94 protein-coding genes (1 of these 94 running past the window's edge) are annotated in these 115,343 nt (G+C 46.8%); 38 read left to right on the top strand and 56 right to left on the bottom strand.

All coding sequences use genetic code 11. The features are described 5' to 3' along the window. Both BM021_RS01785 and fdxA read right to left on the bottom strand, forming a co-directional pair. Positions 1-912: the 5' portion of a PD-(D/E)XK nuclease family protein gene (locus BM021_RS01785; RefSeq protein WP_090718109.1), read on the bottom strand. Its footprint begins 1,851 nt before the window's first position; 912 of the gene's 2,763 nt are visible here — the first part of the coding sequence; its start codon is at positions 910-912; the stop codon falls past the left edge of the window. Positions 913-940: 28 nt separating this feature from the next. Next, complete coding sequence (fdxA, locus tag BM021_RS01780) at positions 941-1,264, bottom strand: ferredoxin FdxA (protein WP_090718105.1); 324 nt, start codon at positions 1,262-1,264, stop codon at positions 941-943. A gap of 318 nt (positions 1,265-1,582) precedes the next feature. Here fdxA and BM021_RS01775 point away from each other — a divergent pair, with 318 nt between their 5' ends. Beyond that, complete coding sequence (locus tag BM021_RS01775) at positions 1,583-2,506, top strand: peptidylprolyl isomerase (protein ID WP_090718102.1); 924 nt, start codon at positions 1,583-1,585, stop codon at positions 2,504-2,506. Positions 2,507-2,560: 54 nt separating this feature from the next. Here BM021_RS01775 and ppx read toward each other — a convergent pair whose 3' ends face one another. Next, on the bottom strand, positions 2,561-4,045 hold the full coding sequence (gene ppx, locus BM021_RS01770) for an exopolyphosphatase (RefSeq protein WP_090718098.1): 1,485 nt from the start codon (positions 4,043-4,045) through the stop codon (positions 2,561-2,563). Positions 4,046-4,103: 58 nt separating this feature from the next. On the opposite strand from ppx, the gene sixA reads away from it, so the two are divergent. Then, the gene (sixA, locus tag BM021_RS01765) at positions 4,104-4,616 is read left to right on the top strand and encodes a phosphohistidine phosphatase SixA (protein WP_090718094.1); all 513 of its coding nucleotides are present in this window, start codon (positions 4,104-4,106) and stop codon (positions 4,614-4,616) included. A gap of 100 nt (positions 4,617-4,716) precedes the next feature. On the opposite strand, the gene BM021_RS01760 is transcribed toward sixA, so the two are convergent. From BM021_RS01760 to BM021_RS01735, 6 genes are all read right to left on the bottom strand, one after another. Further along, positions 4,717-5,160: a helix-hairpin-helix domain-containing protein gene (locus BM021_RS01760; RefSeq protein WP_090718091.1), complete on the bottom strand. Its 444-nt coding sequence runs from the start codon at positions 5,158-5,160 to the stop codon at positions 4,717-4,719. Between the two features lie 193 nt (positions 5,161-5,353). Further along, positions 5,354-5,713 (bottom strand): YajD family HNH nuclease, encoded by a 360-nt coding sequence (locus tag BM021_RS01755; protein ID WP_090718088.1) that lies wholly within the window; start codon positions 5,711-5,713, stop codon positions 5,354-5,356. Between the two features lie 150 nt (positions 5,714-5,863). Continuing rightward, the gene (locus BM021_RS01750; RefSeq protein ID WP_090718085.1) at positions 5,864-9,637 is read right to left on the bottom strand and encodes a beta strand repeat-containing protein; all 3,774 of its coding nucleotides are present in this window, start codon (positions 9,635-9,637) and stop codon (positions 5,864-5,866) included. Between the two features lie 73 nt (positions 9,638-9,710). Further along, positions 9,711-11,588: an integrin alpha gene (locus BM021_RS01745; RefSeq protein ID WP_090718082.1), complete on the bottom strand. Its 1,878-nt coding sequence runs from the start codon at positions 11,586-11,588 to the stop codon at positions 9,711-9,713. 246 nt (positions 11,589-11,834) lie between these two features. After that, positions 11,835-13,664 (bottom strand): AMP-dependent synthetase/ligase, encoded by a 1,830-nt coding sequence (locus tag BM021_RS01740; RefSeq protein WP_090718079.1) that lies wholly within the window; start codon positions 13,662-13,664, stop codon positions 11,835-11,837. A 22-nt stretch (positions 13,665-13,686) separates the two neighbouring features. Beyond that, a complete protein-coding gene (locus tag BM021_RS01735) occupies positions 13,687-16,011 on the bottom strand; it encodes an acyl-CoA dehydrogenase (RefSeq protein ID WP_090718076.1) in 2,325 nt (774 codons plus the stop codon). A gap of 231 nt (positions 16,012-16,242) precedes the next feature. On the opposite strand from BM021_RS01735, the gene dapE reads away from it, so the two are divergent. Together dapE and BM021_RS01725 are read left to right on the top strand one after the other, a co-directional pair. After that, on the top strand, positions 16,243-17,472 hold the full coding sequence (gene dapE, locus BM021_RS01730) for a succinyl-diaminopimelate desuccinylase (RefSeq protein ID WP_090718073.1): 1,230 nt from the start codon (positions 16,243-16,245) through the stop codon (positions 17,470-17,472). After that, positions 17,469-18,341 carry a DUF6279 family lipoprotein gene (locus BM021_RS01725; protein WP_090718071.1) on the top strand — a complete coding sequence of 291 codons (873 nt, stop codon included), beginning with the start codon at positions 17,469-17,471 and terminating at the stop codon, positions 18,339-18,341. The genes dapE and BM021_RS01725 overlap by 4 nt, the downstream gene beginning before the upstream one ends. Before the next feature lie 2 nt (positions 18,342-18,343). On the opposite strand, the gene BM021_RS01720 is transcribed toward BM021_RS01725, so the two are convergent. After that, positions 18,344-18,970, bottom strand: coding sequence for a DsbA family protein (locus BM021_RS01720; RefSeq protein WP_256207724.1), 627 nt, complete (start codon positions 18,968-18,970; stop codon positions 18,344-18,346). Between the two features lie 42 nt (positions 18,971-19,012). After that, a complete protein-coding gene (locus BM021_RS01715; RefSeq protein WP_090718066.1) occupies positions 19,013-20,512 on the bottom strand; it encodes a helicase HerA-like domain-containing protein in 1,500 nt (499 codons plus the stop codon). Between the two features lie 147 nt (positions 20,513-20,659). On the opposite strand from BM021_RS01715, the gene glk reads away from it, so the two are divergent. From glk to BM021_RS01700, 3 genes are all read left to right on the top strand, one after another. Then, positions 20,660-21,748, top strand: coding sequence for a glucokinase (gene glk / locus BM021_RS01710; protein WP_090718063.1), 1,089 nt, complete (start codon positions 20,660-20,662; stop codon positions 21,746-21,748). A 93-nt stretch (positions 21,749-21,841) separates the two neighbouring features. Further along, a complete protein-coding gene (glgP, locus tag BM021_RS01705) occupies positions 21,842-24,397 on the top strand; it encodes an alpha-glucan family phosphorylase (RefSeq protein ID WP_090718061.1) in 2,556 nt (851 codons plus the stop codon). 421 nt (positions 24,398-24,818) lie between these two features. Further along, positions 24,819-26,924, top strand: coding sequence for a cytochrome-c peroxidase (locus BM021_RS01700; RefSeq protein ID WP_090718060.1), 2,106 nt, complete (start codon positions 24,819-24,821; stop codon positions 26,922-26,924). A 246-nt stretch (positions 26,925-27,170) separates the two neighbouring features. On the opposite strand, the gene BM021_RS01695 is transcribed toward BM021_RS01700, so the two are convergent. From BM021_RS01695 to BM021_RS01675, 5 genes are all read right to left on the bottom strand, one after another. Beyond that, positions 27,171-28,145 carry a sulfotransferase family protein gene (locus BM021_RS01695; RefSeq protein ID WP_177186271.1) on the bottom strand — a complete coding sequence of 325 codons (975 nt, stop codon included), beginning with the start codon at positions 28,143-28,145 and terminating at the stop codon, positions 27,171-27,173. Between the two features lie 5 nt (positions 28,146-28,150). Beyond that, the gene (locus BM021_RS01690) at positions 28,151-28,909 is read right to left on the bottom strand and encodes a WecB/TagA/CpsF family glycosyltransferase (RefSeq protein WP_090718054.1); all 759 of its coding nucleotides are present in this window, start codon (positions 28,907-28,909) and stop codon (positions 28,151-28,153) included. Then, entirely contained in the window at positions 28,902-30,020 is a 1,119-nt protein-coding gene (locus BM021_RS01685) for a glycosyltransferase (protein ID WP_256207723.1), read from the bottom strand. The genes BM021_RS01690 and BM021_RS01685 overlap by 8 nt, the downstream gene beginning before the upstream one ends. A 187-nt stretch (positions 30,021-30,207) precedes the next feature. Then, positions 30,208-31,728 carry a lipopolysaccharide biosynthesis protein gene (locus BM021_RS01680; protein WP_177186270.1) on the bottom strand — a complete coding sequence of 507 codons (1,521 nt, stop codon included), beginning with the start codon at positions 31,726-31,728 and terminating at the stop codon, positions 30,208-30,210. Between the two features lie 103 nt (positions 31,729-31,831). Next, positions 31,832-32,347: a glycosyltransferase family protein gene (locus BM021_RS01675; protein ID WP_090718048.1), complete on the bottom strand. Its 516-nt coding sequence runs from the start codon at positions 32,345-32,347 to the stop codon at positions 31,832-31,834. Positions 32,348-33,645: 1,298 nt separating this feature from the next. On the opposite strand from BM021_RS01675, the gene BM021_RS01670 reads away from it, so the two are divergent. After that, entirely contained in the window at positions 33,646-34,803 is a 1,158-nt protein-coding gene (locus tag BM021_RS01670) for a beta-galactosidase (RefSeq protein ID WP_090718046.1), read from the top strand. Between the two features lie 359 nt (positions 34,804-35,162). Here the strand turns inward: BM021_RS01670 and BM021_RS01665 are convergent, their stop codons facing one another. The 11 genes from BM021_RS01665 to BM021_RS01615 form a co-directional block, all read right to left on the bottom strand. Further along, entirely contained in the window at positions 35,163-36,083 is a 921-nt protein-coding gene (locus BM021_RS01665) for a sulfotransferase family protein (RefSeq protein WP_090718043.1), read from the bottom strand. Positions 36,084-36,143: 60 nt separating this feature from the next. After that, on the bottom strand, positions 36,144-36,929 hold the full coding sequence (locus tag BM021_RS01660; RefSeq protein WP_090718040.1) for a polysaccharide deacetylase family protein: 786 nt from the start codon (positions 36,927-36,929) through the stop codon (positions 36,144-36,146). Between the two features lie 13 nt (positions 36,930-36,942). Continuing rightward, positions 36,943-37,812 (bottom strand): sulfotransferase family protein, encoded by an 870-nt coding sequence (locus BM021_RS01655; protein WP_090718038.1) that lies wholly within the window; start codon positions 37,810-37,812, stop codon positions 36,943-36,945. Between the two features lie 140 nt (positions 37,813-37,952). Beyond that, positions 37,953-39,470 carry a hypothetical protein gene (locus tag BM021_RS01650; RefSeq protein WP_090718035.1) on the bottom strand — a complete coding sequence of 506 codons (1,518 nt, stop codon included), beginning with the start codon at positions 39,468-39,470 and terminating at the stop codon, positions 37,953-37,955. A gap of 600 nt (positions 39,471-40,070) precedes the next feature. Further along, on the bottom strand, positions 40,071-40,757 hold the full coding sequence (epsI, locus tag BM021_RS01645) for an exosortase-associated protein EpsI, B-type (protein WP_090718032.1): 687 nt from the start codon (positions 40,755-40,757) through the stop codon (positions 40,071-40,073). A gap of 379 nt (positions 40,758-41,136) precedes the next feature. After that, positions 41,137-42,024, bottom strand: a complete 888-nt coding sequence (gene xrtB, locus BM021_RS01640) for an exosortase B (protein WP_090718030.1) — start codon at positions 42,022-42,024, stop codon at positions 41,137-41,139. Between the two features lie 11 nt (positions 42,025-42,035). After that, positions 42,036-42,941: a chain length determinant protein tyrosine kinase EpsG gene (epsG, locus tag BM021_RS01635; protein WP_090718027.1), complete on the bottom strand. Its 906-nt coding sequence runs from the start codon at positions 42,939-42,941 to the stop codon at positions 42,036-42,038. Positions 42,942-42,950: 9 nt separating this feature from the next. Then, entirely contained in the window at positions 42,951-44,336 is a 1,386-nt protein-coding gene (gene epsF / locus BM021_RS01630) for a chain length determinant protein EpsF (protein ID WP_090718024.1), read from the bottom strand. A gap of 73 nt (positions 44,337-44,409) precedes the next feature. Next, on the bottom strand, positions 44,410-45,216 hold the full coding sequence (gene epsE, locus BM021_RS01625) for a polysaccharide export protein EpsE (RefSeq protein ID WP_090718019.1): 807 nt from the start codon (positions 45,214-45,216) through the stop codon (positions 44,410-44,412). Positions 45,217-45,290: 74 nt separating this feature from the next. Then, positions 45,291-46,250, bottom strand: a complete 960-nt coding sequence (locus tag BM021_RS01620) for an EpsD family peptidyl-prolyl cis-trans isomerase (RefSeq protein WP_090718016.1) — start codon at positions 46,248-46,250, stop codon at positions 45,291-45,293. Positions 46,251-46,872: 622 nt separating this feature from the next. Next, the gene (locus BM021_RS01615) at positions 46,873-47,688 is read right to left on the bottom strand and encodes an SDR family NAD(P)-dependent oxidoreductase (RefSeq protein WP_090718013.1); all 816 of its coding nucleotides are present in this window, start codon (positions 47,686-47,688) and stop codon (positions 46,873-46,875) included. Positions 47,689-47,817: 129 nt separating this feature from the next. Between BM021_RS01615 and BM021_RS01610 the strand changes: the two genes are divergently transcribed. Further along, a complete protein-coding gene (locus BM021_RS01610; RefSeq protein WP_090718011.1) occupies positions 47,818-48,135 on the top strand; it encodes a cupin domain-containing protein in 318 nt (105 codons plus the stop codon). A gap of 121 nt (positions 48,136-48,256) precedes the next feature. Here the strand turns inward: BM021_RS01610 and rpmE are convergent, their stop codons facing one another. The 9 genes from rpmE to BM021_RS01565 form a co-directional block, all read right to left on the bottom strand. Next, entirely contained in the window at positions 48,257-48,469 is a 213-nt protein-coding gene (rpmE, locus tag BM021_RS01605) for a 50S ribosomal protein L31 (protein ID WP_090718008.1), read from the bottom strand. A gap of 98 nt (positions 48,470-48,567) precedes the next feature. Continuing rightward, positions 48,568-49,827: a transcription termination factor Rho gene (gene rho / locus BM021_RS01600; protein WP_090718004.1), complete on the bottom strand. Its 1,260-nt coding sequence runs from the start codon at positions 49,825-49,827 to the stop codon at positions 48,568-48,570. 144 nt (positions 49,828-49,971) lie between these two features. Beyond that, positions 49,972-50,298, bottom strand: coding sequence for a thioredoxin TrxA (gene trxA, locus BM021_RS01595; protein WP_090718001.1), 327 nt, complete (start codon positions 50,296-50,298; stop codon positions 49,972-49,974). 203 nt (positions 50,299-50,501) lie between these two features. Continuing rightward, positions 50,502-51,596, bottom strand: a complete 1,095-nt coding sequence (locus tag BM021_RS01590) for an ABC transporter ATP-binding protein (protein ID WP_090717999.1) — start codon at positions 51,594-51,596, stop codon at positions 50,502-50,504. 5 nt (positions 51,597-51,601) lie between these two features. Further along, on the bottom strand, positions 51,602-53,203 hold the full coding sequence (locus BM021_RS01585) for an ABC transporter permease (protein WP_090717996.1): 1,602 nt from the start codon (positions 53,201-53,203) through the stop codon (positions 51,602-51,604). Between the two features lie 104 nt (positions 53,204-53,307). Continuing rightward, entirely contained in the window at positions 53,308-54,321 is a 1,014-nt protein-coding gene (locus tag BM021_RS01580; protein WP_090717993.1) for a Fe(3+) ABC transporter substrate-binding protein, read from the bottom strand. A 118-nt stretch (positions 54,322-54,439) separates the two neighbouring features. Then, complete coding sequence (locus BM021_RS01575) at positions 54,440-55,183, bottom strand: DUF3750 domain-containing protein (protein ID WP_256207722.1); 744 nt, start codon at positions 55,181-55,183, stop codon at positions 54,440-54,442. 85 nt (positions 55,184-55,268) lie between these two features. Beyond that, positions 55,269-56,822, bottom strand: coding sequence for a GTPase family protein (locus tag BM021_RS01570; RefSeq protein ID WP_090717990.1), 1,554 nt, complete (start codon positions 56,820-56,822; stop codon positions 55,269-55,271). Next, the gene (locus BM021_RS01565) at positions 56,819-58,048 is read right to left on the bottom strand and encodes a YcjF family protein (protein ID WP_090717988.1); all 1,230 of its coding nucleotides are present in this window, start codon (positions 58,046-58,048) and stop codon (positions 56,819-56,821) included. The genes BM021_RS01570 and BM021_RS01565 overlap by 4 nt, the downstream gene beginning before the upstream one ends. A gap of 425 nt (positions 58,049-58,473) precedes the next feature. Here BM021_RS01565 and BM021_RS01560 point away from each other — a divergent pair, with 425 nt between their 5' ends. From BM021_RS01560 to BM021_RS01540, 5 genes are all read left to right on the top strand, one after another. Then, the gene (locus BM021_RS01560; RefSeq protein WP_256207721.1) at positions 58,474-58,770 is read left to right on the top strand and encodes a DUF190 domain-containing protein; all 297 of its coding nucleotides are present in this window, start codon (positions 58,474-58,476) and stop codon (positions 58,768-58,770) included. Positions 58,771-58,892: 122 nt separating this feature from the next. Then, positions 58,893-59,909, top strand: a complete 1,017-nt coding sequence (locus tag BM021_RS01555; protein WP_218147794.1) for a formylglycine-generating enzyme family protein — start codon at positions 58,893-58,895, stop codon at positions 59,907-59,909. Between the two features lie 150 nt (positions 59,910-60,059). Beyond that, positions 60,060-60,233, top strand: coding sequence for a hypothetical protein (locus BM021_RS15390; RefSeq protein WP_177186269.1), 174 nt, complete (start codon positions 60,060-60,062; stop codon positions 60,231-60,233). Between the two features lie 206 nt (positions 60,234-60,439). Further along, on the top strand, positions 60,440-60,856 hold the full coding sequence (locus tag BM021_RS01545; RefSeq protein WP_090717983.1) for a TA system antitoxin ParD family protein: 417 nt from the start codon (positions 60,440-60,442) through the stop codon (positions 60,854-60,856). Further along, positions 60,857-61,447, top strand: a complete 591-nt coding sequence (locus tag BM021_RS01540; RefSeq protein ID WP_090717980.1) for an ATPase — start codon at positions 60,857-60,859, stop codon at positions 61,445-61,447. A gap of 401 nt (positions 61,448-61,848) precedes the next feature. On the opposite strand, the gene BM021_RS01535 is transcribed toward BM021_RS01540, so the two are convergent. Then, positions 61,849-62,229 carry a type II toxin-antitoxin system VapC family toxin gene (locus BM021_RS01535; RefSeq protein ID WP_090717977.1) on the bottom strand — a complete coding sequence of 127 codons (381 nt, stop codon included), beginning with the start codon at positions 62,227-62,229 and terminating at the stop codon, positions 61,849-61,851. Next, positions 62,226-62,492, bottom strand: a complete 267-nt coding sequence (locus tag BM021_RS01530) for an AbrB/MazE/SpoVT family DNA-binding domain-containing protein (protein WP_090717974.1) — start codon at positions 62,490-62,492, stop codon at positions 62,226-62,228. The genes BM021_RS01535 and BM021_RS01530 overlap by 4 nt, the downstream gene beginning before the upstream one ends. Before the next feature lie 377 nt (positions 62,493-62,869). On the opposite strand from BM021_RS01530, the gene fic reads away from it, so the two are divergent. Next, on the top strand, positions 62,870-63,982 hold the full coding sequence (fic, locus tag BM021_RS01520) for a protein adenylyltransferase Fic (protein WP_090717968.1): 1,113 nt from the start codon (positions 62,870-62,872) through the stop codon (positions 63,980-63,982). Beyond that, positions 63,979-64,194, top strand: a complete 216-nt coding sequence (locus BM021_RS01515; protein ID WP_090717964.1) for a hypothetical protein — start codon at positions 63,979-63,981, stop codon at positions 64,192-64,194. Before fic ends, BM021_RS01515 begins: the two co-directional genes overlap by 4 nt. A gap of 65 nt (positions 64,195-64,259) precedes the next feature. Here BM021_RS01515 and BM021_RS01510 read toward each other — a convergent pair whose 3' ends face one another. Next, the gene (locus BM021_RS01510) at positions 64,260-66,251 is read right to left on the bottom strand and encodes a beta strand repeat-containing protein (RefSeq protein WP_090717961.1); all 1,992 of its coding nucleotides are present in this window, start codon (positions 66,249-66,251) and stop codon (positions 64,260-64,262) included. A 318-nt stretch (positions 66,252-66,569) separates the two neighbouring features. On the opposite strand from BM021_RS01510, the gene BM021_RS01505 reads away from it, so the two are divergent. From BM021_RS01505 to BM021_RS01485, 6 genes are all read left to right on the top strand, one after another. Next, entirely contained in the window at positions 66,570-67,295 is a 726-nt protein-coding gene (locus BM021_RS01505; protein WP_090717958.1) for a phage tail protein, read from the top strand. Next, complete coding sequence (locus BM021_RS15105; protein WP_143074272.1) at positions 67,265-67,492, top strand: hypothetical protein; 228 nt, start codon at positions 67,265-67,267, stop codon at positions 67,490-67,492. Before BM021_RS01505 ends, BM021_RS15105 begins: the two co-directional genes overlap by 31 nt. A gap of 53 nt (positions 67,493-67,545) precedes the next feature. Beyond that, on the top strand, positions 67,546-68,505 hold the full coding sequence (locus BM021_RS01500) for a tetratricopeptide repeat protein (RefSeq protein WP_090717953.1): 960 nt from the start codon (positions 67,546-67,548) through the stop codon (positions 68,503-68,505). Positions 68,506-68,622: 117 nt separating this feature from the next. After that, on the top strand, positions 68,623-77,640 hold the full coding sequence (locus BM021_RS01495) for a DUF4214 domain-containing protein (protein WP_256207720.1): 9,018 nt from the start codon (positions 68,623-68,625) through the stop codon (positions 77,638-77,640). 137 nt (positions 77,641-77,777) lie between these two features. Continuing rightward, positions 77,778-79,415, top strand: coding sequence for a L,D-transpeptidase family protein (locus BM021_RS01490; protein WP_090717950.1), 1,638 nt, complete (start codon positions 77,778-77,780; stop codon positions 79,413-79,415). A 60-nt stretch (positions 79,416-79,475) separates the two neighbouring features. Further along, positions 79,476-80,081 (top strand): peptidoglycan L,D-endopeptidase MepK, encoded by a 606-nt coding sequence (locus tag BM021_RS01485; RefSeq protein ID WP_177186268.1) that lies wholly within the window; start codon positions 79,476-79,478, stop codon positions 80,079-80,081. 172 nt (positions 80,082-80,253) lie between these two features. Here BM021_RS01485 and pyrE read toward each other — a convergent pair whose 3' ends face one another. Continuing rightward, entirely contained in the window at positions 80,254-80,895 is a 642-nt protein-coding gene (gene pyrE / locus BM021_RS01480; RefSeq protein WP_090717948.1) for an orotate phosphoribosyltransferase, read from the bottom strand. A gap of 27 nt (positions 80,896-80,922) precedes the next feature. Here pyrE and BM021_RS01475 point away from each other — a divergent pair, with 27 nt between their 5' ends. The 3 genes from BM021_RS01475 to zapE are packed head-to-tail and all read left to right on the top strand — an operon-like array spanning position 80,923 to position 84,281. Next, positions 80,923-81,696 carry an exodeoxyribonuclease III gene (locus BM021_RS01475; protein ID WP_090717945.1) on the top strand — a complete coding sequence of 258 codons (774 nt, stop codon included), beginning with the start codon at positions 80,923-80,925 and terminating at the stop codon, positions 81,694-81,696. Then, a complete protein-coding gene (locus BM021_RS01470) occupies positions 81,693-83,063 on the top strand; it encodes an AmpG family muropeptide MFS transporter (RefSeq protein ID WP_090717942.1) in 1,371 nt (456 codons plus the stop codon). Before BM021_RS01475 ends, BM021_RS01470 begins: the two co-directional genes overlap by 4 nt. Positions 83,064-83,078: 15 nt before the next feature. Beyond that, on the top strand, positions 83,079-84,281 hold the full coding sequence (gene zapE / locus BM021_RS01465; RefSeq protein WP_090717940.1) for a cell division protein ZapE: 1,203 nt from the start codon (positions 83,079-83,081) through the stop codon (positions 84,279-84,281). A 174-nt stretch (positions 84,282-84,455) separates the two neighbouring features. On the opposite strand, the gene BM021_RS01460 is transcribed toward zapE, so the two are convergent. From BM021_RS01460 to BM021_RS01445, 4 genes are all read right to left on the bottom strand, one after another. Next, positions 84,456-84,923, bottom strand: a complete 468-nt coding sequence (locus BM021_RS01460) for a hypothetical protein (protein ID WP_090717938.1) — start codon at positions 84,921-84,923, stop codon at positions 84,456-84,458. 60 nt (positions 84,924-84,983) lie between these two features. Next, complete coding sequence (locus tag BM021_RS01455; protein WP_090717935.1) at positions 84,984-85,199, bottom strand: hypothetical protein; 216 nt, start codon at positions 85,197-85,199, stop codon at positions 84,984-84,986. 305 nt (positions 85,200-85,504) lie between these two features. Continuing rightward, positions 85,505-85,990, bottom strand: coding sequence for a nucleoside deaminase (locus BM021_RS01450; protein WP_218147793.1), 486 nt, complete (start codon positions 85,988-85,990; stop codon positions 85,505-85,507). Between the two features lie 137 nt (positions 85,991-86,127). Further along, the gene (locus tag BM021_RS01445; protein ID WP_090717933.1) at positions 86,128-87,585 is read right to left on the bottom strand and encodes a catalase; all 1,458 of its coding nucleotides are present in this window, start codon (positions 87,583-87,585) and stop codon (positions 86,128-86,130) included. Between the two features lie 445 nt (positions 87,586-88,030). Here BM021_RS01445 and BM021_RS01440 point away from each other — a divergent pair, with 445 nt between their 5' ends. Then, entirely contained in the window at positions 88,031-91,255 is a 3,225-nt protein-coding gene (locus tag BM021_RS01440) for a hypothetical protein (protein ID WP_090717930.1), read from the top strand. A gap of 442 nt (positions 91,256-91,697) precedes the next feature. Here the strand turns inward: BM021_RS01440 and BM021_RS01435 are convergent, their stop codons facing one another. The 3 genes from BM021_RS01435 to BM021_RS01425 all read right to left on the bottom strand — a co-directional run bounded on the left by BM021_RS01435 (position 91,698) and on the right by BM021_RS01425 (position 93,671). Then, entirely contained in the window at positions 91,698-91,913 is a 216-nt protein-coding gene (locus BM021_RS01435) for a hypothetical protein (RefSeq protein WP_090717927.1), read from the bottom strand. A 203-nt stretch (positions 91,914-92,116) separates the two neighbouring features. Continuing rightward, the gene (locus tag BM021_RS01430) at positions 92,117-92,446 is read right to left on the bottom strand and encodes a P-II family nitrogen regulator (RefSeq protein WP_256207719.1); all 330 of its coding nucleotides are present in this window, start codon (positions 92,444-92,446) and stop codon (positions 92,117-92,119) included. A 232-nt stretch (positions 92,447-92,678) separates the two neighbouring features. Then, entirely contained in the window at positions 92,679-93,671 is a 993-nt protein-coding gene (locus BM021_RS01425) for a sodium-dependent bicarbonate transport family permease (protein ID WP_090717925.1), read from the bottom strand. 398 nt (positions 93,672-94,069) lie between these two features. Here BM021_RS01425 and BM021_RS01420 point away from each other — a divergent pair, with 398 nt between their 5' ends. The 3 genes from BM021_RS01420 (at position 94,070) to BM021_RS01410 (ending at position 97,528) form a co-directional block, all read left to right on the top strand. Beyond that, positions 94,070-95,575, top strand: coding sequence for a PAS domain-containing sensor histidine kinase (locus tag BM021_RS01420; protein ID WP_256207718.1), 1,506 nt, complete (start codon positions 94,070-94,072; stop codon positions 95,573-95,575). Further along, positions 95,568-96,179 carry a response regulator transcription factor gene (locus BM021_RS01415; RefSeq protein ID WP_090717919.1) on the top strand — a complete coding sequence of 204 codons (612 nt, stop codon included), beginning with the start codon at positions 95,568-95,570 and terminating at the stop codon, positions 96,177-96,179. The genes BM021_RS01420 and BM021_RS01415 overlap by 8 nt, the downstream gene beginning before the upstream one ends. A gap of 206 nt (positions 96,180-96,385) precedes the next feature. Beyond that, positions 96,386-97,528 (top strand): PQQ-dependent sugar dehydrogenase, encoded by a 1,143-nt coding sequence (locus tag BM021_RS01410; RefSeq protein WP_218147792.1) that lies wholly within the window; start codon positions 96,386-96,388, stop codon positions 97,526-97,528. Positions 97,529-97,555: 27 nt separating this feature from the next. On the opposite strand, the gene BM021_RS01405 is transcribed toward BM021_RS01410, so the two are convergent. From BM021_RS01405 to BM021_RS01380, 6 genes are all read right to left on the bottom strand, one after another. Next, positions 97,556-100,666: an efflux RND transporter permease subunit gene (locus tag BM021_RS01405; protein WP_090717916.1), complete on the bottom strand. Its 3,111-nt coding sequence runs from the start codon at positions 100,664-100,666 to the stop codon at positions 97,556-97,558. Further along, entirely contained in the window at positions 100,663-101,856 is a 1,194-nt protein-coding gene (locus tag BM021_RS01400) for an efflux RND transporter periplasmic adaptor subunit (RefSeq protein ID WP_256207725.1), read from the bottom strand. The genes BM021_RS01405 and BM021_RS01400 overlap by 4 nt, the downstream gene beginning before the upstream one ends. Before the next feature lie 92 nt (positions 101,857-101,948). Beyond that, complete coding sequence (locus BM021_RS01395) at positions 101,949-102,500, bottom strand: NADPH-dependent FMN reductase (protein ID WP_090717909.1); 552 nt, start codon at positions 102,498-102,500, stop codon at positions 101,949-101,951. A 112-nt stretch (positions 102,501-102,612) separates the two neighbouring features. Then, positions 102,613-104,118, bottom strand: coding sequence for an efflux transporter outer membrane subunit (locus tag BM021_RS01390; protein ID WP_090717905.1), 1,506 nt, complete (start codon positions 104,116-104,118; stop codon positions 102,613-102,615). Between the two features lie 128 nt (positions 104,119-104,246). Further along, positions 104,247-104,894, bottom strand: a complete 648-nt coding sequence (gene alkB / locus BM021_RS01385) for a DNA oxidative demethylase AlkB (RefSeq protein ID WP_090717902.1) — start codon at positions 104,892-104,894, stop codon at positions 104,247-104,249. Between the two features lie 25 nt (positions 104,895-104,919). Beyond that, positions 104,920-105,306, bottom strand: a complete 387-nt coding sequence (locus tag BM021_RS01380) for a multidrug ABC transporter permease (RefSeq protein ID WP_090717899.1) — start codon at positions 105,304-105,306, stop codon at positions 104,920-104,922. A gap of 106 nt (positions 105,307-105,412) precedes the next feature. Here BM021_RS01380 and BM021_RS01375 point away from each other — a divergent pair, with 106 nt between their 5' ends. The 5 genes from BM021_RS01375 (at position 105,413) to BM021_RS01355 (ending at position 109,671) form a co-directional block, all read left to right on the top strand. Further along, positions 105,413-106,579 (top strand): alkaline phosphatase PhoX, encoded by a 1,167-nt coding sequence (locus tag BM021_RS01375; protein ID WP_090717896.1) that lies wholly within the window; start codon positions 105,413-105,415, stop codon positions 106,577-106,579. Between the two features lie 153 nt (positions 106,580-106,732). Beyond that, positions 106,733-107,686: a DnaJ C-terminal domain-containing protein gene (locus BM021_RS01370; protein ID WP_090717892.1), complete on the top strand. Its 954-nt coding sequence runs from the start codon at positions 106,733-106,735 to the stop codon at positions 107,684-107,686. Between the two features lie 3 nt (positions 107,687-107,689). Beyond that, complete coding sequence (locus BM021_RS01365; protein ID WP_090717889.1) at positions 107,690-108,025, top strand: chaperone modulator CbpM; 336 nt, start codon at positions 107,690-107,692, stop codon at positions 108,023-108,025. An 18-nt stretch (positions 108,026-108,043) separates the two neighbouring features. After that, complete coding sequence (trxC, locus tag BM021_RS01360; RefSeq protein WP_090717886.1) at positions 108,044-108,475, top strand: thioredoxin TrxC; 432 nt, start codon at positions 108,044-108,046, stop codon at positions 108,473-108,475. A 35-nt stretch (positions 108,476-108,510) separates the two neighbouring features. Then, positions 108,511-109,671, top strand: coding sequence for a S1C family serine protease (locus BM021_RS01355; protein ID WP_090717883.1), 1,161 nt, complete (start codon positions 108,511-108,513; stop codon positions 109,669-109,671). A 32-nt stretch (positions 109,672-109,703) separates the two neighbouring features. Here BM021_RS01355 and BM021_RS01350 read toward each other — a convergent pair whose 3' ends face one another. From BM021_RS01350 to BM021_RS16535, 3 genes are all read right to left on the bottom strand, one after another. After that, complete coding sequence (locus BM021_RS01350; RefSeq protein ID WP_090717880.1) at positions 109,704-109,850, bottom strand: transposase; 147 nt, start codon at positions 109,848-109,850, stop codon at positions 109,704-109,706. Positions 109,851-109,868: 18 nt separating this feature from the next. Beyond that, positions 109,869-111,530 (bottom strand): FG-GAP repeat protein, encoded by a 1,662-nt coding sequence (locus BM021_RS01345; protein ID WP_177186267.1) that lies wholly within the window; start codon positions 111,528-111,530, stop codon positions 109,869-109,871. 306 nt (positions 111,531-111,836) lie between these two features. Further along, on the bottom strand, positions 111,837-112,157 hold the full coding sequence (locus BM021_RS16535; protein WP_177186266.1) for a hypothetical protein: 321 nt from the start codon (positions 112,155-112,157) through the stop codon (positions 111,837-111,839). A gap of 427 nt (positions 112,158-112,584) precedes the next feature. Here BM021_RS16535 and BM021_RS01335 point away from each other — a divergent pair, with 427 nt between their 5' ends. The 4 genes from BM021_RS01335 to BM021_RS01320 all read left to right on the top strand — a co-directional run bounded on the left by BM021_RS01335 (position 112,585) and on the right by BM021_RS01320 (position 115,330). Next, on the top strand, positions 112,585-113,022 hold the full coding sequence (locus BM021_RS01335) for a hypothetical protein (protein ID WP_090717878.1): 438 nt from the start codon (positions 112,585-112,587) through the stop codon (positions 113,020-113,022). Between the two features lie 16 nt (positions 113,023-113,038). Further along, positions 113,039-113,257: a hypothetical protein gene (locus tag BM021_RS01330; protein WP_090717875.1), complete on the top strand. Its 219-nt coding sequence runs from the start codon at positions 113,039-113,041 to the stop codon at positions 113,255-113,257. Continuing rightward, the gene (locus BM021_RS01325; RefSeq protein ID WP_090717874.1) at positions 113,164-114,735 is read left to right on the top strand and encodes a copper-translocating P-type ATPase; all 1,572 of its coding nucleotides are present in this window, start codon (positions 113,164-113,166) and stop codon (positions 114,733-114,735) included. The genes BM021_RS01330 and BM021_RS01325 overlap by 94 nt, the downstream gene beginning before the upstream one ends. A gap of 292 nt (positions 114,736-115,027) precedes the next feature. Next, on the top strand, positions 115,028-115,330 hold the full coding sequence (locus BM021_RS01320; protein ID WP_090717871.1) for a hypothetical protein: 303 nt from the start codon (positions 115,028-115,030) through the stop codon (positions 115,328-115,330). Positions 115,331-115,343 lie beyond the last annotated feature (13 nt).

Here is a 115,343-nt window from a genome sequence, read left to right as displayed (position 1 = left end):
TAAGCCCAATGAGATATTAAATGGAGCAATGGGACGCGCAGCGCCCGGCAATGCAAATCTGATATCCGGATACATGACCGTATTAAAAATCCGCATCAGTGCGCTGCGGTAATTGGCTAATGCCGGCACCACAATGCCGACACGAACCGCAGGATCCGCTTCTATCTTTGATCGTGCCCATATGGCTGCCTGATAAATCTCATCACGACTGTGGATATATTCAACACGCTGAACTCTATTCAGTAATGACTGATGGTTTGCTGTTGAACTGGCAACCACTACCTCGCACCCGGTGGCAATCAGTCTCTCTAAGAAAGCATTCTGCTGCGGTGTAAAAATATCAAACCCATAACAAATCAGGCAGGATGGCTTCTTGATATTCAAAAATTCATACTGTTCTGTAATCAGGCTACAAAGACGTGCCTGATCTGTTTGATGATTACGCGTTGTTATTTGTTGATAAGAATCTGCCCAATTCAGAAATGCCTTACCGTCTTCGTTCAGATAAAAATCGCCAAGATGACGGATAAGTTGCCATGCATGTGCAAGTTGCCATGCTTCGCGAACCGACTGTGCTGTCTGCGGAATTCGCAGCAACACTTTTCCCGTCTCAGAGGATTGAATAATGGATTCCCACAGCGCCTGTTCTTGTGCTGCAGAAAGTAGTAAGGGAAATATCAGTGCTTGCTTTGAATAAAGCGCATCAAAGTAAATACGCTCAATAAAAGCTGTAAATGGCAGAATATCAGCTGAATACCACGCTGCCATTCGATGGTTGATTTGCTCGTGGTTAAATTTTTCTTTAAGCGCCAACGCGAGTCTTCGGTTAGATGTGATAACCGCAGCACCGGCATTTATGCGCTTAAGAATCTCATCAAAGGGAAGTTGTGGAAATTTTGAAGAGTCAGACATGCGGTATCGGCATTACCGCCATTTCCGCTTAGCGTTCTAGGTGATCGAGCTTATCCTTAACACTCGCCCAATCATCCGCATCAGGCAGTGCATCTTTTTTTTCAATAATTGGTCGCCATTTTTTAGATAACTCAGCATTCAGATCAATAAAATGCACTTGCTCATCAGGAACATCATCTTCAGCATAAATTGCTTCCACCGGGCATTCTGCAACGCATAATGTGCAATCAATACATTCATCCGGATCAATAACCAAAAAATTGGGACCTTCACGAAAGCAATCTACCGGACATACATCCACACAATCCGTATATTTACATTTAATACAATTCTCAGTTACTACATAAGCCATGACCACTATTCCTTGCTTGATACTTTTATAGAATTTCGCATTTTAACAGAATTCCAATAAACAAAGCCATCATCAACATTCCTGAACATAACCTGGTATGGATAGAAAAGCCTTAGCTTCAGCTTAATGTTTTAGTAGTCATCACAGCTTTATTTCTTTTTGCGCTGTTTCAAGAATTCTTTCTCATGCAGCCGAATTCTTTCTCATGCAGCCAAATGTTCCCTTGATATAAAACTGAAGCTTATCAATGATAAAACCATTGCCTCACTTTAATTTCTAGCAGTAGAATTCATTTTTAACCGGAAGGAGGCGGTGATCATGGTTTTTATTGAAAATTTTAATAAAACTGTATTATCCGTTTGTTTGTTGCTATTACCATCTACTATCCAGGCCAACCCAGTCGCTTGTTTTCATACCAACATGGGTCAATTTTGTATTGAGCTTTTTGAAACGCAGACCCCAATAACGACCGCTAATTTTCTTAACTACATCAATAGCGGTGCTTACACCAATGGAATTTTTCACCGCAGCGTTCCTGGTTTTGTGATTCAAGGTGGTGGTTTCAAGTTCGTCGATGGCAGCAATGGGAAAACACTTGCTCCCGTTAATACGTTCGCTCCCATTACTAATGAATTTAAAATCTCCAATACGCGTGGAACTGTAGCCATGGCAAAAGTCGCCAATAATCCGAACAGCGCCACCAGCCAATGGTTTGTCAACCTTGATGATAACTCTCAGAATCTGGATTTTCAAAATGGCGGTTTTACCGTATTCGGACGTGTCATTTTTGATGGAATGAATGTCATCGATGCCATCGAGAAACTGCCTGTAACCAACTTGGGCGGCAGCTTTACTGAGACTCCAATCATCAACTTTGATGGCTCACAAATTTTAGTTAGCAATTTCGTACAAATTGATCATGTTGAAATCACCCATGCAGCGGGTATTTTCACTGAAGGAACTTTAAGTTTTGCTGTTGATATTGGCGCTGACCAAACGTTAGCGGTTAGCTTACGTTTGGTCGAAGATAATCCGAACCTGGTATTTGAGCTTGATCCGGCCAGTATTGCAACATTACAAGCAAAGCCAACCGACATTGCAAATTTTTCCAGTCAGAGTGGTCAATTGCATATTCCGTCCGTCATGATAAACACTTCTACAGTTGTCACTAACGTATTGATGCAGTTGGCCAATCCACAATCATTTCAGTTTACCTTGTTAAGTTTTGATCCAATTAATTGATTGCTGCACAATTCGCCCAATCAAATCTTCAGGCTTCTTATAATCAATCAGAATTTAATTAAATGCCAACTTAATATCCGCAGCCTGTAGAAAACTTTGCTCAGTATTCAAATCGACGAGCGTTAAAGGATGTTTATCCAGCCAACCTGATGGGAAGGCCAGATCAACCCGGTTTTTGTTCACGCTGATGCGCATTTCCGGCAGACCGCTATTGGATCGGCTTCTATGCAACACGACTGCCAGCCTTAACAGAATACAAAGCCTGATCGCAGAGGTTCTTGTTGAAATGGCAACCGATTCAAATTCTTCCAGTGGAAACTTGCGGCGGTGGCTTCGAACCAGCATCGCGAGCTTCATTTGTTCCTGGCGGGAAAAACCCGCCAAGTCTGAATTTGCGGTCAAGTAGGCACCATGTCGGTGATACTGGTTATGGGCAACCGACAAGCCGATTTCATGCATTAAAGCTCCCCACATCAGTAATTTCAAATCCTTTTTCTCATCCAGTTCCCAATCGTTTTTTACCTGATGGAAGAAATTTTCAGCCGTGTCCCTGACCCGGTTCGCCTGTTCCATATCAACGCTATATCTTTGCGCTACTGCCATGATGGTTTTGTCCCTGATATCCTCGTTATGCACCCGGCCAATCAAGTCATACAACAAACCTTCGCGTAATGCGCCTTCCGATACATCCATCTTTTCCAGATTGAGGATTTCAAACACACCGCACAAAATCGCTACACCGCTGGCAAATACAGGTTTTCTGCGCTCTGACAAGCCAGAAAAATTGATCAATGCACTATCGCCGATGGCAATCAGTGCTTCCAATAACTGAGTCAATGCTGAAGCGGTAATGCCTGAATCGCACCACCCTTGTGCTTGCACTACATCGCGAATGGCAATAATGGTGCCGGAAGATCCTATGGCATGATCCCAACCCATTTTTTTATATGCCGTTTCAATCGACTCCAGTTCCTGCATCGCAAATAAGATGGCCTTGCGCATTTTTTTGGCTTTTATCTTGCCATCCTCAAAAAAACGCCGCCCCATATTGACGCACCCCATATAAAAACTTTCCGTACAGTAGGTGTCAAAACCACGGCCGATAATTAATTCGGTACTGCCGCCGCCGATATCAATGACCAGGCGTTTATTGACTTCATCATAGACGCTGTGTGCAACACCGGAATAAATCAACCTTGCTTCCTCGCGCCCGGCAATGATTTCTATCGGATGACCCAGCGCGCTATGCGCCTGCGACAAAAAAACGCCGCCATTCCTAGCCTGCCGCAAGGTATTGGTGCCGACAGCGCGAACATTCACATGCGGAATTTCCCTGATGCGTTGGCCGAACCGCTGCAAGCATTCCAAGGCTTGCTGCATGGATTCCTCAGACAGCTCCTGCTTGTCATTCAATCCGGAGGCCAGCCTGACCATCTCCTTTATGCGATCAATGACCTGTAAATGTCCGTCCACCAAGTTGGCAACAATCATATGAAAACTGTTTGAGCCCAAATCTACAGCGGCGTAAGATTCATCCATATGAGGTATCCTGGGAATGGTAATATGTCGATTGATGAATAAGTTTATAAAATGATTTATGCAAAAGCATCAGTTGATTATCATGCGGCATGCCAAATCAGACTGGTCTGAAGCGGATAAATTGGATCTCGACCGTCCTCTGACAGCACGCGGCAAAAAATCTGCAAAACTCATTGGCAAGTGGTTGAAGCAAAAAGCCTATCGCATTGATCGAGTCATTTGCTCACCTGCGCTACGGGCAAAACAGACCTGCCAACTGGTCACAAAGAAGCTGGATACACCTCAGAATAACATACTGTGGGAAAACGGGATTTATGATGCTTCACTTGATGAGTTGATTTCCCTTATTAATCACCACAGTGAAGGAATTCATACCTTGCTCATCATTGGCCATAATCCAGGACTCGATCAACTGCTCTGTTATCTGTCCAAAGATCCGCCATCGGTTAACAGCACCGGTAAGCTATTGACTACTGCCGCAGTTGCTGTGCTTGATTATGGTCATGACGCCATCACAGCAAAATCCCACCACGCACACCTGCAATACCTGATCAGACCTAAAGAATTATAAAAGTACCCTTCAGTCTTTTGCCTCAATCACAGAAACAGAAAATTTTCTCAACTGTATATTTGCTTAAGTCATTTGTTTTCCTACCGGAAAACTTATTTAATCAGGATTTCTTTTTATCTTTTCCTTTTTTCGTACCTTCTTTCTTCTTGTTTTTATTTTTTTCCTTCTTTTTCTTAACCTTATCTTTTATTTTTTCTTTCTTCTTGCCGCTCTTTTTATTTTTTTTCTTGTCCTTATCCTGATCTGTTTCTATCTCTATCTGATTTGCAGCTTGATTGACTACAGTTGCCTTCGGACTCGCAGCTTTCTTAACGGGGGCTGGAGGATGACTGGCTGAAGTAGCTAATTGTTTGGCTGTTTTACCCTGCAAACAATCCAACGCCGCTTTCTTGACGGCTCGTGCACGTAAATCACTAAACCCCGGCACTTTCTGCAGTTCTGCCAGGCTGATTGATGCCAGCGCTTCTACGGTATTAATGTTGTGTTCAGATAACAGCCTGGCCGTGACGGGACCGATTCCAGTTACATCAGTTAATTTAACCATGACTAGACTCCCAGTTCGCTTGAAAATCCCATTATATCCGTCTGTTCATTAAATACAACGAGCCTGAGATTGAGCTTTCATTAGTCACAGTTTTACTTTATCAGGCCTACGCTTATCCATTGAGTAGATTTTGTTGAAGATGAGGATTATCTCTAAGAGTACCGGAATGACTGTTAGAAATTGATATGCTGAATTACGGCTTATTTTTTAGCATATCCTTCAGATTGGCAAATGGACTGAACGTGGCAATCGTTTCATTTTTCTTACTATCGATACGACCCGTTGCATCTTTAAGCTTGGAATGTTCATGCTCATGACAATAGGTACACAGTAATTCCCAGTTACTGCCGTCAGGTGGATTATCATCATGATTGCTGTTCTTGTGGTGCACTTCCAGTAACTGCAAATTTTTATGATCAAACGTGCGCGCACAGCGGCCGCATACCCACGGAAACAACTTGAGTGCCTGTTCGCGATAGCCTTGGGCGCGTTTTTCTGCATTCCGACGCGCTTCCAGAACTACTTTATCCAACTTACTGGTATCTTTTGCCATTGATTTGTCTCCTCCGTAGCGGAGGTCAAGCTAAATTGTGATAACGTTTAAGGAATCTCTACATTCCTCACACATTTGTCATTCCAAACACAATCAAGAATCTAACGACATGAATTTCTCGCTGCGCTCGAAATGACAGTTATTCAGAGCTTACGACGCAAAATCCGTCGCCACATTCACGCCAACCAATAGCACTGCCGCATCATTAAAGTAAGTATGAAAATTCCCATGAATACCTCCATCTCCCCAGCCATGGCTTAATCCAACGATGCGATCACCTGCATTACCATTGACTTTCAAGGTATTGCTGGTGTCTGACAAGCTGAGTAAATCTGCTGCGGTTAACGTCAAGGTGTTGTCACCCGTACCAAACAGGCGAATGATTTCGATGCCGCTGATCCTGTCGCCTATATCAGTCAGATTAAGATTCAAGCCGCTGCCGCCCAAGGCCAGCGTATCGTTGCCGATGCCGCCATCCACGGACTCAAAGCTCAGGTCGGATATTCGAATATAGTCATCACCTGCTTCACCCAGAAACTCATCAGCACCACCGCGGCCGATCATTCGATCATTGCCGTCCCCCGCCTCGAAGCGTTCCGCCGCTGAAGTGCCCGTGAGGACATCATCCCCGGGAGTACCGCTTATCACACCATCATCAGTAAGGCTGCTTTTGCCAAATACCACATAACTGGATCCGGCATCACCAAGACCATTCGGATCAGCGCGATGGGCACCGACAACAATATCATCAAAACCGTCGCCATTGACGTCCCCTGCAGCGCTGACCGACTCGCCCATGACATCATATGCTGCTACTCCATTTACGCGAAAACCACTATTGCTGTTCAGGGTCGATAGATCCAGCACGGCATTAAAACCGGTGGCCTTGCCAAACACCACATAACTTGAACCAGAGCCATTTAGGGCCGCGGGAGCCCCTACGAGTAAATCATCAAAATCATCGCCATTGACGTCACCTGCGTCACTGACAGAGAAGCCAGAAAGATCCACTGCAACGCTATCAAGACGGAAACCATTGCTGCCATCTAAGCTGGACAAATCCATAGTTGCAGCAAAATCAGTCGCCTTGCCAAACACCACATAAGCGGAGCCCAAGCCGATACCGTTCGGGTTAGTATAAGGGGCCCCCACAATCAAATCATCAAAACCATCGCCGTTGACGTCTCCGGCACCACTGACAGAGTAGCCCGAACGATCCTCTTCTGCCACGCCATCAAGACGGAAACCATTGCTGCCATCTAAGCTGGACAAATCCATAGTTGCAGCAAAACCCGAAGCCTTGCCAAAAACCACATAACTTGACCCAGAGCCTTTTAGGGCCCCGGGAGTCCCTACTAGTAAATCATCAAAACCATCACCATTGACATCCCCAGCACCGCTGACCGATCTGTCCGAATCCGCACTATTCAGGCGGAAACCATTATTGCCATCAAGGCTGGATAGATCCATCGTAGCGGCAAAGCCGGTAGCCCTGCCAAACACCACGTAACTGGACCCGTGCGCACCAACAATTAGATCATCAAAACCATCACCGTTAACATCTCCTGCATTACTTACCGACCAGCCTCCCCCATCTAGACGAAAACCATTGCTACCGTCGAGACTGGATAAATCCATCGCAGCAGCAAAACCGGCAGCTTTACCAAATACTACGAAACTGGAGCCAGCAAGGGGAGCGCCAACAATCACATCATCAAAACCATCACCGTTGACATCCCCTGCATTGCTGACTGAAAAGCCCGATGCGCCCGCGCCATCTAGACGAAAACCATTGTTACCGTCGAGACTGGATAAATCCATCGCAGCAGCAAAACCGGAAGTTTTGCCAAATATCACATAACTGGAGTCAGCACCGTGAGCACCGACAATCACATCATCGAAACCGTCGCTGTTAACGTCCCCGGCATTGCTGACCCATATTCCGGAAAAATCCTCCTCAGTCACTCCATCCAACCGAAAACCGTTAGTGCCGTCGAGATCGGCTAAATTGATCACATCTTCTTCTATTGTAAACACAGCCCTATTTACCCGCAACAGCGTCCCATTATTGGTAAAAACATGATAATCGCCCTCGATGCCGCCATCCTTCCAGCCATTATTTCTTAGCCCAACACGATCACCCGCATCGCCATTGACTGTAAAAGTATCGGTAGTGTCAGACAAGCTCAACAAGTCCGGCAAGGTGAGCATCAATGTATTATCACCGCTACCAGTCAGATCAATGGTTTCGATGCCATCGATGGTGACGTGAAAGTCGGCCAGATTCAAATTGATGCCACCAGCCTCCAATACCAGCGTATCGTCGCCGGTGCCACCATCCACCTGTTGAAAATCAAGATCCGGGACCACAATGTTATCGTTCCCGGCCTCACCATGAAACACATCCGCCCCGCCGCGGCCGATCATTTGATCATTGCCGTCACCCGCCTCGAAACGCTCCACTGATGAAGTACCCGTGAGGGTATCATCTCCCGGGGTACCAAGTATGACATCACCAGTAAAATCGCTTTTACCAAACACCACATAACTGGCACCATAATTACCTTCATTTTCAACAATAGCACTGGGGTCACCGACAATCAAATCATCAAAACCGTCACCGTTGACATCCCCGGCACTGCTTACCGAACTCGCAGAAGCCCTATTCATTCCCTCTAAACGAAACCCACTATTGTCGTCCAGGCTGGATAAATTCATGACAGCATCGAAACCGGAAGCCTTGCCAAACACCACGTAACACGAATCAGCAGCATTGACAATCACATCATCAAAACCATCACCATTGACATCCCCTGCACCACTGACTGATCCGCCCACCTGATCATACGGCGCGTTACCAACGAGGCGAAAACCATTATTCCCATCCAGGCCGGATAAATCGAACGTGGCACTGAAACCCGATGCCTTGCCAAATACTACATAACTGGAGCCGGAGTAGCTACCGTTCGGGTCAGAACGAGGGGTACCAATAATCACATCATCAAAACCGTCGCCGTTGATGTCTCCCGCATTGCTGACTGATGTGCTAAGAGAATTATTTTCCAAGTCAACTAAATGGAAGCCGTTGCTGCCGTCGAGATTTGATAAATCCAGGGCAACTTCAAAATTGGAACTCTTACCAAACACCACGTAGCTAGAACCAGAATAAAGCGCACTAACAATCACATCATCAAAACCATCACCATTGACATCCCCTGCACTACTGACTGATCCGCCCACCTGATCATACGGCGCGTTACCAACGAGGCGAAAACCATTATTCCCATCCAGACTGGATAAATCCAGCGTGGCAGAAAAACCGGTAGCTTGGCCAAACACCACATAACCGGCACTATTGGCACCCACAATCACATCATCAAAGCCATCGCCATTGACGTCGCCGGCACTGCTTACCGAAACGCCTATACCTCCCCCTATATCCAGGCGGAACCCCTGGCTGCCACCGAGAGTAGATAAATTAATTTCCGCATCAAAACCAGAAGCCTTGCCAAAAACCACATAAGCAGCGCCTGGGTCACGCGTATAAGGAGGATAATCGCCAACACGACCCCGAGCCCCAATAATTACATCATCGAAACCATCGCCATTAATATCGCCTGCATCGCTGACTATAAACGCGGATGCAGCAGAAAAATCTCTAAGACGAAAGCCGTCCACGCTGGATAAATTCATAATTGCATCGAAACCGGAAGCCTTGCCAAAAACCACATAACTCAAGCCCTCGACAAGGAAATGCCGATACACATATGGAGCACCAATCATCACGTCATCAAAACCATCGCCATTGATATCACCTGCACTGCTGACTGTTTCACCGGAATGATACTGAAAAATTATTTCCCCATCTAAACGGAACCCATTATTGCCATTAAGTGTGGATACATTAATTATCGGTATTGTCATAATCTAAGCTCCTTATAAAATGATTCCTCTAGCTGCTTCAGAATACCGCAAGCACCATTTGTGCAACTTTTCGTTACGCAAAATCTGTCGCCACATTGACGCCCACCAGCAGCACCGCCGCATCGTTGAAGTAGGTATGGAAATCACCATGAACACCGCCATCTCCCCAGCCATGGCTTAATCCAACGATGCGATCACCGGCATTACCATTGACTTTCAAGGTATTGCTGGTATCCGACAGGTTGAGTACATCCGCGGCGGTTAACGTCAAGGTATTATCGCCGGTGCCAAACAGGCGAATGGTCTCGATGCCGCTGATCTTGCCAGCCATAACGGTCAGATTCAGATTCAAACCGCTGCCGCCCAAGGCCAGCGCATCGTTGCCGATGCCGCCATTCACAGACTCGAAGCTCAGATCGGATATTCGGATATAGTCATTGCCTGCTTCACCCAGAAACACATCCGCACCGCCGCGGCCGATCATTCGATCGTTACCGTCACCCGCCTCGAAGCGTTCTGCTGCCGAAGTACCAGTGAGGATATCATCCTCGGGAGTACCCCGTATCACACCATTATCAGTAAAGCTGCTTCTGCCAAATACCACGTAACTGGAGCCAGAGTTACTGGGATTAACTCCTGGAACAATCAGATCGTCAAATCCGTCGCCGTTGACGTCACCTGCACTGCTGATTGGTCCGCTCGGCCCTTCCAGGCGAAAACCGCTATTGCTGTCGAGACTGGATAAATCAATATTAGTATCAAAACCGGAAGCCTTGCCAAATACTACGTAGTTGGAGATAACCACATCATCAAAACCATCGCCATTGACATCTCCTGCATTACTTATAGGCCCTCCGTCTTGGCGAAAGCCGTTTGTGCCATCGAGACTGGATAAATCCAACGTAGCGTCAAAACCGGAAGCCTTGCCAAATACTATATAACTCATATCTTGGGAGACATTGACACTTACATCATCGAAACCGTCGTTGTTGACGTCCCCTGCATTGCTGACCGACCGTTCGAATCCCGCTTCTCCATCCAAGCGAAAGCCGTTTGTGCCATCGAGACTGGATAAATCCAACGTAGCGTCAAAACCGGAAGCTTTACCAAGCACTACGTAGCTGGAGAAGGTTTTACTATACCTATCAGCCGTCGAGACAATTAAATCATCAAAACCATCACCATTGATGTCTCCCGCGTTACTAACCGAATGGCCAAAACGATCATACTTCTCTATCCCATTCATGCTGAAACCGTTCGTGCCATTGATACTGGATAGATTCATTTTGGCTTCGAAACCGGAAGCCTTGCCAAAAACTACATAACTGGCCCCGGTATAATCGTAGCTACCACCAGCAAATTCTGCGCCGATAATCACATCATCAAAACCATCACCATTGACATCACCTGCATTGCTGACTGATGTGCCCGTATTATTATTCCCCGATCCATCCAAACGGAAACCGTTACTGCCATCTAGGCTGGATAAATCCACCATGGCATCAAAACCGGAAGCCTTGCCAAATACTACATAACTAGAACCCCCGTTAAGGCCGTAGTAGTTATCGCCATTATTGCCATCAGCACCAGGAGCACCGGTAATCACATCATCAAAGCCATCACCATTGATATCCCCCGCGCTACTGACAGATCTGCCCAAAGAATCCCATGCCGCTACCCCATCCAGGCGGAATCCATTGTTGCCATCGAGGCTGGACAAATTTATCGTGTCATCAAAACCGGAAGCCTTGCCAAAAACAACATAACTGGATCCAGATCTAAAGCCACTCGAGTCAGCTTGATCGGCACCGATAATGACATCATCAAAATTATCGTCATTAATATCCCCTACACCGCTGACCGATAATTCAGAAAAATCCTGCGATGCGCCAGTCATAGAAAAACCATTAGTGCCATCAAGACTTGATAAGTTAATCACTGTCGTAGCCATATCAAGAACTCCTTCAAAAGGATTTATCAAAAAAACTTACTTGAAAGAAATGCTTATTGCGTTATTTAAAATAACTAAATGGATACTACGCCGGAAAAATCCTACTGACAACCTGAGCAGTTTATGATGGATATGCATTCAAGGAATCTCTGAAAGATTCGCATTTGTTACTACGAATGCAGAGAGAAGATCATGCTACTAATTAAGAAAAAACTTTTATTGACAATCGGATTATCATTAGCAATCCTAATGTCCCTTATAAAGCCTATCGATTTCCGCCTGGTATTTCTCCATCACCTTCGCTCGTTTTAGCTTCATGGTAGGTGTCATCAAACCGTTCTCAACACTCCAGGGTTCCTGAACGACTGCAACACGGCGTATTCTGGCATAGCCCGGAAATCCATTCGTTTGCTGAGTGATTCTGTCCAACAAAATCTCTTCAATCTGCTGTCTTTGCTGCTCATTATCCAGGTTATCATTCAACCCATGCTGTGCGATGAAAGCTTGCCAGCGGGATGGATTCAAAACAGCCAAAACACTCAAATAGGAACGCATTTCACCGACCAGCATCACCTGCTCAAATAACGGATCGCGCAAAATAGCCGCTTCCATATCCGCCGGCGGTACTTTTTCGCCGGTAGACAAGACAATGATTTCTTTCAGTCGGCCGGTAATAGTGACGTGGCCTTGTGCGTCAATGGAAGCGATATCGCCCGAGTTGAGCCAGCCATCCGGTGAAAGGACGGCTTTCGTGGCTTCCGGATTATTCCAGTAACCCAGCATCACATTAGGCCCGCGAATCAGCAATGCATTGTTCTCGCCCAGTTTGACCTCTACCCCGGGAATCGGCAAACCGACACTGGCCGGCACGTTATCTTCAAGCCGGTTGGCACAGGCGACCGGGCTGCTTTCCGTCATCCCGTATCCTTGCAGGATAGGCAATCCCAGGCCGATGAAGATACGTGAAACTTCCGCCGATAACGCGGCACCGCCGCTCATCACAAACCGCAACCGGCCGCCCAATTTACCCATCACTTTATCAGCCACCAGTTTCTTCAGTAATGGCCAGAACAGATGTGTGAACCGCCAGTTCCCCCTTCCCTGCTGACGTTCAAAACGGCTGTAACCTATCGCAACTGCGAAATTAAATAACCAGCGCGCAAAACCGGGACCTTCAGCCAGTTTTGCATGTATACCGGCATACACTCGTTCATAAATGCGGGGAACCGAAATCAGCAATGTCGGGCGAATGGTCAGCAAATCTTCTTGCAACTGCGGAATCGAGCGTGCATAAGCAATCACGGCGCCTGCCATCATCGGCACATAATAGCCCGCTGTACGCTCAAAGGTATGAGATAAAGGCAAAAAGGAAAGCAATACATCATCCGGTAATACCGGCACGATTTGCAAACAGCTATCGGCGTTGCTCAGTATATTGTGATGACTGAGCATCACCCCTTTGGGACGACCTGACGTACCTGAGGTATAAATAATGGTGGCAAGGTTGTGCGGATCATCGCCAACATGCTTGACTTCACTGGCTTGTACAGGCAGCCAGTCGTAGGCGAAGACAACCCGGGTATTATCGCGTAAATTTCGGTTGTCTCGCTCAAAAGACTGGAGTATGACAATTCGCTGTACCCCCTCTATCTGATCGCGTATCGTAAGAAACTCCTGCCATTGATCCGAATTCTCGAGCAACAGCAGCTTGACATTCGCGTCATTGATGATATAAGCCGCATTTTCAGCGCGATCATCGGTATATAAAGGAATTACCACCAGTCCGAGACCTAGCGCTGCCTGCTCGAACATGACCCATTCCGGGCAATTCTTCATCATCACCGCCACCCGGTCACCAGCCACCAGGGGTTCTTTTGCTAATCCCGCTTGCCAACGAGCGACGAACTGATTCATTTGCTCCCAGGTATAGTTATCCCATTCCTCGCTGATTGGGTTGAAATAGCGATACGCGATTTTTTGCGCCGAGCGTTGCACACGTTCTCTAAAAAGACCATCGAGTGTTTTTGCCTTATCTACCGGGATAATCTCTGCCATTCTGTCTTGCCCTGCTTTCATCGTTTTCCCTTTAATGAGTGCTTTAATTGTTACTGCTTACTTCACTAAAATCCGGTGAAAAATCATCTACCTTAATAACCCGATTGCGCAGGTCTTTCATCCGCTTCAGCAAATCAGCTTCTGCATCCGTGATAATTTTGAGTTGCAATGCCTGTGTAATTTTCTCATCGCCTCGCGCAGTAATTTGGCGCAATTTCACAGCTTCGCGTAGCCTCGCTTCAATTGCACCGCCTTCGATGACACATTGCAAGGCTTGCTCGAGATCCGCCATCGGCTCGTTACCTGTCGTTGGTACATAAATTCCAGCAGTCAGTCGGTTGCGCACAGCACCTGGCTCCATCATCAGCCGGGCAATTTCATGGGCCAGCTTATCTGCCGGTGGTTTGCAGCGTTTGCCGAGCGGGAAAACCAATGCTCTCAGCAAACAAACCCACACCTTATGTGCCGGAAAATTGTCCAGAAACTCATCAAATGCCTGCTGCATGCGGTAAATGGCGTCCTGCATCGACCAGTGCAGCAATGGCAAATCTGAGCTTGGGCGGCCATCGTCTTCAAAACGCTTCAGTGTCGCCGAGCATAAATACAGCATACTCAGAATATCACCCAATCTGGCGGACAATCTTTCCTTACGTTTGAGCGAACCACCTAGTCGCATCAGTCCGATATCGGCGATATAGGCAAAGCTGGCAGAGAAACGTGCCAGCTGGCGGTAATAAACCGCCGTCTCAGGCGTGCTGTTTTCCGGCGCATTGCTTTTGATGTAATTACCGAATAACGCATACAACAGACTGTTCACAATATTGCGTAGCGTAAACTTTACATGACCGATCAAGGCTTCATCAAAAGCCCGTGAAGCACGATCCGGATTGGTATCATGCGCTGCATTGATTTCCTTTAACAAATAGGGATGGCAACGAATCGCGCCCTGACCAAAAATGATCATATTGCGGGTCAGAATATTGGCGCCTTCCACGGTAATGCTGACAGGAATCTGCTGATAAGTGCGTCCGAGATAATTTCTCGGACCGATGCAAATACCCTTGCCGCCATAGATATCCATCGCATCATTAATCGCCTGACGTCCGCGTTCGGTTAGATGATATTTGACGATGGCTGAAACCACCGAAGGCTTTTCCCCTAGATCAACCGCTCCAGCTGTCATCACACGGGCGGCGTCCATCATATACGTGTTACCACCAATACGCGCCAATGCTTCTTCGATTCCTTCGAACTGACCGATCGGTACTTTGAATTGGATACGTACCCGGCTGTAAGCACCACCGGTACGTGCAGCCAGTTTTGCGCCCCCTACACTGGTGGCCGGCAATGAAATGGATCGCCCTGCAGCCAGGCAGTTCATCAACATGCGCCATCCTTGCCCGACGCCTTCCTGTCCACCAATGATCCAATCCATCGGAATGAATACTTCTTTACCCGAATTGGGACCATTCTGAAATGCCCCATTCAGCGGATAATGACGCCGCCCGATATTCACACCCGGCGTGTTGGTGGGAATCAATGCCAGAGTAATGCCAAGCTCCTCTTTTCCGCCCAGTAAGCGATCCGGATCATACACCTTGAAGGCAAGCCCTAAAATGGTTGCAACCGGCCCAAGCGTAATGTAGCGCTTCTCCCAGGTTACCCGCATCCCTAGCACATCTGTTTGCCCGTCATGCTCACCGCGGCACACAATCCCAAAATCCGGCATGGCTCCGGCATCGGATCCTGCTTCCGGTGAAGTCAACGCAAAGCAAGGCACTTCCAGGCCTTTCGCCAGGCGCGGCAGATAATATTCTTTTTGTTTCTCGGTGCCATAATGCAGCAGCAGTTCAGCCGGGCCGAGCGAATTGGGCACCATCACCGTCACCGCGGCCGTGCCACTGCGGGAACCCAGTTTCATCACCACTTCGGAGTGTGCCAATGCTGAAAATCCGTAGCCGCCATACTGCTTGGGAATAATCAAACCAAAGAAGCCATTCTCCTTGATAAACTGCCACACTTCTGGTGGCAAATCCTTCAACTCATGCGTAATCTTCCACTCATCCAGCATCGCGCAGAGTTGCTCTACCGGACCATTCAGAAAAGCTTGCTCCTCTGCGGTTAATTGCGGCTTAGGATAGGCCAGCAATTTTTTCCAGTCCGGTTTACCGCTGAATAAATCGCCTTCCCACCAAACCGTACCGGCATCCAATGCTTCCTGTTCCGTTTGCGATATCTGCGGCAGCATGTTGCGAAAAATTTTCAGTATCTGACTGGTGACCAGAAAACGACGTATCACAGGAACTGCCAGAATGAGAACAACGATTGCAGCGAATAACAAAATGGCATAGAAGAGGAACTCGAGCATATTGGTTTTTTCCGTAATGAGTTAAGCCCAATCAAGTGATGCGCAATAACGCTAACTGTGCAAGACTTGCATCAGACTGTAAAATTCTGCATCTGCTTAAAAAACTTACAGCTTCAAATTTACATGATAATCGTTCAAATCCCTACTTTCACGCTAAAATTTGACGGAAATATTGTTGTGTAATTCATACACTCGGCTTTTAGAACGACCTAACTTCTTCAGGAAAAATTCATGCCCAATGATACCCAAGACACACTGACGCTTGCTCAACAACTCATTGCCTGCCGCTCGCTGACCCCATCCGATGGCGGTTGTCAGGAGATTTTAATCAGTCGTCTGGAAAAACTCGGCTTTCACATTGAAAGAATGCGCTTTGGCGATGTCGACAATCTTTGGGCACGCCGCGGCAATGCTGCACCGGTACTTTGTTTTGCCGGACACACCGATGTCGTTCCCACCGGCCCGCTTGAACAGTGGGACAGTGACCCATTTACGCCGGCCATTCGGGATGGCCGCCTGTATGGACGCGGTGCTGCCGATATGAAATCATCGCTGGCAGCCTTTATTACCGCCATTGAAGCATTTTTGGCACAGCATGCGCACCATCAAGGATCAATCGCACTATTGATCACTTCGGACGAAGAAGGCATCGCGATTGATGGCACCGTCAAGGTTGTTGAAGCGCTTAGAGCGCGTGGTGAATTACTGGATTACTGCATTGTGGGTGAACCCACCTGTACCGACAAGCTGGGAGATACCATCAAAAATGGCCGGCGCGGCTCTCTATCCGGCAATCTGACGATTAAAGGCATACAAGGCCATATCGCCTACCCGCATCTAGCCAAAAATCCCATCCACCTGGCTGCCCCCGCCATCGCGGAACTGGCGCAAACAGAATGGGACCAGGGCAATGACTATTTCCCCCCCACAACCTGGCACATTTCCAATATCAATGCTGGTACAGGCGCCACTAACGTCATCCCCGGCACACTGAATTTATTGTTCAATTTCCGTTTTTCGACAGCCAGCACCGTTGAATCACTCAAGGCCCGTGTGCATGAAATCCTTGATCGGCACGGCTTTGATTATGAATTGCAGTGGGAACTGTCAGGAAAACCCTTTCTCACACCAAAAGGCGAATTGGCTGATGCCATGCACGACGCCATTGCCCAAGTCATTGCCATCGAACCGCAGCTTTCCACTTCTGGTGGCACTTCAGACGGCCGATTTATTGCAGACATCTGCCCCCAGGTGATTGAATTTGGTCCGCGCAATGCCACCATTCACAAGCTGAACGAACACGTAGAAGTCGACGATCTCGAACAATTGTCGAGGATTTATCAATTAATCATGGAAAATTTGCTGACTGACAAAACTAATAAAACCGAAGTCATCAATTCGGATGCAAGTAGTTTACTCAGTAAGTTAAAAAAATACTTTTTGGCAACTAATAGAAAATGACAAGCACCTTGCGCATGCCTCTTGCAAGAGGCACGATCATCGGCTTACTTCTGCTGCTCAGCAGTTGCAGCATGCTGCGCATGGGGTACAACCAAGGGCCGCAGTTGCTTTGGTGGTGGCTCGATGGCTATGTCAACTTTAGTCACGAGCAGGTTCCGCACGCTAAAGAGGCAATTCACCAATGGTTTGACTGGCACCGCACTACTCAGCTTCCCGAATATGCCGCATGGTTATCGGTATTAAGCCGTCAGATTGATGATTCCGTCACACCGGAACAGGTCTGCGACTGGTACCAGGAACTACGGAACACTACTGCACTGGCGCTCGATCACGCATTGCAGCTTGGCGCGCCGTTAGTACCTGGTCTGGGCGAAACGCAATTGCGCCATCTTGAGCAGCGCTATGCTAAAAGTAATGAGGAATTTCACCGTGATTATCTACAGCCGACCATCGAGGATCGCCAGGAAGCGTCCGTCAAGCGCACTGTCAAACGCATAGAAAATTTCTACGGTAACATTAACGAAGCACAGCAGCGCTTGATCATCGACAGTATTGCCGCTTCACCTTTCGATCCTGCAGCCTGGCTGACTGAACGTCAGCATCGTCAAAATGCAACCTTATTGACACTGCGCCAGCTAATCGCTGAACCCGCTGAAGCCGAGCATATCGTCACTACACTGCGCAAACTGGTCGGGCATACCGAACGCTCCACGAATGCCGACTACCGTGCTTATCAAATGAAACTGACCGAATACAATTGCACCTTCATCGCGCACGTGCACAATAGCACCAGTCAGCAGCAGCGGCGACATGCACGTGAAAAATTAAAAGGCTGGGAAGCAGATTTTCGACTCCTGTCTATCCAATAACGCTACAGTTCTTCTATGATGCGATTGATCGCATCCAGCATAGTTTGATGGTTCAGATAATCAACAGCAATCGGAAACACGGCATGATTGTGGATGAGCCGCAAAGACGGATAAGAATGAACATCCATGCTTCTTGCCCGCTGAATTTCATGCTGCAATTGCTGTTCTATCTGTGGACTGGTTAAATCTCTCTTGAATACCTCCGCATCCAGTCCAATCTCACGCGCACATTCCTGCAATGTTACCAGCAAAGATGGATTCATGGCTTTCTGGTAATACGCCGTTTGAATGGCTTGCAACATTTGCGGCTCAGCTTTAGCATTCTGCTTTCTCGCCGCCAGAATCGCCCGGCAAGCAGGATATGTTGAGCGAATCGGCGTATTGCGTGACCAGAAATCCCAATTAAACCGAACGCTTGGAACGGTTTGCTCTATGCGCTGCCAAGCCTGTTGAATATTCTTTTGCATCGACATGGGCATCGGCGCTGTCGTATCCGGCGCAAGCCCGCCGAGCAGATAGACAATTCCGACATCATCCGGCACATCCTTTTGCAACGCAGTCCAGCTTTGGCTAAATGCATAGCACCAACTGCACATCGGATCATAAATATAAAAAAGACGAGTAAGCACTTTTAAGCCTCTATGGGGTATTTTTGGTAGAGCTATGGTGGGCTAGCGCCGTTTCTGACCTAATAACGATCCAAGCAAACCACGGGTAATTTCACGGGCGATGGATGATCCCACTGATCGGGCGGCGCTCTTCGCAAATGCATCGATCACGCCTTCTCGGCGCCCACCGCGTTTGCTAGATGAACCCAATAATAAATCGCTCAACTCACCCAAAATTCCCTCTCCGGTTTGCTTCTTCAAAATATCTGAACCTGCAGGTCTGCCAGCGCCAACTCGTGCTTGCAATAGTTCAAATGCGCTTTCTCGGTCGATTTCCTGTTCATACACACCTGCCACAATGGAAGACTGAATCAGTTGCTTTCTTTCATCTGCCGTAATCGGTCCGATCTGGCTAACTGGAGGCAGTATAAAAGCGCGCTCAGCGATATCCGGCGATCCATCAGCATCAAGAAAAGAAATCAGCGCTTCGCCTACTGAAAGTTCAAGGATGGCTTGTTTGACATTCAGTTTCAGATTGGGCCGCATGGTTTCAGCAATGGAATTGACTGCTTTTTGATCACGCGGTGTAAAGGCGCGCAACGCATGCTGCACCCGATTGCCCAACTGGGTCAATACCTTTTCCGGAATATCAAATGGGCTTTGCGTGACAAAATAAACACCGACCCCTTTGGAGCGTATCAGACGCACGACTTGTTCAATTTTCTCCAATAAAGCAGGCGATGCCATACTGAACAACAGATGCGCCTCATCAAAAAAGAACACTAATTTAGGCTTCTCACGATCACCGGTTTCGGGAAGATTTTCGTACAACTCGGACAACATCCAGAGCAGAGAAGTACTATACAATCTGGGTGAATTTAGCAATTTGTCAGCAGCAAGGATATTGATGACACCTTTGCCGTCGATGGTCTGCATTAAATCCTCGATATTGAGCATCGGCTCACCAAAGAATTTATCTCCACCCTGTTTTTCTATTTGCAGCAAACTACGTTGGATTGCACCGATCGAAGCTGATGACACATTACCATATTGGGTTTTGAATTGATCAGCATGATCACCAACAAATTGCAGTAAAGCACGCAAATCCTTCAGATCAAGCAACAGCAATCCATGATCATCGGCTACTTTAAAAACCAGTGTTAACACACCCTCTTGGGTATCATTCAGGTTCAGCAGGCGTGCCAATAGCACGGGCCCCATATCGGAAATTGTTGCACGTAACGGGTGACCCTGCTCCTGAAATATGTCCCACAATGTTACCGGAAAGCCTTCCCATGCCGGAGTATCCAGTTGTAGCATATCAATACGTGTTTTCATCTTGCTAGAAAGCGATCCTGGCCTACAAATACCTGTTAAGTCGCCTTTTATATCTGCCATGAATACCGGAACCCCGATAGCGGAGAAGCTTTCTGCCAGCTTTTGCAGCGTAACGGTTTTGCCGGTCCCGGTCGCACCGGTAATGCAGCCATGACGCGTTGCCATCGTGGGCAAGAGCGCCAAATCAGCTATGCTTGTTTTAGCGATGATCAATGGATCAGCCATAATGAATTCAATAAAACTTAAGGATTATCGATTACAGTATTCAGTATGGATTGGTATTAAAACTCATTCTTTCCTATTTCTAAAAAATGTACTGAATGACCGATTGTATGTCAAACCGCAGCAAACCTGATAAAAACATGTGTGGCCATGTATACTATCGATCTGTTTGGGCTAGTACTCACTCGCTCTCAGGCAGGCTCTTCGATCAATATTTTAATTGGTAAGCCATTGAACAGAAAAATTATTTACGGTGATATTGGAGGTACCAAAACCATTCTACAGCTGGCCGAAGTGAAGGATGGTGTAGTTTATCAGCTATTCGAACAGCGCTATGATAGTCAGACATTCATAAATTTTGCTGATCTGCTGAGAGATTTTCTGAACCGAAGCGCAGTAGCACATCCTCCAGTTGCAGCATGCTTTGCAGTCGCAGGACCCATCGTCGCACAGCAGGTTACATTGACCAATTTGCTCTGGCAAATCAGTAGCGCTGCAATTACTGATGAATTTTCTATTCCCAATGTTAAGCTTATCAATGATTTTGAAGGGGCTGCATTAGCTGTCGAAGATCTGTCACTAGGCGATCTGGTTACATTGCAAACTGGGCAAACCCATGCGCATGCAATGCGGGTCGTTCTGGGCGCAGGCACGGGAATGGGTGTGGCATGGCTTCCTTGGCTAGAAGGCCGCTATTTCGCCTTATCAACTGAAGCGGGTCACATAGACTTCGCGCCGACCAACAAATTGCAGGTCAGTTTGTTCGAAACGCTACACGATAAATTTGGCCATGTTTCTGTGGAACGCTTGTTATCCGGCTCGGGATTAACGAATATTTTTAATTTTCTGCAAATGCATCAGATAACCTCCTCCGGTTTGACAGCAACCCATCTGAAAGAAGACAGCGGCGCCACGATAACGACGCTTGCACAAACACACCGACACCCGATCGCCATCAAATCGCTCAATTTATTTGCTGAAATCTACGGTGCTTATGCTGGTAACCTGGCGCTGGCCGGATTGTGTCGTGGAGGCGTATACATTGCAGGCGGCATTGCGCCCAAGATTATCAATATACTCAAATCGGGCGGTTTCATGCGTGCATTCCGAGACAAAGGACGGTTTTCCGCGTTAATGAATGAGATCCCCGTGCACGTGATTACTAACACTGAAATCAGTTTGCTCGGTGCTAAACACGAAGCACATCATCTATTAAAAACAACGAATAGTCAGAATTAAAATTCGAACAGTTTCAAGTTTAAATTCCCGTTCTTCAACGCAATGAATCAACTAATCCTATAAAAAAAGATAATTTTCATTAAGGAGCCCATCATGTTGCCGCGAACTGCTTTCACCATTACTGTCAATCCTAAAATACCGCCACGTCTCAAACGCCTGCAGGAACTGGCTAATAATCTGTGGTATAGCTGGGATCGTGCGACACGCATGCTTTTTTCGCGGCTTGATCCGCACTTGTGGGAGGCGGTAGGACATAATCCGAAGGCATTTCTCAAACGTGTGGATGAATCAACGTTGTTGAAAGCGACAGAAGATCGGGTTTTTCTTGCCACTTACAATAGTATTCTATCGACTTATGATTCGTATCATGACGAGTCATCAGCTCAAAACAATACCGAAGGTTTAGGTGCACAAGATCAGGTTGCCTATTTTTGTTTCGAATTCGGCTTTCATGAAAGCCTGCCCATTTATTCCGGCGGTCTGGGCATTCTCGCTGGAGATCATTGCAAGGCAGCCAGTGATTTACATCTTCCATTCGTCGCCATAGGCCTGCTCTATCGTCAGGGATATTTTTCCCAAGCCATTGACAGTCAGGGCAATCAACAAGTCACCTATACGGTAGCGGATTTTGAAGATCTTCCAGTCACACCGGTATTGCATCCAGACGGTTCAAGCCTGCATATTGATGTAGCCCTGCCCAGGCGCAATGTCATCGTAAAAATATGGCAGGCAAAAATTGGCCATGTCGTCCTTTATTTGCTAGATACTGATTTACCGGAAAACTCTCCGCAAGACCGCTATATCACGCATAACCTTTACGGGGGTGATAAAGTCATGCGCATTGAACAGGAAATTATTTTGGGCATGGGCGGAGTGCGTGCATTACAAGCGCTGGGTATTAGGCCTACCGTGTGGCATATCAACGAAGGTCATGCCGCTTTTATGATCCTCGAGCGTATTCACAATTTGGTACAGCAAGGGCTAGATTTTCCGAGCGCTCTGGAAGCTGTGGCCGTGAATACGATTTTTACTACACATACCGCAGTACCGGCTGGTCATGATTATTTCAGCGCGGACATGACGCGCACCTATTTTGATGACTTCTACCGCAGTCTCAACATTACGCCCGAAGAGTTCATGGCGCTCGGTCATGTGCCTGGAAGTCCTGATTTTAATATGACTGCACTAGCGATTCACGGCTCACGCACGCACAATGGCGTCAGCAAAATACACCGAAGCGTATCAGCAAACATCTGCCAGGATTTATGGCCACAAATCGAGCCGGAAGAAAATCCGATCACCTATATTACTAATGGCATCCATGTGCCAACCTTCCTGGCACAGGAATGGTCTGACCTGTTTGATCGTTATCTCGGCCATGAATGGCGCAATAAGATGTGCGATACCGAATATTGGTCACGTATTGATAACATCCCGGATCACTTGTTCTGGAGTGTACGGCAATCGTTAAAATCGCAGCTATTTTACGGTATCCGCTCCCGTATTACTGAGCAAAACAGCCGAAATCATGGTTCTGAAGCACATCTGGACCGGCTATTAAAGTTTGTTGATCCTATCAATCCCAGCATTCTGACCTTGGGTTTTGCACGCCGCTTCGCAACATACAAACGCGCTGCACTGTTATTCGAGAATCTCGACTGGCTGCGGAAAATCATTCTTGATCAAGAACGTCCCGTGCTGCTGATTTTTGCCGGCAAAGCACATCCGGCTGATATTCCCGGACAAGATGTTATTCGGCACATCAGTCAAATTGCGCGTCTGCCTGAATTTGAAGGACGGCTTTTATTGGTTGAAGGCTACGATCTACGGCTCGCCCGGCGCTTGGTTGCCGGTGTCGATGTCTGGCTTAACAATCCCATTTATCCGCTCGAAGCTAGTGGCACATCGGGTATGAAAGCAGGCATCAATGGCGCGATTAACCTGAGCGTACTGGATGGTTGGTGGGGAGAAGGCTACGACGGCAAGAATGGCTGGGCAATTAAACCAGGCCCGGAGGATATGGCCGCAACACTGCGTGACCAAGAAGAAAGTCGGGCGCTGTATGAAATCCTGCAAGACCAGGTCATTCCGCTGTATTACAACTATGGCAAACTCGGCTATTCACCGGAATGGGTGAAAATGGCTAAACATTCAATGAAGTCACTGCTGCCGCGTTATAGCGCAACGCGTATGCTTGATGAATACATTAAAAAATTTTATCGCCCCGCCAGCCATAAGAGTTTGCTCTATGCAGACAATGAGTATGCTAATGCAAAAAATATTGCCACATGGAAAGCCAGGATAAGAAATGCATGGCATGGGGTCACGCTCCGACGCTTGGATGTTCCTCATGAACGTATTTTCTTTAATGAAGCACTGAATTTCAAAGTGGCCGCCAGACTGAACAATCTGGCGCCGGAAGATGTCGTGATTGAACTACTGATATGTCGTCAGTTTAAGACAACCCACTTATGCAACTTCAAGCATTTCAAGTTTGAATTCACAGAAATCCAGGATTCGGATGAGCATCTGTTCGAACTTGAGCTGACCCCGGAATTATGCGGCAAACAAGAATATTTCATTCGAATTTATCCCTATCACCCACTGATGACTCACCCATTGGAAATGGGTTTAATGGTATGGCTGTGAATGAAGCAATATTTGCTTCTTTATGTAAAACCAGTCCAGTTTTAAATACCGCTGAAAGGGCTACTTAACAGGTTATTTCAAGCTCATTACACACCTAGGCAAGTCAAGTATAACAGGATGAAAATGAATGGATGAGCTTGCAATATTACCTACCCGTTTGTTACCCTATAACATAATTGCTTGACAAAAGTGGATTGATATGAGCTGCCATTTCCGCATTGCTTCAAGTACCGATCTGCTTTGTTGTTTTTATTAATCCAACCACGTGTAATTTGAAGGCAGTAACTGCAGCTACGGCTGGCTTCCCCCTGCGCTAACTTAATAGTGAGGAAATAAACTCAATTCCAACATAGGAGCGAGATGCGATAAAAGCCACCGGCAGTGTAGCCGCAGCCTGATAAAATCAGGGAGGAATATTGACATGAAACGTTCTTTTCAAGCGAAGATTAAACAGAGATGTGCGGAAATTGCCATTCTAGTGTTTGTAGTTTTGATATCGTATACAATCCATGCACAGGAGGTCCCTCCCACACTGAGTAGTCTCAAAGGGGTAACCCCCAAACTTCCGAATCTGACAGGTATTGTCACTGACAGGCAAGCAGCGATTGCTCTCGGCAAAATGCTTTTCTGGGATCAGCAAGTAGGCAGTGATGGGCAGGCTTGCGCATCATGTCATTTTGCGGCAGGTGCCGATACGCGTCTAAAAAATCAATATAGCCCTGGCGTTCTTGACCAGCGTTTTTCCCGTGGAGATTTAACATTCGGAGGCCTCACATCTGTGCCCAATGATACAACCGATCCACGTGATCTATCTCCATCCGGCACTGCTGGCCGCACAGCAGGCGGATCTGATGCGGGACCCAACTATTTGCCGAATCTGGCTGACTTCCCCTTTCACCAACTGGCAGATCCGCTCGATCGCGACTCCGCAATCCTGTTCACCACAAATGACGTATTCAGTTCGCAGGGAGTCAAGCCTTCCAAATTTGTCAATTTGCAGGCAATAGTACTTCCCGGTACAACCGATGCATTTGACGAAGTATGTACTCAGGAATTCGATGCTGCCTTTCTCTTTCATCGAAAGGTCGAACCAAGACACACACCAACTACAATCAATGCGGTCTTCAATTTCCGCAACTTCTGGGATGGTCGGGCCAATAATACTTTTAACGGCTTCGATCCGTTCGGAAACCGCTCACCGGCGGCATTTGTGCTCGAAAAAAGTAAGAATAAGCGGGGCGTCAAGCCGACCAAGCTAAAATTGAAAAATGCCAGTCTGGCATCTCAGGCAGTAGGGCCACCCTTATCGGCGTTCGAAATGTCGTGCGCGGGTAAAACCTTTCCCAAGCTTGGGCGCAAACTGTTGAGTCGACAGCCACTTGCTTTACAAACTGTGCATACCGAAGATAGCGTATTAGGGCCATTGCTTAACGCGAACGGTACGATTTCAGGTACTTACTCACAGAAGATTCGTGCAGCATTTGATCCGAAATGGTGGAGTGCCTCGGGCAAATTTACCCGCAAAAACGGCAGCATCAAGGCAGATCCCAATGGCTTCACGCAAGAGGAAATTAATTTCTCGATGTTCTGGGGTATTGCAATTATGCTGTATGAGTCGACCCTGTTGTCCGATGATGCGCCATTTGACAATGATCAACTCTCCGATGCGGAACGGCGTGGTCAGGAAATCTTCGTCGGAAAAGGAAAGTGTATCGCATGTCATTCCGGACCGCTCTTTAACAAAGCAAACGAAGGTAGAATTGAACGCATGCGGATGGCCGAAGGCAATTCCCAACCTGCGGTCTATGACAATGCTTTCTACAACATTGGCGTAGTCCCAACAGTGGCAGATGTCGGGTTGGGTGGCAAAGACCCGTTTGGCAATCCGCTATCTTTCACCCGTCAGTTTCTTGGCAACAAGAAAATTGATAACTTTGGAACTGATCTATGCAATTTCGAAGTGCTGATCCTAGCCGAAGATCCTTGTAACCCAGCAAATCAGTTAGCTGCATTGGTTAAGGCGAATGAGCGCCAGGCCGTTGACGGTGCATTTAAAACGCCGACACTACGCAATATCGGGCTTACCCCACCGTATTTTCATACGGGTAGTTACGCGACACTGGAAAGCGTCGTTGATTTCTACAACCGAGGTGGCAATCGCCGTGGCCATCACCAGCCAACTGATTTGAACGATACCTCGGGCACAGGACCGCTTGGTAATAGTGATCCAGTGGTTAATCAGCGCAAAGGCAGCAATCTCGATCCAGATATTACGGTGCTTGGCCTCACTGATAGTGAAAAACATGATTTGGTTGCCTTTATGAAGGCGCTCACAGATCCCCGCGTTGCCTGTGATAAGGCGCCCTTTGATCACCCTTCGATCAAGCTGTTCAACGGTCATGACGACAGTGGAGCTGATCAGATATTTACGATACCGGCGACTGGTGGTACGAATGGATTGCAGTCTTGCCGTCCAAATTCGGGCGATCTGTTCCAGGAAGCAGCAGCACTTCCGCCCAATGATTAGGAGTAGAGCGAGCAAGGCAACGGCATGGATAATCCAGTCCTGCTTTGTGTTTAATGATTGGATTGTGGCTCAGTAATAGAGAGAGCGTTACTCGTTTGTTTGATTTAAGGATTCAATTCTTCTAGCAAATCGGTAACGCTCAAACTTAACTGAATGGGTCAATTTTAAATCCATTACCATGTCGCTTCGACCATAATATCCTCAAAACGTACAATGCATAGATTAATTCAATCAGAATCCCAAAAACTACCTGCCTAAACCACGAATAAAGGTAATGATGCGCTTCCTGGCTTCCTTATCATTGAATGCTCTTAGGGTTTGAAAGGTAGAAAATTGCAAGCTTGCTTTCAATAGATATGGCACATCACTAATTTTTGGGTAGTGACTTTGAATTCCATAACACAAGTCATTCATTTCGGAACTGCACAAACGCTCACAAATCCAACTTTCCGTAGTTGTAATACTCTTTCTATCTCCTTTGGAAAAGGATGAATTATGTCCTAATGAAGTCAATTCAGGAAGATTTATATCAGTACAAAGAAACTCTCCCAACTTGGCACATATATTAACCGTATCCGAAAGTAAGTCTTCATACCGTAACATTATAACGCGCGGGTGATCCTTAACCCTTTGATAAAATCTAACCGCCGAACGCCAATACAATGAATATACAACAGGATGATAACGCCGGATATCATGCCCTTCTCCACTTGCATATTTGTATGATGCCAGAATTGATCGTGGATCCCGAAATAAGAAAATGAATCGCGCTTTTGGAAAGCGTTCAGCCAGCAAATAAAAGTGATAAAAATTTTGAGGTGTTTTGTCAGCCCAGCGAGACTTTCCGGTGTCTGCTGACACCAGACTGAGCAGATCATTCATCAGATCATGCCATTCATAGCGTTTGTGTTTCTGCCTACTCAGCACTTCCTGCCGAATTCTCTGAATGGATTCCGGTGTAATGTTTAGTTGTCCTATAAATTCTTCATTGACATTCGACCGTACATTTATCACATTAAGTAATAAATCAACGAGTTCTACGATTTGTAAATGACTCAATTCTCCACTCGTTGCATCCATTGCCAACACTGCCTGAAGAAAATACAAGTCATTGACGGATAGAATATCAGGTGAATTATTAAGTAATCGGGATATCAAAGTAGATCCGCTCCGTGGCAATCCCATTACGAAGATTGACTCACAATCTACACTTTTTACCATCTTGCTCATTTACTTAACCATTCTCTAATCACCAACCGAGGAAATACCCACGCATCATGAATGTATCGCGGCAGCAGCCGCCGGGGTTCACTCAATGCGCGATGAAGCCATTCCAAGCCTATCTTGCGAATCCAATGTGGCGCACGAGCTTTCTCACCAGCGAGAAAATCGATAGTAGCTCCCACACATAGGGCTACTTTAACATCCAATTGATCACGCATGGCATGCACCCAAATTTCCTGTTTAGGTGCTCCTAATCCTATCACTAGCACATCGGGTTTAACTGAGTTTATTTTTTTCAAGACTATCTCGTTCGCAGGTGACAAAGCACTAAAACCCATGGGTGGACTATGCGTTCCACAAATCTCTACCCAAGGCCACCGCTTTTGAATTACAGTAGCTGCACGATCAGCCACACCATCAGCTGCTCCCAGTAAAAATATCCGTAGTTTTCTTCTGGTCCTAGCTGCTTCAAACAGTGCCGGGCATAAATCGCTGCCCGGCACTGTTTCCGGCAGAGATTTATTTAGCAAGCGTGAAGCTAATAAAACAGGCTTACCATCGACTACCACCATTTCTGCATCTTTATAGACTGCGCGGAAGTCTTCGTTATTCTGTAACTTAACTATATGATCAACGTTGGGTGTCACTACATACAGGCACCGGTATTCCTGTTTGTCAATCCAGCTCAATAATCGAGAAACTGCTTGGTTCATAGTCAGTCGATCAATCTCAATGCCAAATATTTTCACTCGATCAAACATGATCCAATATCCCCTCATACACCTTCGCCACCCCTTTAGCCATGCTACGATCAGAAAAGCAATTGATTTGCATCTGATAGGCATTTTCTCGCAAGGCCTGCCAGTCATATTTGTTATTCATTAGATCTTCCAGTATTGCAGTCAATTGCCTTGCATCGCCTGCGGCTGTTAGTAAACCTGTATGTCCATGGTCCAATACCTCAGGAATACCTTCTACATCAGATGCCACTACCGGTACCCCTGTCGCCATCGCTTCCAGGATTACCATCGGCATACCTTCACCAAAAAGACTGGGTAAGACTAATACATCCATTTTAACAAACTCAGCATTTACATCCTGAGCAAAACCAACCCAGTCAATGGCATCTGCTATACCCAAGCGTGCAGCCATCTCTTTGATGGCGCTTTCATACTCGACAGTTTCAAAGGTACCTACTGCTCGCAGACGTACAGTCCGTCCCTTGTGGTGTAGATTTGCCAAAGCCTGAATCAGCACTTCCATACCTTTACGTGGACGAAACAGTGCTACACTGCCAATTACCCATTCTGAAGCAGGCGCTACTCGATTCGGCAAAGGACCAGGCGTTACTACCCCATTGGCTACGATCTTAATTCGGTCCTGCGACCATCCCTGCTTCTTCAGATAAGCCTCAAGGCTTTGCGATACGGGGATCAATTGCGCAACACCAATGAGACTCAATCGCTCCATCATCGCGTTCATCCAGTTGCGCCAGGAACTTTCTGTATCACGAGTAGTAGGACTATGCACGTGATGCACCATTGGCACACCAGCCAGCCAAGCCGCCATTCGTCCCACTAAGGCGGCACGTGGAGTATGTGTATGCAGCAAAGCATAACCATCCTGTTTCACGATGCGTGCAATTTCCCAGGCTGGCGCCAAATCAAATTTGGATTGCATAGGCACCTCAAACAATGACACGGTGGAATTCCGGCATGCAGAAAACTTGGCTGGTTTCACGCAGGCAAAACCCACTTCATAACCATAGTCTGGTAAACGCAGAGCCAGAACATCTTGCACTCGTTCGGCACCTGAGAAAAATTCTCCATTGATAACATGCATAACCTTTATTTTTCCTTTGCTGATATTCATGTTACCTATCCAAAAATGAGTAGTATCAACCTAATAGAATTAATATGAATGCAGTACACGCTCACAAGTAATCGAACGAACGTACGAAATGTTATTATTTATCACTTCAATGATGCTTTATTCTTAATTCAATCCGGTAATTAATAAATACCTGAAATTGAAGTTTTCATCCTTTATTGCGCTGTAATCAATCTCTTCGCGCAAAAACTTCAAAAAAACGGGCACGGTGACGTAATCCTCTATCCAACAGCGCCATATCAAGTTGATTCAATGGCTTAACCAGCATGAGCCCAACTCCATAAATCAGTAGAACTAAAGCCAGTGCCCACCATGGGCCAAATTCAAATTCAATCGCCCAGCCAACGAATGCTAGTATTACTGCCAAACCCAGGCCGCGTGAAATGCCCAGCCAGTCCAATTCCATATATCCAGCCTGACGATTAAGCCAAAGTAAAGTCAGGCTATTCAATAACCATACACTCAGCACAATCCCGCTAGCAACTCCAATTAGTCCCCAATTCGAGCCAACAAAAACTGCTAGAGGTGTCATTACAGATAGCAGGCTAAAGTGTCTTAACTGGCGGGTATACGGAAATATTTGCATGACCATGCTAACCAGTTGGCCCTGACTCGTCGCTCCCAAACCCAACAGCATAATTAACATAACCATACCTGCATCAGCAAAGCGTCCACTGCTGGCCACCATAATAAGTACATCACCCGCAACACTTATCGTTACCATACAAGCAGCAATGATAAGCAAATTGCTCTTCCACAGCAGTGCCATACCTTGCTTAACCACATCAATTTCTCCAGCCACGTAGCGGGAAATCAGCATTGGACGAATAACGTTCGCAAGTAATTTTGCTGGTAAATAGCGACCGATGATCATCAGCAATTGTTGAAGAAAAGCAAACATACCTGCTGCTTCTAACCCCAGAGTGCGTGCTACCAAAATGCGTAATGCACCGAAGCTGGCAATAGCTCGGAGCAAATTAACGCCTATCATGTTCCATGCAAAATCGAATATATCACGCGTATTTACCCTAAAATTTCCCGTACCAGGTAAAGTGCGTAATTTCCGCATTAAGAAAAACTCGGCCAATAAAAAACAACTCAGGGAAATAATTAAGTCTACCCAAAGCAATTGTTCCAGAGTCAGGTTGCCAACAATGACGAGAATAGCTACACCAGCCAGACGCCCTAATGGCATAAAAGCACTAATTAATTGAGACCAGCGCTGTTCTAAAAGACATTCCAGCATTTCTGAGGCATAGCGAAAACCGATAACGGTGATGATAAGTCCCACCACAAGCAAGGTGGCATCTTGTTGCTGCATACTGAAGCCCATCCATGCAGCGATATTCGGCCAGAAGAAGGCAATTAACATTGCCCAAAATACTATAACGGTAAGTCGAATCAGAGTCATCCAACGAACAAACCATATCAAAACGCCCGGTGCTCCCCGTTCTGCTAATTCAGGCAAAAAGCGCCGCACTGCTTCCAGCATACCAAACGAGCTCAGTGGCACCATCATCTCTACCATTCCCCACAGAACCATGTAAATGCCATAGTCTGTTGGTACCAACAAACGCACAAGCCAAAGTGTAAAAATGAAAGAAGCTATTGCCTGCGCAGTTCGTCCCAGCAAAAAATACTGAACCGCCTTGCGAAACCGTTTACCTGAATAGAGATTGGAATTTTTCAAATCGTTTACCCAAGTAATCCTTGATATTTTGACTCCACCAAATCGGCAATCACATCATATGTGTGGTGAGTTCGTACCCAAGCTTGTCCTTTTGCTGCCGCCATCATTCGCGCACGCTCAAGATCTCTAATAAAAAACAGATTTCACCAGAAAAAGCTTGTTTACTCCATGAAATACATCTCCCAACACCACTGACCATCACCTGGCATTGCTCTGGAAGCTCGTTTGCAACAATGCATTTGGCCATAGCCATGTATTCAATTAGTTTAGTCGGAGATAAAATCAGAAAAACAGAAATAGGAGCTTTGGTATTCGCATCTTCAGGTTTCTCCACTTGGTCAGTTCGAATACCCATAGGAGCAGCCGTCATCTTAGCGAGTAAAATGCCATGTTGTGCTACATTCTCCTTCATCCATTCGCTCTGTACAAAAATATGATCCACCCGCGGCAAGATAACCTTGTAGAGCAGAATCTGGATAATTTGTACTTTCAGCTCATCTAGTTGATGATGCGGTATGAGTTGGTTACGCGCTTGATATAGTTTTTCCGCAAATACAAAGAATTTCTCACTCACCTGAATTACATCATACTGACCTTTGATGGCAATCGGCAGAATCATGAAATCTCCACTACGTCTGTCCGAGATAGTGAAAAACGATCCTCTACAATGTAAAACTTCTTCATGGTAATTTTCTGCTAACTTACAATAAAATAAGTATCTATATGTTTATTTCCTTGATTCGTAGTTCATATGTATACGCCAAGCAATAAGCTACAATAACTATCCATTAATTAAATTAGTAGAGATTAACAATATCTGACGAGATGTTTAATTCATTAGCAAGTTCAACAAGCTGTTCCTTGCAGCGCTCTCCTGTCTCTCTCAAGCAAAGCCCAGAGTTTACCGATACGTTGTTGAATTTAGCAAGCTATCTTTTGGTAAAACTCCAAAGCGATTCAATTCCATTATGTGGAAAGCTCATCCCGAACAAATTCCTAAGCGCCATGATTTACAGAAATTTTTATTTTTAATAAACCTACATACAACCCAACTATTGTAACTCTTCTGGCGAAAAAAACGTGAAGTCCATATTTATCTCCATGCTGAACATAGCCTTATAAGAAATCGGAAACAACTCTACTGAAAGCTGTAAATTACCATGCCGCCGAGCTTCAATTTACCCAATGCAGCTTACCGTAACAGAAAATATCTGTTTGCTTTTACGAATATCGCGAAAGTAACTTTCATTTAATCCCGCTACGCTATCAAAGATCTCGGGAGATGCTTCTTTTAAATAATAAACAATTGCTTTTTCGTATTTACGATAAACAGAGCTGCACTATTAGGTTAATTTCAAATATATCTGCTGATATCGCCATAACTTCCAACACAAATATTCCGGTAACTTTTATCGTGCTTTCTTACTAATCTACAATGGCTTATCTAAGCCAATCTGCTACTGCTACCATTTTTATATCTCAGTGTACTTGTAAAGAAAGCATGTTTTCTTACCGGTTTTATTTGTTGACATGGAATAATTTCCCACGTATAGTCTCGGTGCGCGTGGGAAATTATTACACTGATGTAATGAAAATATTACGAAAGAGAAACAGTTCTCATCTATTTTAATTTCTTCCGGCTTAATTCCTTACTCTTTGGAGTGTTTGGAATCTATAAAAGGAGGCATACCGAAAGGGGGAAAACGACACCCACCGTTTCTGCCGTAGCAGAAGTGGCTGTTCGAGGTTGCCTTTATTTTTTAATATCTTAGAAAATCCTGAATAAGTATCTAAGCTAGTGATTCGTTGCTAGCAGTACTCATAAAACGCTTATCGGTCTTTTAAGCGCTTGATTTACTGCGCTTTAGTCGCTAGCAGTTTTTCAGGAACACCTTAAATTTAAAGGGAGTTTTTTACATGCAAATTCAAAGTATTATTCAATCAAGGATAAGCACTATTCTTTTCCTCGCAATAAGGCAAACACGCGCTAGATTGATCGCATCATTGTTTACTGTAAGTGTAGTTTTGGTTGGCTTGGGAATGTGTGCTGCCGGGGCTGTAGCTGCAGTTGTTGATAATCCGGTCAAATGGCATCCGGGGCATTATGCTATGCTTGTAGAACCAGGTAAAGATAGTCCCCAACATATGGAAAACGTATACCGGGAACTTGCCAATACACCAGCGCTGCGTGGAATAGTAATCCGTTTTACCTGGGCAGAACTGGAACCCTCAAAAGGGGCATACAACTTCAAGTCCATTGATAAGCATCTAGCCGAATTAACTGAACGAAAGAAAAGGCTCATTATTCTACTGGAAACAAAATCTTTCCGTCATGATTCAATGGACGCACCAAAATACCTAAGAACAGACGAATACGATGGGGGCGTCTTTGCTTTTAGAGGGAAGACTACAGGGTACAACATCAAGTTATGGAATGACCGGGTGCGCGATCGCTTGAATGCTCTTGTGACCGCGTTGGGAAATCGCTACAACAACAAACCTTATTTTGAAGGCTTTGGTCTGCAAGAAACTGCAATGGGAGACCCGATCAAACCCATAACCGCTAAACAAATCGATGACTATTATGATAACTTGCTTGCGGTCAATCGGCAGATGCGTAAAAGTTTTCGCAATACGATGACGTTCCAATATACAAATTATCCTCGCGGAATTCTCAGTTCATTCATCGGTGCATTAAAGGGAATGGGCGCAGCATTGGGTGGCCCGGATATTTTCATCCAAGACCCAGGATTGCTCTTCAAGGGATCAAAGCATTCAGATCCAGGTCTCTATACTTTTTATCCCAAGCTTTCTAATATCATGCCTCTAGTAATTCAAGTAGAGAAATCGAATTATGAGGATACCCGGCATGATGGGTCAGGCTATAAACCCACTGTTAACGAGTTATTAGCTTTTGGACGAGACAAACTGAAGGTCAATTACATCTTCTGGACACGATCTCCAGGCTATTATGATAAGGTAGTGGAAATGCTAAGAATGCAAGCTCAGAAAAGTACCCCCTCGGGCGGATTAAATCCAGCTTGCCCTAGTGTCTTTGCTTCCTGTTCCAAATAGCAGTTTCCTAAGCTGATCTACTGGGTGAAGATTTATTACTGAGCTCTTCACCCTAATGATCAATCCTCATAATGGCCAATTACTGGCATAACAATTAAGTTTTGTATCTCAATGTAGAACTCACATGTTAGTGAAGCCTCTGTGGAGGCTTCGTTTTCATAGCGAGTATCAAAGTTATTTTATAGATTTTTATATGCCCTTCATCCATACAGGTCAATAAAAAATACAAGCATCTCTTTTACCAAGCACCTCTCTTCCCAGATGTCATATTGATGCAGTATGACATGGTGGAAAATAACCTCAGCTTGCCAAAACAAATCATCGCTCTTTTAATAAGTCGACTCAAAACAATCAGGAGATTATGATCTGCTATTTATTTCAAAGCCCCAGCGACGCAAAGTATCTTCCTGTAGGTTATGCACCATCTTCAATTCTGAGTCTGTCCAGTTACGAGCCCATGCTTCCTGTTTTGGCGCAAGATGCAAAGATTCTATAATATTCCAGTAAGCATCTTTTTGGGTAGTCACTTCCATGAAATCCAGGATACGCTGTAACTGCTCACGTGGGTTGTGCAGCAGCTTATCATATCGTACTTCCAACAAGTGATTACTTTGAATTAATGCTGTTCCCTGCTCCAGCGCTCGCATTTCCTCAACCCAATTTCGTGCTGCAAGCTCCAACGGGCTGAAGCCTTCTGCGATCATTTGTTGAGGAGTCTTGCTTGCCCAGTACAAGATGTGATTGTTCCACCAAGATACTCGTAACAAAGAATAGGCAACCGCACGACCATCTCTGATTAAATGAATATATTTTGCATTAGGAAATATCTGCTTGAGGATTGATACACGACGATTGTTAGCAGTACGCTTGGTTAGTAATACTTCGCCACGAGATATCTGGCGGACGCGCTCAAGTCTGTCTCGCAGACACTGGCCTGCTTGAGGCTGCAGGCGATAGTCATCGGCAGGTGTTCGGGGAATATTACAGCTAGCATATACCGATTCCGCCTCCGATGGCGTCGGTATAATAGATTGCAACCATGCACGCCGCTCATTGAAGTAAGCATTACCATGTTCCTTAAACCATGTTCTGCGCTTATACTCCGGAAACTGGTTAAGCAGATACTGTAAGTAGGCCAGAGCGGGCCAGTTTGGGTAACGATTTTGATAATTGCTCAGGTAAGCCACACTATGATGTATGGATAGCATCTTGTAGAGTAATGTAGTGCCGGAACGGCCTGCCCCAAGAAGAAATACTACGCAGCTTTTTCCTTTGCTCATAATGGTTCCTGAACCATATTCCTTGTATCCCTAGGTACAGCCCTATAAATATGTAAACTATCACTCACATGCAGGATCGTTACTTTCATTTTTTAGTAATTGACGCACCCTATAACGAACATCGGATACAGGCGGCATGTCGTTAGTTGCAAAGTTTAATTTCAAGCGAAATTGCCAAGGTGCATCGCTTCCCTTGATTTCTGAGCGACGTAATAGATATGGATCAGTACCCTTCCGGTTTCGCCCAGAGATAGTCGAACATCCCCCTCTATAACCGGCCTCTATAACTGCATCCCGAGCCGCCAGATTCCAGCTTCCGAAAGGGTACGCAAAATGGGGTATTTCTTGGCCAACTATATCTTCCAATGCCTTCTTACTATCTTCAACTTCCTTGGATACAATGGTTTTATCGGTCTTGCCAAGCCAAATATGATTAACGGTATGGCTACCGATATCTATACCTGATTCAGCCAAAGTACGAATTTCACTAACCGTAAGCATGCGCCTGCGTGGAAATCCAAAGACTTCAGCGAAGTCGTTATACCCACCTACCAGTTTGGATACAATAAAAACGGAAGCCGGGTAACCAAATTCCTGCAGTATCGGCAAAGCATTTTCATAAGCGCATGCTATGCCATCATCAAATGTTATTGTCACAGCTTTATCTGGAAGCTCTATTTTGCCAGATACCCCATCCAGTACCGCTGCAAATGAAAGAACCTGATAGCCAGCCTGGCGAATTTGCTCCATATCTTTCCGAAACGCCTCTGGCGTTCGACAGAACCGAGCCTCAGCAGCATTTTCCGGAGCCGCTACCATATGGTACATCAACATCGTCACAGGCATGGATTAATCCCCATCATGACTTCTTCTGCACTGCTGACCAACTTGGCCAAGGTAGATTCTCCCGTCCAAGCAGATGTACCAGTTCGCGCATATCTTCAGCCAGCATTTCTTGTAAACGGATTCTTGTATCCTCGCGCATGGGCGGAATAACTTTGCGTAAGTCAATCTGGTTATAGTTGCGACGTAAACGACGAACAAAATCACTTTTCTTGATTGCTTCAACTATTCCACTGCCACCTACAGATCGACCGAGCTTTCCCAGCTTCTTGAGAGAAGAATCCAAGCTGGAGTTTTTAACGACTCGACTTTCATTAACTTTTTTATCCAGAAACCAGGATTGGTGATCTTCAGATACTCCCAGAAAACGATATAAATTTTGTGCTTGTACCAAGGGATAATCACGAATATCCTCCTGAAAAATAACTAATATCTGATCTTTTGGAAAAACTGCAAACCAGCGAGCAAGATGCTGCGCGTAATGTGATTGCATTAAATACATGGGATTATTTTTCAGCCCATTCTCAAAATCAAGATTCTGACCGGTTACATGACCTAGTTTAACTTCAAACAAGTGATTAGAGTAAGCACGCTCTACTGGGTCGCGTAGAGAAAGAATGATTCGCATATTTGGATTATAAAGAAATACCCGATCGGGTGCTGCCAAATCAGAAAAATATGAAGCTGATATATCACCTACTGCCTTAGCGGAACTCGTATCGCCTAGATGCTTCTCGTACCATTCATATCCGAAATTATAGTAATATGAGAAAAAATCTATTTCTTTACCTGGATAGACTGCTACTTCTGGGTGATCAGACAAGACTCGGTGCACCCAAGTAGACGCACATTTCTGCGCACCTATCCCCAAAAAATCAATCTTCATATATAAACTCCCTTTAAACAAATACACGGCAACAGAAAGAGTAAACGGTATCACTGCATCTATCCAGATGGAAACAGATTCACAACGGCAATACCTTAAGCGTTACAATCAGAATATTGAGATTAAATTTGCACTATAACTCACCTCTCAGGATTTGCCTTTACATAACGTAACCAATAACCAGCCTGACCAAGCAGTAGCATCATCAGGAACTGGATAGGTATGGAGTAAAAATGAAAATTTTTGTAAAGCAATGTTATGGCAAGCAGCAATAAGCCAGTTTCACCCACTCTAAGAAAGATACGGTGAATCTCTGGAATGGTTTCATTTTTGGCGATGCGCCCCGAAGTTCTTGCTCCCTGTAGCAGTATCAGAAGAAATGCCAGATGTCCTACAATACCTGCTTCCCATAGCAGAACAAGGGTAGAAGATTTTTGGAGTGGATAGGGAAAACGTTGCGCCAACTCACCCACACCAATTTTACTGGCATCTGTTGCACCCATGCCATAGCCAAATAAGCTATGGTGCACATCGCCGCTTTCGATATTGAACTCCCACCAGAGATTCATATGATTTACGCGACCCAACTCGATCCCTCTTCCAGTCTCTGCATCTGGACTTAATGCCCTTAGCACACGATCATAAGTTGAAACAACCTGATCACTTTTGAATGTATGCATGGAAATATTGTCATAGTGAAGCTTTTCATAAGCGGTAAATATACTACCGACCAGCAGAAGTGCGCCGATTATAACCACAACCGACTCAATGGGTCGCTGCACTAGCTCTCTGCGGTAGTAGAGGCCAAAAACAACCGGCAGTAGCATGACCGCAGCCTTAACTTCCGCCAAACTCAGCGTGCAAAGCCCTGCTACCACTACCAAAGCCATCCAGCCAACATGTAACTTACCTTCACGCCATAATGCAATAGCGATTAGCATAGCAATTAATAACATGACGGCCATTGCAGCACTATCGCCACCGCCTTCGATATTGCCATGAAATGTGCCTATTACGGCATCCCACGGAGAATATCGTGCGTTCTTTGCAGCCACAAAGAAATATTGATAAATTGCCATAGGCAGCTGCAGTACCGCTACAATTAAGAGGGCCTTCCATAACCGCATCATTGTTTCAGGGCTTACGAGACCGAACATAAACACCAGCATTAATGGCCACATGAATAAGTAGTGGCGGGAGGCATTCACAAAATCCGCAAATTGAGGTTGATCAATGATCGTGGAAAAGAATATTAATACAATAAAAATAACAGGCCATACAAGATCACTTGAAATCCGAACTGATAGAATGCTAGTTTTGTTTCGCAGCAGGTGAAGCACTACAGACAACAACAACGCTGCACCTACCAATACCGTAAGCCATTGAAGTTGTGTGAATCGAAAAAAATATGCACTCGGTCCACTGATTAAAAAAGTTGCACAGAAAATAATCCAGATGATCCATGCAACGGGTGTAATAAGAATAAAGAAAATCCCATACAGCGCCAGCAAAGCAAGTAGGAAATATAAATTACCAAATGCTGCAAGTATGCCACTTAATACTGCCAAAAATAGGGCACTAACCGATACTAAAATAGTCAGCAATACATTTGATTGTGAATTCTTATTAATCATTAACACGAAAGATGATGCTTTCATAACTAATTCGTACCGCAAGATACTATATCTTTGTCATCATTTGTTGAACTAACTTAAGCATTTATGGATAAAATGACGTTTCCAGAACAGGAATTATTCCTGACACACTACAAACATACAGAAAAAATCAGAGTCATTCTCAGCATATGAAAGCGCTACATCGCTATCTATTGAATTAAGTAATGAATTCATTGTGCTAGCTAGCCATCGCGACCGCAACTTGACTAATATAAAATTTATCGGAAAGTAATTCTATTTCTGTAGCCATAATTGCACCCCCCAAGTCACTACGTATTATTTAGTAATTAATTCCTCGCGACAGCTAATTCTTAAATTTTCATAACCCTTCACTGTCAGGTCCTCCAAGTTATTAATCGGTAGTTTTACGATACACACCGTTACTGTTCAGATAATTAAATACATCTTAGCTAATTCAATAACTTTGAAGTAATTTTGAGTTTATGAATAGTAGACTCTACCTTATATCTTACGATGTAAAAATTAACCCCGCAAAACAGGGAATTAAACCCATAAGATCAAGCATTCCGTTATTCGAATTAACTAAACTTGTTTGATTTCATACGCTGCTAAAAGAGCATTTTATACTTCAAAAATTCCTATTAATCTGACACGTTCCTTGCCATCAACAGCTGACAATAAATCCTGAATAAAAATAGCTTGTAATTGATAAGCATTAGCATTATCTGTATCTATGGAAGAAACTCTTACTAATACCCCATCAGGCACATTCCCAGTCAAACCATAGCGCAGTTGCTGCAATTTCTGATCAAGCCCCGGCAAAACTGCTTTGCTACCAACCGTTACCCAGTAAGTTATAGGCTCGTTACGATTACCTTTAACCGCTAGTAAGCGTTTGATAGGTAATTTCCCGTATTGCGTAAGTAATTCGTCAGATAAAGCTTTCATTATCTCAAAACCTTGCGCGTAATAACATACTTCAGGCTTATGCACTGCCAAGTTATCGCTTTGGTCTCCCCCATATGCTATAGAAAGCATAATCCGCTCATTCCGAGAATTAACGTAGGTTCGTGCCAACGTTTGATTATATATCTTGTCTAGCTTAGCTTGTGTTTCGGCATCTACTTGCAATGGCACAATTGATTTATCAATTTGCCAGTCCCCAAACTTCTCAGGAATCATCATTTCAAGGTTAACTTTCTCCTGCTGATCAGCAATTCTTGTAGTTGGAGTCAGAGCCATAGTTAAAGCCCCAGATGACACCATCAATATACCCATAGTGATGCTGGTAATTAAAGACTTTCTCATTGACTTCCTCTTGGTCACTCAAAACGATACCGTATTATCTTTATCACTGATTAAAAATTCATAACTACGAATACTTATGAAGAACTGATACTTCAGTAAGGGCAATAACAAAATAGATAGCGTAACTTACCCAAACCCATCTTGATCCTGCCTTCCTCAATCTCAGTCTTCTTCTATTGAAGAAATAACAATTAGACAAGAAATATTTCTTCGCCTATAACTATATTTCCAATCAGGTTATAGCAGCATTAAGAAAATTTCACAAATGCAATTTCTTTGGTCAGTGAAATCAAGCACCACAATTACGACCGAAGACTTATCCATCCGGGTGTTTTTATCGCGATATATTTGCGATTGTTGATATAACTGCCCAGACAGACTAATTATTATTAAGCTGTGGAATATTTATCGGTTGTGTTTTTGCAAAATATTGCAATAATGTATCCACGCCAAGAATTAATATTAGTGCACTGATGAATAAAACCATTCCAGCAAATCCATGTAAAAAACCCTGTCCAGCAGCATCACCATAATGATAGGTAATCAGTGTAAGCACAATAACACGAATAACGTTGGCGGCAAAAGAAATCGGTATTATAAGAATGGCCAGTGTCACATTCCGGAAAACTGAAGTATGATGAACCAAATTCAGATAAAACAATCCGAGCGCTTCCAATGTTAGCAATGTCTGCAACCCAGCACACGCATCTGCCACAAGAAGCTGATACTGTCCAATTTGAAGAATAACTCCGTTCCGTGCTATAGGATAGTTCGCCCAAAATAAAATATGTTCTGCTACGTACGAAACAGCCATCTTCATGGGCATCGTTAGCAAGCTAACTAATTGACCAGGCAACGGAATCATAAACAATAAGAAAAAAATTGGGAACCACATAGCTTTCAGCGCACTACCACCTCGTTTAATAAGTAATATTGCTACAAGTGCTATGATAAAAGAACCGATTTCGAACACTAATATCTGTTGAGAACGACCGATAATATAAAGTAGAAGAGCTATAAAAAAGAATATCCATCCCCAAACTGAAGTGAGTTTACCTTCGCTTTTTTTTATCATTCCTGGCCACTGCCGATAGATAAGCCAGAGTGCAAGAAATAAAATGATTGGCCCATGCGCCTGCTCTTCGGTAGCCCATAAGCCATTAAAAAGATCATAGAAAGTAGGTATGTATAAAGCAAGTAACCCCAGCAGAACAGGCCATTCTGATATCACTAAACTTGAAATGTATGGTTTGGATAATAAAGGCATGGCCAATTATTTCAAAAATCAATCAGAACAGAGCCCACCACTTCACTGCCGCTATATTTCAGTTGCTCATTCATAGCATTGATATCACTCAAACGAGTATTGTTCTTATGTGCAACTATTAATACGCCATCTGTACGAGCAGCAATGGCTAATGCATCAACTCCACTTGAGAAAGCCAAGGTATCGTAAAGAATAACATCAAACTGGCCTGCAAGCTGATCATTCAGTTCGTCAAATGAATTACGATTAAGAAGTTCTAGGGGGTTGGGTGGAAGAGTTCCCGCTGGTAAAACAGATAAATCAACAAAAGATTCTATCTTAGAAATTACCTCAAAAATATTAGCTCGATCGGCAAGAACATCAGATAAGCCATGCTTATTTTTTAGATTAAAAATTTCATGTTGTTGCGGACAGCGTAAATTCGCATCAATTAATAATGTTCTTTCTCCAAGCTGTGAAAATACTACTGCGAGATTAGCCGTAAAGAGGCTTACTCCGTCATCAGGGTTATAACTAACAACTGCCAATGCCTTATGCCCAGAAGTAAACCAACGTAACATCAATTGGCTGCGCACCGCACGAAAAACTTCAACTTGAGTACCGAATGGCTGATAAGCAACCACTAGCTCTGGCGGATGATTTCCCTGTCCTGGTAATAAATAAGGATAATCAAACTGCTGCGCCAGCACTAACTGAATATCTGCCTCTGTGATTAAACCCAATTTTAATGCAGCATCACCGAAACGCAGACCAGTCTCTTTTTGCAAATGCAATATACGTTCTGCTTCAATTGGGGTGATTTTCCCCATATCCAGGAGAATATGACCTATACTAAACTTTCGAATAGCAGAGGTATTCGTGCTAATAGAGGCAGAATCGCTAAGTCTCTTAGTCTCTGAGGAGCCGGAGGTATTCATTTTCTTTTCCTATTTTAGGCTTAGGTTGATTCTTCTCATCAAACGCGGCCAAGGCAATGGCAAACGCCTCTGTTCCGGCGCTCCCCACTTTATTACACCAAGAACAGGTGCCTGGAGTACATCAACTAAGTCTTCTGCTGAGCGCACGCGCTGATCAATCATTTCCGCAAATAAACCAACCCCCAACCCCAACAAGGTCCCCAAAAATAATGATAAAACCATATTTAGCCATATCTTAGGGCTATCGGGTTGATCTGGCGTCTTTGCCGTATCAAGGATAGAAACACTCGATAAATTAGCTTGACCTTCAAGGGTAGTCTGATTTAAACGCTGCATAGCATTGTTATAGGCTTGCTGAGCGCCTTCAACTTCCCTAACCAGAAGGTGAAGCTCATCTCTCGCACGGTTAAGAGAGAGCACCTTAGCTTTTTGCTCTTCTAGTGCCGCACGAATCTCGGCTTCCTGGCTGATAGCATCTTTGGTAGTAGCTTTGATATGCCTATTAAGTTCAGACCGCAGTTTTTCAACCTCGGCTCTCGCTGCGGCGTAGCTAGGGTGATTGCGCCCCAGCTTCTGGGAAATTTCTGAAAACTTGGATTCAGCTTGGGATAAACTAATTTTAAGGTTACTAATCATTGCGTTTCTAGCAATACTTTGAGTCTCATTACCGCGAGAATTATTACCTTTTTCTGATGCTGCTCCTATCAATTCTGCTTGAGTAACTACCAATTGACTAGAGAGATCATTTAATCGTCTTGTCTCAACGTCGAGTCGAAAATCTGCATCAATAATTCCTTTTTCATGCTGGTACGATGTCAATTTTTTCTGTGCCGTTTCCAGTCTTTCACGCAGCATGTTTAACTGATCGGTAAAGTACGCGGCAGCCTTTTGCGAAGGCTCCACTGTGAGACGAATACTCATCTCCTGATAAGCATTTGCAAAGGCATTAGCAATGATTGAAGCAAATTCAGGATCTGTACTCTTAAAATTTATCCTGATCACACTGCTATCACGTGAGGTTTCAACACTCAAATTTCTAAGAAGAAAAGCAGCCAACCAGTCACGTAATTCCATATTAGTACTGCTGTCCTCATAATTCCGTTTTACAATTTCACTCTGATCAAGTTTGAGTTGATCTATCACCATTAATGCAGTTTTGGAGCTCTTAATGACATCTAACTGAGTAGCCATATGGCCTGTAATCTGTTGTGCAGACAGCATAACTCCAGTCACTGGATCGGGCCCTTTATGAGTCAATACTAACGTTGCAGTTGATTTGTAATTTTTCGGCAATAACAAACTTACAATCAGCGTAGTCAAGACGGTCACAATAAGTGTAAGCAGAATAATCTTGCGACGGGCCAGTATGATCAGAAGAAATCGAGAATAATTCATATTTAAAATCTCATCTTACTTGGTTTAGTGACAGTATTTCTTCGCAAAAAGAACGCAGGTTTTTTAGGAAATATCAAAATAAGCTTTCCTTGATATATATCACATCATCAGGCTGAACCAAATCACTGGAATTAACAGTTAATACTTGTAAATTGCCTTCCGCATCGCGACGCTGAATTCGCAAACCACGCTCAGTGCCTCGCTGAGTTAATCCCCCCCCTACTGACAATGCTTGTATCACTGTCATGTTTCGTTCAAGTCTGTAAGCTCCAGCACGTTGTACCTCACCATAGATATAAAACCGTGGAGCTCGTTCGACATAAATAAGATCATCACTTCGCACAGTCAAATTTCGACTCAGATCACTAGAACGAATCATTTCCAGAACGTCAATCACTTCCTTGATAGGCTTGCTTCCATCAGAGCGAACCAAAGTAATTACTTCTCCTCCCTCTGGAATGATGCCTCCAGCCATAGCAAGAATATCAGTTAAACTACGCTTGCCTTCGATGGGATAACGCCCTTGATTACGAACATAACCAAGTACAGATACCATTTGGCTTTGCAGTGAAGCAGCAAAAATATTTACTTGGGGTTTACGTATGAGGTCGCGACTTTCCAATAGATTGACTATCTTTCTTTCAGCAGCAGAAGGAGTTAATCCGCTCACTGATACTTCGCCCAACAATGGAAATGTTATATTCCCTGCTTCACTTACTTTCGTTTCAGTAGTAAGATCAGGATGTCCATAGACAAATATTTTTAGCGTATCTCCGGGTCCTAGTACATTTTCCTTAGGTTTTGCAGCAACTGCACTGCTAATACAAGCCACTAACAGGAGCATAAAAATCAATGCCAACAATAGCTTTGTTTTATTCATAACAAACACCCATTTACGTAATCCATTAAATTTGCATCATATAAATTTGATGAAATAAACCTTAAAATCCATTTTTATTTTAAACCCATAATACCACGTTCAATCGAACCTTCTGAAACTGACTCAGGTAAATTTAAGTTACCTGTTACATCAGGAATAATAATTGTTGATTGGGTAGCTGATCTTTCCGTGTTTGATACTGGTGCTTTAACGTTAAGATATTCTATTTTTGCTGCTGAGCGCAAGCGGTCAATTTCTGCATCAGTCGCTTGCTTGTACTTCTGATTAGTCAAATATCTTTCAATTTGTGGTGCAGCTGCAGCTGCTGTGATCGGACTATTTTTAATAGCATTAATGGAAATCAGGAGGCTACTCTCTTGCTCATTGATGATAAAAATATGATTCTTACCTTTTTCTAACATCATGGCCACCATTTCAGAAGGCAAATCAGTAGTACTACGCGATGTCAGATTACGGGAATATTGGACATTATGTTTACCAAGCCAGGCTGTGGCTTCATCAAGAGACTTAGCGCTATCTATAATTGCTTTTAGCTCCTCGCTAAAGTCCTTCGAAGCAATGCGCACTACCGTTAAATCAAATTGCTTGCGTTGTGCAAAATACTCCGGGTGCTTTTGGAAATACTCATCAATCTCGGCTTGCGATGGTTTAGCCACTTTATTTACTATGCCTTGCAAGTATGCTTGCGCAATAATTTGAGCATTAGCTCGTTCACGGGCCTGCATAACCTCAGGAGTTCGATCAAGTTTGTTATGTATCGCTTCATCGACTATTAATTGGCGGGCAATCAGCGACTCCAGTAATTTTTTGCTGGCTTCTTCATACTGATCAGCACGAACACCAGCACGCCTTATTTCATCATTAAGTTGGAGCGTAGTAATTTCTTGGCCATTAATACTAACTAATGCTTGCCCAGGCTTTTTCTCTTTGGGTTTATTATCACAAGCAGAAAAAGCCAAAATAGAAATAAGCGCTAGCCCCATCAATTTTATCCACTTATATGCTAATCCCATCAGTCTTTTCCTTTATAATTATAAATATAATGAGGTAACTCGTAATGCGCCCTTACTTCCACTGCCTTAACTACAATACTACAGTCAGTAAGAATCATATAATCATTTTGCAATCGGTATGACAATTAAATAAAAATTTTAATAATCTGGAACAGTACTTATTAAATAGAAATATAATCATACATATACTGATTACTCTGCAGAATAAATAAATTATAAGCTCTGCGTACCTCATCGGAATATTAAATAAATAGACAATATACGCTTCAATTCTCTCAATAAAGTTAAAAAATATTTTTGAAAATTAATGCTTATCAAATTGATGCTTATCTACGTCACTGTTTTTCCAAGGATTGCGAATTAAAGCGTATGCAGCATTTGATGCGGGAGGAAAGTTCGATCATTTGAAATGATCCAAGGCCATTAAGTGCGCAGGATGTTGAAATAGTGGTTGAGTACTGTAGTATTTTTCATAGTGATCTAAGCATGCTGAAAAATCAGTCAGCGGATTCTATCAGTCTTCAGCATTCTGATCGATGTATCCGAATAAATCAGTGTTTCCTTAGCAATTTAAGATAACGAATTGACAATTCTTAAGCCAGTTTTTTGCTATCAAAAACTTCTAAATTCTCATCTTTTGACGAGTAGCCCAAGCAAAAAGTCGACCACCCAATAACCATCTGGCTATCACAGCTGCCTTTGAATCCCACGGCAATGCATGTCGTACTGCAGGAATCGATTGAGTGACAGCTTCTAAAACCGCTTTGGCAATTATTTCTGGACCTGGTGCTTGGGGCTCACCAGCCAGAAGCCGATATAACCCGAGTATGATTTTTTGGTAAGCAGGCGGATGTTTCACCTTCTTAAGCAATTCCAATTCCTTGGTAACAAATTCTGTTTTGATCAAACCGGGAGCAATCATTACCACATCAATTCCAAAAGCTTTAACTTCCCCTCGCAAAGCTTCTGATAAAGCTTCCACCGCATGTTTGGATGCTGCATACCAGCCAAAGCCAGGGAGCGCAATTTTACCTAGAACTGAAGAAATATTAACAATACATCCTGACTGCTGTTCGCGCATATAAGGAAGAACTGCTTGCATAAACCTGGCATAACCAAAAACATTCACTTCAAGCTGATGATGAGCTGCTTCCATTGACACACATTCAACCGCACCCAATTGGCCAAAACCGGCATTATTCACTAATACATCAATGCGACCTTTTGTCGTTATAATGTGACTGATCGCTGCTTTGATAGCTTCTACATCGGTAACATCCAGCGGGATGGGTTCAATATGATCGGAGCGTATCTCTTCCAATCTTTCCTTACGTCGCGCCATAGCAAACACATAAAAGCCATTCCTAGCCAGAAGCCCGGCAGTAGCTCGTCCAATACCACTTGATGCACCAGTAACCAATGCGATTCGCTGTATCATGTTTTTCTCTCGTTCTATTGTTACAGAGGCGGAGTACTACTTTATCGATTTTTACAACCCACTTTTTCTTTTAGAAAAAAATTAATCTACAATGCACTGAAAATATGCAGTCAATCTTGCCAACATTATATGAAAGCACAAAATATTTTCTTAAATATTCCTCATAACCCAGAAAAAGAGTTATTTGAGCCTCTGGTCAAGCACGATATGATCGTTATAGAAAGGATTATTTCAAAAGGCCAAAAATCTCCGGAATCCGGCTGGTACGACCAAGAAAAAAATGAATGGGTCATGGTGCTACAAGGGAAAGCTGTATTATCTTTTGAAGACCAACCATCAATACAGCTTAATGAGGGAGATTTCATCAATATCCCCGCTCACAAAAAACATAAAGTTGCATGGACAGATCCAGATAACGAAACAATCTGGCTTGCTGTACATTATTGAACCTTATTCTGGTTAAAGCCAACCAGAATAATCAAATTTTTGTTTATCTATGCTGGTCGATTAAAACTTATCCAAGCAGCATTACTTATAACTGAAGCCAGCTAGCTTTTGTTGCAAATATTTATTTAGCTGCCTGCTTGCTATATTTCTGACGGAATTTCTCGACTCTACCCGCTGTATCTACAATCTTCTGCTTACCAGTATAAAAGGGATGACAAAGCGAACATACTTCAATATTCAAAGCCTTGTTCATGGTGGAACGTGTCTTAAAAACATTACCGCAACTACAAGTAACGGTTATCTCTTGGTATTCTGGATGAATGTCTACCTTCATTGCCAATATCCTCAATTATTCAATCCCTAAGGGGGAAGATTAAAAAGCCGTGTATTATCCTTGAATGTACGTATCGGTGCAACTACGGAAATCTATACCTAAACTCGCCTCATTGAATCAAAGAAATCAGAATTGTTCTTAGTCGCCTTGATTTTATCCAGCAAAAACGCCATCGCATCCATATCATCCATCGGATGCAGCAATTTGCGTAAAACCCAAATTTTTTGCAAAACATCCGGTGGAATTAATAATTCCTCCCGGCGTGTACCTGATCGATTTACATTGATGGCCGGATATATGCGTTTCTCGGCCATGCGCCGGTCAAGATGAATTTCCATATTACCGGTGCCCTTAAATTCCTCATAAATCACATCATCCATACGTGAACCGGTATCAATCAATGCAGTTGCAATAATAGTCAGCGATCCGCCTTCTTCGACGTTACGAGCAGCACCAAAAAAACGCTTGGGACGTTGCAACGCGCTGGCATCCACACCTCCGGTCAATACTTTCCCAGATGCAGGTACTACTGTGTTATATGCGCGCGCCAGCCGCGTAATCGAATCGAGCAGTACGACGACATCCTTCTTATGCTCTACCAAACGCTTTGCTTTCTCAATCACCATCTCGGCCACCTGCACATGTCGCATGGCTGATTCATCGAAAGTGGAGGAAATCACTTCTCCCCTGACAGAGCGAATCATATCCGTCACTTCTTCCGGACGCTCATCAATCAGCAGCACCATCAGAATCACATCCGGATAATTAGCCGCAATGGCATGCGCAATATGCTGCAGCATGACAGTTTTTCCCGATTTGGGACTGGCAACCAGCAACCCTCGCTGACCTTTACCGATGGGTGCGATCAAATCAATAATGCGACCGGTAATGTTTTCTTCGGCCTTGATATCGCGTTCAAGCACCAGTCGTTCATCAGGAAACAGTGGTGTCAGGTTCTCAAACAGGATTTTCTGTTTGGAATTCTCTGGGGGTTCGTTATTAACCTTATCAACCTTTACCAGTGCAAAGTAGCGTTCACCGTCCTTAGGTGGACGGATCTCACCATCGATTGAATCCCCTGTATGTAAATTAAATCGCCTGATCTGGCTGGGTGAAATATAAATATCATCAGGTCCAGCCAAATAGGATGTATCTGGAGAACGTAAAAAACCAAACCCATCTTGTAATACTTCCAGAGTTCCATGGCCGTAGATATTCTCACCCTTGCGCGCCTGATTCTTAAGCAATGCAAAAATCAGATCCTGCTTCCGCATTCGATTGGCCCCATCAATTTCATTCTCGACAGCCATTTTTACTAATTCAGTAACATGTAAGTTCTTCAGATCAGATAAGCGCATGAAAAAGCTCGTGAAAAAATAATACTCAGATGAAAGATAATGATATTGGAAGGAAAGTAGTGACAGATGGGATAATTAAAAGGAATATGCGGCCTTTACAAATTTTATATAATTTATAAATCTATCCCCATAAGACCAGCGAATTTAAATATGGCTGTCAATAAATGCTGTTAGCTGTGATTTTGATAATGCGCCCACTTTAGTCGCTTCGACATTTCCATTCTTAAACAACATCAATGTCGGAATGCCTCGAATCCCATATTTTGGTGGAGTTATTTGATTCTCATCAATATTTAATTTAGCCACCTTCAGGCGCTCACCATATTCACTTGCAATCTCATCCAGTAGAGGCGCTATCATTTTACAAGGACCGCACCACTCTGCCCAGTAATCAACCAGTACAGGGGTAGTAGATTGTAAAACCTCTGCATCAAAATTAGCATCTGTAACGTAATGAATATGTTGACTCATATGAAATCCTCATTCAATTTAATTTTAAGAATAGTAAACCTCAACATTATCTCTGAGATTGGTCTATGGGATTGCTTGGAATAAGCTGCAAAAGAAAGGTATTAACGTTCATTTGTTATGCTATAGAAAAAATTGTTAAAAGGGAAGTATCATTCTTTCAAAAAAGTGATCAGAAAACCTGTTGGGTAAAATTTGCACACAGATCAATTCAAAATCTGACTATTTGTCGATGACTGATTAAATGCCACAATATGATCAATTTCGAGCTTGATGCCTATTTTCTCGCCAATGAGGTGATTATGGTGACTGGGCACGAGTGATAACACTTTTGCTCCACTTGCAAGACGTAAGGTATATAAAATCTCTGCGCCACGAAATGCCTTGTGAACCACTGTAGCCTGTAGAGAACTGGTATCATCATGCACAATATCATCCGGACGCAGCAACACATCGACCCTGCCACCGTTATTACACTGATTAAAAACGGTTTCATACTGTTGCGCAATTTCACCCTTTAAAACCCCCAGTTCGATTTCAATCTGCTGTGCATTGATCACCTTACCCGGAAGAAATACACCCTGGCCAATAAAGTTAGCAACAAAACGATTGGCCGGCCGATGATAGAGATTGAAAGCGCTATCCCACTGCTGAATCTCACCGTGATGCATAACGCCGATTTCATCGGCAATAGCAAATGCTTCAGCCTGATCATGGGTCACCAGGATAGCTGTAGTACCTTGATTCTTCAGAATCTCACGCACTTCCATGCTTAAACGCTCACGCAATCCACCGTCCAGATTGGAAAAAGGCTCATCCAGCAACAGCAATTCAGGCCTGGGTGCCAGCGCACGCGCAAGCGCTATGCGTTGTTGTTGGCCACCGGACAACTCATGCGGGTATTTTCTGGCTATATCCGTCAAATGCACGACCTGCAGCAATTCATCAATACGTTGCTCGCGCTCTACTCTGGCTAATCGGTGCAGACCAAAGCCGATATTAGCGGCCACATCAAGATGTGGAAATAACGCATAATCCTGAAAAACCATCCCAATCTGTCTTTGTTCCGGCGGCACAAAAAAGTCTGCACTGCTCACACAAGCGCCATTGAGCAAAATTTCTCCAGCTGAAATCGGCTCGAAACCAGCAATACAGCGCAACGCGGTGGTTTTACCGCAACCACTCGGACCCAGTAAACAACCGATGTTCCCTTTTTGCAAGATCAAGGATAAGGCATGCAGGATGACTTGCTCACCATAAGCTTGCCGAACGTTGTTAAGTTGCAGCAATACTGTGCTCATCAATTTTACTTTTCAGTTTGGCGCATAAATAAGAAAATGGGTACTAATCCAGCCAATACAAGTGTTACAGCAGGCAGCGCGGCTTGCTCCCATTGCCCTTCAGAAGTCATCTCAAACACTCGGACAGCCAGGGTATCCCAACCAAATGGGCGGGTCATCAGCGTAATCGGCATCTCCTTCATGACATCGACGAACACTAACGTAGCAGCTGTAAAAATGCCCGGTTTCAATATTGGAATATGTACTTTTTTAATCATGGCCCAACCATGCAACCCCAGACTCATGGCTGCTTCATCGATACTGTGGGTAATGCGTTGCATCGCACCATCAATGGGATAATGGCCAACTGCCATGAATCGTACCAAATAGGCGATCAGCATGGTAATCAGCGTACCATGAATCAGTTGGCCTGTTTCAATCTGAAACCACTGCAGAGCTAATTCGTTGAGCTGCTTATCCAGCCAGGCAAGTGGGACATAAACCCCGATTGCTAAAACTGTGCCAGGCAGCGCATAGCCGATAGTTGCCGTACGTACCGCATAGCGCATGGCTGAACCCGGATAGCGCCGTGCCGCATAAACCACGGCAATCACAACCAGGCAAGTCAGCAAAGCAGCCAAACCAGACAACGATAATGAATGCCAGAGAAATTCCAGGTAACGGGCTACATCATAATCTTGTGTAAACGATTGTATGGCCCAGATACACAATTGCGTAACTGGTAACAAAAATGCCCAAAACAATACACTCAGAACAAAACCAGTAACCAGCCAAGCATACCAGCCGGTCAGTCGAATGCGCTGCGTCCGTGCACTCCTCTTACTTTCAGCATAACGCATACGGGACCTGAATTGCTGTTCCACAACAATCACGATGAAAACCATGATAATCAATAGGGAGGCAAGCTGAGAAGCCGTCTGCAAGGAAAACATGCTAAACCATGCCTTGTAAATAGCTGTCGTAAACGTATTATAGTTAAAGACTGCGACAGTACCAAAGTCTGCCAATGTTTCCATCAGCACCAGCATGACACCGCCGGCTATCCACGGCCGCGCCAGCGGCAGCACCACTTTGAAGAAGCCTTGCTGACGGTTTAAACCGAGAGACTGCGCCACCTCCAGAGAGCGCCTGCCCTGACTCAGAAAGGCATTTCGCGCCAACAAATACACATAGGGATAAAAAGCCAGGGTCATGACCAGGATGACGCCTGCTCTGCTGCGTATATCCGGAAACCAGGATAAATCAGTATCCAACCAGGTACGTAAGGCAGTCTGTATCGGACCTGTAAAATCAAACAAGCCCAGTGCGACAAATGCTGTCACATAGGCTGGCATCGCCATTGGCAATAATAATGCCCAGGAAAAAAAACGGCATCCAGGAAACTCATAAACGGCGGTAAACCAAGCCAAACTGATACCCAATAATGCGGTACCTCCGATAACTCCCAATGCAAGCCAGAACGTATTGACCAACAAGGAAAGCAGCGTAGTTTCAACCAGGTGTTGCCAAATATCACTGGTAGGCGCAAACATCGCTGAAACAATCACACCCACGGGTGCGAGCACCAGCACAGCCGCTATAAAGGGAACCAAGCGCCAGATGGCCATTAAGCGGTATGAACCAGGCCGTGGAAATAAATGTTTGCTTGAAGATGGTTTATTTTCTACCACCTCATACACGCTGCATGGTCCTTTTCACTCACCCTGCATTTTTACCGGTAACCTGCACGATCCATCAGTTTCACAGCTGCTGTCTGTAACTCCCCGGCTTTGGCCAGATTCATGGGGTTTTGCTTAAAACTACCCCACGCCGCAACAAATGGATCCGCTGCGATTCTTGGATTGGCTGGATATTCCATGTTCACGTCCGCAAAAAGGTTCTGCGCTTTTTCAGATGACAAAAATTCCAGCAGTTTGATGGCAGCCTGCTCATTGCGGCTATAGCGCGTAACGCCCGCACCGGAAATATTGACATGCACCCCGCCATTATTCTGATTTGGCCAGAAAATGGCCAATGGCAGCTTGGGGTCTTTCTTCATCAACCGACCATAGTAATAAGTATTCACCAAAGTCACATCACATTTGCCAGATGCCACGAATTCCAAGGCTCGGGTGTCATCCGATAAGGGATCTGTCGCCAGGTTGGCTACCCAGCCTCTGACAATCTTCTCGGTTTCAGCTTCGCCGTGTTCGGCAATCATCATCGCTACCAGCGACTGGTTATATACTTTCTTCGAAGTACGCAGACACAGTCGTTTGTTCCACTTGGGATCAGCCAAATCTTCATACGTAGAAAGTTCCGAAGGCTTCACTTTTTTGGTGTTATAAACCAGTGTACGTGCGCGTATTGACAAACCAAACCATTCATTCTGCGGGTCCTGCAAATGCGCCGGGATATTATTTTCCAGTACTTCTGATTTGACAGGCTTCAATAACCCTGCCCGCGCAGCTGCCCAAAGGTTACCCACATCTGCGGTTATCAGCATATCAGCAGGGGTATTTTTCCCTTCGGCTTCCAGTCTGGCAAGCAATGCCCCTTCGTTATCTGTTGTGTATTTGACTTTGATGCCGGTTTCCTGGGTAAAGGCATCAAACATCGGCTTAATCAGTTGCTCAATCCGCGCAGAATAAACCACCACTTCTTCAGCGTGCGCCAAGTGCATACCCAACAGGGAAAATAAGAATAAAACTTTAATCGCATAACGACTTAGATGAGATCTCAACATGACGAAGTTTCCAGTAAAAAATGTTATTTTTTACTATATTATGAATAAGAATAATTATCAATTAAATGCCACGAGCTCAGGTATTCCGATTCCACTATTTCTCAATGACAGGTTGAAGCTACCAAGCCAGTTCTTTGCGCCCTACCAACGGCAACTTGATTGCCAGTGGATCCAGGTCAACGCCAAAAGACAATCCTAGCAAATTGAATTCAACGCCTTCCACTGCACTGACCAGCACACCCATCAAGCCAAACACTGAAATCTGGAAACCGCTGCCACTGGGTGCTTGCGAAACCAGCCGGTAACCGAGGTAATCCTTGCCAATCGCCGTTGGCGGTAAATCCAGTTGAAGTTCCGGAACAGCCCGTGAGACCCAGGCAGTAAAGGTATTGGAATTGGGTCCTGGCCAGAGGGTGTAATTTCTGGCGTAGGGATAACTGCGCGCAGCCTGATCAATTTTTTCAATCAGCGCGTCCACACTGTCACCACGTTTCTCCAGCAATAACTCTGGCATATTGCCGTACCAGCGCCTGTCGGGTACATTCTCGTAAATCGCCAGCACTGGCCTTTGCCGTCGTTGCAACCAACCAATCACTTCATAGATAGTATAGGACTTGGCTTGAGTGGGCTTTACTGCGATCCAGGTATGAATGCCTAAATGACCGCGCCAGCTATAAGCGCGTGCGCCATACACCTGAATGATCGCTTCTGGCGTTACAGCCGGATCAGGTGCCAATCCAACCGGCTCACGGCTCGCTTTCCACCATTGCGCTTGTGCATGGTGCGGAATCGCTGCCAGGACGATGAAAACGATGAAATTCAGTAACAAAAGAAGGAAAAACCCAGGTAAAGTTCGGCGCACTTATCTACTCAGAAGATGTAATACAAAATTAACAGTGACAAAAGTATAGTAGAAATTGTAGTCGCTTTTTAACATTTATAGTCCGCTAGCGTCCGAAATGTTTTCCCAGTATCTCTGGCAAATCCAGCAAAAATCGCCCGGCGCTGGCCAACTGGCGCCGCAGCATGATCCAGTCTTCAGCACGTTTTCTCGCATCCAGGCAGCGCATCAGGCGCACTCTGAGCGCCTCATCCTGATGAGCCAGTATCGCTGCCCACAACGTATCATCCACGTTATAAACCTTACTGTCCAGCAGACAGACAGGAATAACCTGCTCAACCGGTACGGCAAGATCGGTTGCGATTGCCCGCACTGCAGCGTTTATATTGCTGGCTTTAACACTCAGCGGATGAACCAGATCATAAGGCGGCTGCCATTCATTGACCGGCCGCAATCGGTCGATAAAACTGACAACGACCAGCAAAGGTGGCGGACGGCGATCCATTCGAGCGGCCTGAAAAGCACGCAAGGTATCCAAACAGTCGCGCTCAATCTGCCGGTCAGGCCGATTTGCCGGGCTAACCCATAAAATCAAGTCGGCATTCTCGGTTGATGCCAGCATCTGCTTATTGTCAAACAATGGGCTATCACAACCCGGGCTATCGAAAATCAATGCCTGGGTTAACCCTTCGCGCGACAAAGCGAACGGCTTGAGTGTCGCGGTTGTATCAGGCAGCACATCGGTAGCAGTCGTAAGTTCACCAAACAAGGCATTGATCAGGCTGGATTTACCCGCATTCGATCGCCCAAGCACCAGAATACGTAACGGTTCCGCAACTGTCTTTGCCGTTTCTTCAGTTTGGCTGAGATCCGCCTTGGATAGCGGTGTTGGAGATGTGGTGGATTCTTCATCAATCAGCGATAAACGTCCGCTATAAAGATCGATGGCGTAATAACCCACCTTGCATACATAAGCCCGCAAAAACCATCGGTGCAGCTCATTTCCGGCCTGTTCAAAGCTGCGTTCCCGCAAATGTTGCCAGACTTCACTAAGCAGCGCATTCACCGGATTGATAATCATCCTGCCTGCCCGATAGATATTGAATAATTGTTCTGCCTTGGCTTTCCAGCGCTGGATGCGGAACCAATCACCGATTGTCAGCCGATTGCTGAAGGGTATTTTTTCAGCAATATCCCGACGCAAATCGCGGCTTGCACGCTCGATGATCAGCAAAGTATGCGGCAACGTCAATTCGAACAGTGGTTTTTCTACATCCGGATGGTAACAGTGCGCAACGGTCTCTAAGGTTTTTTGCCCCAGTTTCAGCACCCATGTTCCATCTTCGAGCGGCCAGTCTTCAGGGTTACAAGTTTGTGCCAATGCTTCAACCTGTTGCCATACCGCATCCGCACTTGGCGGCCAATCCGGATTGGGTTCGGTAGCTGCATCTGTCAACAATTGACGTTCACGTCGCACCAACCAATGCTGCAAGCCGTAACCCACCCCGCCACATAAGGCCATCGCAATCAGCCAGTACAGCAAATGATCACTCTGCCACAACCACAATATGCCGAAACCCAGCAATGCCAGTACAGGCAATATCAACAGGATGAATACCAATAATCGCAATGGATCAATATGCCTTAGAGATTTTTTCATGAGGATTTACCCTGCAAGCGATCCTTGAGTATCAACGCACCGCGTTCCAGTTCTTTGGCATAAATTCCGCGCAATGTCTCCGAATCAACATTCAAGCCATCCTTGCGCCTGGCAAAAAAGTAGATTGCAGCCTTGCCCAATGCATAAGTGGTAGCGCCACTGGAACTGGCACTCCATACCGCACCTATGGTCTGCCCCCAGAAAGGAATCACTTTGACTACAGCACGGCTCAGCAACCGTGTGACATAGCTGGATGCAATTCCTGCGCCTACCAGGCCGAGAAATTCTGTGATAGTGCTTTTATCCCAGCGCTGTCCATATAGCGTCGACAGACTATGCAACAGTTTTGCCTGAATCGCCGATACCGCAACCAGATCCACCACAGGTAAAGCACCTAGCCCTGCCGCTGCAAGCGTATAGCCCACAATATGCTGATGTGCCGTGCGCGCATACAGATCATGCACCTCTTTATCGCCCCTTAACTGCTGCTGCAAGCCCAACGGCAACAGCGATTCAATCGCTTGCCACAGCGCTTCCAGCCCATAATCAGGCGGCGTAAATCCATCTTCAGGCAGCGTCAAATCGACCGCTACCCAGCGCACCAGCGCGAAACCTGGCACTTGTTTCAGTGCGCTACGCTGCGCCAGCAAAGCGCGGCGTAAATCAAGCGGAACAGTATCCGGCAATGGTTCATCCGCATACGGCCACGGATGTATATGCTCATGTCCATTGGGATAAAGCTCATGCAGACAAGTTTGCACGATCAGCAACGGCCATTCGGGATGACGCCGGCGGATAGTATGCAGCACGTCAAACACGGCTGTCTGGTTGATATCTGCCGCCTTCATGACCGCAACCAGCAAATGCGCCTGAGATTCGCAATAGTGAATATCCTCGCCGGGATCATACGAAACCTCGCCCAGACCCCGCGTATCGAGAAACCTGACCACCGGCACCTCGGCAGGAAAATCGTAAAAACGGGAATTGCGCGTACACGGCTGAAAACCATTGCCAATCTCGGCCGCTTCGCTGCCAGTCAATGCTTTGATAATCGAAGTCTTGCCGGATTGCGTTTTACCCAGCAACCACAATACGGGCACCGGCATCTTTGCACGCGCCTCGCGCAAAGATGCTTCCAGCAATTGCTTGTCGACTTTGGGTTCCAGCAACGCTGCCTGGAGCTGCTCCCAATAGTTCGTCCATTTTTTCAGATCACTCAATTTCATCAGATTGCCTCGTTAGACTGCCACATCGGCGGATTTCGAATACTACTCATTTCTTTACGGCAGTAGCTGCGGCTGCGAATCGCTGTACCTTAATACAGACCCGCAATATCAATCAGTGTTTCCCTGAGTGTAACATTTCCCTTTAGCATATATTATCGATGTTCCTGTTTAGGAAGCTCTGAATAAGCCGTCGAGCACGATGAGATGCAAGGCAGAAGGAACGCAGGAAATGGGGCACATCAGATAGATAGATGAATTTCCGAACACCGCCTACAGTAACTCACTTGCGCAGACACTTATTCAGAGCTTCCTTTATTAAGCAATGGCGAAATGGGAACACGGTGCAGCCTATTAAAAATAACCAGCTTCGCTATACTCATATTAATCATTCATGAGGAAAAATGAATATGAATAGCATGATATTAATGAAAAGATTCGAAATTGTGACCGGAATAGAACAACTTGAACAATTAATCGAATTATTAGAAAGAAGCGGTGTAAGTGGATATACGGTTATCAAGAACACCGGCGGATATGGATCACGAGGGGTACGAAATCCTGATGATGTACTGATGGCCGATGAGAATGTTTCAGTCATTCTTGCCTGTCATGCAGATGAAGCACAAAAATTGCTTGCTGAACTGAGGCCAGCAAAAAAGGACCTGGGTGGCATATGTCTGGTTTCAGACTGCCACTGGATTGACGGGTTGACCGCTTCATAAAAATTTTACTCATCTCAGTCAGCCTGACGTATTATCAGAGTCTGTTTGAGTCATGACTATGCATCACCATCACTTCAAACTTACCCATATTTAAGTGACCCACACCTTAGCGGAGGTAATTCATGCGGCGATTGGTGTATGCAGCGATGTTTTTTGGTGTCATTTTTGTCAGATCCACGTTGGTGCTTGCCGTCAATGAAAGTGTATTACCCACTAGGGTCGAGAATTCGTTGGGCATGAAATTCATACTGGTTCCTGCCGGTGAATTCTGGATGGGCAGCGATGAATCAGCGGATGTTTTATCAAAAGCCTATCCGCAGTATGAGCGCCGTCGGGTTTCGGAACTTGAGGATGAAGCACCTGTGCATCGAGTGCGTATCACGCAAGCTTTTTACTTGGGTCAGTTTGAGGTGACCGTTGGACAGTTTCGTCAATTTATAGAAGCTTCGGGCTATGTCCCGGAATCGGTAGCCGATGAAACCGGGGGCTACGGATACAACCCACATTATGATGCTACAAAATCCGTTAGCGGTGATGCTTTCGAAGGCCGTGACCCAAAATACTCGTGGCGCAATCCAGGTTTTATCCAGGGAGATGATCACCCAGTCGTCAACATAACCTGGAACGATGCAGTGGCTCTGGCAAGCTGGCTTAGCGAAAAGGAAGATGTCAAATATCGCTTACCAACAGAAGCGGAATGGGAATATGCCTGCCGCGCTGGCACGCGCACACGCTATGCAAGCGGCGATCATCCGGAATCCTTGCTAAAAGTCGCCAATGTCTTTGATTCGAATGCCAAGGCGTATTGGCTACGCTGGGCCGAATTTGCGTTATCAGGTCATGATCATTTTGCCTTCACTGCACCCGTTGGCAGCTTTGCGCCAAATGCGTGGGGACTTTACGATATGCACGGCAACGTATGGGAATGGGTTTCGGACTGGTACGCTGAAGATTATTATGCGAGATCGCCCGTCGACGATCCGCAAGGACCAGCCGATGGTAACGTGCGAGTACGACGGGGTGGCTCATGGCATACCTGGACCTTATATGCCCGTTCCTCCTATCGCAACTGGATTTCGCCGAGCTCGCGCTACACGCTGGTCGGAGTGCGTCTGGTGCGCGAGGCACTAGCACGCTAAATGATTTGACTAAACGATCTGGTCTAAGTGAGGGGACATGACAGAAACCGATGGAATTACTGTTGAGGTACCAGGTGTAACGAACTGAGCAGATTAAAGTTATTCCTAAGTCCCTACTACTTTACCCCGGACGCGCGGATATAGTCCGCCTTGCTGGTTCGATTGGCACGTGGAGACCGTTCTCTGGCTGAAATTGCACGCGCTTTGGAGACTTCCTGGCCAGCCGCAAAACGTTTGGAAGACGCACATCATTCCCCAACTTTGAAACAACTTGAAAAGGTCGCCGCAGCACTGGGCAAGAAACTGGTTATTTCGCTTGAATGACTTCATTATTTTCAGCAAGCATCAGCAACCATGATCATCTACCCTCAGCGAAAGCGCTACACCTGGACAGGCTGCTCTACGGACAAAATGTTGCCGACACAATCGGACAGTTTTTTCTTGATATGAACAGAATCAAAAATATAGAGAATCTTGTAGCAAATTGCTACAATCAAATGGTTACTTTTTCAAAAAAATGAGGTAAAACCATGGCAAAGTCGGCTTCTCCTATTCGTTTGCAGGAAGATTTGATGCAGGCTGCAGCATTGGCCGGTGAGCGGTTTCATCGCAGCACAGCTGAGCAGATTGAATACTGGGCAGAAATGGGACGTAACGTATCCCGGATACTGGACCCGGATGACCTATTGTCGATTTCAGCGGGCCTGGCAAAAATCAAGGTTGAGCCCATCCATAGTGAACCCATTGATCCTGTTGCAGTATTTCAGTCGCTTGAAACTGAGCGTGCGAATGGGACACTGCCGCAATCAGTAGTAAGCAGTTCGATAAAGTATCAGATCTCATTAACGCACCCTGGTTATCTGGAACAAATCAGTCCGGATGGAACAATAAAAACCGGAAAATTCCAGCAAGGTGAATTCATTGAAATGAGCGAAGCAGTACTTTGAATGCAAAAAAAACAACTTTGGGTGCTGGCAGGTGGAAATGGTGCGGGCAAAAGCACCTTTTACCGCACACAATTGGCGCCCAGAGGCATGCCGTTTGTGAATGCCGATATCGTGGCAAAACTGCAGTATCCTCATGCACCGGAAGCCCACAGCTATGAGGCAGCAATTCTGGCGGAACAAATGCGATTGCAACTACTGCAGGAAGGAAGGAGCTTTTGTTTTGAGACAGCGTTCTCGCATCCTTCGGAAATCGATTTTATCGCACAAGCAAAAACGCTGGGTTATGAAATCATTCTGGTATTCATTCACCTGAGCGATAGTGCACTCAATCAGGCACGCATAGCGCAGCGTGTCAGCAAAGGCGGACACGCTGTTCCGGATGAAAAAGTGATTAGCCAGATTCCCAGAGTATTAAAGCTTATCAAGCAAACGCTACCGCTCTGCGACCGTGCTTATATTCTGAATAATTCGAGCGCCGATAATCCGTTTCAGCAAGTTGCTGTAATCAGTAATAACCACATTAATTTTCAGCAACATACAATGCCCGATTGGGCCAGGGAATTACTAGCAGATAATTTGATAGAAAAATAAAACCGGTTCCCGGTGGATGAATAACAAAGCAACTGAAGCTATGCGCAATTGTTCTAGCCGGTAGACTGGGATAAGCCTGTGAACTCCAATTTACCGGCCGCCGGTATTTTTCAAAATAACAAAGTAAATATTACGCTGGAAAAATTCTGCTGGCAGCCTGATCGGTTTGTCTGTTGAGATATTGATTGATACTCTTTTTCTAACCGTCCGGCATCGAATGTTCTGCCGGTCTTGTTTTTAACAGCCTGGTTAAAGCCCTAATAGGCCTTTGAAAAACGTTTTAGAGGCAGCCGATACAAGGCAAAAACAGGCGAAAAAGCGCAGTTTATGCGTAATAAATAAGCATTTTGAGCCTGTTTTTAACACCGTAGCGGCAACGCAGATAGTTTTTCAACGGCCTTCTAACGAATACACCGCACAGTAACAGGCAAATCCAGCGTAGTCCAGATTTGATCCGCAGTCAGGACGGGGGCTTGCAATTGAATGCCTACACTCAGGCAGGCACGATCTCCCAACGATAAGCCAGCATGCCGGGTCTGTTGCCAAAGCCGGCCAGCAAGCTCGGCTTCCTCGGCGGTAAAGGGAAAGACCTTCAGCCCCAGCGCTTCAAGATCATCCCGCATTCCGTTGACATCAACGCCCGCCATAACCGATTTTTGCACCACTTCAGCCCAATTGACGCTGGAGATAATCGCTTTCGGCAGAATCGCCTCCACCTGATCGCTCCCTGGTTCGTCCTGCAAAAAGCTGAGCAAAGCGGAAGCGTCAAGAACAGTTGTCATTCATTGGCTTCCCGCTTCGCCTCTTCCCGCCGCTCCGCAATCAGTTCTTCAGTCAAGCTGGCAGTTGGTGGCAAATGAGCAAAGCGATTCTTGAGACGCTGTTTGACCGTTTTGGCTTTTTCCAGAATCAAACGCCCATCTTCCATACGGGCAATTAAGTGATCTCCAGACTCAAATCCCAGCGAGCGCCTGAGCGGTGCAGGTATCACCAAGCGTCCCTGGGGATCGAGCTGAACTTCGGTTTGTGTGAATAATTTTGGCATAATATTTATCATTTTGGCACAACCAATTAAAACATGCCATTGAAATTAACTTGTGGAATAAAATTAGTGCATGAACATTTTAGTGTCAGTAGATTGGGGTAAGCCTGTGAATTCCAATTTACCGGCCTCCGGTATTTTTCAAAATAACAAAGTAAATATTCTACAGGCGCAACATGCTCATTTATCAAGCATACGCTGCGCTTTTTCACCCGTTTTTGCAAGCAACCGGCTGCCTTCGGAACCATTTTCAGCAGCTTGTTAACCAGGAATGTGTCGATAAAACCCATAAGTATCGATATATGATATTGACGTGTCGCTGATATCGACATAAGCTTGGAACGTGTCGATAAAATCAAAAAATATAAGCATGATTTAAAATGGCCTGGGAACCGGATCAACCCTATAACACGCTGCCAGAATTGCCGCCCAAGGTTGATTTGGAAACCAAGGCTGTCTTGAAACAGTGCATTGCAGCCAGAACAGCATTGGCTGAGCTTAAGCAGGCTGCCGAATTGATACCTAATCAGGGTATGTTGATTAACACGCTGCCATTGCTAGAAGCCCGCGCCAGTTCTGAGATTGAAAATATCGTGACAACAACCGATCAATTGTTTCAGCACTTACATGGAGAAGGACAGGCGGATCCTGCCACCAGAGAAGCTTTGCGCTATAGCCATGCATTACTTAAGGGTTATGTGGCCTTACGTGATCGTCCGCTGAATACCACCACCGCAGAAGCGGTATGCAGCCAGATCAAAGGCGTGGAAATGACAGTGCGCAAAGTGCCTGGCACTACATTGGCGAATGATCGGACTGGTGATGTGATTTATACACCGCCGGTTGGTGAGCAGCTTCTTCGTTCGCTGCTAGCCAATTGGGAGCGTTTCTTGCACGAACAAATTGAGCTGGATCCGTTAGTACGCATGGCCGTCGCGCATTACCAATTTGAGGCAATCCATCCCTTTACGGATGGCAACGGCCGTACAGGCCGGGTACTCAACAGCTTGTTCCTGATTCAGGAAAACCTGCTGACCCTGCCGATCCTGTATCTTAGCCGCTACATCATTGGCCATAAAGCCGACTATTATCACCTGTTATTGAAAGTAACCCGGGAACAAGCATGGGAGGAATGGCTTATTTATGTTCTTAAGGGTGTAGAGGAAACTGCTGTCTGGACGATAGCCAAAATCGCTGCAATTCGCGCACTGTCAGACCATACCCGCGAGCATATACGCCTGCAAGCGCCTAAAATATATAGCCATGAACTGGTCAATTTGATTTTCGAATTACCCTATTGCCGCATCCATAACTTAAGCCAAGCCGGAATCGCCAAGCGCCAGGCCGCATCAAACTATTTGAAGGAACTTGCCAGCATTGGCGTGCTGGTAGAAAAGCAAATAGGACGGGAAAAGCTGTTCATCCATCCTAAACTAATGCAATTATTGACGCGTGAAGGTAATACTTTCATACCCTATAACCGGGAATCATGAGCAAATACAATGGGCTTGTTAAGAGTGCTGAAAGAAATCTTGCAGATCGACTAGCCAGCGCTGAATTTTGGCAGGTATCGTATTGTCAATGCCCGGACACCAATGCTTTCATCACAAATAATGACATGAATTTCATGATTTTTTCCCCGGAAACGCCGGAGAAATCCGGCAAAACGCTGCAATTTAAGCATTTGTCATTCCGAACGCAATGAGGAATCTTTGGAATCAACAACACAGATTTCTCGCTGCGCTCGAAATGACAGTCATTCAGCGTCGTTTAAGCAAAATCTGTTGCCACGTGAACGCCAACCAGCAGCACTGCCGCATCATTAAAGTAAGTATGAAAATCACCATGAACACCGCCATCTCCCCAGCCATGGCTTAATCCAACAATACGATCACCCTCATTGCCATTGACTCTCAAGGTATTAATAGTATCCGACAGATTGAGTACATCCGCTGCCGTTAACGTCAAGGTATTGTCTCCGGTGCCAAACAGGCGAATAGCTTCGATGCCGCTGATCTTGCCGGCCATATCGGTCAGATTCAGATTCAAACCGCTGCCGCCCAAAGCCAGGGTATCATTGCCAATGCCTCCATCCACTAAACGGAAGCCAAGGTCGGATACCCGAATATAGTCATTGCCTGCATCACCATGAAACTCATCCGCGCCACCGCGGCCGATCATTCGATCATTGCCGTCACCCGCCTCAAAGACTTCTGCCGCCGGTGTGCCTTTGAGAATATCATCCCCGGGCGTGCCCTCAATCACACTGCCGCCGCCAAAGTCGCTTTTGCCAAACACCACGTAGCTGGAGCCGGACAAATCACCGTTCGGGTCAGCACCGTATGCACCGATAAGCAAATCATCAAAGCCATCGCCGTTGACGTCGCCTGCACTACTAACCGATCTGCCCGAATAGTCACGCTCCGCCACCCCATCCAGGCGGAAACCATTGCTGTCATCGAGACTGGATAAATCCAGCGTTGCGTCAAAACCAGAAGCCTTACCAAACACCACGTAACTAGAGCCGGAGACAAGGCCATTCGGACTAGCTTCAGGAGCACCGACGAGCAAATCACCAAAACCGTCTCCGTTTATGTCTCCGGCGTCGCTGACCGAAGAACCCGCTCTGTCACCATCCGCTCCATCGAGACGGAAACCGTTATTACCGTCGAGGCTAGACAGATCCAGCGTGGAATCAAATCCAGACGCTTTGCCGAATACCACGTAGCTGGAGCCAGAGCTATATCCGTTCACGTCAGTTCTATATGCCCCAACGATCAAATCAGTAAAACCGTCGCCGTTGACGTCCCCAGCACTGCTAACCGAATTGCCCAAAGAATCAAACGCAGCTTCCCCATCTATGCGGAAACCGTTACTGCCATCGAGACTGGATAGAGCCAGCGTAGCGCCAAAACCGGAAGCCTTGCCAAATACCACGTAACTAGAACCGGAGTTAAGGCCGCTCGGGTTAGTATGGAAAGCGCCAACAAGCACATCAACAAAACCGTCGCCGTTAACATCCCCGGCACTGCTGACCGAATTGCCCGACGCATCACCCGACGCAACTCCATCCATACGAAAACCGTTACTGCCATCGAGACTGGATAAATCCAACGTTGCATCAAAACCGGACGCCTTGCCAAACACCACGTAACTGGAGCCAGCATCGTAGATTCCGTTCGGTTCAGCTCCAGTTGCACTGACAAGCAAATCAGCAAACCCATCGCCATTGACATCTCCTGCGTTGCTCACCGAAGTGCCCGAATAATCACCTGCGGCCGCTCCCTCCAAAGAGAAACCGTTGCTGCTGTCGAGACTGGATAAATCCAACGTTGCGTCAAAACCGGAAGCCTTGCCAAACACCACGTAACTGGAGCCGGAGTAGTTGTCAGCTGTACGAGCACCGACGATTAAATCAGCAAAACCATCATCGTTGATATCTCCCGCATTGCTGACCGATCTGCCCGATCTATCATACGTTGCCACCCCATCCATACGAAAACCGTTACTGCCATCGAGACTGGATAAATCCAACGTTGCGTCAAAACCGGAAGCCTTGCCAAACACCACGTAACTGGAGCCGGACAAATCACCGTTCGGGTCAGCACCGTACGCACCGATAATCACATCATCGAAGCCGTCGCCATTGACATCTCCGGCATTGCTGACAGAACGACCCGATAAATCATACGCCGCTGCCCCATCCACGCGGAAACCATTGCTACCATCAAGACTGGATAAATTGATTGTTGTTATTGCCATTTTAAGACTCCTTCAAAAAATTTATCAAAAAATCTACTTGAAAGAAGTATCTACTCCGTTATTTTTTAAAATAACGGAGTCAATCCTACGCTCGAAAAATCCTCTTGACAATCTTGTAGCTGAAATCTAAGTAATTACTTATTTTAATTCAGGATCAGAGGGGAGTTATCCGACCTTTTCCGTGAAATTAAAGGCATAAAACGTCTTACTCAAACATTTTGACCGGATGGGTATGCTGCTACGATATTCATCCTCTTGCATTGAGAAAGAAGAAAACTCAGCAGCGGCAACTCCCATCTTGATTAAAAGGAAAAATTCATGAAACACACAAAGCAGACCCAGGATTTTTTAACCCTCACGGCAGCCATGGCGCTTATGATTGCCACACCGGATCATGCCACAGCCGGCATGGAACCCTTTGTGGGTGAAATCAACTATGTGGCATTTAATTTTGCACCCAACGGATGGTATCCATGTGACGGGCAGCTACTCCCCATCAGTCAATATCAGGCGCTTTTTGCGCTGATTGGTACGACTTATGGCGGCAATGGCACGACAAACTTTGCCTTGCCAGACATGCGCGGAAAAGTAGCTGTTCATCAAGGCCAACATCTGGGTGGTTCAATGTTCACACTGGGGCAAACCGGTGGCACGGAGAATATGGCACTGACAGTGAATAATATGCCCACACACACCCATCCGGCCACCGCCGTTTCGACCTCTACTTCGGCAGTAGCGCCCGGTGCCACGGCAACTTCAATACTCAAAGCAGTGAATAGCGATGCTGATAAAAAAACCGCTGAAGGGAATTCATTAGCGAATGCGAAAGGATTGAATTCCGCCTATTCTGCCTCGGCGCCCAATGTCAACATGAATGCAGCCTCGATTGAAACCACCCTGAATGGCGTGAATGTCACCACCACGACAAGCACCGCGGTCACCGTCGATAATGCCGGAGGGTCTCAACCGTTTTCAATCATGCAGCCATACACCACGGTTAACTGCATTATTGCATGGCAAGGCATCTTCCCTTCACGGCCTTAAACAACAAATCTTTTAGGGAAACGCTGATTAATTCGGCGAACGTGGTGAAGCGCGAGGCGCACGGAACGCAGCAACCGAGACATATCAATCAGATAGACGAGGAAGCGAGTACCGCGCAACGAAGCGATTCGCCCGTGCAGTCAATTAATCAGCGTTTCCTTAGATTAAACAGGAAAATCATCGGCTTAATTGAGTAACGGATCAATCCACCATTGACAGCAATTAGCCGGTGACTTCCAGTCACAAAAAAATGAAAAAAGCTTTGCTGTTATTTCTATACCCGATCATGCTGCTGCCCGAAGGCAGCGCATATGCACAAGCGGATAGCAGTCAGATCATGAAAGATGCCCAGGCAGCGCTGGCATCAGGCGATTATGATAAAGCCTTTACCGGATATCATGCTGCAGCCGGAAATGATCACAATGCATTGGCGCAATTCTCGCTGGGTCTTTTTTATCAGAATGGCTGGGGACGTGCAGTTGATCAGGCAACCGCCTGCGAGTGGTTTGAAAAGGCGGCACAAGGTGGCATTCCGGCAGCCCAGCATCTGACCGGCGCCTGCCTTGAGGAAGGCGCGCATCGCGCTCCAGATCTTGCACAAGCTGCCATCTGGTATCAGAAAGCGGCGCAGGCTGGACACCTTCATTCCTACTGCCACCTCGGTAATCTCTATATGACCGGAAACGGTGTTTCCAAGGATCCTGGTAAAGCGCTTGCGCTTTGTCACCCCGCTGCACAGCAAGGTTCCATCCCTGCGCAAATATGGTTAGGAAAATTCTATCTACAAGGTGATCCATCCGTTCAGGATATGCGGCAAGCCTATCGCTGGTTTGAAATCGCAGCACAAAAACAGGCACCTGAAGCGTTTTACTATCTAGGCATTATTTTGCATAAAGGCTTAGTGGAAGGCCACACACCGGAAAAAACCCGGCAAATGTTTGAACAGGCCGCCGGACGAAAATTTGTGCCGGCTTATTTCCAGGCGGGAAAACATTTTTATCATGCAGAACCGGATCCGCAAACCAATCAGCTATCAGCGGAACACCTCGCCAAGGCCTATCTATGGCTCTCTGCAGCCATACAACGATCCAGGAATCCTGAAGAAATCAGGACAGCAAAAGAAATGCTGCAACAAATACTGGTCGTGATGCCAGAAACATGGCTGGCCGAGCTGGATCAGAAAGTTGCACAGCACTTGCAGGAAGATTAAATAAATTTCCTTGAGGGAAACCAGACTACAAAGGTATCAGAATATGACTACTCAAACAGTACAACTAGAAAAATCGAGACATGGCTGTAATGTGATTAAAGGAAAAGGAGCGATTCAATGACGATTACAAACTTCGATAGCGGATCGTTAGTCGATAACCAGAATGTTACGTCGGCTACTTATAGCGGATGGACATTCGGTGCCAGCAGCTCGATTGATATCGTCAATGCCAGCAATTCAGAATTTTCACTTCTTTTAAATCAATCTGGCGGACGATCCATTCTTCTTAATTATGGTGGCCTTTCGGTAACCGATTTCTTTTTCAAATCCTCAGATGGCTCCGATTTTCAGCTCAATTCATTCAATATTGACAATGGCCCGAATGGTAATTCAACTTCTCTGGCAATTTCAGGTTACCGGGATGGCGTTTTGGTTGTCGCTTCGGAGTCTGTAGATTTAACCACCAGCGATGCTGCCGGAAACATCAGCTATACACAGCAAGGCAACGTAGCACCTAGTATAAGCGGATCATTAATATTTAACTCTGCATTCAACAATATCGATGAAATACGCTTTGCTTTTGACAGTGATGTAGAGCTTACTATCGATGACATTGACACTTCCGCAGCCGCGGTTCCTACCATCACATCCGCCACGTACGACGCCAGCACCAACTCGCTGGTCGTCACCGGCACCAACATGACCGCCACATCCGGCGCGTTCAACGACATCGATGTTTCCAAACTGACGCTGACTGGACAAGGCGGTGCAACCTATACGCTCACTTCATCAAACGTTGAAATCACCTCAGCAACTTCATTTACCGTTGCTCTGAATGCAACGGATCAACTCAATGTAGAAGGATTGCTGAATAAAAACGGTACCTCCTCCGTCGACGCTACAACGTTTAACATTGCCGCCGCCGCTGACTGGAATCCTGCTCAAAGCGGCAATGCGGACACGACTGGCAACGCAATTACCGTCAGTAACGTGCAGACACCCACCATCACATCCGCCACGTACGACGCCAGCACAGGGAGCCTGGTGGTCACCGGAGCCAATTTCGTCAAAGCCAGCGGCGCCACCAACGACATCACCGCCAATAAATTCACCTTTACTGGCGAAGGCGGTGCCACTCACACCTTGACCGATACGGCCAATGTCGAGATTACCTCCGGCACAGCATTCATCATTACGCTGAGCGCAACTGACAAAGCCGCCGTCAACCAGATCGTCAACAAGAACGGTGGAAGCTCCACGGACATCTCCACTTATATCTTGAGTGCTGCCGATGACTGGAACACCGTTATTGGCAACACTAACATTGCTGATACTTTTAACAACATTACTGCCAGCAATGTTGCAGTGCCAGCCATCACCTCGGCTGCTTATGATGCCAGCACCGGTGCATTAGTGGTCACCGGCACCGGCTTCCTGAGTCGGAGCGGTGCAACCAATGATATCGTCGCCAACAAATTCACGTTTACTGGTGAGGGCGGTGCGACCTACACGCTCACGGATTCCGCCAATGTCGAGATCACCTCCGGCACAGCATTCACCATCACCTTGAGCAGCACGGACAAGGCTGCCATCAACCAGATCGTCAACAAGAATGGCACTTCATCAACAGGCGGCACCACTTATAACCTGGCAGCCGCTGAAGACTGGGCAGCAGGTGCTGATGCTGCTGTCAATGTGGCCGATACGACCGGCAACGGTATTACCGTTTCCAATGTGGCTGCTCCTGCCATCACCTCAGCAACGTATGACGCCAGCACTGGCGCGCTGGTGGTAGCAGGATCAGATTTCCTCACAGCCAGCGGTGCTGCCAATGACATCGATGCGTCCAAATTCACCTTCACCGGCGAGGGCGGTGCGACCTATAGCTTGACCGATACCACCGATGTCGAGATTACTTCCGGCACGGCACTTACCATTACGCTGAGTGCAACTGACAAAGCAGCCATCAACCAGATCGTCAACAAAAATGGTACCAGTTCTACCGGAGGCACCACATACAACCTGGCCGCCGCTGAAGACTGGGCAGCAGGCGCCGATGCGGCCGTCAGTGTGGCTGATACGACCGGAAACGGCATTACCGTCTCCAACGTCGCAACCCCCACTATTACATCGGCAACCTATGACGCCAGCACGGGTGCGCTGGTGGTCACCGGTTCTGGATTCCTCATAGCCAGCGGTGCTGCCAATGATATTGATGCCTCCAAGTTCACTTTTACCGGCGAAGGCGGTGCCACTTACACGCTGACCGATACTGCCAGTGTCGAGATCACCTCCGGCGCCGCCTTTACCATTACGTTAAGTACCACCGACAAGGTGGCCATCAACCAGATCGTCAACAAAAATGGTACCAGTTCTACCGGAGGCACCACCTACAACCTGGCCGCCGCTGAAGACTGGGCAGCAGGCGCCGATGCGGCCGTCAGTGTGGCTGATACGACCGGAAACGGCATTACCGTCTCCAACGTCGCAACCCCCACTATTACATCGGCAACCTATGACGCCAGCACGGGTGCGCTGGTGGTCACCGGTTCTGGATTCCTCATAGCCAGCGGCACTGCCAATGATATTGATGCGTCCAAATTCACGTTCACCGGCGAAGGCGGCGCCACCTACATGCTCACTGATTCCGCCAATGTCGAGATCACCTCCGGCACATCATTCACCCTGACCTTGAGCAGCACTGACAAGGCAGCGATCAATCAGATCGTCAACAAAAATGGTACCAGTTCTACCGGAGGCACCACCTATAACCTGGCTGCCGCTGAAGATTGGGCAGCAGGCACCGATGCGGTTGTCAGTGTGGCTGATCTTACCGGCAATGGCATCACGGCTTCCAATGTTGCAGTGCCAGCCATCACATCAGCCACGTATGACGCCAGCACCGGTGCACTGGTAGTCACCGGTACTGATTTTCTGAGTTTAAGCGGCGCCAATGATATTGATGCCTCCAAGTTCACGTTTACTGGTGAGGGTGGTGCGGCGTATACGCTGACCGATTCTGCGGATGTCGAGATTACCTCCGGCACGTCATTTACCCTGACCTTGAGCAGCAATGATAAGACAGCCGTCAATCAGATCGTCAACAAAAATGGCACCAGTTCTACCGGAGGCACCACCTATAACCTGGCTGCCGCAGAAGATTGGGCAGCAGGCACCGATGCGGTTGTCAGTGTGGCTGATCTTACCGGCAATGGCATCACGGCTTCCAATGTTGCAGTGCCAGCCATCACATCAGCCACGTATGACGCCAGCACCGGTGCACTGGTAGTCACCGGTACTGATTTTCTGAGTTTAAGCGGCGCCAATGATATTGATGCCTCCAAGTTCACGTTTACTGGTGAGGGTGGTGCGGCGTATACGCTGACCGATTCTGCGGATGTCGAGATTACCTCCGGCACGTCATTTACCCTGACCTTGAGCAGCAATGATAAGACAGCCGTCAATCAGATCGTCAACAAAAACGGTACCAGTTCTACCGGAGGCACCACCTACAGCCTGGCTGCCGCAGAAGACTGGGCGGCAGGTGCTGATGCGGCTGCCAATGTGGCCGATACCACAGGAAATGGCATTACCGTTTCCAACGTGGCTGCACCTGCCATTACATCGGCAACGTATGATGCCAGCACCGGTGCACTGGTAGTCACCGGTACCGGTTTTATGAGTTTAAGCGGTGCAACTAATGACATTGTCGCCAACAAATTCACGTTTACTGGTGAAGGTGGCACAACTTACACGCTCACTGATTCCGCCAATGTCGAAATCACCTCCGGCACGGCCTTTACCATTACGCTGAGCAGCACCGATAAGGCGGCCGTCAATCAGATCATCAACAAAAATGGCACCAGTTCCACGGATGGGATAACTTACAATTTAGCTGCCGCAGAAGACTGGGCGGCAGGTGCTGATGCGGCTGCCAATGTGGCCGATACCACAGGAAATGGCATTACCGTTTCCAACGTGGCTGCACCTGCCATTACATCGGCAACGTATGATGCCAGCACCGGTGCACTGGTAGTCACCGGTACCGGTTTTATGAGTTTAAGCGGTGCAACTAATGACATTGTCGCCAACAAATTCACGTTTACTGGTGAAGGTGGCACAACTTACACGCTCACTGATTCCGCCAATGTCGAAATCACCTCCGGCACGGCCTTTACCATTACGCTGAGCAGCACCGATAAGGCGGCCGTCAACCAGATCGTCAACAAAAACGGTACCAGTTCCACGGGTGGGACAACTTATAACCTAGCCGCCGCAGAAGATTGGGCGGCAGGTGCTGATGCGGCTGTCAATGTAGCCGATACGACCGGAAACGGCATTACCGTTTCCAACGTGGCTGCACCTGTCATCACATCGGCAACGTATGATGCCAGTACTGGTGCACTGGTAGTCACCGGTTCTGGTTTTCTGAAAAACGATGGTGCTGCCAATGATATCGATGCGTCCAAGTTCACCTTCACCGGCGAAGGTGGCGCCACCTATAGCTTGACCGATACCGCCGATGTCGAGATTACTTCCGGCACGTCATTTACCCTGACCTTGAGCAGCACCGACAAGGCCGCCGTCAATCAGATCGTCAACAAAAATGGCACTTCATCAACAGGCGGTACTACCTATAACCTGACCGCTGCGGAAGATTGGGCGGCAGGTGCGGATGCGGCTGTTGATGTGGCCGATACCACAGGAAATGGCATTACTGTATCCAATGTCGCTGCACCTGCTATCACATCGGCAACCTATGACGCCAGCACCGGCGCGCTGGTAGTAACCGATTCTGGTTTTCTGAGTTTAAGCGGCGCTGCCAATGACATCGATGTATCCAAATTCACCTTTACCGGCGAAGGCGGTGCTACTTACACACTGACCGATACTGCGGATGTCGAGATTACCTCCGGCACGTCATTTACCATTACGCTGAGCAGCACCGACAAGGCGGCCATCAACCAGATCATCAACAAAAATGGCACCAGTTCTACGGTTGGGACAACTTACAACCTGGCCGCCGCTGAAGATTGGGCAGCGGGTGCCGATGCGGCCGTTACCGTAGCCGATACCACAGGTAATGGTATAACCATATCCAACGTAGCCGTACCCACCATCACCTCAGCTGCTTATGATTACAACAGCAATGTATTAACGGTGACCGGTACCGGCTTTCTACAAAATAGCGGTACTGGCAACGACATTGATGTTTCCAAGCTAATCTTCACCGGCGAAGGCGGCGCAACCTACACGCTGACCAGCACAACGGATGTCGAAATCACATCGGGAACATCGTTCTCGGTCACGCTGACTGGCGACGATCTGATCAACGTAGAAGCATTGTTGAATCAGGACGGCACGACAGCAGTCGGTGGCACCACATACAATCTGGCCGCAGCCGAAGACTGGGCGGTGGGCGCGGATGCCGCGGTCGCCGTGATCGACCTCACCGGCAATGCGATCACGGTCAGCAATTATGCCGCTCCCGAGATTACTTCCGCCACTTTTGACGCCAGCACCAACATCCTGACGGTAACCGGCACAAATCTGGTTTCCAGCAGTGGTGCAACCAACGATGTTGCAGTTTCCCTGCTCACGTTAACAGGAGAAGGCGGCAGTTATACCTTGACTTCAGCGAATGCGGAAATTACTTCGGCGACTTCCTTCAGTGTGACGCTTAATGCTGCTGACCAGTTGGTGGTACATGGCTTGTTGAACAAGAATGGCACCGCTTCTTCCGGCGCAACTACTTATAATATTGCGGCTGCTGAAGACTGGATGACCGGTACCGCTTCTTCCACTACTGTTGCTGATCTCACCGGTAACGGAATAACGGTGAGTAATGTTCAGACACCCACCATTACCTCGGCAACTTACGATGCTGAAACTGGCCTATTGGTTGTTACGGGCACTAATCTCTTTAACAAGGCTGGCGCGGATAACGACATTGATATTTCCACATTGACTTTGACCGGCGGTACTGCAAATGCCACTTATATGATCACCAGCGCCTCGGATGTCGAAATCACTTCGGCGACTTCCTTTAGCGTTACATTATCTGGGATAGACAAAACGAATGTAGATGCACTATTGGATCAGACTGGCACCACGTCATCGGACAGTTCCACCTATAACCTGGCTGCAGCCGACAACTGGCTGGCAGGCGCGGATATAGACAGCGACATCAGCGACGCCACCAATGCCATGACGGTTTCAGTCAATCCGAGAATTACTTCAGCCACCTATGATGCCTCAACGGGCTCCTTGACCGTCACCGCTACCAATCTGCAAGCCAATGGCGGCGGTGCTGACATCGATATATCCCGCTTTACGTTCACCGGTGAAAGCGGCACTACCTATACGCTGACTGATACCGCCGATGTTGAAATTACCTCCAGCACGGCATTTACCATCACTTTGAGCAGTACCGACAAGGCGGCCGTTAACCAGATCATCAATAAAGATGGCACCAGCTCTACTGGTGACACGGCTTACGATCTGGCCGCCGCCGATGGCTGGAATACGAATGTAACTACCGGCGATACCACAGATGCCAGCGGCAACGGCATCACCGTTTCAAATGTCGCTCTACCTGCCATTACCTCGGCAACGTATGATGCCAGCACTGGTACGCTGGTAATCAGCGGCACCAGTTTTCTGAAAAGCGATGGCGCAGCCAATGATATCGATGCCTCCAAGTTTACTTTCACCGGTGAAGGCGGCGCTACCTACACCCTGACCGATACCGCCAGTGTCGAAATCACTTCCGGCACGGCATTCACGATTACTTTAGGCAATACCGACACAGCTGCTGTCAATCAGATTGTCAACAAAGATGGCACAACCTCCACCGATGCAACAACCTACAACCTGGCTGCAGCCGAAGACTGGGCCACAGGCGCGGATGCGGCTGTCAATGTGATTGATGCTATTGGTAATGGCATTACCGTTTCCAATGTCGCCGCACCTGCCATCACCTCGGCAACCTATGACGCCAGCACTGGCGTACTGGTGGTTACCGGTACTGATTTTCTGAAAAGCGCCGCCAACGACATCGATGCCTCCAAATTCACCTTCACCGGTGAAGGTGGCGCCACCTATACCCTGACCGATTCCGCGGATGTCGAGATTACCTCCGGCACGGCATTTACCATCACCTTAAGTGCAACTGACAAGACAGCGATCAATCAGATCATCAACAAAAGTGGCACAGCCTCCAGCGATGCAACAACTTATAACTTGGCTGCAGCCGAAGACTGGGCAGCAGGCGCGGATGCTACAGTTACCGGAGCCGATCTGGTCGATAACGGGATTACTGCGACCGTTCCAAGTACTTCATCAAGCGGCTCAGGTGGCGGAGGCAATACTTCCCCTATCACTACGACCGTCGACGGCGTAACCATCAGTGCAACAACGCAATCGAACGGTACAGTGGTAACTACAGTTCCGCCTGTCGGTATTAACCGGCAAGATGATTCAAACAGTTTATTCAGAGCGTATGCTGATATTCCAGTCATCACTCATTCAAACGGTGACGTCACACTGACCGTCAGCTTGCCTGCTGGTGTAGGCTTGAATGTGGCAGGAAAACCTCAATCGCTGAATTTGCAAGATGCTACCGAGGATCTCATCCGGCAGATTGAACAAAAGACCCATTCGGATAGCCATCTAAATCAGGAAATGATTAGCCAGACCAGGGGTTTTCTATCGACACTGGGCAGTGACGAGCGCATTACGGTTCAAGCCATTACGCCATCAGTCAATAATAGCCAGGTACCGAATATCCCCATCATTATTTCTGGATCAAATAGCGATAACAATGGCAAGCAAGTCTTGATAGTTGATGTCAGAAACCTCCCATCCGGCACCATTATTCAATTAGACGATGTTGCTTTTGCATCGATTATCGGAGCTACGCGGGTTGTCGGCGGTAATGGCGAAAATTTCGTTGTCGGCGATGATCAGAATCAGTTTATTGTGCTCGGTGCTGACGACGATATTTTGCTGGGTGGTGGCGGTAAGGATACGGTCGGCAGCCTGAGTGGCAACGATCAAACCTCCGGTGATGCAGGCGATGATATTGTTTTCGGTGGTACCGGTAATGATCGATTAAGTGGTGGCACTGATAATGATCAGCTCAATGGCGGCCTGGGTTTCGATAGCGCATCCCAGGACGGGCAATTATCAGATTATCAGATTACGGTGCATGGCGATGTGATTACGCTGACACACACGAATGGTGATATGGATACCTTCACCGATGTTGAGCTAATCCGATTTACTGCTGGCCCCAGCCTGGCCATAGCCCATTCTGCTACTGAAGCGGTCGCGCATCATTTAGTTAAAACCTGGCTGGGGCGTGATTTAACAGGTACTGAAGGCGATGCGGTACAAAATTGGATAAGTGCTACGACAGACGATATTTTAACTGCTTTTTACAACCTTCCCGAAGCTGTCAATCTGCAAGACGTCAGCCAGGATGAATTACTGGCCGGTCTGGAAACCAATCCAGCCATTATCCAGCTGGATGCTACCCGCACCGTGAATACCGATGATGGTGACGATCAGGGCTATTTGCCGTTGGGATTGGCCTTGAATGCCGATGGCGGCGCCGGTCATGACGTACTGTATATGGCAGGCAGGCGAGATGATGTTCACCTGGAGTTTGTCAATGATCACCTGGAATTAACCCGCTTCAATGATGGCGCCATGCTGAGTCTCAAAAATGCCGAAATGATCGCTTTTGATCGTAGCGAAACGGTGGCGATTGCGCATGATCAGATAGAAGCTATTTTAGCGCGCCTGGTACATAGCTTTTTTAACCGCGATGCTACTGTGGAAGAATGGCAATCAGGACGGGAAGCATTGAGTGCTCAGGTAAGCCATGATGCTATTCTGGATTGGTTTCAGCAACGCGCTGGTTTGAATGCACTATCCAATACTGATTATGTGCAAACGATGTATACCCGGACATTGGGACGTTCAGCAACGGGCGAAGAACTCAGTCAACAATTATCCCGCCTGGACAGTCATCAAATTGACCGTGAATGGCTGGCTGTTGAAATTGCCCAGAGCGCCGAGGCTACCGCTTATCTGGTAGGTAATGTCATGCTACAGGAAGGCTGGATATGAGTCATTTTGCGTACAAACCAAGTCTGCTGACTGAACCTGAAATGACCCCATGCCTCTAACCCTTTATGCTTTTAACATTAATGATAAGACTCACTGTATTCTCGATAAAGAATTTGCAGCAGCAGGAGATTCATTGCGTGCTATCTCATTCCCTTAAATCCTTCTCACTGACTCTCCGGTTTTTTTGTTGTGCCGTGTTGCTGGTAAACGCATACGCTGCTGATGCCCGGCTGATTGACGCAAAAGTATTACAGCATCACTTGTCAAAACCCGCTTCAGCGACTTTTACCAAGGCTGAAATCGCCCATTTGCAGCGATTTTATACTGCCCGGAATTATCAGCCCGCCTGGATAACCGCAAACCCTGAATCATCTTCGCTTGAGATCGCGTTCAATTTCCTCGCCAGCGCAGAAGATGAAGGATTGGACAGCCGCGATTATCCATTGCAACCATTACGGCAATTGCAGCAGCAAGCCGATCAATCTTTGCCTGCAGCCATTGAGCTGGAGTTGCGCACCACCCACGCCGTGCTGATGCTGGCGCAGCATCTCTTCCGTGGCCGATTTTCAGCTACTGAAGCTGATCCGGATTGGCACATTGCGCAACCGATCTTTGATGCGGTGGCTTTCTTGCAGCAAGCGATCAAATCTCATCGCCTGCAGCAATCATTGGATAACTTATCACCCAAAGAGCCTGGCTATCAGCAACTCAAACAGACGTTGATGCGTTATCAGCAACATATCAGCAGTTATCCAAACTGGATTCATATCCCCAACACATCCGCCATTCATCCGGGTGCAATACATGACTCCATTCCATTGATCCGCCAGCGCATTGCACAAGCTTATGCCGTTGATGGCATGGCTGAATATGATATCGATCAAAACAAAAGTCTTCTGTATTACGACGATGAGCTGGTTAACGCAATCAAGGCATTTCAAATCCAGCACGGCCTGAATGCTGACGGCATTATCGGGAGAAATACCATACGGGCATTGAATATTCCGCTCGCCTGGAAAATACGCCAATTGCGCATCAACATGGAACGTCTGCGCTGGCTGCCACGCAATCTGGGCAAACGCTATGCGCTGGTGAATACAGCCGGCTTCCGGCTCACTGCTGCAGAACAAGGCGAACATGTCCTCAGCATGCGGATCATCGTTGGGCGCGACTATCGTTCAACACCCAGTTTCAAGGGTACACTGTCGCATATGGTCCTGAATCCATACTGGACTATTCCCACCATGATTGCGCACCAGGATTTGTTACCAAAACAGCAGAAAGATCCGGCTTTTTTTACCACAGCCAATATCAGGGTTTTTCCCAACCACACCCGTGATGCTGCAGCGATTGATCCAGGCACGATCGATTGGCATGCCATCAAAAAAGGATTTCCCTACGTATTACGCCAAGATCCGGGTACGAATAATGCATTAGGCAGGATTAAATTCATGCTTTCTAATCCTTTCAACATCTATTTGCATGATACGCCATCCAAGTCCTTATTCCACAAGGATATTCGCACATTCAGTTCTGGCTGTATCCGGCTGGAAAAACCGCTGGAACTCGCCGCTTTCTCACTCGGCGAGAAGAATTTATCGACTGAATTCCTGGATGAAATGGAGAGGGGTGAGACGATGACCATGCATTTACGCAAACCACTGCCGGTTTACTTGGTGTATATTACGGCCTGGGTGGATGAGCAGAAAAAAGTACATTTCTCACCCGACATCTATGGCCGGGATCTGCGCGCGTTGCAGCATGCCGGCTGGTAAGGCGTTATTTCCACACAATCATTTCCACACAATCCTTCGCAGAATTTTCTGGAGAAAAATATGATACTGATACGAAAGTTCCTGAATCAAAGTTATCTATCAGAAACTGAACCGGTGCCTAGCCGCCGCCGCTTTTTGAAGACCGGACTAAGCGCTTGCGCTTTGCTTGCATTGCCAATGGCCGCATCCGCTCATGCAGCGATAAAAAAACGACCGTTTGAAAAGAAACTGAGTTTTCTTAATTTACATACTGGAGAACGCGTTCGATCCGTATATTGGGCGAATGGGCGTTATGTACCCGGCGCACTACAAGATATTTATAACGTACTGCGCGATCATCGCACGGGGGATCAGTATGAAATCGATACTGACCTGTTTGATTTGCTGCATTTATTGCAGCGTAAACTGGGTTCAAAGCAGGAATTTCATGTCATTTCTGCCTATCGCTCGCCGGCCACCAACGAAATGCTCGCTGCCCACAATAATGGTGTAGCCAAAACCAGCTTGCACACTTTTGGCAAAGCGATCGACATCCGGTTGCCGGGACGCAAACTATCCGATCTGCGCAAAGCTGCCTTATCGCTGCAAATGGGTGGCGTCGGCTATTACCCATCCTCCGATTTTGTTCACGTGGATACCGGCCGTGTCCGCTTTTGGGGCGGATAAATTTAAGGAAACGCTGATTAATTCGGCGAACGTGATGAAGCGCGAGGCGCACGGAACGCAGCAACCGAGACATATCAATCAGATAGGCGAGAAGCGAGTACCGCGCAACGAAGCGATTCGCCCGTGCAGTCAATTAATCAGTGTTTCCTTAAATCTGGCGATCAGCTATCCGTCAACTAACGCCATATTGCTCACGATAACGTTGTACCGCATGCAAATGATGAGACAGCTTGCTGTTGTCTTGTAAATATTCAACCAAATCGTTCAAGTCAATAATCGCAGTGACAGAAATCGCATGCATTTTTTTTACTTCCTGCACTGCGGATAACTGCTCGACGCCGCGCTCCATGCGGTCAAGTGCAATCACGACACCGCAGGGCGATGCACCCAAGGCTTTGATCAGATCGACCGATTCACGTACCGAGGTGCCCGCCGAAATTACGTCATCGACAATCAGCACTTGTCCTTTCAATGGTGCACCGACCAGCATTCCGCCTTCGCCATGGTCTTTCGCTTCCTTGCGATTAAAGCAGAAAGGATAGTTATGCCCCATTTCGGCCAAGGCGATAGCAATCGCGCTGACCAACGGAATACCTTTGTAGGCGGGACCAAACAACATATCAAACGGAAGCGCTGCAGCGGCAATCGCTTTGGCGTAAAATTGCCCCAGTTGGCGCAGCGAATCGCCATCGTTAAATAAGCCCGCATTGAAAAAATACGGCGACATGCGGCCCGCCTTGGTCTTAAATTCACCAAAGCACAGCACATTGCGTTCAATCGCGAACTGGATAAATGCCTGCCGAAAATCGGACATAAACTCAACCCAACCAGAAGTAAAAAGATGCAGATTATAACGCTTAACCTGAACGGCATTCGTGCGGCAGCAAAAAAAGGCTTTTTTACGTGGCTGGCGGCACAATCGGCGGAAATTGTGTGTGTACAGGAATTAAAAGCCCAGTTAGCCGATTTTTCCAGCGAAATGCGGTCACCCGGTCCTTATCACGGCTATTTCCATTGTGCAACCCAGAAAGGTTATAGCGGTGTCGGGATCTATTGCCGCAGCCAGCCCGACAAAGTCATCGAAGGGATCGGTATCCCAGAAATCGACAAGGAAGGCCGCTTCCTCCAAGTCGATTTCGGCAATTTAAGCATCATTTCAATCTACTTGCCATCGGGGTCCAGTGGGGAACATCGACAAGCTTCCAAATTCTTTTTTATGGAAAAATTCGCTCCGATACTGAGGGTCCTGATGGCCAGCGGTCGGCAAATGATTTTGTGCGGTGACTGGAATATTGCGCATAAGGAAATTGACCTGAAAAACTGGCGCTCAAACCAGAAAAATTCCGGCTTCCTGCCTGAAGAACGCAGCTGGTTATCCGATGTTTTTGACGACATCGGTTTTGTCGACGTATTCCGGCTGCTTAATTGCGAGCCTGATCAATACACCTGGTGGTCGAACCGCGGTCAAGCCTGGGCTAAAAACGTAGGCTGGCGGATCGATTATCAGATCGCCACCCCGCTTATCGCACAAAAAGCACGTCATGCCTCGATTTATAAAGCCGAGCGCTTCTCAGATCACGCACCTTTAATGATCGACTACGATCTCACGCTATGAGATCCACAGGAAGCTGGTCGCATGCGCTGCGTGTTTATACCCATCCCCGGGTACTGGGCATGCTGTCACTGGGATTTTCCGCCGGCCTGCCGTTGTTGCTGATACTGGGCACGCTGTCATTCTGGCTGCGCGAAGCAGGCATCGACCGCACGACGATTGGTCATCTCAGCTGGATTGGCTTGGCGTACAGTTTTAAATGGCTGTGGTCGCCACTGGTCGATCGCCTGTCGCTACCGCTGTTGACGCAATGGCTGGGACGCCGCCGCGCCTGGCTGTTACTGTCACAAATCATCATCGCCGTCGCATTGGCAGGCATGGCTGTTACCGATCCGGTGGTGAATCTGACGCATTTGGTATTTTTCGCACTCGCGGTGGCTTTCGCTTCCGCCACGCAGGATATCGCACTTGATGCCTACCGCATCGAAGCGGTTGCCGTCGAATTGCAAGGCGCGATGGCCGCCACTTATCAGGCGGGTTATCGCGTTGCCATGATTCTGGCTTCAGCCGGTGTGCTATGGATCGCAGCAGCCGTTGATCCTTCCGCAATTACCTATGACCATGCTCCGTGGCGCTTCGCCTATCTGGTGATGGCCGTCAGTATGATCGTCGGCATTATCACCACGCTGATCATTCAAGAACCGGATGTTCCGTACAGTCGGCTGATCTCCGAAAATGAAAAAATCGCCCAGCAGGCCATCGCACATTGGCATCTACCGCCGTGCATTAGCAGCTTGCTGGTATGGCTGTATGGTGCTTTGATTGCGCCTTTCCGCGATTTTATTGTGCGCCATGGGCGGCAAGCATTATTGATTTTGTCTCTGATCGCGGTTTACCGCATTTCCGATGTCGTGATGGGTGTAATGAGCAACCCGTTTTATGTGGACATGGGCTACAGCAAAGACGAAGTCGCCACCATTTCAAAAGTGTACGGTGTCATCATGACGATTGCCGGTGCGGCAATCGGCGGCATACTGACCGTTAAGCTCGGTATCATGCGCACCCTGCTTTTGGGAGCGATATTATCGGCCATGACGAATTTGTTATTTGTCTGGCTCGCGGGCCGCGGCCATGATGTCAGCGGACTGATTTTTACCATTTCGGCAGATAATCTTTCTGCCGGCATCGCATCGAGCGCATTTATTGCCTACTTGTCCGGCTTGACCAATTCCGCCTATTCAGCCACTCAGTACGCCCTATTCAGCTCGGTGATGTTGCTGCTACCTAAATTCATCGCCGGTTTCAGCGGGCAATTTGTCGATGCCTACGGTTATGAAAATTTCTTTATTGCCACTGCTCTATTGGGTCTGCCGGTGCTGGTACTGGTCTGGCTTGCCGGGCAAGCAAAGTTTGAAACTTCTGCCAGATAATCTCTTCTATCCAATATGCAACCAATCCAAATAACCGGACCTGAAGCTGAATACCACACGCTGCTACTGAGCGGTGAACTCAAGCCGGATATCGATCAGGCCAAGGCAGTCGCCGCGTTAGAGCGATTACACCGCGAATTGATCGATTATCCCGTGATCAAAAACAACAATAGTGGATTCCATTTTAGATGGCCTGCCGGCTTATTTCGCTGGCTGGGCAGTGGTAAGCCTGCCCCGCAAGGCATCTATCTCCATGGCGGCGTGGGGCGCGGCAAATCCATGTTGATGGATCTGTTTTATGCTGTGGCGCCCATTCCCTCCAAGCGGCGCGTACACTTCCATGAATTCATGCTGGATATCCATGCCCGGCTGAAGGAATGGCATGATCTTTCCGTTCAGAAACGAGCGCAACGCGGCAGTCGCGCGGGCGATGATGATCCTATGCCGTCCATTGCGCGCAAAATTGCCAATGAGGCAACGCTGCTATGTTTTGATGAATTACAGGTTACTGATATTGCCGATGCCATGGTATTGACCCGGCTGTTCAACGAACTGTTCGCTCAAGGCGTGATTGTGGTTGCCACCTCCAATCGGCCGCCCGATGATCTTTACAAGCACGGATTGAACCGTCAGCGTTTTCTACCTTTTATTGCACAAATCAAGGAAAAACTCGAAATCATCCCACTCAATGGCCCAATAGATTATCGCTACAATCGTTTGAAAGGCGCACAAACTTACTATTTTCCAGTCGATGAACACACCACCGCGCAATTAGCAGCAATTTTCTTCCGTTTGACTGATCGCAGCATCGAGGATCGGGCCAAGGTTCCCAGTGAGGAATTGGATGTACAGGGACGCATGCTGTTTGTCCCCAAGGCAGCGCGGGGCGTTGCCGTGTTTTCGTTTAAACGCTTGTGCGCCAATCCACTGGGTCCGGCGGATTATCTCGCCATCGCCAGAGCCTATCACACCATCATCGTGGTCGCGATTCCGCAATTTAGCAAGGAAAACAGCGATCAAGCCAGACGTTTCATCACGTTGATCGACGCACTTTACGAACATGGCGTCAAATTCCTGTGCTCAGCTTCAGTGCCACTTCAGTCCCTGTATGTGGCCAGAGATGCCAACTTTGAGTTTGAACGCACGCTTTCTCGCTTAATGGAAATGCAGTCAGAAGATTATCTGGCGAGAGGTCATGGTAAGGTAATTGCGGATTAGTTAGCTTCCTGTTTCAGTTACATAATCCCACAATCATATTTGAACCATAAAAAGGAAACGCAATCCGCATGACAGGGCACTTTTTTTCATCTAGATATCCCGCCTTTCACTTGAGAAGTGTAACTTTGCCGCCTCTCGAAGAGATGGTTAGGACAGAACTGACGCTTATCGTGCCTACTTATCACTACCCCGATTATTTCCTTCTCTACTACCGAATACATAGCCTAAGATCGCGGTTAGTACGGGAAGTAGGAGATTGAGTAAAACCAATTGAGTGAATTGCAACCAGAATTCTCGAAACGCCTTTCTCTGAGTTTCGAGTTGTACAATCAACTCTTTCATTGCAGTTACCGTTTCGGTATTTCCTCCTGATTTAAGTAATTGAGAGTAATTGGCATCTATAAGAGACAGGCTTCTGAATTCGCTCCATGCCAATACAGCTACAGCAACAACAACGAACACGGACACTATCACAAGGACCCACTTGGCCAAATCAACGCCCGCCTTTGCGATTTCGGACATTGGCGTAACCGGTATATTTGCCGGAACGCTTGCAGGGAGTATGTCAACGTCGAACACAGTCGGAACGCTCGGAGGGATTTTTTTGAGGTCGATTTCTGGCGGACTGGCCGAGTCGGTCATGTTAATCTCAGGTGGTTTTGTCGTTGGAGTCACTCATACGGACGCAAATCGACGCCTGCTTCATTTTGTCACCTTATTAAGTGCTGGCATTGCAAGCCGGTGCATATCCGTACCGTCCCGCTGCGCTGAGAGGATTACCCGACCATTCTCTATTTCCGAAACAGCCCAATTGAGCAAGGTCAGAGCATCTTTTGTCACATCGGTTGCCCTTTTTTCATTTAAACGGTCCTTTAAGGATTCCATGAAGTTGTCGTCAACGTTGATCCGAATTTCCATAGTTAATCTCCAAGTTAAAGGCTGGGAACCCCAGCAAGATTCCAAATTTTAGCCGTTATTTGTCCATTTATCAACCATAATATAGCCTTTAATTATCCGAATTAACAACGACTCGTACAAGAAGTGACAGAGTTAACGCCTAACCCCATATTCATAACCTTCAAGTCAGCTGCGCCGACAGGAGCACAAACACCATACCCGAACATCCCCCGCGCACGGTGCGCGGCTAGACGCTTCCATGGGGATTTACAGGATTATATTCACGCGAATCAGGCTAGGATTTGTGGTTTGCTGCTCCGACTGAACTATAAAAGCGGCGATCCAGCTCGTGCACCTGCTCCGCGAGACCAGGAACCGGGCCTTCTACCACAAGAACAGGGACGACCTCGCCGATTGCCAAGGCGCGCACGGGCGATGCAGGAACGCCAAGCTCGGCAAGCCAGTTCGCGAGCTGTTCGGAAGAGCTCACATACACGATGCGGCCACCCAACCCAACCGTGGGCAGCAGAACACATCGGGCAGTGCTCACCGGAGGTAAAAACAGTGGCTGCGGCGCGTTCCTCAGCAGTCATGTTTGCCACAGCCCAGCGCGCCAGCTCGAACTCCGGATGACGGCTGCGATCACCGGCGGAAACCACACGATTGCGATCCTCGGCGAAAATAGCTCCATCCGCGGCGACAAGCATAGAGCCGAACGGCTCATCACCCGCCTCCAAAGCCTCAGTCGCCAGTTCCACGCAGCGGTGCAGGTGCTGTAACTCGTCTGCTGTTGAATCAAATGCTGTTGTCATAGAAATGCTCCTAGGAATCAGATGCAAAGCTAACGTCACGCATACGCACCTGATGACTGATAAAAAATTCAGATTGCTGCTTCGAAGCCCAAATTGCTGGCTGAAAGTTACCGAAAATCAGTTTCGCTATTTATTATCTATCTCGGCACTTCGCTAGATACAATACCCAGTTCCTTTGCAATACCGGTACCATAAGCAGGGTCCGCCTTGAAACAGTTACTAATGTGACGAATCTGAATTTCCCGCGGCACGCCGCTCATTGCACGCGCGGTATTTTCAAACAGAGCCTGCTGTTGCAATGGCGTCATCAAACGAAATAGCGCCCCGGGCTGAGAGTAATAATCCGTATCTTCCCGATGATTCCAATGATCAGCCGCGTGGGTCACACTCAGTGGAGGTTCAGCAAAATCAGGTTGCTCTTGCCATTCGCCCTGGCTATTGGGCTCGTAACCGACCGTGCTGCCGAAGTTACCATCCACACGCATGGCGCCATCGCGATGATAATTATGCATCGGGCAACGGGGCGCATTGACCGGAATCAAATGATGATTCACCCCCAGGCGGTAACGCTGGGCATCACCGTATGAAAACAATCGTCCCTGCAACATTCTGTCGGGAGAAAAACCAATTCCAGGCACGATATTGGCGGGACTGAAAGCCGCCTGTTCCACTTCTGCAAAGAAATTCTCCGGATTACGGTTCAGTTCGATAACCCCGACCTGGATCAACGGATAATCTTTATGCGGCCAAACCTTGGTGAGATCGAACGGCTGATAGGCAACTTTAGCAGCATCCTCTTCCGGCATGATCTGCACGTACATCGTCCATCTGGGAAAATCGCCTTTTTCCAGGCTTTCATACAGATCGCGCTGATGGCTATCACGATCTTTTCCGATAATCGCTTCGGCTTCCTTATCGGTAAGATTACGAATACCTTGCTGCGATTTCAGATGAAACTTGACCCAGTAGCGCACATTTTTGGCATTAATGAAACTGAAGGTATGACTGCCAAAACCATGCATATGCCGGTATGTCGCTGGAATACCGCGATCACTCATGAGAATGGTGATTTGATGCAGTGCTTCCGGTAATAATGTTAGAAAATCCCAAAAATTTTTTGCGCTGCGCATGTGGCTGCGCGGATCGCGTTTCACTGCATGATTCAAATCGGGAAATTTCAATGGATCGCGCAGAAAAAAAACCGGTGTGTTATTGCCGACCAAATCCCAGTTGCCTTCTTCGGTGTAGAATTTCACGGCAAAACCACGAATATCCCGTTCCGCATCGGCTGCGCCTCGCTCACCCGACATAATAGAAAAACGCGCAAATAAATCCGTTTTCTTACCGATTGCAGAGAAAATTCTAGCCCGTGTGTAATCGGTAATGTCATGAGTTACCGTAAAGGTTCCATAGGCGCCCGAGCCCTTCGCATGGATACGCCGCTCAGGAATAACTTCACGGTCAAAATGTGCAAGTTTCTCAAGAAACCATACATCCTGTAACAGCTGCGGACCACAGGGTCCAGCAGTCATCACATTTTGATTGTGGGCAACCGGGCATCCGGCATTGGTAGTTAACTTTTTTTTGTCACTCATGGCGCACTCCTTCTCAGTGGCAGGTTGGCCTGTTACAGCAGAATATTTTTAACTATCTGATAGCATTGGCAACTACTGCCACGACTCTGTTTGAAAAGCACATATCTCGTACCCGTTTATTCAGAAATTATGATTTCGACGGTGCGATAAGAAACTTGTTTTATATAGTATATATGAGTGCAAAGGATAAAAAATTTAACTTATTCACCCATCAATAACGGGAAAACGTTCACTGGTACAGATCAACGCGGTTTTACCAACTGCTAACCCATAAAGACGACGTAGATCTGCAAGCCAAACTAGCTGAACGGAAAGTTTCCTACCATTCCACAGACCGTAAGTTATGAGGGAAACCCCATAGAACGTTTAGTCAAAAAAATGTAATAATTTTTTTAGTCAGCCGAGATTGTTTCTATCACAACCCATTCAGTAAAGGAAAAGCTGGATGATTGACCCGATACATACACAAAAAGAACCCGACTTGGCATTTGCTGGGCTGGCACTGCTCATCTTGTTTGGATTCTTGATTTGGCATGATAACCCTATCAGGAGCTCCCGTCCTCTCGATTCTTCAGTTATGCAGTCACCCTATACGCATATTATAGACAATACTTACGAGAGCTGGCTATGGCAGGATCCTTTTGGCCAAAACCATAGCGCTGAAGAGAATTTTGAAAATAAAAAAGTAAATTCTGTGGTTGATAAAAAGAGTCAATGTTATTCGAAAATTGAGGAAGCGATTGAATCCATTACAAAGACAAAGGAAAAAAAGCCCGTAGAGTTGCTGGCATCAATAGTAAAAGTCCGGCCCAATACCATAGAAAATAAAGAATTTCGCATCAGGCATCGTTATGCTGTAATTGCGGGGCTGATTGAATCCGGCTACAAAGCCTCAGAGCCTAACAGCCTGCATTTTTGCTCAATCCAGAATCTGGGTAAAGACAATAAAAAAAATCAAGGTAAAGACAATAAAAAAAATCAAGATAATGACAATAAAGTATATCGTTTGCGTTGGGAGCGTTTCGTCTATGAAGGTACAGATAGAGACCCAAATAAACCAGACGACATCATCTTGATTTGGGTGGATAGTAATGCAGTTACTGCTAGCAAATCTTTTCAAATATTTGCGGAGGATCTGAATAAGAAAGCTGCTGCATGGGTAAAGAATTTATATGTTTTTGATTGGGTTAGTTCGATAACTAAAGAAGATATCGAAAAAGAATATAAAAAATATGAGAAAGTAAAAATTAAAAAGCCGATTGACGAAAAGGATGGGATAAAGGATGGGATAACTGAAAAACTAATTACTGATCTGGTTAAAGAACTTGACTGGCGTGGTATCAAAAAATCATCTGAAATAGCCATCATTACTGAACAGGGTTCAGAAAAGACGCACAGCCTGTTGGAAAAATTTTGTAAATCATTTTTTAATCAAATAGAACGTCGTGACCCGAATGCTCAAGATGACTTATGTGAGAAACAAAATTTTTACTATCTAAAGGGTCTGGATGCCTATCAGCAGGTAATTGATAAACACCACAAAGCTGAAGATCATCAAACAGCCAAGAAATTGAATGATCGCTTTTCTAAGGATGATTTGCATAATCCACCCGTTGGTCCGACGCAATATGACTACTTACATCGCCTGGCCAAGCAAATTAAAGAAACCCGTGACGGTATCGATTTGAAAGAACGCGTCAAAGGCGTAAAAGCGGTAGTCATTTTCGGCAGTGATATCTATGACAAGCTGGTCATTCTTCAAGCTCTACGCACGGAAATGCCGCATATACCAGTATTCACAACGAATCTAGATGCGCAGATGTTTCATCCGCAGCGTTGGCGCTGGACTCGGAACCTGGTTGTTGCTTCGCATTTTGACCTGCGACTTAATAAAGATTATCAGAAGCACATTCCAGCCTTCCGGGATAGCCGGCAGACAGACATTTATTATAATACAATCAATACCTTAAAAAAGTTACCAGAAAATGCAGATATTCCGTCTTTGGTTTTTGAAGTTGGCCGAAAAGGCTCTGTCCGCATGGAGCCTTTGACTGAAAGTGAAAAGATTCATCCTGAAGACGACAGACAGCAGCAAGATAAAGAGAAAAAGAGTATTCATCCTGAAGACGACAGACAGCAGCAAGATAAAGAGAAAAAGAGTATTCACCCTGAAGACGACAGACAGGAGCAAGTTAAAAAGAAATATTGGCTCTTATTGGGAATTATAGTGGTGCTGATATTACTACCTTTTCAATTCCACCCACATTCGCTCATTTTAATTTTGTGGTTATGCCTTACTGCCGGTGTAGTATTTTCTCTTGCGTGGCTTGCTATAAGTTCTGGTGAACCACTCAGTTTCACAGAGGGCATCAGTCTTTGGCCCGCCATATTGGTACGTATCATTGCAATCTCACTAGCAGTTTTTTTAATTCTGATTGCAGTATGTATATTGGAAAAGAATTTTGATCGCTTGAACAAAAAGCACTTTACGAAGCATGAGCATTTAAAAACATTAATTCCCTACCGTGAGCCTTTGACCATAAAAGAAGGCTTTGAAAAGATAGTCAGCTTCATTAAAAATACTTTGAGTAAACCTAAACCTGTTAATAACAACACCAAAGATGATCCTTTTTTCTTAAAAAAGTTACTCATTTTTGTTTTTTTTATTATCAGTAGCTGCGTTTATATAGTAAATGATAAAAATCCTGTTGATTTCCCTATTGAGCAGTGCCTTGCAGCTCTTTTCCTCATTACAGTTTTATATATTTTAATAGAACGTACAGGAATAGCTAATGATTGGGCAGTTTCACATTGGATAGAGAAAGATAATTGCTACCACGATGGAAAAAATCCAACTAAAGATTCATGCCGCAAACTCATTAAGCTAGAGAGCCGCAATTATAAAAAAGGATTGTGGGAAGAATATTTCGACCTTGGCCGGCTGAAGTGGCGTTCGGCTCGAGTGCTCATGATGTGGCTGTTCTTTGCGATCATTGAAACGATCCTTTTTTATCTGTTACCTTCAGGGCCACAGCCATGCCGTGGCGAATTCACATGTTTTTTAGATTGGCTTGCAGGGATAATGAGTTTTATAGTCATCATGCTGCTGATATTTCTTGTGTTGGACGCTGTGAGGCTTAACTTTTATTGGATAAGAAAGCTGCGCAAAAAACATCCCTTGCTCGTTTATAAGTCACTCCCACTTCTACTTCTAAATGACCAGGAAAAGAATGAGCTAAAACCGCTCGTATTACTCGAAAAAATGATTATTTTAGTTGCAGAAAGAACAAGGGCAGTGGACAAACTTATTTATTATCCAATGCTTTGTATTCTATTGGTGCTGATTGCTGGAACAACTTATTTTGACAACCAGGACTTCCCACTGAGCAAAAGTATCACGTTTGCTGCAAGTATCTCCATGCTTATTTTTTCCGGGTTTATGATCAGAAATGAAGCAAAAAGGCTTAAATCTGCCATCATTGAGAGGGCTGAAAACTTGGTTAATTATGGCTTTAGTAAAACAGAAGTGGAGGCAGTGATTGAAAAAATAAATAACAACGATCAGGGCGCTTTTCAGCCCATGCTGGAGCAGCCTGTAATGAGGGTATTTTTATTGATCGTAGCTTCCGTGGGTCTTACCGCAGGAGAATATCTGAAAATGTTTGAGTAAACCAGAGAGTAGGCGTTATTGGATTGGCTGCCTGTTGGGATTAAGAAGATTAGAGGAAAGACAGTGCGCAAAATACGATACGTTATTTTGAGTTCCCCAAACTGGTATATAGATTCGATTTCAGAGTCCAAATTGCCCCACAGGCTTAGCAAATAGCTAAAGCCCGTGGTAAACAAGTTTAATTTTTTGAGCCTATTACCTTCATTTAATTGAAAGATATACACATCTGCATTAGTTCATAGCAGGTCACGATTAATTAAGGAAGCTCTGAATAAGTGTCTGCGCAAGTGAGTTGCTGCGTTAGGCGGTGCTCGGAAATTCGTCTATCTATCTGATATGCCTTATTTCCTGCGCTCCGTCTGCCTTGCACCTCATCTCGCTCGACGGCTTATTCAGAGCTTCCTTCGTGACCTTGAGCGTCCGAGAAATGATGATTTCGGAATCAGAAATCACCCGGAAAACGTCCGGGACTTTCTCTTTCTACTGGTTCGAATGGAGCCACAGTGAGAATAATATTCTTTCTGTTAATTGATGATTTATCAGTTTCTTTTGTTTCCACATTGCCTGTTTCTGTAGCAAACAGATGTCTTCCCCATAAGAAGCATCCAATAATGAAAAAGACCGTCCAGCAGGTAATTTGAACATTCTTCCAATTCATACGATTACCTCTTCCTTTATGATTGGGTTCATATAATTCCAGATAGGTTATTAAGCCTTTCTCAATACTACTAGAGAATAGAAAGCAACAATATTCGTGTGGATACGTAAGAACAAGCCTTTAATATCAATAGATTTGTAATCCGGAATTCAGTTTGATCTTTAGAATTAGATTACTTCAGGCTTGTTCCCTATTCACCCAGTTCAGTAGGAAACTGCCGGTCCTAAGATCCACTGACAATCGGACATCAAGCACATTCCTCCAAAATCCTTCAGCTTGGGATGAAGCGTCATGATAATCTTCTCAGCCTGATTTTCTTCGCAGGCGATAACCATTACAGCATTAGGTTGCTCAAAAACGTAGTCATCCGGGTCACGCTCACCGGTTGATCCGAGGCCGCCCGCCCTTTTGATGACCGTGTAGCCACGCACATTGGCATGTCGAAACAGTTCGATCAGAGTATCTAGTGACTCTTCGTTAATAACGATCTCAATCCGTTTCATTGATTTTAAGATTTCTGGTCCTAGTGCCATGATTTTCTCCAAAATATTTATATCTAATCAGGATAAACACTCCAGTAAGTATTAGAAGCTATCCTGAGAAATTTCAATAAGTGGTACACATTTAAATAAGTAAGCTTCTCACTTTTATTGCTGCTATCAGGCGAGTATCGCGGCTGCACTTCTTCTGGCACCACACTTGATATTTCGCAGCATTACATTCATAACAAAAGATCTAATAAATGCTAGGCAGCCGCGTAATCAATCACCATGGATAATAAGTTGCGTGCAAGTACTGGGCAGCCGCGTAATACATGGGAATACCCACCACCACGTTAAACGGGAAAGTAACCCCGAGCGATAAAGTCAGATAGAACGACGGATTAGCCTCAGGCACCGCAAGACGCATCGCTGGTGGAACCGCGATATAGGAGCAACTGGCCGCCAGTACTGTTACCAACGTGATACCACCTATGGAATATCCCAAGAGAAAGTGGCCCACGAATAGCCCGGATATCGCGCCAATTAAAGGCATAACGATGCCAAAAGTAACTAGGAAAACGCCTACAGACTTGAACTCCGACAATCTTTTACCGGCTTCCATCCCCATATCACACAGGAATATACATAATGCGCCCATAAAAATGAGTTCAAAGAAAGGCTCAATTTTTTTGTAGCTTGGCTCAGAAATAACCCAACCAATTACCATAGAACCAAACAGCAACAAAATACTGCCGTTGGTAAAGGCATCAATTATCAGATGCTTCATCATCCCTTTGTCAGCTTTGGACGCCCCACCCAGGATTCTTCGGGAATAGCCGGCAAGCACCAGGCCAATCATGATTGCAGGTGATTCCATGATCGCCAGCATGATCACGGGATAAGCCTCATACGTCACGCCGATGCCCCCTAGGAATGCAACCGCAGTCATATAGGTGCCTGCGCTCACCGAGCCGTAGTGCGCGGAAATGGCTGCGGCATTCAGAGGATCTATTTTCCCGAGCGCCCGCAAGATGATGTAAGCAATGATGGGCAGTACAACGCCAAACGCTAGCGCTGCCCATACGGCGGAGAGAGCATCTCCCATGTTTGCTGCGGCAAGCTCCTTGCCGCCATGGAGCCCGATACCAACCAGCAAGTAGATAACAATCATCTTATGCATGTCGGGCGGGAATTTCAGATCTGACTTGATGAGACAGGCAAGCATACCCAGTGCGAAGAATAGTATCGCCGGTACGAGAAGGCTGGACAATGACATGGTGATATTCCTCTTAAAATAGATAAACAGGAAGAACCTTACGTGGCATCTCTTCGAACGCCGTATTGTGACTTGCTTTAACTTCGGTCAGAATATATCCGTAAGCTAATGTTTTTTTGTTCATTTCATTTCTCCAAACTGTTGAAAGTTTTAACGTAACATAGCGAAGACAACACATCAGATATCGTAAGTAGGTAATAAATAATCAAATAAAAAAGATAGATAAGCTTGTGTCATATTCCCTACCTTGCAAATCCTACAAGAGAATAGCGTGTGGCAATATTCGTGTTGACACGTAAGTGCAACCCCTTATTTATCAACACACTTGTAGAAAATAATTTGTTTTTATCGTAAGCTTTACCATGTTACCTATCCAGTTCAGCAGCAGGAAAAATCACTTGATCGATGCCCTCAAAAAATTAAATTTTCGAACATTATTCGATGTGGCAGCGGAGGCAATGCTGTTGACTGAAGATTCTGGTCAGATCATAGTGACAAATCCAGCTGCGCAACAATTGCTTGGTTATTCTGCAGATGAGCTAAATGGATTAGCGATTGAAATGCTTATAATGCCCCGGTATCGGAAGCAATATCGGTACCATCAAGAGCTTTTTTTAAACAGACCGAAAAAAAGCTCCAAAAGTGTTGTCAATGAACTTGTGGCCCTAAGCCGCGATGGCAAGGAAATATTGTTGGATATCAGCTTTAGCTTCCTAAAAGCGGGGCAACAACTCTATGTTCTTGTTATATTTAATATAGCTCATCGGCATCTCGACGCGGAGGAAGCACTTCGGGCCAGTGAAGAGCGCCTGCGTTTGGCCAAGCAGGCAGCAGGCTTAGGGATTTTTGACTACGACTTCAAACGAAATATCGTTTATTGGGATGAACAGATGCGTATATTGTGGGGTAAGCATTCTGGGAAAACCATCAGTTATGAAGAATTCGTAGCCTCAATACATCCGGAAGATCGTACGGCGAGACAAGCTGCTATCGATACAGCAATGGATCCCAGCAGTAACGGAGAATTTAAAGCGGAATATCGCATTATCAACCCTGCCAATGGTACTGAATGTTGGATATCTGCAAGGGGACGGGTATATTTCGAAGCCGGACGTCCCAATCGATTGATAGGCGTTACACGGGATGTCACAGAACAGAAAAATCTCCAGAAAAAGCTGCAAGCGCAGCGTGATGAAACAGAAAAGATTTTTAAACAACAAGTAGCAGCAATCACAGCCTCTGCAATTGCCCATGAGCTTAATCAACCACTGGCCGCAATTTCTGCTTATGGAGAAGTGGTATTGCATGCAATCGACAGTGATAATGTTTTTCCTGATCACTTAAAAAGAGCACTACAAGGCTGTGTAGAACAAGCACAGCGCGCTGGCCGCAGCCTGCACGAATTGCTTGCTTTTCTACAGAAAGGTGAATTGGTAACCGAGCAGTTAAATCTTAACGATATCATATGCGAAACACTGAACATTGTGCGCAATGACAGCTATCAAGGATTTTATCCAGTGCTCCATTTGGAGAAGGATCTCCCTGCTGTTCAATGTAATTACACTCAAATACAAAAAGCTTTGCTAAATCTATTCAGGAATGCTGCTGAAGCCATGCATACAGCAGATTCACCTACTTTAACGATTACAACCATGGTACAAACCCTGGCCGAAACTAACGCAGCCCTAGTGACAATACAGGATAATGGGCCGGGTCTCGACCAAATCATGGCTGAGCGCATCTTTGACCCTTTTTTTACAACCAAGCCGACGGGTATCGGTATGGGACTTGCAATCAGTCGCGCACTGATTGAAGTCAACGGTGGTCAACTCTGGTTAGATTCTGATGCCAAGCCAGGTGCTAAGTTTCATTTTTCTCTACCCTTTGCGCAAGATCATGCGTGAGCCAGTCGTTTTTATTGTGGATGACGATGCAGCAGTGCGCGACTCCCTTACTTTGATGATCGAGCAGGCAGGCATCCGTGTGCAGTCTTTCGAGAATGCACAAGCTTTTCTGAGCGCCTACCGGTCACACTTCTTCGGCTGTATTATCATCGACGTGCGAATGCCGGGAATGGATGGACTGCGACTCCAGGAAGAACTTGCCTGGCGCAAGATCGTATTACCCGTCATTTTTCTTACAGGGCACGGGGATATTCCCATGAGTGTTCGAGCTATTAAGGGCGGCGCAGTGGATTTTCTAACTAAACCAGTCGTACGAGAAAAGCTCTTGGTTTGCGTGCGCGCCGCTTTTGCTGAAGCGAAAGAGAGGATGAGTGACATTGCTCGCAGCCGAGGGATAAAATCATGCTTGGCAAAGCTTACTGGTCGCGAACGAGAGGTAATGATACTGGTTGTTCAAGGATACTCCAATAAGGAAGTTGCATCTCGCCTGGGCATCAGTCATCGCACAGTAGAGGTTCACAAATCCAAGATCATGTACAAAACCGGTGCAATCAATTTGATTGATCTTGCACGCATTGCCCGCGAAAGTGATTTGATCGAATAATAATTCTGTCTCCATTGATCAGACTCTTTAGCTTCCAATTCATCAGGAATCGGATTTCAATTTAAATCCGGCAAATTCAGCACTAAATGGCCTCATAAATATTTGCTGGTTGTCACATAAACTCCAGAACTATGCCTATTAACAAGTTTCTAATTATTTAAGAAAAACAAAAGAAAGCAAGATTTTCTTTTAAGAGGATTATTAAAATGGCTACTAATCAATTTCATTTCAGCATGTCCAGTTACTTGGCGCAAAAACTTTGTCTCAATTTAGGGCTGATAGCTATCATGGTATTGGTTTTACTGCCTGCAGTGTTACAAGCCAAGGTACCGGCAGGATTTAAGCAAGCCATTGTCGTGCAGAATTTGGTTAATCCCACGCGTATGGCGATTGCACCTGATGGACGTATTTTTATTACAGAACAAGCTGGACGGATACGAATTGTCGAGCTAGGAAATCTGCTATCCCAATCGTTTCTAAACATTGCAACCCGAGTTGATAGCCGTGGGGAGCGGGGATTATTAGGAATTGCTTTTGATCCCGATTTTTTAGTTAATCAATGGGTGTATATTTATTACACCAGCAAAACACCCGTTATTCACAATCGGGTGAGTCGTTTTAAAGCAAATGGCGATACTGTATTACCAGGCAGTGAAGATGTGTTACTTGATATTCAGCCGCTGGGAACTTCAACATTTCATAACGGGGGAGCAATTGGTTTTGGAATCGATGGCAAGCTTTATATAGCAGTAGGCGATGGTGGTAATCCCGACAATGCGCAGTCTCTGGGAAATTTGAAAGGAAAAATCCTTCGCATCAATAAGGATGGCAGTATCCCCGCCGACAATCCGTTTTATCAAACTGCTACGGGTATCAACCGAGCCATCTGGGCCAAAGGTTTTCGTAACCCCTACAACTTTGCAGTACAACCTGAGACAGGTCGTATATACATTAATGATGTCGGAGAAGATGCCTGGGAAGAAGTCAATCACGGGATTAAAGGATCTAATTATGGCTGGCCGTTTGTAGAAGGGAAAGGCAGCAATCCTCAGTTTCGCAATCCAATTATAGTTTACCCACATAAACCTGATGCCTTCTGTACTGCAATAGTCGGCAGTGCATTTTATAATCCAATCAAAGATCGATTTCCAGCTGATTATGTAGGGGATTATTTTTATGGTGATTTGTGTGCTGGCTGGATCCGTCGATATGATATTGCAACTAAAACTAACTCTACTTTTGCCACTGGCATGGGTCAGATAGTTGATATTCAGGTGGGCTTGGGCGGTACCATGTACGTTTTGAGGAGAGACGGCGGTATATTGTACTCGATACGCTACGGTAATTAGTCCCCTGAAAAGGCATTCAATAATGTTTCACTTATTACGCCGCGTGACCCTGCCGATCATCACAAAGAACAGGGGTACAAAGAAAATAGCCAGAAATGTAGCTGCCAGCATGCCTCCAAACACGCCAGTACCAATGGAATGACGGCTGGCCGCACCTGCGCCGGAAGCCATCACCAATGGCAGCACACCCAGAATAAATGCCATTGACGTCATGATAATAGGTCGAAAACGAAGGCGTGCTGCATCAATTGCCGCCTCAGTCAAGGACATGCCGGATGCGAGCCGCTGATTGGCAAATTCAACGATCAGAATCGCATTCTTAGCTGCCAATCCGATCAATGTCACCAAGCCAATCTGGAAATAAATATCATTGGCCAAATCCCGTGCCCAAATAGCCAGGAAAGCACCCAGCACGCCGAAAGGTATTGCCAGAATGACAGCAAATGGAATAGACCAGCTTTCGTACAAAGCGGCCAATACCAGAAATACCATTAGCAAGGCAAAGGCAAACACAAAAATGGACTGCCCGCTCGCCTTGCGCTCTTGTAGCGATATGCCACTCCAGTCGATCGTATAACCCCTCGGTGTCAAAATTTCATTGGCCACTTGCTCCAGCGCTTCGAGCGCCTGCCCTGAACTATAGCCAGGTGCTGCTCCCCCCAGTATGAGCGCTGAATTGAAACCATTGAAATGAGTCACCGGATCAGGGCCGCTATTGAACTCGGTGGTCACGACGGAACTCAGCGGAATCATGGAATGTGTTGCTCCGTTCTGGGCACGTATATAGATTTTGCTGATATCGTCCGGGTTAGAGCGGTATTCAGGCAAGGCCTCCGTCTGCACCCGATAAATACGGCCGAACTTCACAAAATCATTCACATACAGATTGCCAAAATAAGCCTGCATGGTATCGAATACCTCAGAAATGGGCACACCCAGCGCTTTCGCGCGCTCCCGGTCAACCTGAGCATACAACCGCGGAGCGCTGACACGGAAATTGGTGCTGGCAACTGCAATGGCTGGATGTTCCATTGCTTTGGCGACAAATTCCTGAGCGACGGCAGCAAATTCGGCAAAGTTACCACCCCCGGGATCTTGCAATTGCGCTGTGAAGCCACCCGTGGAACCCAGGCCAGGGATCGAAGGCGCATTAAAAGCCAGAATCAACGCCTCCGGAATTTTGGCAAATTCCTCAAAAGCGCCCGCGATAAGGCCAGGAACCTGCTCACTGGCATGACTACGATCATCCCAGTGATGTAATGGGATGAACATCGTTGCCTGATTGGGGCCACGGGTACCAAAAACAAAATTCTGACCGGCCAGGGTATCGGTTGAATGAACAGCCGGAATCGACTGGAAGTAGCCTTCAATTTTCTCCAAAACTTCAATGGTGCGCGTCAGTGAAGCTCCATCCGGCAATTGCACGACCGTAATAAAATAGCCCTGATCCTCTTCCGGCAGAAAACTTCCGGGAATGGTTCTGAACAAGCCAGCAATGACCAATAACAAGATCAGGAAAATAGCCAGCGCGATTGCAGAGCGTTTAATGACAATGCCGACCGTTCCAACATAGCGTGCCTGCGCCCAGTCAAACGACCGGTTAAATAGCTTCCAGAATCGATTAGGGTTGCCATGACCCGGCTTGAGTACCAACGCGCACAGCGCTGGACTTAGCGTCAGTGCAACAAACCCCGAAATAGCCACCGACAATGCAATGGTAATGGCAAATTGCTTATACAATTCGCCAGTAATGCCCCCCAAAAAAGCCACCGGCACAAACACGGCAGCCAACACCAGAACAATCGCAATCACTGGCCCCGTCACCTCGCTCATCGCTTTCTTTGCCGCATCTTTAGGCGATAATCCCTGACTCATATGTCGCTCTACATTCTCCACCACCACAATTGCATCATCCACCACGATACCGATAGCCAGAACCATGCCAAAAAGCGTCAGCGTATTGATCGAAAATCCCAACGCCTCCATACCTGCAAGTGTTCCGATCAACGAAATCGGTACGGCAATGGTTGGAATCAGCGTGGCACGCCAGCTTTGCAGAAACAAAAACACAACCAGAATCACCAGCAACATGGCTTCACCGAGGGTCTTTACTACCTCCCGGATGGAAACATCAATGAATGCCGTGGTGTCGTAGGGAATATCGTACGATACGCCAGCCGGAAAACTCTTGGCGAGCTTCTCCACTTCTTCGCGCACGCGCCGGACGGTGTCAAGCGCATTCGCACCTGGAGCCAAAAAAGTCAGCAGGAATGTATTGGGTTTTCCGTTCCATCGGCCTTGCAAATCGTAAGATTGCGCCCCCAGCTCCACCCGCGCGACATCCCGCATCCGCACCATCGAACCATCGGGATAAGCGCGCACAATCATGTCTTCGAATTCCCTGACTTCACTCATGCGACCGCGTGTGATCACCGGAATAGTCAGTTCGGTGCCTTTCGGGGTAGGTTCACGGCCGATTCTGCCGGCCGGAAAATCACGATTCTGCTCGCGCACGACAGTCGCAATTTCAGTGGGCGTAATATTAAGTTGTGCCATGCGGATAGGATCGAGGATTAACCGCATGGAATAGTTCTGCCCGCCAAAAATAATTGCATCCCCGACACCGGGTAGCCGCTTGACATTATCGAGAATTCGCAATAACGCATAATTCGACAGGAAAACCGTGTCATGCTTGGGATCGGTTGAGCTCAACGCAATCACCGCCAGCAGATCCGGCGAGGTTTTCTTGACAGTAATGCCCTGCCGTACCACTTCATCCGGCAGTTGCGGTTCGGCAAGACGTTGCCGGTTTTGCGTCTGGACCTGCGCGATATCCACGTCGGTGCCAATCTCGAACGTCAGTTTCATCGTCATATGGCCATCGTTCGTACTGGTCGATTCATAGTACAGCAGGTTATCAATGCCCGGCAGTTGCACTTCGATCGGGCGTGCCACAGCTTCCGCCACCACTTCTGCGCTGGCGCCCGGATAATCCGCATCGATCTGCACCATGGGAGGCGTAATTTGCGGAAATTGTGCAATCGGTAATTTCTGTAAGGCAACCAGGCCGACGACGACAATGATGATCGATAACACCGACGCAAAAATAGGCCGATCAATAAAGAAATATGAATTCATGGCACATTCTGCATGGTGGATTCCTCAACATGAGAAGCTGAGGGGTTTTTTTCTTGCTGATGAGAAATGGCGTTGACCTGAACCCCCGGCAAGATGCGATAAAACCCTTCCACAACCACGCGCTCTCCCGGATGCAGGCCCTCTTCAATCAGCCATTCTTTGCCACGCCAAACACTTGCGCGGATCGGTCGCGATTCCGCCCTTTGCTCCTTATCAATCACGTACACAAATGAGCCGCTCGGCCCCTGCTGAACGGCACGTTGAGGAATCAAAATCGCGCTGGTGCGGGTGTATCCCTTGACACGGATTTTGACGAACTGGCCGGGATAGAAATACGATTGCCCGGGAGAAAAACTTCCTTCCGGATTAGGAAATACAAACCGCCCCTGCAAGGTACCGGTCTCAGGCCGCAAGGCAACATCCGCGAAATCCAGTACCCCTTCCTCCGGATACACGCTCCCATCCGAGAAAGTCATCACGCCGCGTAATTGAAAAATATCCGGCCTTTCGACCTTATGTTCGGCAATTTCACGGCGGCGGCGCAACAAATAGCTTTCAGGAACGCTTACATTGACATACATCGGATCGAGCTGATCGATCGTAGTCAGCAAAGTAGTCTGAGCTGAAATCAACCGGCCTTCATAAAAATGGCTGCGGCCAATGCGGCCATTCACCGGCGCGGTAATCAGCGTATTGTCCAGGTCAAATTTGGCTTTAATCAGATCATTTTGTGCCGCCTCCAGAGCTGCTTTAGCGCTCAGCAATTCTGCCTGCGCATCGTCCACATTCTTTTTACTGACCGCTTGTTGCTCAAGCAGCGGCCGCACGCGTGCCAAATCTTGCTTGGCCAGATCAAGCCGGGCCTGAGCCTGCGCTACTCTGGCTTTGCTGCTGAGATAAATCGCTCTAAATGGTACCGGATCAATCAGGTAGAGCTGATCGCCTTTTTTGACATTGCGCCCTTCAGTAAAGAAGACCTTTTTAATGATCCCGCTGACTTGCGAACGAATCTCCACCGGACGAAACGCTTCTGTCTGCCCAATGAATTCTGGCTCATCCTGAATCATTTGCGTGGTTACGGTGATGACTTCCACTTCAGGAAGCGGTGGCGAAGGAGGGGTTGGCGATTTCCCCGAGCAGCCAGTCAGCAGAATCAGAAACAGCCCGGCATTCATGCCAATAATGATCATTTTGATGTGCCTGGCTAGTCTAACCAAGTAAGGCTTGTTATTAATCATTTATTCCATTACTTCATTGATTCACAGGTATACAGCATCATGTATCAGCCAGCGTGTCTGCCTATCCAGACAACATACCGATCCATCCACTTTTGCAGAAAATTCTTGCTAGCTGCACCGATATTGCCGTCGGCATCGAACAATTCGTCTTTTGCCTGAATAAACGCTTCAGGCTGCCCCATGGTTGGTACATCCAGATAAGCCAGCATATTGCGCAAATGCTGCTGCGCCATCGCTGTACCCGCAGCGCCCGGTGAGATGCCTATGATCCCGGCCGGTTTGTCTGCCCACGCGCTTTGTCCATACGGCCGGGAAGCATGATCAATTGCATTTTTGAGTACGCCAGGTATAGAGCGATTGTATTCCGGCGTGACAAATAAAAGACCTTGCGATGCCACGATTTCAGCTTTCAATCGCTTCACCGGTTCGGCCGGATTCGCATCGTCGTCCTGGTTGTAGAGCGGTAAATCGCCGATCTGCATGTGTTTGAACGAAAACTCGGGCGGCGCCAGTTTCACGAGCGCGTTAGCTAACTTGCGATTATATGAATCCTTGCGAAGGCTGCCGACGATTACAGCAATTTGATATTGGCTCATGATGATCTCCTATAAGTATCGTATTTTGATTCAGTATAGCTTTACTTATCACCCTGATTGTTGTTTTTTCTACCTACAGGTAGCTGTAGTAATTGACAAAAGCAGCAATCAGTTACGGCATCCACCCCCCACCTAACGCCTTGTAGAGTTGAACGACGGACACCAGATGGAAGCGATGCGCAGCGCTCAGAGAAAATTCGGCATCAAACAGGTTACGTTTGGCAAGCAGCACATCCACGTAACTGGTAATACCTCCCTCGTAACGCAGATTGGCCACCCTTAAAGCCGAGTACAACGCCTCGACCTGCTGTTGCTTCGCCTTGAGCTGGTCGCTGACGGTACGGATAGCTATCAATGCATCTTCCACTTCCTTGAATGCTACCAGAATGGTTTGCTCATATTGCGCCAGCGCCTGCCGCGCTTGCGCTTCCGCAGCGCGTTGCTCGAACCCTAAGCTTTGCGCATTCAGCAGTGGACCTGCCAGGCCTAGCCCGCCCACCCCAAACTCGCTGCCCGATAACAAAAGATTGGATAAAGCCGGGCTGGCCACACCGAGAAAACCGGTAATCGAAAATTTGGGAAACCGCGCTGCCTTAGCCACGCCGATTCTGGCAGTAGCAGCCGCCAGGGCTTGCTCGGCCTGAAGAATATCCGGGCGCCGCTGCAACAATTCGGAAGGCAAGCCTGCGGGCACCTGCAGCGGAATCAATTGCTCAGTCAGTGGGCGCCCGCGCGTGATCGATGCCGGATTGGTTCCCAACAATACGCTGAGCTCATTCTCCTTCTGCACCACTTGCCGCTCCAGTTCAGCCAGCCGGGCCGCCGCATTGGCACGTTCCGCCTCAAACTGATCCAAATCCAGGCGGGAAATCACGCCACCTTGTAACTGCGCTTGCGAAATGGCGACTGATTCTTCCCATGAAGCTAATGCACGATGCGCAATATCCCGCTGGATATCAAATTGCAAAAGGTCAAAATAGGATTGCGCCACAGCACTGATCAGCGACAGAATGATGGCCCGGCGGTTTTCCTCACGCGCCATCAAGTCAGCCCAGGCGGCTTGATTGGAGCGGCGAATTCTGCCCCAGACATCAATTTCCCAATTCAGGGTAGTTTGTCCGAAATAATTAAAAGGTGTTGGAAAGCCAGGAACCTGGAATCCGCCGAGCGTGCCGAACACTGGCGCATTGGCGTTGATCTGCATATTGGGTACAAAATCCATCGCCGCAATGCGTGAACGAGCCTGAAACTCTTCAATACTGGCTATCGCCTGCTTGAGATCCTTATTCTCGAGCAAAGCGTGGTTAATCAATCGTTGCAGCTGCTCATCACGCAGAAGCTCCCACCAAGGGAGATTGGCAATGGATTGCCCTTCCGTCTGGGAGACACGAAACTGTTCGGCAGTGTCAACATGGGGCCGCAAATAATCGGGGCCCATCGCACAACCGCTTACCAGCAAACTCGAAACTAACAGTATCCGGTAAGCCCAGTGGTTGCAAAATTTCTTACTGGATCGCTTACTGGAGCGGATAGCATGCGCACTGACGCCTAGCGCTTTACGCTGCGCCACCCAGTCGACTATGCCCAGCCAGTGAGAAAATGTTAAATGGAGCCACATGCCATTTCCTTTTTGCACATCTTGAAATGCATAAAAAAATTCTTAAAAATCAGACGAGGCCCTTCAACTAAGATTCTGATCGTTCAATATTACACGCATTGCTAATATTTTTATCAACCTATCTTCTATCAAGCTACTTTGCGAAATGTCAGATTAATCCGATGCGAACCGGTTAACGGATGATATTCTTGCTTGACCGGCAAGATGCCATGGTAGCGGAGTCTCGCCGGGCCGCCCCATACCATTACATCCCCATGCAACAAGGGCACTCGTGAAGGCCTAACTTCGCGGCGCAAGCCGCCCCATAGGAAAATGACAGGAACGCCGAGCGAAACGGACACGATCGGTGCGTTCAAATCGCGTTCGTTCTTGTCCTGATGCAAGGACAGCCGTGTACCTGAAGCATACCGATTGATAAGGCAGGCATCCGGCGTAAAATCTTCAAAACCGGCACTGGCTGCAGCATCCTGTGCCAGTTTCAGAAACACACCGGGCATTTTCGGCCACGGTTGGCCGCTTTCAGGATCGGTCGCGTCATAACGATAACCGGTGTGATCGGTTACCCAGCCATAGGAGCCACAATTGGTCATCGCAACAGACATACGGAATCCGCCTGGTGTCACCATGTGGCGAAATGGCGCTGTAATGATGATATGGCCCAGTGCCTCCAAAAGCGTTGTTGCACCAGCGAGTGCGAAACCACGTAATACAATCGCACCAGGGCATAATTCTTCGCGCCCTGTCTGAGACAGTTCCGCTTCGTCGAATAAATGCACAGCGAGCCTCCCTTTAACCAATCCATTAATCGTCCGGATTTACATTCTGCCTGGAAGCATACAGATAACCGCCGATTGCTCCCATCACAACACCTAATGGCGTTGCAATAAATATTCCGATCAAAGGGCCTTGACTGGTATCTTTGGCAAAAGCCATGGGTCCTAAAAAACCAATGATAAAAAATAATCCGCCGAGTATTAATGCACCGCTGATGACTGCGACACCCGCACCCGTTCTTTCCCCGGAAACCAGTTTCCACGCAAACCAGCCTGCCAATAATGCGCAGGCCAGTGAGAAAACGGCACAAAGCCACATGGGATAGCTGGTCGTGATCGATAAGATGGTGCTAATAAAAAACAATACAATCAGAAACATCAAGAAAGAAACAATCGGTTTAAGTATTTGAATCATTGCAATGCACTTCCGTTCTAATGGTCATTCAACAGCACAACATTGTAAACTATCTTTAACTGCAAAACGGAAACCCATTTTATTGCTCATTGAGGTGATATTTTAAATGCAAGTATTTGACAGACAACGACGTAAGCTATTGCAATACGGTTTTATCGGACTGGGCACTTTTGTTGGCAATGCTTTGTTACCGAATTCCATTAAAGCCGCACTTTTACCACTGGCATCAATAGGCGAGCTTCTGCCACCCGACCAAAACGGTGTACGTTTGCCTGCAGGTTTTACTTCCCGCATCGTAGCCCGCTCGGGTCAAAAGCTTTTTGGCTATCACTGGCATGCAGCACCTGATGGCGGCGCTGTCTTTGCCGCTGCTGATGGTGGCTGGATTTATGTCTCTAATAGCGAACTGGTAGACTATACAGGCGGCGCCGGGGCATTACGCTTCAATGCGCAGGGAGAAATTATTGATGCTTACCCTATTCTGCGCCATACCAGCCGCAACTGTGCAGGTGGACATACCCCTTGGCAAACATGGCTATCGTGTGAGGAAACTGAAAACGGCCAGGTGTGGGAATGCGATCCGTTTGGACAAAAAGCAGCGCGTGTCAGAAATGCCCTGGGCTTATTCAGACACGAAGCCGTTGCCGTGGATATTGGCAACAAACAGCTTTACTTGACCGAAGATGAACCGGATGGTTGTTTATATCGCTATACCGCTCGCACATTCGATGCTGCAGGAAACCCCGATCTGGATGATGGTATTCTGGAAGTGGCTGAAGTCGTTAAAGGTTCTGTCGGCACAGTGCGCTGGCATGCCTTGCCTGACCCACTGGCAACCAAAATTCCGACACGTAAACAGATCGCCAACAGCACCCGCTTTAAAGGCGGGGAAGACATCTGGTATCACGGCGGTATTGTTTACTTTTCCACCAAAGGCGATGATCGCATCTGGGCGTATGATGTGCAGCAGCAACGACTCACCATCGTTTATAACGCTGCCTTATATCTGCGGCCGATATTGACTGGGGTTGATAATATCACGACCAATGCTGCGGGCGAATTACTGGTTGCTGAGGATGATGGCGATATGCAGATTGTTGTTCTTACCGCCGGTAAGGTGCTGCCGTTGCTGCAAGTAGTCGGGCATGACCACTCAGAAATAGTCGGCCCAGCCTTCAGTCCCGACGGCTCGCGCCTGTACTTCAGCTCCCAGCGTGGCAAAAGCGGGCGCATCGAGGATGGTGTTACCTTTGAAATAACAGGACCATTTTGATATCAATTATTTTCTAATAATTGATCAATTGGTTAAACGAACCCTCTTATCCATAAAACTGCGGAAAGTTTTATGCTGATAATGAAACTTCACTATTTGATCTAATGCGACAATAATGCAGATGTGACAGCGTGACAAACAGGGAGGATTGACTTGGAATTCAAGGATTATTACCAGACACTCGGCGTCACGCGTGATGCCACGGCAGAAGAAATCAAAAAAGCTTTTCGCCGTCTGGCGCGCAAATATCATCCGGATGTCTCAAAAGAGGCTGGCGCCGAACACAAAATGAAAGAAGTGAATGAAGCGTATACCGTGCTTTCTGATCCGGAAAAACGCGCTGCCTATGACCAACTGGGACAAGGACGCGGATTCCAGGCTGGTAGCGATTTTCAGCCACCTCCCGGTTGGGATGCGGGTTTTGAATTCAGCGGACGGGGATCTAGTAGTGCACAGGCAGCGGATTTCAGTGATTTCTTTACGGAATTATTTGGCAGACAAATGGGTGGCATGGGCGATGGTGCTCGATATACCCACCGGATGCGGGGCGAAGATCATCACGCCAAAATCATGCTGGACCTGGAAGATAGCTATCATGGCAGCACTCGTGGCTTGACACTGCGCATGCCCAAGCTCGACCGTCATGGACGCACTGTGCTCGCCGAACATACTCTCGATGTCCGTATCCCGAAGGGCGTGTATGCGGGACAAGTCATCCGGCTTGCCGGACAGGGTGGCCCAGGTCATGCCGGAGAACCAGCCGGAGATTTATTTCTGGAAGTGCATTTCAAACCTCATAGCCGTTACCGGATTGAAAACAAGGATGTCTATGCCACTTTACCAGTTGCTCCGTGGGAAGCAGCATTGGGTGCAATGATTAAAATACCAGTGCCGGATGGTCTGGTTGAAGTGCGGGTGCCGGAAAACTCCCAAGCAGGCCGTAAGCTGCGTTTGAAAGGACGCGGTATTCCTGCTGCCACGCCCGGCGATCTGTATCTGGTGCTGGAAGTGGTATTACCCCCTGCCACTACCGCCAAAGCACGTGAATTTTATCAAACCATGGCGCGGGAACTCGCATTCAATCCACGCCAGAATCTTGGAGTGTAAATCATGTCGCACGAAATTGATGCCATTTCACTTGAGGACACCAAGCTCAATCTGGATGAATTGGCAAAAAGCTGCCAGGTCAGCCGTGAATGGATCATTGAGCACGTCCAATGCGGCTTGTTGCTGAATGAAGAGTTAAGCAGTACCGATCCTGCCTCATGGATATTCGATAGTCGCAGTTTTATGCGTGTCAAAAGAATCATCACAATTGAAAGAGATTTCGAATGCAATCCGGAACTGGCTGGCCTGGTTGCCGATATGATCGAAGAAATTGAATTTCTCCGCACCCGCCTCAAAGCAATCCAGCGAGATGAAAATGCAAAAAATGTTTTCAAATAATTTAAAGGAAAACTACTGATGTCCTTACATATTGTGTGCCCGCATTGCCATGCGACCAATCGAGTTCCCGCAGACCGTCTGACTGCGTCGCCCAAATGTGGCGCCTGCCATCAAGCGTTATTTATTGCGCAACCAGTCGAACTTACAGAACAGCATTTCAATCGGCACCTTTCTCACAATGATATTCCGCTGCTGGTTGACTTTTGGGCACCATGGTGCGGTCCGTGCCGCATGATGGCACCCGCATTTGCCAAGGCAGCGGCTGCCTTGGAACCCAGGATGCGTCTGGTTAAAATTAACACTGAAGATGAGCAGGGATTAGCCGCCCGTTACAATATCCGCAGTATTCCAACCTTGGCGGTGTTTAAAGGGAGCCGGGAAATTGCCAGACAATCAGGCGCTATGGGCGAACAGGATCTGGTGCGATGGGCACAGGCAGCCAGCCAATAAGATAAGATAAATAAGAAAAATAGGAATAAACATTCATGCCCAATAATAATGGATTTCTATCCCGGCTGATCTGGATCACACTGGTTGGCATATTGCTGGCGCTGTTTTTTCACAGCTTTCTGTACCCATACTTTCCGTATGCGCTTCGCTTAGATTATTTTACAAGTAAAGACAGGCAGGAAGAAATCGAACCGCGGCTGGTTCAACCGCGTGGCAATCTGGCTGAAGACGAGAAAACCACCATTGAACTCTTTGAAAATTCGCGCGATTCCGTCGTATTCATTACCACCCGCCAGCGCGTCATGGATGCCTGGACACGCAATATTTTTTCTGTTCCCAGCGGCACCGGTTCAGGCTTTATCTGGGATGATCTCGGGCATATTATTACCAATTTCCATGTCATTAAAGGTGCCAGTGAAGCTACTGTGCGCCTTGCAAATGGACGCGATTATAGGGCTTCATTAGTGGGCGCCAGCCCGGCGCATGATATTGCCGTGCTGAAAATAAGTACCGGCTTCCAGCGGCCCACGCCGGTTCCTCTAGGCAGCAGTTACGATCTCAAGGTCGGACAGAAAGTATTTGCCATCGGCAATCCTTTCGGTCTTGACTGGACACTGACCACCGGTATTGTTTCAGCACTGGATCGGTCACTGCCAAGCAGTGACGGACGCATCATCAATAATCTGATCCAAACCGATGCGGCCATCAACCCGGGCAATTCCGGCGGTCCATTGCTGGATTCGGCAGGCCGATTGATCGGCATCAATACCGCCATTTACAGCCCCAGCGGTGTCAGTGCCGGGATAGGATTTTCTGTACCGGTCGATACCGTCAATCGCGTCGTTCCGCAACTGATCAGTCGCGGCAAATATATTCGTCCGGCGGTAGGTATTACGGTTGACGAAAAACTTAATAACCGTTTGACTGAGCGCTTGAAAATAACCGGCGTCGTGATATTGAGCATCAGTCCCGGATCAGCGGCAGAGGAAGCCGGCCTTCAAGGTGCGACGATCACATCAGAAGGAAACGTGGTCGCTAACGACATCATCATTGCCGTTGAGGGTAAGTCCATCGATTCAGTAGAAAAATTACTCGCACGCATTGATGGCTACAAAGTGGGCGATACCATCAAGATTACTGTGCTGCGGAAAGGTGAAACCATCGAAGTACCTATTAGACTGCAACCCGGTGAGTAAATATAAATCTGCATTCAGCTACCCTCAGCGCGTCAGGTAATCGTTAATACGCTTCCAAACTGCTTCGCGTTTAGCGCGAGCACGCCATGATAACGAATAAGGTTGAGCCTTGGCCAGGGAACCAGCGCAACCAGCCGTTGCATGAATTCCAGTGGCGACAGGACGATGGGTCGTACCATCCCGATAAGCGGAGCCCCTTAGGCAAAATCCGTCGTCACATGAACGCCAACCAGCAGCACCGCCGCCCCCTGGATGTAGGTGTGGTAGCCGCCATTAACACCGCCATCCGTCCAGCCGTGACTCAATCCAACAATGCTATTCTCCGCATTGCCATTCACTTTCAAGGTATTTCTGGTATCCGACAGATTCAGCAAATCCAATGCGTTTACAGTCAACGTATTGTTACCGCTACCGGTCAAGTTGATTGTTTCAATATCACTGATTCTGCCGCGCACACCGGCTAGATCCAGATTCAAGCTGTTGCCAGTCAAAGCTAGTGTGTCATCACCAGGGCCGCCATCCACTAACTGAAAGCCAAGATCGGCTACCTCGATAGTGTCGCTGCCCGCACCACCATAAAATACATCCGCTCCGCCACCACCGACCATCGTGTCGTTGCCATTGCCGGCCACAAAGCGCTCCGCCAATGAGGTACCAGCAACAAAACTATCATTCTCGGTTCTGCCGAGAAAGGTCACCGCAGCGGTGAAGTTATTGCCAAATACCACGTAACTGGAGCCAGAAGAACTGCCGCTCGGGTCGGCATAGGGGGCACTGATAATCAAATCAGCAAAGCCGTCGCCGTTGAAGTCTCCTGCACCGCTGACTGAATAACCCGACAAATCATCCGCGGCCGTCCCATTCACGCGGAAACCATTGCTGCCATCGAGACTGGATAGATTCAGTGTGGCAGTAAATCCCGCAGCCTTGCCAAAAACCACGTAACTGGAGCCAGAGTAGCTACCGTTCGGATCAGCTCCTTCAGCACCGACCAACAAATCAGCAAAGCCGTCGCCATTGATGTCCCCGGCGCCGCTGACCGAAAAACCTGAATAATCATTCGCTGCCGCTCCATCCAAGCGAAAACCATTGCTGCCATCGAGACTGGATAGGTTGATGACAGAAATATCAATCGCAGCCTTGGCAATAACAACCGTAGTAACATCTGCGCTGATTCCTGCCAAGATATTTTGCAGGATTGCCAAGTCTGTGGCAGTACCTGCCTTATCTATAGAGTAATATCTGGAGACTTCAATGCGATTATCAAACAACGCCGCCGCATCACCCCAAACAGGATCAGCGTGATCCACGCTGTCCAGCGCAGTTATTGCCTGTTCGACCATGACACCGAAAGTCTGTCCGGCAGCTATTTGAGCAACGATATAGTCCACTGCAAAAGCTTTGTTGGCCTCTGCTACTGAATTATCCACCAGATTATCTACAATTTTTGTCGCAATGCTGATGTTGTAGTGCGTTGCGGCTTCTCCCCAATGGGGGTCTGAAGCAGGAACAGCAGAAAGAGTTTGCGCCAGCTCTGCAATCAATTCGGCTTGTGTAGCTCCGGCAGCCATTTTGCTAATGATATAGTTGATTGCCCAAGTTTTATCATCGGTAGATGCACGATTACTTACCAAATCATCTACAAAGGCAACAGCAAACTGACTAGGTGTAAGATTGGCAGAATAATTTCTGCCAAAAAAAAGATCGCTGCCAGACAAAGATTGTGCCAGATCAGCCAAAGATTTCCCAGCTGCCATTTGGGCACGGAGAGCCTCCAGATGAATTGCACCGGGAGTGGCATTGAACATTGCTTGAGTAAGTTGAAGGATTGAAGTCTGTTGTTGATCGGTAAGTGCCATACTATTAATCTCCTCGACTTAGCCCATCTTTAATGCTTAGAAGCTACTTATTTCATATAGCGAAATCGGAATTATTCCTCTCTCGCAATACAATATCGCCCTCATGATTTAGAAACAGGCCTAATTTAAGACAGCGGCTTCCCGAATTCTATCCTGGGGTCAAAGATAAACACACTTTTTCACCCGAGCTGAATACACCTGGGAAAGATTTGATCGTCAATCTGACCTATAACTAATACTAATCCGAAATTCACAAAATTCTTGTCTAGCCAGCAGTAAAAAGTGTTGGTTTTGGGTCATTTTTCGCTATGCACGCGAAAGACGGCCAGGCGGAGAGATCAGCTCAATCAGGAAGAGAGCTGAAAAATCCGAATTACGATTCAGATAGGTCGAAAGTATCAAAGACTTGCGCAGATGATCGTGGCAGTGCGCGGGCAGGTAAGCCGAGGAATGCGGCACAGCGTCATTCGTATCGGATACATTCCTTTTGTTTTTCTTGCTGCCGGGAATAATCTCAGAACGAAGCTTCGCGTTTGGCGCGAGATCACCGTTTCGGTATTGCGCGAGTTGATGGCGCAAATCGGTCAATCGAAAAGTGTTGCGGTATCTTTCCTGGGGTAAAATCAAAACCACCTCACAAATGATCGCAATACCTTTGCTGCTTTATCATAAGAATGTCAGTAAACACTTCAATCCACAGAAAATCGGCACATGGCTTATATCGCTGCCTTTTTAACGCTGCGGTCCATGTTCTACTATCCGAAAGCCGCTATACCGCACGTACTAAAGGAAGAAAAAAGAACGCCTAGCTACTAATCCAGGTAACAAATAACGAAAATCTGAATGAATGAATGCCGCTGCATGCCTGTAACAACCCAACGAATCCTGTTCAGAGCTGCCGAGAGAACTAAACGGCTTTGATAGCGCATGCAGTGCGTTCAATGCTCAGCTTTCGTTCAGCTTTAAAATAACAACTTTCGCAAGCGATAAATTTTAAATCATCAGTATTGTCCAATGATTGGATGAGTTAAAAATTGATTTTGATGGAGTTCGTATGACAAAGTGCGGATGGATATATTTGATGATTATTCTATTGGCATTGGCATTAAGCGATGGTGTTTGGGCACGCGGCGGGCGCGGGGGGCATGGGCATGGGCATGGGCATGGGCATGGGCATGGGCATGGGCATTTTAGTTTAGGTGTTGGTATAGGTGGGTTTTATCCTGGTTTTTACGGTCCCGGATTCTATGGCTATCGTTCTTTTGGTTACCCTTTTTATGGTTACTACGATCCATTCTTCTATAGACCGTTTTATAGCTATCCGCCGACAGTGGTAACACCGCCTGTTTATATCCAGCGAGAAGCGCCTAGGCCGGTGCAACCACAAACTAATTACTGGTACTACTGCCAGAATCCTGGAGGTTACTATCCCTATGTCAAAAGTTGTCCAGATGGCTGGCTGCAAGTTGCTCCTCAACCACCTGCACAATAATACAAAGAGATAAAACATGTTAACGATAAGAAATTTCTCCATTTTACTGATCGCTTGCCTACTGACCGCATGTGTACACATACTATCCGGTCCAAGTGTGATGACATTACCGGGTTCTGGCAAAAGCTTTGAGGTGGCGCAATCCGCGCCCTGCTCGATCTGGCACCCAAAACAGCCCGCCGGATTAACACAAACGGTGGAGAAGAAGATGTGCCACTGGAACATATCCATATAGGTGATCTGCTGCGTGTTCGGCCGGGTGAAAAAGTGCCTGTGGATGGCATTGTCGTCGAAGGGCGCAGCGCAGTGGACGAATCGATGGTGACTGGTGAATCCATGCCAGTGAAAAAAGAACCGGACAGCAAAGTGATCGGCGGCACGATGAATCAGACCGGCAGTTTTGTGATGAAAGCCGAGCACGTAGGCAAGGATACGATGCTCGCGCAAATTGTTTACATGGTTGCCGAAGCGCAACGCAGCCGCGCCCCGATTCAAAGGCTAGCCGATACCGTTGCTTCCTGGTTTGTGCCTGCGGTGATCCTCATTGCGCTATTGGCCTTCATAGTCTGGGCCATCTATGGGCCTGTACCTGCGTTCAGCTATGCGCTCATTGCCGCGGTCAGTGTTCTGATCATCGCCTGCCCCTGCGCGCTGGGACTGGCCACGCCCATGTCGATCATGGTCGGTGTCGGTAAGGGTGCCCAAGTTGGCGTACTCATTAAAAATGCTGAGGCGCTGGAGCGTATGGAAAAAATCGATACGCTGGTCATTGATAAAACCGGAACACTCACTGAAGGCAAACCGACAGTAACCAATATTGTTACGACAGAAGGACTTACCGAATACGCGCTTTTGTCTCTGGCTGCCTCGCTGGAACAAAGCAGCGAACATCCTTTGGCACACGCCATTGTCACTGCAGCGAAAGAAAAATCGCTCGACCTGTCCACGGCAGATGGATTTGACGCACCAAGTGGTAAAGGCGTCACCGGAAAAATAAAAGAGCAAACTGTGTTACTTGGAAATATAGTGCTGATGCAAGAACATGCCGTCGATATTTCGTCACTCACCACACAGGCCGATGCATTGCGTGCAGATGGCGCCACGGTCATCTTTATTGCCGTGGACGGTAAGGCTGCCGGTCTTTTGGCAATAGTCGACCCGATCAAGGCGACAACAGCGGCGGCTATCAGGGCGCTGCAGCAACAGGGCATTCATATTGTCATGTTAACCGGCGATAACCGCCGCACCGCCGAGGCTGTGGCCAAGAAATTAGCGATCGAGGAAGTCGAAGCAGAAATTCTTCCCGAGAACAAAGGCAAAATTGTCAAAAAGCTGCGCGAAGCGGGACGAATTGTTGCGATGGCCGGCGACGGCACCAACGATGCGCCGGCACTGGCAGCGGCTGATGTGGGCATCGCCATGGGAACCGGCACGGATGTTGCCATGGAAAGCGCCAGCATCACACTCCTCAAAGGCGACCTGATCGGCATCGTTCGCGCCCGTAAGCTGTCCATGGCAACCATGCGCAACATCCGGCAAAACTTGTTTTTTGCGTTTATTTACAACGCTGCCGGAGTACCGGTGGCAGCAGGTATTCTCTACCCATTCTTCGGCACGCTGCTGTCTCCGATTATCGCCGCTGCCGCGATGTCACTTTCTTCGGTCAGTGTCATTGGAAACGCTCTGAGATTACGACTCACTACGCTGAAGTGATCGATTGACAATTTTGACGAAATAAGTGATTCATGAGATCGAGAGCAACTCACACAACATAGGAATTTTCATAATCAGGCGTGAGTACAATCACAGTAAAATCATCGCTGCCGCCCGCATGGCGCGCAGCTTGGGAAACTCAGTACCTGGGAGCTAGAAGCGAAATTATCACTCCAAACGCTATCCCTAAATAACGTGAGTTCGACATAAGAAAAGCTGTAACAGGAATCCGAATTCCTTACGATGAAACGATTATGAGAAAGAGCTTCATCACTGGAGGAGTCAGATTCCGATGGATACTATAGCGATTTTTTGTGCAATTGACGACTTTTGTAAAGGATTTGAGTCATGTGGGGAGCAGCACTTGCTGGAATCCTCGCTGAAGCTGCGTTGGCGGCGAGGGGAGCTGTGTCTTGGTGAAATCATGACGATCGTGGTGGGATTTCATCTGTCGGGCTACCGGACGTTTAAGTACTATTACCTGAATCAGGTATTGAGGCATGAGCGACCTTCTTTTCCAGGGTTGGTGAGTTACAATCGCTTTGTTGAGCTGTTGCAAGGTAACGCTGGTGCCCTTGAGCTGTTTTCTGATTAGCCGCTTTGGGCGC

Origin of the sequence: Nitrosomonas sp. Nm166 (assembly GCF_900112825.1) — a bacterium.
Classification (GTDB): Bacteria; Pseudomonadota; Gammaproteobacteria; order Burkholderiales; family Nitrosomonadaceae; genus Nitrosomonas.
This window is presented reverse-complemented; position numbering and strand designations above follow the sequence as displayed.

Coding starts and splice junctions, on each gene's coding strand:
- BM021_RS01425 (WP_090717925.1), bottom strand. CDS start 93,671: ATGTCATTGTCCAGCCTTCTCGTACCGGCGATACTATTCTTCGCACTG.
- BM021_RS01545 (WP_090717983.1), top strand. CDS start 60,440: ATGGCAAAGTCGGCTTCTCCTATTCGTTTGCAGGAAGATTTGATGCAG.
- epsG (WP_090718027.1), bottom strand. CDS start 42,941: ATGAATACCTCCGGCTCCTCAGAGACTAAGAGACTTAGCGATTCTGCC.
- BM021_RS01415 (WP_090717919.1), top strand. CDS start 95,568: ATGCGTGAGCCAGTCGTTTTTATTGTGGATGACGATGCAGCAGTGCGC.
- BM021_RS01555 (WP_218147794.1), top strand. CDS start 58,893: ATGCGGCGATTGGTGTATGCAGCGATGTTTTTTGGTGTCATTTTTGTC.
- BM021_RS15105 (WP_143074272.1), top strand. CDS start 67,265: ATGGCAAGGCATCTTCCCTTCACGGCCTTAAACAACAAATCTTTTAGG.
- fic (WP_090717968.1), top strand. CDS start 62,870: ATGGCCTGGGAACCGGATCAACCCTATAACACGCTGCCAGAATTGCCG.
- BM021_RS01380 (WP_090717899.1), bottom strand. CDS start 105,306: ATGATTCAAATACTTAAACCGATTGTTTCTTTCTTGATGTTTCTGATT.
- BM021_RS01655 (WP_090718038.1), bottom strand. CDS start 37,812: ATGAAGATTGATTTTTTGGGGATAGGTGCGCAGAAATGTGCGTCTACT.
- xrtB (WP_090718030.1), bottom strand. CDS start 42,024: ATGCCTTTATTATCCAAACCATACATTTCAAGTTTAGTGATATCAGAA.
- BM021_RS01475 (WP_090717945.1), top strand. CDS start 80,923: ATGCAGATTATAACGCTTAACCTGAACGGCATTCGTGCGGCAGCAAAA.
- BM021_RS01675 (WP_090718048.1), bottom strand. CDS start 32,347: ATGATTCTGCCGATTGCCATCAAAGGTCAGTATGATGTAATTCAGGTG.
- BM021_RS01580 (WP_090717993.1), bottom strand. CDS start 54,321: ATGTTGAGATCTCATCTAAGTCGTTATGCGATTAAAGTTTTATTCTTA.
- BM021_RS01505 (WP_090717958.1), top strand. CDS start 66,570: ATGAAACACACAAAGCAGACCCAGGATTTTTTAACCCTCACGGCAGCC.
- BM021_RS01365 (WP_090717889.1), top strand. CDS start 107,690: ATGTCGCACGAAATTGATGCCATTTCACTTGAGGACACCAAGCTCAAT.
- BM021_RS01570 (WP_090717990.1), bottom strand. CDS start 56,822: ATGAAAAAATCTCTAAGGCATATTGATCCATTGCGATTATTGGTATTC.
- BM021_RS01375 (WP_090717896.1), top strand. CDS start 105,413: ATGCAAGTATTTGACAGACAACGACGTAAGCTATTGCAATACGGTTTT.
- BM021_RS01395 (WP_090717909.1), bottom strand. CDS start 102,500: ATGAGCCAATATCAAATTGCTGTAATCGTCGGCAGCCTTCGCAAGGAT.
- BM021_RS01560 (WP_256207721.1), top strand. CDS start 58,474: ATGAAAAGATTCGAAATTGTGACCGGAATAGAACAACTTGAACAATTA.
- BM021_RS01725 (WP_090718071.1), top strand. CDS start 17,469: ATGACAAGCACCTTGCGCATGCCTCTTGCAAGAGGCACGATCATCGGC.
- BM021_RS01410 (WP_218147792.1), top strand. CDS start 96,386: ATGGCTACTAATCAATTTCATTTCAGCATGTCCAGTTACTTGGCGCAA.
- BM021_RS01700 (WP_090718060.1), top strand. CDS start 24,819: ATGAAACGTTCTTTTCAAGCGAAGATTAAACAGAGATGTGCGGAAATT.
- BM021_RS01530 (WP_090717974.1), bottom strand. CDS start 62,492: ATGCCAAAATTATTCACACAAACCGAAGTTCAGCTCGATCCCCAGGGA.
- BM021_RS01345 (WP_177186267.1), bottom strand. CDS start 111,530: ATGGCACTTACCGATCAACAACAGACTTCAATCCTTCAACTTACTCAA.
- BM021_RS01755 (WP_090718088.1), bottom strand. CDS start 5,713: ATGGCAAAAGATACCAGTAAGTTGGATAAAGTAGTTCTGGAAGCGCGT.
- BM021_RS01355 (WP_090717883.1), top strand. CDS start 108,511: ATGCCCAATAATAATGGATTTCTATCCCGGCTGATCTGGATCACACTG.
- epsE (WP_090718019.1), bottom strand. CDS start 45,216: ATGAATAAAACAAAGCTATTGTTGGCATTGATTTTTATGCTCCTGTTA.
- rpmE (WP_090718008.1), bottom strand. CDS start 48,469: ATGAAGGTAGACATTCATCCAGAATACCAAGAGATAACCGTTACTTGT.
- BM021_RS01430 (WP_256207719.1), bottom strand. CDS start 92,446: ATGGCACTAGGACCAGAAATCTTAAAATCAATGAAACGGATTGAGATC.
- pyrE (WP_090717948.1), bottom strand. CDS start 80,895: ATGTCCGATTTTCGGCAGGCATTTATCCAGTTCGCGATTGAACGCAAT.
- BM021_RS01775 (WP_090718102.1), top strand. CDS start 1,583: ATGGTTTTTATTGAAAATTTTAATAAAACTGTATTATCCGTTTGTTTG.
- rho (WP_090718004.1), bottom strand. CDS start 49,827: ATGCGCTTATCTGATCTGAAGAACTTACATGTTACTGAATTAGTAAAA.
- dapE (WP_090718073.1), top strand. CDS start 16,243: ATGCCCAATGATACCCAAGACACACTGACGCTTGCTCAACAACTCATT.
- glk (WP_090718063.1), top strand. CDS start 20,660: ATGTATACTATCGATCTGTTTGGGCTAGTACTCACTCGCTCTCAGGCA.
- BM021_RS01445 (WP_090717933.1), bottom strand. CDS start 87,585: ATGAGTGACAAAAAAAAGTTAACTACCAATGCCGGATGCCCGGTTGCC.
- BM021_RS01740 (WP_090718079.1), bottom strand. CDS start 13,664: ATGAAAGCAGGGCAAGACAGAATGGCAGAGATTATCCCGGTAGATAAG.
- BM021_RS01685 (WP_256207723.1), bottom strand. CDS start 30,020: ATGAATATCAGCAAAGGAAAAATAAAGGTTATGCATGTTATCAATGGA.
- BM021_RS01470 (WP_090717942.1), top strand. CDS start 81,693: ATGAGATCCACAGGAAGCTGGTCGCATGCGCTGCGTGTTTATACCCAT.
- BM021_RS01670 (WP_090718046.1), top strand. CDS start 33,646: ATGCAAATTCAAAGTATTATTCAATCAAGGATAAGCACTATTCTTTTC.
- BM021_RS01510 (WP_090717961.1), bottom strand. CDS start 66,251: ATGGCAATAACAACAATCAATTTATCCAGTCTTGATGGTAGCAATGGT.
- glgP (WP_090718061.1), top strand. CDS start 21,842: ATGTTGCCGCGAACTGCTTTCACCATTACTGTCAATCCTAAAATACCG.
- zapE (WP_090717940.1), top strand. CDS start 83,079: ATGCAACCAATCCAAATAACCGGACCTGAAGCTGAATACCACACGCTG.
- trxC (WP_090717886.1), top strand. CDS start 108,044: ATGTCCTTACATATTGTGTGCCCGCATTGCCATGCGACCAATCGAGTT.
- BM021_RS01390 (WP_090717905.1), bottom strand. CDS start 104,118: ATGTGGCTCCATTTAACATTTTCTCACTGGCTGGGCATAGTCGACTGG.
- BM021_RS01440 (WP_090717930.1), top strand. CDS start 88,031: ATGATTGACCCGATACATACACAAAAAGAACCCGACTTGGCATTTGCT.
- BM021_RS01650 (WP_090718035.1), bottom strand. CDS start 39,470: ATGAAAGCATCATCTTTCGTGTTAATGATTAATAAGAATTCACAATCA.
- BM021_RS01320 (WP_090717871.1), top strand. CDS start 115,028: ATGGATACTATAGCGATTTTTTGTGCAATTGACGACTTTTGTAAAGGA.
- BM021_RS01495 (WP_256207720.1), top strand. CDS start 68,623: ATGACGATTACAAACTTCGATAGCGGATCGTTAGTCGATAACCAGAAT.
- BM021_RS01485 (WP_177186268.1), top strand. CDS start 79,476: ATGATACTGATACGAAAGTTCCTGAATCAAAGTTATCTATCAGAAACT.
- BM021_RS01750 (WP_090718085.1), bottom strand. CDS start 9,637: ATGACAATACCGATAATTAATGTATCCACACTTAATGGCAATAATGGG.
- BM021_RS01330 (WP_090717875.1), top strand. CDS start 113,039: ATGTTAACGATAAGAAATTTCTCCATTTTACTGATCGCTTGCCTACTG.
- BM021_RS01745 (WP_090718082.1), bottom strand. CDS start 11,588: ATGGCTACGACAGTGATTAACTTATCAAGTCTTGATGGCACTAATGGT.
- BM021_RS01760 (WP_090718091.1), bottom strand. CDS start 5,160: ATGGTTAAATTAACTGATGTAACTGGAATCGGTCCCGTCACGGCCAGG.
- ppx (WP_090718098.1), bottom strand. CDS start 4,045: ATGGATGAATCTTACGCCGCTGTAGATTTGGGCTCAAACAGTTTTCAT.
- BM021_RS01450 (WP_218147793.1), bottom strand. CDS start 85,990: ATGACAACAGCATTTGATTCAACAGCAGACGAGTTACAGCACCTGCAC.
- BM021_RS01515 (WP_090717964.1), top strand. CDS start 63,979: ATGAGCAAATACAATGGGCTTGTTAAGAGTGCTGAAAGAAATCTTGCA.
- trxA (WP_090718001.1), bottom strand. CDS start 50,298: ATGAGTCAACATATTCATTACGTTACAGATGCTAATTTTGATGCAGAG.
- BM021_RS01435 (WP_090717927.1), bottom strand. CDS start 91,913: ATGAATTGGAAGAATGTTCAAATTACCTGCTGGACGGTCTTTTTCATT.
- BM021_RS01540 (WP_090717980.1), top strand. CDS start 60,857: ATGCAAAAAAAACAACTTTGGGTGCTGGCAGGTGGAAATGGTGCGGGC.
- fdxA (WP_090718105.1), bottom strand. CDS start 1,264: ATGGCTTATGTAGTAACTGAGAATTGTATTAAATGTAAATATACGGAT.
- BM021_RS01400 (WP_256207725.1), bottom strand. CDS start 101,856: ATGATCATTATTGGCATGAATGCCGGGCTGTTTCTGATTCTGCTGACT.
- BM021_RS01460 (WP_090717938.1), bottom strand. CDS start 84,923: ATGACCGACTCGGCCAGTCCGCCAGAAATCGACCTCAAAAAAATCCCT.
- BM021_RS01610 (WP_090718011.1), top strand. CDS start 47,818: ATGAAAGCACAAAATATTTTCTTAAATATTCCTCATAACCCAGAAAAA.
- BM021_RS01660 (WP_090718040.1), bottom strand. CDS start 36,929: ATGCCTGTGACGATGTTGATGTACCATATGGTAGCGGCTCCGGAAAAT.
- sixA (WP_090718094.1), top strand. CDS start 4,104: ATGCAAAAGCATCAGTTGATTATCATGCGGCATGCCAAATCAGACTGG.
- BM021_RS01455 (WP_090717935.1), bottom strand. CDS start 85,199: ATGGAAATTCGGATCAACGTTGACGACAACTTCATGGAATCCTTAAAG.
- BM021_RS01665 (WP_090718043.1), bottom strand. CDS start 36,083: ATGAGCAAAGGAAAAAGCTGCGTAGTATTTCTTCTTGGGGCAGGCCGT.
- BM021_RS01695 (WP_177186271.1), bottom strand. CDS start 28,145: ATGGTAAAAAGTGTAGATTGTGAGTCAATCTTCGTAATGGGATTGCCA.
- BM021_RS01590 (WP_090717999.1), bottom strand. CDS start 51,596: ATGAGCACAGTATTGCTGCAACTTAACAACGTTCGGCAAGCTTATGGT.
- BM021_RS01535 (WP_090717977.1), bottom strand. CDS start 62,229: ATGACAACTGTTCTTGACGCTTCCGCTTTGCTCAGCTTTTTGCAGGAC.
- BM021_RS01585 (WP_090717996.1), bottom strand. CDS start 53,203: ATGGCCATCTGGCGCTTGGTTCCCTTTATAGCGGCTGTGCTGGTGCTC.
- BM021_RS01565 (WP_090717988.1), bottom strand. CDS start 58,048: ATGAAATTGAGTGATCTGAAAAAATGGACGAACTATTGGGAGCAGCTC.
- BM021_RS01715 (WP_090718066.1), bottom strand. CDS start 20,512: ATGGCTGATCCATTGATCATCGCTAAAACAAGCATAGCTGATTTGGCG.
- BM021_RS01735 (WP_090718076.1), bottom strand. CDS start 16,011: ATGCTCGAGTTCCTCTTCTATGCCATTTTGTTATTCGCTGCAATCGTT.
- epsI (WP_090718032.1), bottom strand. CDS start 40,757: ATGAGAAAGTCTTTAATTACCAGCATCACTATGGGTATATTGATGGTG.
- BM021_RS01615 (WP_090718013.1), bottom strand. CDS start 47,688: ATGATACAGCGAATCGCATTGGTTACTGGTGCATCAAGTGGTATTGGA.
- BM021_RS01620 (WP_090718016.1), bottom strand. CDS start 46,250: ATGGGATTAGCATATAAGTGGATAAAATTGATGGGGCTAGCGCTTATT.
- BM021_RS01690 (WP_090718054.1), bottom strand. CDS start 28,909: ATGTTTGATCGAGTGAAAATATTTGGCATTGAGATTGATCGACTGACT.
- epsF (WP_090718024.1), bottom strand. CDS start 44,336: ATGAATTATTCTCGATTTCTTCTGATCATACTGGCCCGTCGCAAGATT.
- BM021_RS01500 (WP_090717953.1), top strand. CDS start 67,546: ATGAAAAAAGCTTTGCTGTTATTTCTATACCCGATCATGCTGCTGCCC.
- BM021_RS01405 (WP_090717916.1), bottom strand. CDS start 100,666: ATGAATTCATATTTCTTTATTGATCGGCCTATTTTTGCGTCGGTGTTA.
- BM021_RS01335 (WP_090717878.1), top strand. CDS start 112,585: ATGACAAAGTGCGGATGGATATATTTGATGATTATTCTATTGGCATTG.
- BM021_RS01350 (WP_090717880.1), bottom strand. CDS start 109,850: ATGGTACGACCCATCGTCCTGTCGCCACTGGAATTCATGCAACGGCTG.